The 115,343-nt window shown below is 41.6% G+C and carries 108 protein-coding genes (1 of these 108 running past the window's edge); 49 read left to right on the forward strand and 59 right to left on the reverse strand.

From position 1 onward, the window contains the following. Positions 1 to 26: 26 nt before the first annotated feature. From N480_RS17105 to N480_RS17115, 3 genes are all read right to left on the reverse strand, one after another. On the reverse strand, positions 27 to 2,015 hold the full coding sequence (locus N480_RS17105) for a hypothetical protein (RefSeq protein ID WP_063373663.1): 1,989 nt from the start codon (positions 2,013 to 2,015) through the stop codon (positions 27 to 29). 281 nt (positions 2,016 to 2,296) lie between these two features. Further along, positions 2,297 to 2,761 carry a nuclear transport factor 2 family protein gene (locus N480_RS17110; protein ID WP_063373664.1) on the reverse strand — a complete coding sequence of 155 codons (465 nt, stop codon included), beginning with the start codon at positions 2,759 to 2,761 and terminating at the stop codon, positions 2,297 to 2,299. A 36-nt stretch (positions 2,762 to 2,797) separates the two neighbouring features. Then, a complete protein-coding gene (locus N480_RS17115; RefSeq protein ID WP_063373665.1) occupies positions 2,798 to 2,995 on the reverse strand; it encodes a hypothetical protein in 198 nt (65 codons plus the stop codon). A gap of 254 nt (positions 2,996 to 3,249) precedes the next feature. Between N480_RS17115 and N480_RS17120 the strand changes: the two genes are divergently transcribed. The 3 genes from N480_RS17120 (at position 3,250) to N480_RS17130 (ending at position 9,180) form a co-directional block, all read left to right on the forward strand. After that, complete coding sequence (locus N480_RS17120; RefSeq protein WP_063373666.1) at positions 3,250 to 4,803, forward strand: sensor domain-containing diguanylate cyclase; 1,554 nt, start codon at positions 3,250 to 3,252, stop codon at positions 4,801 to 4,803. Positions 4,804 to 4,924: 121 nt separating this feature from the next. Beyond that, positions 4,925 to 6,331, forward strand: coding sequence for a YfcC family protein (locus N480_RS17125; protein WP_063373667.1), 1,407 nt, complete (start codon positions 4,925 to 4,927; stop codon positions 6,329 to 6,331). A gap of 284 nt (positions 6,332 to 6,615) precedes the next feature. Next, entirely contained in the window at positions 6,616 to 9,180 is a 2,565-nt protein-coding gene (locus tag N480_RS17130) for a putative bifunctional diguanylate cyclase/phosphodiesterase (RefSeq protein WP_063373668.1), read from the forward strand. Positions 9,181 to 9,294: 114 nt separating this feature from the next. Here N480_RS17130 and N480_RS17135 read toward each other — a convergent pair whose 3' ends face one another. Beyond that, the gene (locus N480_RS17135) at positions 9,295 to 9,651 is read right to left on the reverse strand and encodes a ribosome recycling factor family protein (protein ID WP_063374222.1); all 357 of its coding nucleotides are present in this window, start codon (positions 9,649 to 9,651) and stop codon (positions 9,295 to 9,297) included. Between the two features lie 332 nt (positions 9,652 to 9,983). On the opposite strand from N480_RS17135, the gene N480_RS17140 reads away from it, so the two are divergent. Further along, positions 9,984 to 10,802 carry an alpha/beta hydrolase gene (locus N480_RS17140; protein WP_063373669.1) on the forward strand — a complete coding sequence of 273 codons (819 nt, stop codon included), beginning with the start codon at positions 9,984 to 9,986 and terminating at the stop codon, positions 10,800 to 10,802. A 49-nt stretch (positions 10,803 to 10,851) separates the two neighbouring features. Here N480_RS17140 and hemH read toward each other — a convergent pair whose 3' ends face one another. Further along, positions 10,852 to 11,871, reverse strand: coding sequence for a ferrochelatase (gene hemH, locus N480_RS17145; RefSeq protein ID WP_063373670.1), 1,020 nt, complete (start codon positions 11,869 to 11,871; stop codon positions 10,852 to 10,854). Between the two features lie 226 nt (positions 11,872 to 12,097). Between hemH and N480_RS17150 the strand changes: the two genes are divergently transcribed. After that, positions 12,098 to 13,648: a methyl-accepting chemotaxis protein gene (locus N480_RS17150; protein WP_063373671.1), complete on the forward strand. Its 1,551-nt coding sequence runs from the start codon at positions 12,098 to 12,100 to the stop codon at positions 13,646 to 13,648. Between the two features lie 124 nt (positions 13,649 to 13,772). On the opposite strand, the gene N480_RS17155 is transcribed toward N480_RS17150, so the two are convergent. The 5 genes from N480_RS17155 to N480_RS17175 form a co-directional block, all read right to left on the reverse strand. Next, positions 13,773 to 14,981, reverse strand: a complete 1,209-nt coding sequence (locus tag N480_RS17155) for a tyrosine-type recombinase/integrase (RefSeq protein ID WP_063373672.1) — start codon at positions 14,979 to 14,981, stop codon at positions 13,773 to 13,775. Positions 14,982 to 15,026: 45 nt separating this feature from the next. Continuing rightward, positions 15,027 to 15,962: an aromatic amino acid DMT transporter YddG gene (yddG, locus tag N480_RS17160; RefSeq protein ID WP_081231938.1), complete on the reverse strand. Its 936-nt coding sequence runs from the start codon at positions 15,960 to 15,962 to the stop codon at positions 15,027 to 15,029. Between the two features lie 235 nt (positions 15,963 to 16,197). Beyond that, positions 16,198 to 18,615 (reverse strand): hypothetical protein, encoded by a 2,418-nt coding sequence (locus tag N480_RS25040; RefSeq protein WP_081231913.1) that lies wholly within the window; start codon positions 18,613 to 18,615, stop codon positions 16,198 to 16,200. Between the two features lie 133 nt (positions 18,616 to 18,748). Next, complete coding sequence (locus N480_RS17170) at positions 18,749 to 20,107, reverse strand: sensor histidine kinase (protein WP_155732886.1); 1,359 nt, start codon at positions 20,105 to 20,107, stop codon at positions 18,749 to 18,751. Between the two features lie 94 nt (positions 20,108 to 20,201). After that, positions 20,202 to 20,891 carry a response regulator transcription factor gene (locus N480_RS17175; RefSeq protein ID WP_063374225.1) on the reverse strand — a complete coding sequence of 230 codons (690 nt, stop codon included), beginning with the start codon at positions 20,889 to 20,891 and terminating at the stop codon, positions 20,202 to 20,204. 285 nt (positions 20,892 to 21,176) lie between these two features. Between N480_RS17175 and N480_RS17180 the strand changes: the two genes are divergently transcribed. Continuing rightward, positions 21,177 to 21,692, forward strand: coding sequence for a peptide-methionine (S)-S-oxide reductase (locus N480_RS17180; RefSeq protein WP_331245799.1), 516 nt, complete (start codon positions 21,177 to 21,179; stop codon positions 21,690 to 21,692). 224 nt (positions 21,693 to 21,916) lie between these two features. Here the strand turns inward: N480_RS17180 and N480_RS17185 are convergent, their stop codons facing one another. Then, a complete protein-coding gene (locus N480_RS17185; RefSeq protein ID WP_063373675.1) occupies positions 21,917 to 22,258 on the reverse strand; it encodes a hypothetical protein in 342 nt (113 codons plus the stop codon). Between the two features lie 215 nt (positions 22,259 to 22,473). On the opposite strand from N480_RS17185, the gene N480_RS17190 reads away from it, so the two are divergent. Next, positions 22,474 to 22,809 (forward strand): hypothetical protein, encoded by a 336-nt coding sequence (locus tag N480_RS17190; RefSeq protein WP_063373676.1) that lies wholly within the window; start codon positions 22,474 to 22,476, stop codon positions 22,807 to 22,809. A 628-nt stretch (positions 22,810 to 23,437) separates the two neighbouring features. On the opposite strand, the gene N480_RS17200 is transcribed toward N480_RS17190, so the two are convergent. After that, positions 23,438 to 23,710, reverse strand: coding sequence for a hypothetical protein (locus tag N480_RS17200; RefSeq protein ID WP_063373678.1), 273 nt, complete (start codon positions 23,708 to 23,710; stop codon positions 23,438 to 23,440). 200 nt (positions 23,711 to 23,910) lie between these two features. Here N480_RS17200 and N480_RS17205 point away from each other — a divergent pair, with 200 nt between their 5' ends. Both N480_RS17205 and N480_RS17210 read left to right on the forward strand, forming a co-directional pair. Further along, positions 23,911 to 24,414 carry an RNA polymerase sigma factor gene (locus N480_RS17205; protein ID WP_063373679.1) on the forward strand — a complete coding sequence of 168 codons (504 nt, stop codon included), beginning with the start codon at positions 23,911 to 23,913 and terminating at the stop codon, positions 24,412 to 24,414. Next, a complete protein-coding gene (locus tag N480_RS17210; RefSeq protein WP_063373680.1) occupies positions 24,414 to 24,971 on the forward strand; it encodes a hypothetical protein in 558 nt (185 codons plus the stop codon). Before N480_RS17205 ends, N480_RS17210 begins: the two co-directional genes overlap by 1 nt. Positions 24,972 to 25,245: 274 nt before the next feature. On the opposite strand, the gene N480_RS17215 is transcribed toward N480_RS17210, so the two are convergent. Next, positions 25,246 to 25,461 carry a hypothetical protein gene (locus N480_RS17215; RefSeq protein ID WP_063373681.1) on the reverse strand — a complete coding sequence of 72 codons (216 nt, stop codon included), beginning with the start codon at positions 25,459 to 25,461 and terminating at the stop codon, positions 25,246 to 25,248. 383 nt (positions 25,462 to 25,844) lie between these two features. Between N480_RS17215 and N480_RS17220 the strand changes: the two genes are divergently transcribed. The 4 genes from N480_RS17220 to N480_RS17235 all read left to right on the forward strand — a co-directional run bounded on the left by N480_RS17220 (position 25,845) and on the right by N480_RS17235 (position 29,907). Further along, positions 25,845 to 26,300, forward strand: coding sequence for a hypothetical protein (locus tag N480_RS17220; RefSeq protein ID WP_063373682.1), 456 nt, complete (start codon positions 25,845 to 25,847; stop codon positions 26,298 to 26,300). A gap of 429 nt (positions 26,301 to 26,729) precedes the next feature. Continuing rightward, positions 26,730 to 27,791, forward strand: a complete 1,062-nt coding sequence (locus N480_RS17225; protein ID WP_063373683.1) for a serine hydrolase domain-containing protein — start codon at positions 26,730 to 26,732, stop codon at positions 27,789 to 27,791. 65 nt (positions 27,792 to 27,856) lie between these two features. Continuing rightward, the gene (locus N480_RS17230) at positions 27,857 to 28,348 is read left to right on the forward strand and encodes a DUF6265 family protein (protein ID WP_063373684.1); all 492 of its coding nucleotides are present in this window, start codon (positions 27,857 to 27,859) and stop codon (positions 28,346 to 28,348) included. Positions 28,349 to 29,019: 671 nt separating this feature from the next. Further along, entirely contained in the window at positions 29,020 to 29,907 is an 888-nt protein-coding gene (locus N480_RS17235; RefSeq protein ID WP_063373685.1) for an alpha/beta hydrolase family protein, read from the forward strand. Between the two features lie 96 nt (positions 29,908 to 30,003). Here N480_RS17235 and N480_RS17240 read toward each other — a convergent pair whose 3' ends face one another. Further along, a complete protein-coding gene (locus N480_RS17240) occupies positions 30,004 to 30,276 on the reverse strand; it encodes a hypothetical protein (protein WP_063373686.1) in 273 nt (90 codons plus the stop codon). After that, the gene (locus N480_RS17245; RefSeq protein WP_231102278.1) at positions 30,276 to 30,797 is read right to left on the reverse strand and encodes a hypothetical protein; all 522 of its coding nucleotides are present in this window, start codon (positions 30,795 to 30,797) and stop codon (positions 30,276 to 30,278) included. Before N480_RS17245 ends, N480_RS17240 begins: the two co-directional genes overlap by 1 nt. 273 nt (positions 30,798 to 31,070) lie before the next feature. Between N480_RS17245 and N480_RS17250 the strand changes: the two genes are divergently transcribed. From N480_RS17250 to N480_RS17260, 3 genes are all read left to right on the forward strand, one after another. Next, complete coding sequence (locus N480_RS17250) at positions 31,071 to 31,550, forward strand: hypothetical protein (protein WP_063373688.1); 480 nt, start codon at positions 31,071 to 31,073, stop codon at positions 31,548 to 31,550. Between the two features lie 31 nt (positions 31,551 to 31,581). Then, positions 31,582 to 32,334, forward strand: a complete 753-nt coding sequence (locus tag N480_RS17255; protein ID WP_063373689.1) for a DUF2971 domain-containing protein — start codon at positions 31,582 to 31,584, stop codon at positions 32,332 to 32,334. A 216-nt stretch (positions 32,335 to 32,550) separates the two neighbouring features. Then, on the forward strand, positions 32,551 to 33,825 hold the full coding sequence (locus tag N480_RS17260; protein ID WP_063373690.1) for a hypothetical protein: 1,275 nt from the start codon (positions 32,551 to 32,553) through the stop codon (positions 33,823 to 33,825). Positions 33,826 to 33,859: 34 nt separating this feature from the next. On the opposite strand, the gene N480_RS25410 is transcribed toward N480_RS17260, so the two are convergent. The 3 genes from N480_RS25410 to N480_RS17275 form a co-directional block, all read right to left on the reverse strand. Next, positions 33,860 to 34,021, reverse strand: coding sequence for a hypothetical protein (locus N480_RS25410; protein WP_196761515.1), 162 nt, complete (start codon positions 34,019 to 34,021; stop codon positions 33,860 to 33,862). Beyond that, complete coding sequence (locus tag N480_RS17265; protein WP_063373691.1) at positions 34,011 to 34,502, reverse strand: hypothetical protein; 492 nt, start codon at positions 34,500 to 34,502, stop codon at positions 34,011 to 34,013. The genes N480_RS25410 and N480_RS17265 overlap by 11 nt, the downstream gene beginning before the upstream one ends. 892 nt (positions 34,503 to 35,394) lie before the next feature. After that, positions 35,395 to 35,727 (reverse strand): DUF2314 domain-containing protein, encoded by a 333-nt coding sequence (locus N480_RS17275; RefSeq protein WP_231102279.1) that lies wholly within the window; start codon positions 35,725 to 35,727, stop codon positions 35,395 to 35,397. A 426-nt stretch (positions 35,728 to 36,153) separates the two neighbouring features. Between N480_RS17275 and N480_RS17280 the strand changes: the two genes are divergently transcribed. Further along, positions 36,154 to 36,501, forward strand: a complete 348-nt coding sequence (locus N480_RS17280) for a Mor transcription activator family protein (RefSeq protein ID WP_063373693.1) — start codon at positions 36,154 to 36,156, stop codon at positions 36,499 to 36,501. 207 nt (positions 36,502 to 36,708) lie between these two features. Here the strand turns inward: N480_RS17280 and N480_RS17285 are convergent, their stop codons facing one another. After that, on the reverse strand, positions 36,709 to 37,191 hold the full coding sequence (locus N480_RS17285; RefSeq protein WP_063373694.1) for a hypothetical protein: 483 nt from the start codon (positions 37,189 to 37,191) through the stop codon (positions 36,709 to 36,711). A 95-nt stretch (positions 37,192 to 37,286) separates the two neighbouring features. Further along, on the reverse strand, positions 37,287 to 38,279 hold the full coding sequence (locus N480_RS17290; RefSeq protein WP_063373695.1) for a hypothetical protein: 993 nt from the start codon (positions 38,277 to 38,279) through the stop codon (positions 37,287 to 37,289). Between the two features lie 353 nt (positions 38,280 to 38,632). Between N480_RS17290 and N480_RS17295 the strand changes: the two genes are divergently transcribed. From N480_RS17295 to N480_RS17330, 8 genes are all read left to right on the forward strand, one after another. After that, entirely contained in the window at positions 38,633 to 39,049 is a 417-nt protein-coding gene (locus N480_RS17295) for a glycoside hydrolase family protein (RefSeq protein ID WP_063373696.1), read from the forward strand. Continuing rightward, the gene (locus N480_RS17300) at positions 39,039 to 39,290 is read left to right on the forward strand and encodes a hypothetical protein (protein ID WP_063365117.1); all 252 of its coding nucleotides are present in this window, start codon (positions 39,039 to 39,041) and stop codon (positions 39,288 to 39,290) included. Before N480_RS17295 ends, N480_RS17300 begins: the two co-directional genes overlap by 11 nt. Then, positions 39,290 to 39,790 (forward strand): DUF1804 family protein, encoded by a 501-nt coding sequence (locus N480_RS17305; RefSeq protein WP_063373697.1) that lies wholly within the window; start codon positions 39,290 to 39,292, stop codon positions 39,788 to 39,790. The genes N480_RS17300 and N480_RS17305 overlap by 1 nt, the downstream gene beginning before the upstream one ends. Continuing rightward, a complete protein-coding gene (locus tag N480_RS17310; RefSeq protein WP_063373698.1) occupies positions 39,790 to 41,532 on the forward strand; it encodes a hypothetical protein in 1,743 nt (580 codons plus the stop codon). The genes N480_RS17305 and N480_RS17310 overlap by 1 nt, the downstream gene beginning before the upstream one ends. Beyond that, positions 41,525 to 42,997, forward strand: coding sequence for a phage portal protein family protein (locus N480_RS17315; protein ID WP_063373699.1), 1,473 nt, complete (start codon positions 41,525 to 41,527; stop codon positions 42,995 to 42,997). The genes N480_RS17310 and N480_RS17315 overlap by 8 nt, the downstream gene beginning before the upstream one ends. A 3-nt stretch (positions 42,998 to 43,000) precedes the next feature. Then, positions 43,001 to 43,615, forward strand: a complete 615-nt coding sequence (locus tag N480_RS17320; protein ID WP_063373700.1) for a DUF3164 family protein — start codon at positions 43,001 to 43,003, stop codon at positions 43,613 to 43,615. A gap of 1 nt (position 43,616) precedes the next feature. After that, positions 43,617 to 44,759, forward strand: coding sequence for a phage minor head protein (locus N480_RS17325; RefSeq protein ID WP_063373701.1), 1,143 nt, complete (start codon positions 43,617 to 43,619; stop codon positions 44,757 to 44,759). 570 nt (positions 44,760 to 45,329) lie between these two features. Further along, on the forward strand, positions 45,330 to 46,460 hold the full coding sequence (locus N480_RS17330) for a restriction endonuclease (protein WP_063373702.1): 1,131 nt from the start codon (positions 45,330 to 45,332) through the stop codon (positions 46,458 to 46,460). 164 nt (positions 46,461 to 46,624) lie between these two features. Here the strand turns inward: N480_RS17330 and N480_RS17335 are convergent, their stop codons facing one another. From N480_RS17335 to N480_RS17355, 5 genes are read right to left on the reverse strand one after another with little or no spacing between them, the layout of a single operon-like run. Continuing rightward, entirely contained in the window at positions 46,625 to 49,201 is a 2,577-nt protein-coding gene (locus tag N480_RS17335) for a hypothetical protein (RefSeq protein WP_063373703.1), read from the reverse strand. 5 nt (positions 49,202 to 49,206) lie between these two features. Beyond that, the gene (locus N480_RS17340) at positions 49,207 to 55,245 is read right to left on the reverse strand and encodes a phage tail protein (protein WP_063373704.1); all 6,039 of its coding nucleotides are present in this window, start codon (positions 55,243 to 55,245) and stop codon (positions 49,207 to 49,209) included. Next, a complete protein-coding gene (locus N480_RS17345; protein WP_231102280.1) occupies positions 55,238 to 55,705 on the reverse strand; it encodes a DUF6950 family protein in 468 nt (155 codons plus the stop codon). The genes N480_RS17340 and N480_RS17345 overlap by 8 nt, the downstream gene beginning before the upstream one ends. After that, positions 55,686 to 56,273: a hypothetical protein gene (locus N480_RS17350; RefSeq protein WP_063373705.1), complete on the reverse strand. Its 588-nt coding sequence runs from the start codon at positions 56,271 to 56,273 to the stop codon at positions 55,686 to 55,688. Before N480_RS17350 ends, N480_RS17345 begins: the two co-directional genes overlap by 20 nt. Beyond that, a complete protein-coding gene (locus N480_RS17355; RefSeq protein ID WP_063373706.1) occupies positions 56,273 to 56,878 on the reverse strand; it encodes a hypothetical protein in 606 nt (201 codons plus the stop codon). Before N480_RS17355 ends, N480_RS17350 begins: the two co-directional genes overlap by 1 nt. Before the next feature lie 156 nt (positions 56,879 to 57,034). Here N480_RS17355 and N480_RS17360 point away from each other — a divergent pair, with 156 nt between their 5' ends. Then, entirely contained in the window at positions 57,035 to 57,931 is an 897-nt protein-coding gene (locus N480_RS17360; protein WP_063373707.1) for a hypothetical protein, read from the forward strand. A 69-nt stretch (positions 57,932 to 58,000) separates the two neighbouring features. Beyond that, complete coding sequence (locus N480_RS17365) at positions 58,001 to 59,503, forward strand: serine/threonine-protein kinase (protein WP_063373708.1); 1,503 nt, start codon at positions 58,001 to 58,003, stop codon at positions 59,501 to 59,503. Between the two features lie 120 nt (positions 59,504 to 59,623). Here the strand turns inward: N480_RS17365 and N480_RS17370 are convergent, their stop codons facing one another. From N480_RS17370 to N480_RS17420, 12 genes are all read right to left on the reverse strand, one after another. Further along, positions 59,624 to 62,566 carry a tape measure protein gene (locus N480_RS17370; RefSeq protein ID WP_063373709.1) on the reverse strand — a complete coding sequence of 981 codons (2,943 nt, stop codon included), beginning with the start codon at positions 62,564 to 62,566 and terminating at the stop codon, positions 59,624 to 59,626. Then, a complete protein-coding gene (locus N480_RS17375; RefSeq protein ID WP_063373710.1) occupies positions 62,526 to 62,867 on the reverse strand; it encodes a DUF1799 domain-containing protein in 342 nt (113 codons plus the stop codon). Before N480_RS17375 ends, N480_RS17370 begins: the two co-directional genes overlap by 41 nt. Before the next feature lie 20 nt (positions 62,868 to 62,887). Further along, complete coding sequence (locus tag N480_RS17380) at positions 62,888 to 63,214, reverse strand: hypothetical protein (protein ID WP_063373711.1); 327 nt, start codon at positions 63,212 to 63,214, stop codon at positions 62,888 to 62,890. A gap of 5 nt (positions 63,215 to 63,219) precedes the next feature. After that, a complete protein-coding gene (locus tag N480_RS17385) occupies positions 63,220 to 64,116 on the reverse strand; it encodes a hypothetical protein (protein WP_063373712.1) in 897 nt (298 codons plus the stop codon). Then, a complete protein-coding gene (locus tag N480_RS25415; RefSeq protein ID WP_155732888.1) occupies positions 64,113 to 64,274 on the reverse strand; it encodes a hypothetical protein in 162 nt (53 codons plus the stop codon). The genes N480_RS17385 and N480_RS25415 overlap by 4 nt, the downstream gene beginning before the upstream one ends. Next, the gene (locus N480_RS17390) at positions 64,271 to 64,708 is read right to left on the reverse strand and encodes a phage tail terminator protein (protein WP_063373713.1); all 438 of its coding nucleotides are present in this window, start codon (positions 64,706 to 64,708) and stop codon (positions 64,271 to 64,273) included. The genes N480_RS25415 and N480_RS17390 overlap by 4 nt, the downstream gene beginning before the upstream one ends. Positions 64,709 to 64,722: 14 nt before the next feature. After that, positions 64,723 to 65,145: a phage virion morphogenesis protein gene (locus N480_RS17395; RefSeq protein ID WP_063373714.1), complete on the reverse strand. Its 423-nt coding sequence runs from the start codon at positions 65,143 to 65,145 to the stop codon at positions 64,723 to 64,725. A 3-nt stretch (positions 65,146 to 65,148) separates the two neighbouring features. Next, entirely contained in the window at positions 65,149 to 65,619 is a 471-nt protein-coding gene (locus tag N480_RS17400; RefSeq protein ID WP_063373715.1) for a phage protein Gp36 family protein, read from the reverse strand. Positions 65,620 to 65,672: 53 nt separating this feature from the next. Next, the gene (locus N480_RS17405) at positions 65,673 to 66,611 is read right to left on the reverse strand and encodes a capsid protein (protein WP_231102281.1); all 939 of its coding nucleotides are present in this window, start codon (positions 66,609 to 66,611) and stop codon (positions 65,673 to 65,675) included. A 7-nt stretch (positions 66,612 to 66,618) separates the two neighbouring features. Continuing rightward, entirely contained in the window at positions 66,619 to 66,999 is a 381-nt protein-coding gene (locus tag N480_RS17410; RefSeq protein ID WP_063373717.1) for a hypothetical protein, read from the reverse strand. After that, a complete protein-coding gene (locus tag N480_RS17415) occupies positions 66,992 to 68,152 on the reverse strand; it encodes a hypothetical protein (protein WP_063373718.1) in 1,161 nt (386 codons plus the stop codon). Before N480_RS17415 ends, N480_RS17410 begins: the two co-directional genes overlap by 8 nt. A 114-nt stretch (positions 68,153 to 68,266) precedes the next feature. Continuing rightward, a complete protein-coding gene (locus tag N480_RS17420) occupies positions 68,267 to 69,286 on the reverse strand; it encodes a hypothetical protein (RefSeq protein ID WP_063373719.1) in 1,020 nt (339 codons plus the stop codon). A gap of 374 nt (positions 69,287 to 69,660) precedes the next feature. Here N480_RS17420 and N480_RS17425 point away from each other — a divergent pair, with 374 nt between their 5' ends. Beyond that, positions 69,661 to 70,743, forward strand: coding sequence for an endonuclease NucS domain-containing protein (locus N480_RS17425; RefSeq protein ID WP_063373720.1), 1,083 nt, complete (start codon positions 69,661 to 69,663; stop codon positions 70,741 to 70,743). Between the two features lie 342 nt (positions 70,744 to 71,085). Further along, on the forward strand, positions 71,086 to 72,411 hold the full coding sequence (locus N480_RS17430) for a hypothetical protein (protein ID WP_063373721.1): 1,326 nt from the start codon (positions 71,086 to 71,088) through the stop codon (positions 72,409 to 72,411). Positions 72,412 to 72,499: 88 nt separating this feature from the next. Here the strand turns inward: N480_RS17430 and N480_RS17435 are convergent, their stop codons facing one another. The 4 genes from N480_RS17435 to N480_RS17450 are packed head-to-tail and all read right to left on the reverse strand — an operon-like array spanning position 72,500 to position 76,715. Beyond that, complete coding sequence (locus tag N480_RS17435) at positions 72,500 to 72,907, reverse strand: hypothetical protein (RefSeq protein WP_063373722.1); 408 nt, start codon at positions 72,905 to 72,907, stop codon at positions 72,500 to 72,502. Between the two features lie 44 nt (positions 72,908 to 72,951). Further along, positions 72,952 to 75,639 (reverse strand): ATP-binding protein, encoded by a 2,688-nt coding sequence (locus N480_RS17440; RefSeq protein WP_063373723.1) that lies wholly within the window; start codon positions 75,637 to 75,639, stop codon positions 72,952 to 72,954. Between the two features lie 49 nt (positions 75,640 to 75,688). Continuing rightward, positions 75,689 to 76,210, reverse strand: coding sequence for a hypothetical protein (locus N480_RS17445; RefSeq protein WP_063373724.1), 522 nt, complete (start codon positions 76,208 to 76,210; stop codon positions 75,689 to 75,691). Between the two features lie 10 nt (positions 76,211 to 76,220). Continuing rightward, positions 76,221 to 76,715 (reverse strand): helix-turn-helix domain-containing protein, encoded by a 495-nt coding sequence (locus N480_RS17450; RefSeq protein ID WP_063373725.1) that lies wholly within the window; start codon positions 76,713 to 76,715, stop codon positions 76,221 to 76,223. Positions 76,716 to 76,857: 142 nt separating this feature from the next. Here N480_RS17450 and N480_RS17455 point away from each other — a divergent pair, with 142 nt between their 5' ends. The 9 genes from N480_RS17455 (at position 76,858) to N480_RS17495 (ending at position 82,851) form a co-directional block, all read left to right on the forward strand. Then, a complete protein-coding gene (locus N480_RS17455; protein WP_063373726.1) occupies positions 76,858 to 77,172 on the forward strand; it encodes a transcriptional regulator in 315 nt (104 codons plus the stop codon). A 38-nt stretch (positions 77,173 to 77,210) separates the two neighbouring features. Then, complete coding sequence (locus N480_RS17460; RefSeq protein ID WP_063373727.1) at positions 77,211 to 77,633, forward strand: hypothetical protein; 423 nt, start codon at positions 77,211 to 77,213, stop codon at positions 77,631 to 77,633. A gap of 61 nt (positions 77,634 to 77,694) precedes the next feature. Next, positions 77,695 to 78,594, forward strand: a complete 900-nt coding sequence (locus N480_RS17465) for a hypothetical protein (protein WP_063373728.1) — start codon at positions 77,695 to 77,697, stop codon at positions 78,592 to 78,594. After that, positions 78,594 to 80,240, forward strand: coding sequence for a Mu transposase C-terminal domain-containing protein (locus N480_RS17470; protein WP_063373729.1), 1,647 nt, complete (start codon positions 78,594 to 78,596; stop codon positions 80,238 to 80,240). The genes N480_RS17465 and N480_RS17470 overlap by 1 nt, the downstream gene beginning before the upstream one ends. Continuing rightward, positions 80,233 to 81,471: an AAA family ATPase gene (locus N480_RS17475; RefSeq protein WP_063373730.1), complete on the forward strand. Its 1,239-nt coding sequence runs from the start codon at positions 80,233 to 80,235 to the stop codon at positions 81,469 to 81,471. Before N480_RS17470 ends, N480_RS17475 begins: the two co-directional genes overlap by 8 nt. A gap of 47 nt (positions 81,472 to 81,518) precedes the next feature. Next, positions 81,519 to 81,875 carry a hypothetical protein gene (locus N480_RS17480; protein ID WP_063373731.1) on the forward strand — a complete coding sequence of 119 codons (357 nt, stop codon included), beginning with the start codon at positions 81,519 to 81,521 and terminating at the stop codon, positions 81,873 to 81,875. Continuing rightward, positions 81,872 to 82,258 (forward strand): phage protein GemA/Gp16 family protein, encoded by a 387-nt coding sequence (locus N480_RS17485; protein ID WP_063373732.1) that lies wholly within the window; start codon positions 81,872 to 81,874, stop codon positions 82,256 to 82,258. The genes N480_RS17480 and N480_RS17485 overlap by 4 nt, the downstream gene beginning before the upstream one ends. After that, on the forward strand, positions 82,251 to 82,442 hold the full coding sequence (locus N480_RS17490) for a hypothetical protein (RefSeq protein ID WP_063365122.1): 192 nt from the start codon (positions 82,251 to 82,253) through the stop codon (positions 82,440 to 82,442). Before N480_RS17485 ends, N480_RS17490 begins: the two co-directional genes overlap by 8 nt. Further along, a complete protein-coding gene (locus N480_RS17495; protein ID WP_063373733.1) occupies positions 82,435 to 82,851 on the forward strand; it encodes a Mor transcription activator family protein in 417 nt (138 codons plus the stop codon). The genes N480_RS17490 and N480_RS17495 overlap by 8 nt, the downstream gene beginning before the upstream one ends. A gap of 320 nt (positions 82,852 to 83,171) precedes the next feature. Here N480_RS17495 and N480_RS17500 read toward each other — a convergent pair whose 3' ends face one another. Next, positions 83,172 to 83,837 (reverse strand): HNH endonuclease, encoded by a 666-nt coding sequence (locus N480_RS17500; RefSeq protein ID WP_063373734.1) that lies wholly within the window; start codon positions 83,835 to 83,837, stop codon positions 83,172 to 83,174. Positions 83,838 to 83,841: 4 nt separating this feature from the next. Further along, positions 83,842 to 85,086 carry an AAA family ATPase gene (locus N480_RS17505; RefSeq protein WP_063373735.1) on the reverse strand — a complete coding sequence of 415 codons (1,245 nt, stop codon included), beginning with the start codon at positions 85,084 to 85,086 and terminating at the stop codon, positions 83,842 to 83,844. A gap of 423 nt (positions 85,087 to 85,509) precedes the next feature. Between N480_RS17505 and N480_RS17510 the strand changes: the two genes are divergently transcribed. From N480_RS17510 to N480_RS17540, 7 genes are read left to right on the forward strand one after another with little or no spacing between them, the layout of a single operon-like run. After that, positions 85,510 to 85,926: a glycoside hydrolase family protein gene (locus tag N480_RS17510; protein ID WP_063373736.1), complete on the forward strand. Its 417-nt coding sequence runs from the start codon at positions 85,510 to 85,512 to the stop codon at positions 85,924 to 85,926. Then, positions 85,916 to 86,167 (forward strand): hypothetical protein, encoded by a 252-nt coding sequence (locus N480_RS17515; RefSeq protein WP_063365117.1) that lies wholly within the window; start codon positions 85,916 to 85,918, stop codon positions 86,165 to 86,167. Before N480_RS17510 ends, N480_RS17515 begins: the two co-directional genes overlap by 11 nt. After that, positions 86,167 to 86,667: a DUF1804 family protein gene (locus tag N480_RS17520; RefSeq protein WP_063373737.1), complete on the forward strand. Its 501-nt coding sequence runs from the start codon at positions 86,167 to 86,169 to the stop codon at positions 86,665 to 86,667. Before N480_RS17515 ends, N480_RS17520 begins: the two co-directional genes overlap by 1 nt. Next, entirely contained in the window at positions 86,667 to 88,409 is a 1,743-nt protein-coding gene (locus N480_RS17525) for a hypothetical protein (protein ID WP_063373738.1), read from the forward strand. The genes N480_RS17520 and N480_RS17525 overlap by 1 nt, the downstream gene beginning before the upstream one ends. Continuing rightward, positions 88,402 to 89,874: a phage portal protein family protein gene (locus N480_RS17530; protein ID WP_063373739.1), complete on the forward strand. Its 1,473-nt coding sequence runs from the start codon at positions 88,402 to 88,404 to the stop codon at positions 89,872 to 89,874. The genes N480_RS17525 and N480_RS17530 overlap by 8 nt, the downstream gene beginning before the upstream one ends. Before the next feature lie 3 nt (positions 89,875 to 89,877). Next, on the forward strand, positions 89,878 to 90,492 hold the full coding sequence (locus N480_RS17535) for a DUF3164 family protein (protein WP_063373740.1): 615 nt from the start codon (positions 89,878 to 89,880) through the stop codon (positions 90,490 to 90,492). A 1-nt stretch (position 90,493) separates the two neighbouring features. Continuing rightward, positions 90,494 to 91,636, forward strand: a complete 1,143-nt coding sequence (locus N480_RS17540) for a phage minor head protein (protein ID WP_063373741.1) — start codon at positions 90,494 to 90,496, stop codon at positions 91,634 to 91,636. An 824-nt stretch (positions 91,637 to 92,460) separates the two neighbouring features. On the opposite strand, the gene N480_RS17545 is transcribed toward N480_RS17540, so the two are convergent. From N480_RS17545 to ggt, 9 genes are all read right to left on the reverse strand, one after another. After that, the gene (locus N480_RS17545) at positions 92,461 to 92,940 is read right to left on the reverse strand and encodes a hypothetical protein (RefSeq protein WP_063373742.1); all 480 of its coding nucleotides are present in this window, start codon (positions 92,938 to 92,940) and stop codon (positions 92,461 to 92,463) included. Between the two features lie 90 nt (positions 92,941 to 93,030). Beyond that, positions 93,031 to 93,603, reverse strand: a complete 573-nt coding sequence (locus N480_RS17550; protein WP_063373743.1) for a tRNA-(ms[2]io[6]A)-hydroxylase — start codon at positions 93,601 to 93,603, stop codon at positions 93,031 to 93,033. An 85-nt stretch (positions 93,604 to 93,688) separates the two neighbouring features. Next, entirely contained in the window at positions 93,689 to 94,324 is a 636-nt protein-coding gene (locus N480_RS17555) for a sulfotransferase (RefSeq protein WP_063373744.1), read from the reverse strand. Next, entirely contained in the window at positions 94,321 to 94,695 is a 375-nt protein-coding gene (locus N480_RS17560) for an MAPEG family protein (RefSeq protein ID WP_063373745.1), read from the reverse strand. The genes N480_RS17555 and N480_RS17560 overlap by 4 nt, the downstream gene beginning before the upstream one ends. Positions 94,696 to 94,788: 93 nt before the next feature. Then, positions 94,789 to 95,487, reverse strand: coding sequence for an SIMPL domain-containing protein (locus N480_RS17565; protein ID WP_063373746.1), 699 nt, complete (start codon positions 95,485 to 95,487; stop codon positions 94,789 to 94,791). 161 nt (positions 95,488 to 95,648) lie between these two features. Next, positions 95,649 to 96,455: a hypothetical protein gene (locus N480_RS17570; protein ID WP_063373747.1), complete on the reverse strand. Its 807-nt coding sequence runs from the start codon at positions 96,453 to 96,455 to the stop codon at positions 95,649 to 95,651. Between the two features lie 501 nt (positions 96,456 to 96,956). After that, on the reverse strand, positions 96,957 to 97,775 hold the full coding sequence (locus N480_RS17575) for an ABC transporter substrate-binding protein (protein WP_231102282.1): 819 nt from the start codon (positions 97,773 to 97,775) through the stop codon (positions 96,957 to 96,959). 131 nt (positions 97,776 to 97,906) lie between these two features. Beyond that, a complete protein-coding gene (locus N480_RS17580; protein WP_063373748.1) occupies positions 97,907 to 99,601 on the reverse strand; it encodes an NAD-dependent malic enzyme in 1,695 nt (564 codons plus the stop codon). Between the two features lie 172 nt (positions 99,602 to 99,773). Further along, a complete protein-coding gene (gene ggt, locus N480_RS17585; RefSeq protein WP_063374229.1) occupies positions 99,774 to 101,537 on the reverse strand; it encodes a gamma-glutamyltransferase in 1,764 nt (587 codons plus the stop codon). Positions 101,538 to 101,702: 165 nt separating this feature from the next. Here ggt and rrtA point away from each other — a divergent pair, with 165 nt between their 5' ends. Next, positions 101,703 to 102,218 (forward strand): rhombosortase, encoded by a 516-nt coding sequence (gene rrtA / locus N480_RS17590; RefSeq protein WP_331245800.1) that lies wholly within the window; start codon positions 101,703 to 101,705, stop codon positions 102,216 to 102,218. Between the two features lie 38 nt (positions 102,219 to 102,256). Here the strand turns inward: rrtA and N480_RS17595 are convergent, their stop codons facing one another. Beyond that, on the reverse strand, positions 102,257 to 103,516 hold the full coding sequence (locus N480_RS17595; RefSeq protein ID WP_063373750.1) for a hypothetical protein: 1,260 nt from the start codon (positions 103,514 to 103,516) through the stop codon (positions 102,257 to 102,259). Positions 103,517 to 103,649: 133 nt separating this feature from the next. Next, complete coding sequence (locus N480_RS17600) at positions 103,650 to 104,564, reverse strand: LysR family transcriptional regulator (protein ID WP_063373751.1); 915 nt, start codon at positions 104,562 to 104,564, stop codon at positions 103,650 to 103,652. Between the two features lie 138 nt (positions 104,565 to 104,702). On the opposite strand from N480_RS17600, the gene N480_RS17605 reads away from it, so the two are divergent. Next, positions 104,703 to 105,689 carry a zinc-dependent alcohol dehydrogenase family protein gene (locus N480_RS17605; RefSeq protein WP_063373752.1) on the forward strand — a complete coding sequence of 329 codons (987 nt, stop codon included), beginning with the start codon at positions 104,703 to 104,705 and terminating at the stop codon, positions 105,687 to 105,689. Positions 105,690 to 105,739: 50 nt separating this feature from the next. Here N480_RS17605 and N480_RS17610 read toward each other — a convergent pair whose 3' ends face one another. The 4 genes from N480_RS17610 to purE form a co-directional block, all read right to left on the reverse strand. After that, positions 105,740 to 108,226 carry a prolyl oligopeptidase family serine peptidase gene (locus N480_RS17610; protein WP_196761516.1) on the reverse strand — a complete coding sequence of 829 codons (2,487 nt, stop codon included), beginning with the start codon at positions 108,224 to 108,226 and terminating at the stop codon, positions 105,740 to 105,742. Positions 108,227 to 108,505: 279 nt separating this feature from the next. Next, positions 108,506 to 109,462 carry a YeiH family protein gene (locus N480_RS17615; protein WP_081231915.1) on the reverse strand — a complete coding sequence of 319 codons (957 nt, stop codon included), beginning with the start codon at positions 109,460 to 109,462 and terminating at the stop codon, positions 108,506 to 108,508. Between the two features lie 47 nt (positions 109,463 to 109,509). Then, positions 109,510 to 110,658: a 5-(carboxyamino)imidazole ribonucleotide synthase gene (locus N480_RS17620; protein WP_081231916.1), complete on the reverse strand. Its 1,149-nt coding sequence runs from the start codon at positions 110,656 to 110,658 to the stop codon at positions 109,510 to 109,512. A 1-nt stretch (position 110,659) separates the two neighbouring features. After that, positions 110,660 to 111,142, reverse strand: a complete 483-nt coding sequence (gene purE, locus N480_RS17625) for a 5-(carboxyamino)imidazole ribonucleotide mutase (RefSeq protein ID WP_063373754.1) — start codon at positions 111,140 to 111,142, stop codon at positions 110,660 to 110,662. Positions 111,143 to 111,687: 545 nt separating this feature from the next. On the opposite strand from purE, the gene N480_RS17635 reads away from it, so the two are divergent. Beyond that, entirely contained in the window at positions 111,688 to 112,212 is a 525-nt protein-coding gene (locus N480_RS17635; protein WP_063373756.1) for a TetR/AcrR family transcriptional regulator, read from the forward strand. Positions 112,213 to 112,337: 125 nt separating this feature from the next. Continuing rightward, entirely contained in the window at positions 112,338 to 114,110 is a 1,773-nt protein-coding gene (locus tag N480_RS17640) for a sensor domain-containing diguanylate cyclase (RefSeq protein WP_155732890.1), read from the forward strand. 33 nt (positions 114,111 to 114,143) lie between these two features. Here the strand turns inward: N480_RS17640 and N480_RS17645 are convergent, their stop codons facing one another. Continuing rightward, positions 114,144 to 115,343, reverse strand: partial view of a PepSY-associated TM helix domain-containing protein gene (locus N480_RS17645; RefSeq protein ID WP_063373757.1) — the 3' portion only. The gene runs 423 nt beyond the window's last position; 1,200 of the gene's 1,623 nt are visible here — the last part of the coding sequence; the start codon falls outside the window, past its right edge; its stop codon occupies positions 114,144 to 114,146.

Below are 115,343 nucleotides of genomic sequence, written 5' to 3' on the forward strand. Positions count from 1 at the left end.
ACCCAACCAATTTTATGCTGCAAATGTTAGCTGCCTCCACCTGTGACAGGTTGAACAGTCACACTTACTTCGACCCCTTCATTCTGATTGCTATAAACAATCATTTTGATGGTTTCTAGGTCACTGTTTAAGAATATTCTAATGGATGGCCCGCTGTCATCACTACCATAGTTAATTTGCACTCTGGGCTCTTCAGTAATATTTCGTCTGTCAAATATTGCGACTATATCACTCGGTGCAAAACTGACGCCTGAGTCAAAGTCAACCGTACCGTCTTGGCCAATAATCACCGTGCCTCTGCTGTGACCTTCACCGGTAACTGTATATGTACCTGCTAGCGCTGTTACCAGCTCTAGGTTTGGTATTTCACCACCACTGGCTTGCTCTACAAATTGACCCAGTAAACCACCGCCAATCGCAAACAAATTCACTTCATGGAATTTTCCATCTAGTACTGCGACCACGTATTTGAATCCGTTTGCTTCGTCACTATAGTGATACTCATCTCCCATTTTATCGAAGTCATCAATGGTAATTTCATCTCCGTTTGATGCGTCGGGATCTACATCAATGAATAACTTGCCTGAGGAAGAGAAGGTAAACATTACTTTTTGACCGTTAGTGTAAGAAGACCCACTTTCGGATAAATTAAAGGTTAGTGTGAATACCTTACCGCTTAATGCATCAGGCAGCATATCGTCACCTGAAGAGTCGTCGTCAGATGAGTCATCATCTTTGAATCCAGGTGTCCATGTATATGTTAGGTCCGCCGTTACAGTGACTCCAGAAGTAGAAAAGGAGTACTTGACACTTACCACTACTTTTTCACTGCTGGCACTAACTAATTCAAACTCAAGATTAGTGACCGTAATGCCCTGTGACTCAACCTGTGTTTGTATCTGTTGCTCAATGGCATTAATATCTTCAGGATTAGGAGCGGGTACATTATTTACTGTAATAGCAGGCAGTTCAGTCGTAATACCTGCTGTGGTTGTAGTACCAGTAATGGTCAAAGTCGCAGTTGTATCATCATTACCTTGGTCATCACCGTCTTGGTCGTCATCGCCTTGATCATCGTCATCATCTGGTAAAAAACCATCGGGGATGAAGTCAAAGTTCAAGTCATCTAAGTTCAGTCCGTCTAGAAATTCCTCTAAACCTTCCAAGGTCTTCTTAATCTCGTTAAGAAGAAAGGTACTATTGATGTCACTCGCTAAGTCGGCCACGCCAAAGCTGTTTGCATATGTGGTAATTTGAGCTGACAAATCGCTAATAAAGGAATCAGCATTGTAGATAGGGTTCTGAAATGCTTTGTCACCCACTTTGCCATCGAGCGCATTGTCTAAAAAGTCTGCTTTGAGGCTATTCAGTATTGCCAGGGCAGGGTTATCCTGAGATGCGCCTAGCTTTGCCAGAGCTGCAAGCGTAACCGCATATATGCCACCTTGATCGTTATTTACTGAGCCTTCTACATTCTCAGAGATGAGTTGTGGTGCTTGTAAGATACTTTCTAGCGCTGGGGCCAACGCTTTTCGAATTTGCTCATTGACGGCATTCACGGCACTTGCATCAGTGACATTTGCCGACAAAATCGAGTTTGCAGCAATTTCTGTGAGCGTGGTTACACCAACTTGGCTTTGCAGGTTTGACAAAACGGCGCGAAGTTTCGTATCCGAAGGGAGAGGTAAAAACGTAGCTTTTGCTTCGTCGAAATATTCAGAATCACTGGTCGGGACAACCTCTACCACAAACGGGCCGGTGGTGCCTGCTGGAACTGTTATAGTGGCACTACCGGTATCGCCAGTGCTGCCAGTTGCACCGGCTACTGGTTGATTGTTACTGAGCGTAAGTATTTGAATATTTGCATTTTTGATTAGCCCCAAAGAGGGGGTTACAGTGATTTGAGTATCTTGTTGCGTTGGAACTGGGTCATCATCGTCATTGTCTAAACAGCCAGCCAATGACAAAAGCGCTAAACCCAACACAAGATATTGTAATGGTTTATTGAATTTCATAGCACATGCCTACAAGGTTAACTTAAACTGTATTGCTATTACATCCAAACAACCCGTTCAATCCTTGTGATTTATTTGATAATTCGTTTTCAAAAGCGTTGTGCTAGCATTCGACACTTATCTTAAGTTCTTCCGGCCAAGTTGAAAATGCAGGAGCGAATAGCATAGTAGAATGTAGACCAAATTTGAGGTATTTGTAGGTAAGATTGGCCAAAGTAGATAAATTTGAAAATTTATATTAACGATACAAACCCGACAAAACGAGTTTGTATCCACGCTAACTAAAGTGTATCAATACGGTCTACGACAACATCTCTATTCTCAAATTTGCATTTATTTTGTGATATCACAAGCTTATCTATATATCTGCCAGAAAGCACTTTGGTGGTGTCGGCTTTCATTTTGTCTTTCATGAACAAAATGAAGTTTGAAGTCGCACTTAATTTGCCTTCATCAGACATGTAAACTTCGCTTGATGTCAACAAATGGACAGACTTGTTTTTAGCCCTAGCTGATTCAAATCTATCAGCAAGTTCTTTACTGCCGTTTAATTGTATACCGAGCCGCTCAACTCTGAATGTAGCATCAGCCGTAAACAGATCCACATACTGTTTAGTCGTGCCTTTGTCTCTGACCTCTGTATATTTATAGAGCGTGTCCTCACATAGCTTCTTGGTATTTTCGCTGATAGTTGAGGTGGTGCTACAACCGGCAAGCAGTACCATAGGGAGCAGTAAGTATTTCATTGTGTGTCCTTGATATAATTGGCTGCCAGAATTGGCCTATTTTTGAGAGTGATTGTTTTTCTTTTTACTAAGTGCAAATCTAGATGCGAGCGCGTAGACAATGTAAACCAAAACCAGAGAGTTCCCAAGCACTAAGATATCCTTGTCATCTGTAGACAACCACAAAAACGCGAGCGCCGCGATGGCAATAGTCAAGTGGGTTACTAAAGGGTTCGTTTTACTCTTTTTGCTCATTACAGACCTACATTAAATTTTGATTGGTCATTATAAAGTGAATTTCTACCTTTAACCAGAACAACAAACCAACGTTCTGTTATACCTTTGTTATACGTATAACTCAACGTAAGAGATTAGTTTGAGATCGATATCGAAATATTCTAAAAAGTTGACCTAGAATAAATACGTAAAAGGTTGGTAAGTTAGAATTTTAGCAATTCGTAGGGAAACATATTTAACAGTTTATAGTGAAAGTCAAAATAAAGAACTCGATGAAAAGAGCATTTCGAGTTGATTTAAAAAAGCTGATATTAGCTTTAGCAACATGCGGTGTATTATTGACATCTATTAATACGCTTTTCGCAAGTTATCAGGTACATAAAAATGCTTTCATAAAGGATACTCTACACGCCAATCAGGTTTACGCAGCTAAGCTTGCGCAGGTCACTGAATTGTTTTTACAGTCCGTAAATAGTCAATTAAATGTTAGCGCGTACCACATATCAAAGCGGCTCGATGACCTACCAGAGGTTAACCGAGAATTGGAGCGGTTGTTAAACCAAACAAATAGTTTTGACTCACTGGTAGTCGTAAACCCTCAGGGAAAAATAGTGGCTGTTAAGCCTGACTTAAACGTCCTTGGAAAATCGATTTCTTTCGCGCAACTTCAAAAAGTAAAACAACAAAAACCCATTGTTTTAGACCCGTTCTTGTCTCCTGCAGGCAACTTGATGGTGAGCCCTACTTATCCGATCACCTCTTCAGAAGGTGAGTACATGGGGTTCGTTGCTGGTGGTATTTACTTACAGGGTAAAACTATTCTAAACCGCTTATTAGGCAGGCACCATTATGAGGACGGTTCATATTTGTATGTTGTCGATGGTCATTCACAAATACTGTACCACATTGACGAAAACAGAATCGGTGAAAAAGTTTACGGCAATGAAGTTATCGAAAAGGTCTTGGAAGGGCACACTGGTGCATCTGAAATAGTAAATAGTGCTGGCATTCAGATGATCGCGGGTTTTGCGCCAATCCCCATGACAGGTTGGGGTGTTGTTAGTCAAAGACCTATATCATCAATTCTTAATGAGCTTGGAGCGACACACAGAACAGTCATATATTCGAGCATCCCTTTTACTTTATTAATATTGGCATTGATATTGGTCGTGGGTATACAAATCGCTAAACCGCTTACGCTGTTAGCAAAGCAGCTTGCAACTTTTAATAGTAAACAAACGGATGCGACACGTATTTTTGCTTGGTACTTCGAGGCGGCAAATCTCAAACATACCTTGTTGCAAAGTAATCGCTCGGTCAGGCGTGTTATTAAAGCACTTGATACTGATCGCAAAACAGACAAGCTCACATCGTTGCACAACCGTTTGTCTCTTGAGCATTGGTTAGGAAATGCAATTCGTGGCGAAGTCGGCTTATCTGTATTGGCAATAGATATCGATCATTTTAAAAGCATTAATGACGTATACGGACACAGCGCAGGAGATTGCGTGCTTAAAGAGCTAGCGGCGTTAATGATGTGTAAAGCGAGGTCGGATGACTTTATTTGTCGAGCTGGCGGGGAGGAGTTTCTGATGTTCTTACCAAACATCGTGTTGGGTGAAGCAGTGTGCATCGCAGAGAGACTCAGAAAGCAAGTATTTGAGCACACTATGCCTCGGGGTATAAAAATTACGGTATCTATTGGTGTATCTCATTGGCAAGGTGGAACCACAACGATAGAGCAAACTATAGAGCTTGCAGACAAAGCACTGTACCGAGCAAAACATACGGGCAGGAACAGGAGCTGTTACATTGACAGTGTTTAATCGTATTTTTTATGCGATAAAACGCATTTCATTTACAATCTTTTAGCTTAAGCAATGATCTTTGTCTTAAATGTGGGTAATATGCGCGCCAAACTACAATATTATTAATTTGGAGCAGTAAATGGGACAACAGTTGAAAGTGCCACACACGCTCGTGCTATTACTTGGCATGATGGTGGTTGCGCTACTTGCTACTTGGGTAGTGCCGCAAGGATTTTTTGAGACAAGTGTTACAGACAGCGGCCGTAAAATGGTTGTTGCTGGTACATATCAGTTAGTCGAGCAAAAAGAGTACCTTACCCCTTGGGACTTACTCACTTCTATTCCTAAAGCTTTTGCCCAAGCTCAAGATGTTATTTTCTTTGTTCTTATTGTAGGTGGTGTGCTGAGTATTGCGCGAGCAACAGGTACTGTTGATGCGCTCATTGGCCGAATGCTAGAAAAGCACGGTACTAAGCCGCAGCGACTTATTTTTATGGTCGTATTTTGCTTTGCGTTGGCATCGAGCACCATAGGCACAGCGGGTGAGTATATTCCCTTTGTTTTAATACTGGTAGCGTTATGTAAGGCGATGAAGCTAGATGCAATGACCGCTGTTGGTATGATTGTGGCAGGTTATGGCATTGGATATGGTGTTTCAGCATTTAACCCGTTTACAGTTCTAATAGCACAGCAAATTGCAGATATCCCAGTTTATTCGGGTATCGAACTGCGTTTAGCAATATTCATCCCATTTGTACTTATTGGTTTTCACCATGTGTGGAGCTACGCCAAAAAGGTTGCACAAGATCCAAGCAAATCAATGATGATTGGTGTTCCTTGTCCGCTTGAAGGTCAAGCAAAACCAAATTATCCAAAGTTAAACAAGCGCCATCAGACTATTCTATTCAGCTTTATAGTAACACTGTGTATTGCAGTTTGGGGTATCGCCACAAAAGGCTGGTATCTGTATGAATTAGGAGGGTTGTTTGTTGCCTGGGGTGTTGTAATTGCAATTTTGGGTAAATTATCTGCTGACGAAACAGCTGAGCGCTTTATTGAAGGTGTATCTGAGTTAGTTACAACTGCTGTCCTAATTGGTGTTGCAAGAGGTATTGCATTAATCCTTGAAGATGGCCAGATTCTGCATACATTGGTGTATGGGATGTCTTCACCTTTATCACACGTCGCTGCTGAAATTTCTGCGGTAGGCATGCTAGTGATCCAAACTTTCTTGAATACATTTATTCCTTCAGGCTCAGGCCAAGCATACGTGACAATGCCGTTGATGGTTCCTGTTGGAGATTTAGTTGGTGTACCTCGTCAAGTAGCAGTACTTGCTTATCAGTTTGGTGATGGCTTCTCAAATATGATCATCCCGACTAACGCAGTATTGATGGGTATTTTGGGTATGGCTGGCGTACCTTATACGCATTGGTTCCGTTTCTGTTTACCGTTAATTGGTAAATTATTGCTGGCTGCATCTATCGTTTTAGTACTTGCGGTTAGCTTTGGTTATGGGTTGGATGTACAACCTATTATTGAATAAAAAACAACTAGTGAATAATGAAAAAGCCGTCGATTAGACGGCTTTTTCATTTAAAACATAATCATAGCAACCCGCCTTTCAATGTGCCATTAGTGATTATATTTAAATAAAGTCACGGGTACATGCTCTACACGCATAGCTTATGCCATCTATATATTTGCTATTACTTATTGATATTTTATTGATCTACCTTCATATTTATATTCGGCAATAAAACTAATATTGCAATTTATATTATTTCCCGTTCATAGTAATAACTATAATTATTAAAAGATTGTTAAACGATGAAGCTATCATTCAGTACTTTTTACAATTTACCAAGTAGCGAAGCTCGTTACGAATTGGCGCTGAACTTGATATATGAAAAGTTTCAGCCAGCTCATTGTTTAATAGGTAAGTTTATAGACTCAGATACGAGAGTTAAAACGGTTGCGTACGCAGTAGATGGCGTAAAATCGAATTACATCATCTACGACCTAGAAGGTACGCCATGTAAAGACGCCAAAGACAGCCAGAGTGTATGTTCTATCAGCTGCAATCTACAACAAATGTATGCTGAAGACGAAATTCTCAAGATTTTTGATATTGATGGTTACTTAGGCGTTACTCTCAGAGCTTTAGATCATACCCCTATAGGCATCATGGTTTGTCTTTTTGATGAGCAAATTGAGATTTCGAGCGACGATAAGCATTGGTTTAGAGAACTCAGTTTATTAGTTGGGGCAGAGTTAAATCATAATTTGGAACTTGCAGCGCAAGAAATTTTGGTAAAGCAATTGGCCAAAGGTGAGCGCATTGCAAGGCTCAGTTCTTGGTCTTGGAATATCAGTAGAAATACGCATATTTTTAGTCAAGAGATGAGGGCGCTAATAAACCATCCCTGCGAAGAACTATGCTTTGAGCAATTTTGTGATTGCTTGATCGAAAAAGATCAAAAGGCGTTGCGCGTAATCATGCAAAAATTACGTACAGGTCAGGTCGATCAGGTAGATATGAATGTCTCTCATAAAGAAAGAAACCAGTTTAAAGGTCTTTTTCGTGTAATAGGGCATGTAGAGCGCTCTGAAGAACAAGAAGATGAGCGTGTATTTAGCGCGACCATACAAGATATTACGTATATCTATTCGCTCAATCGACAACTTGAACTCACCAATGTTGTTTTTGAGCATGCGACAGAAGCCATTATGATCACAGATCACTTAAATCGAGTTGTGATGGTCAATCGTGCATTTGAGCGTTTGACCGGTTACTCTGACACTGAGCTTCTGGGCAGAAACCCATCAGTTTTGTCCTCAGGACAGCATGATGCTGAATTCTATGCAAAAATGTGGGCAACTCTTTCATCCCAAAACACATGGAAAGGCGAGATATACAATCGTCGCAAGAATGGTCAAATTTTTCCTGAAGAATTGACCTTGAATATCGTACGCGATGATGATGGTGAAGTAATCAATTATGTGGCGATATTCAGAGACATCACTGAATGGAAACGGAATGAAGCGCAGCTGACGTTTTATGCCAATCATGAGCCGTTAACAGCATTGCTTAACAGACGCTGTTTCATGGACATTGTTGAAGAAAAGATCTCAGCTAGTCGTAGCCGATCCCATCCGTGCTCTTTGCTGTTTATTGGCCTTGACCATTTTAAAGAAATCAATGACATATACGGGCCAGAAATTGGTGATAAGGTGCTTATTTCGGTTGCCAAGCGATTGAAAAATGGATTAAGGAAACTTGATACGATCTCTCGCTATGGCGGTGATGAATTTGCAATATTGTTGGATAACACCAATGTAGAGAGCGCATTACATATTGCTAATAAGCTCAGTGATAAACTAAAGCAACCCTATGTATTTAGCGAATTAACGATTGAGTTGAGTGCCAGCACGGGCATTGCACAATTGGACTATAAACAGCGTGTCACCGCGGCAAAGTTCATCCGAAATGCGGCCCATGCGCTTGAAAGTGCCAAGAAAAACAATCGCGGGAATGTTGCTTTACACAATCAAGAAATTCAAAATGCGCATCTGAACAAAATTGCACTAAGAGACAAACTAAGGGCTGCGATTAAGCAAAAATTACTCAAAGTTTACTATCAGCCAATCGTAGATCAAAACAGTGGCAAGATCGTAAAGTTTGAAGCATTAGTTAGATGGTTCGATGACCAGCAAGGCATGATTTCTCCTGGCGCATTTATACCTATTGCTGAAGAGTTTGGTTTTATCCATCAGATAGGGCAATTTGTGTTAGAACGCGCATGTCACGACTTGAGACACATGCATGACCTTGGCTATACAGAGGTGAGCGTGTCTGTAAATCGGTCCGTTAACGAGTTTAAAGTGAGTAATAATCAGTTTGACTTGATATCGACTGCGATTGAACAAGCCGGCATTCCTTACGAGAGTGTGACCGTAGAAGTGACTGAGTCGATGGCGACGAACCGTTATACCTGGGAGCTACTTAAAACCTTACGAGACAAAGGGGTTGAAATAGCGCTTGATGACTTTTGCACGGGGTATTCATCGCTCAGCCACATCATTGATAACCAAGTTGACTACCTAAAAATTGATAAATCATTTGTAGATAGTTTAATGCAAGATAAGAGCAAGCAAATTATGATTTCATGTTTGGTCAATATGGCTGCTCAACTAGGGATTAAAGTCATCGCAGAAGGGGTAGAGTCACAAGTACAATTGAAGATGCTAGCTGAGTTAGGGTGTGATCATATACAAGGTTACTACTACAGCCCAGCAAGACCTTTGAACGCATGTGTCAAGTTACTTGAGGAGTTCAATGCTCAACAGGAGGAACACGTGAGCTTTGCAGCTGCAAAGCAGACTCGGGTATAAGGAACATGACACAAGTTACCAGTTAAGTGGCTTGTGTCATGATTAAAATCAAAGGGGTCAGAGTCGTTGATACTTAAGCCAACTATGGATATCAGCGCATATTTAACTAGGCGACTATTCCCACGCTGCTATATCAAAAGCTTTTCTTGCTTCTATTAATGTACAGTCAGTTTGTGCAATCAACTTTTGAAGTGTGATTGCAGGGTTGCGCTTCACTATTGAAACTAACTCATCCATTTGCGGTTTAGGTTTATAACCGTTTAATTTTTCGATTACCCATTGCCAGCTAGGCTCTTCCTTTATATGAGCATGCTGAATGATGATCTCAAATTGTTGCCAATTACCTTGTAAGCGCCAATGTCGAGAGCGGCCTTTTCGGTTTAATTTAGCTCCTGACGATTTTATCAACGCTTTTAATTCATCTTTTTTCTCAACGCGACGAACAAAACTATTTAATTGAATATCAAACATACTTACGCTAGTGGAAAATGGAATAACCATTGTAACAAAGTTATTTAATTTGTGCTTTGAGTGGTTAGACATGTTTATTGGGCTAAGCCACACCAATACTTACAGTATAAAACGAAAAAGAGAACAGCTATGTCGGGCCTTACAAAACCAATGACAATTTCAGCAAATGTGTTTTACGATAGTAATTTGGTAGCTGAGGTCAAAATTGAATTAAAAACTGCCAAAAGTAGGCTTTCAGAGATCAGCAGGCTTGGTTAAGCTCCTTCTTTTTTACTTGAAAAAACTTTCAACCTTCCACTGGGAGGCTATGAAGACGAGAGGCGATAGGTTTTATGTGCAAGAAATATATATGTTTATTTGTTGTATTACTGATTTCTGGTTGTTCATTCAGCGGGGTGTTCTTCCCAATAGATGAAAGGCCTGACGATTCAATAGAGGGTATTGTTGAAACCACTCAATTAACTTCCTCTGACGGAAATACTATCAATCACTTTTTGTTTAAACCACCCCATAAGCCCAAAGCGACTATTTTTGTGTTTCAAGGCAGCGGGTCAAAAGTCGTCAATTGGCATAAAGTTATTAAGCCCCTTATTGAGAACGGATATCAGGTTTTTATGATGGAATATCGAGGCTTTGGAAAATCAGAAGGGGAGGCAAGTCACTCTTTAGTTGCTCAAGATGCTAGTCGTGCTTTAACCTACCTGTCTGATAGGCTTGACGTAAAAGGTTTACCGATTTTGGTTTTAGGCCAATCGTATGGCGGACAGCTTGCAATTTATGTTACTCATAAACACCCAGATCTGGTTGATGGATTAATCACGGAAGGGACGTTTACTTCTTTCAGTGATGAGGCCGCTTATTCTTCCCCCTTGCTAGCGAAACCCTTTGTCAGGGCAATATTTTCAGAACCTTATGTTTCAGAAGAGTTAATAGCAGACCTTCAAAAACCCTTGTTAATTGTGCATAGTTCGCAAGACAAGGTAGTACCATTTAGTATGGCTAAAACTCTTTACGCCAGAGCACGTAGTGACAAAAAGTTATGGGAAGTGAAGGGCAAACACGTAGCTGCAATGATTGATTACCCCCAAGAGTATGTCGACAGAATTAACGAGTTATTACAGCGAAGTCAAAATGATGACATAGAAAGCTGATTTCAGGGGCTTGAAGAATTAAAGCCACCGTTGCTGGTGGCTTTTTATATTATAGATGAGGCTTTAATATCTCATAAAACGCTTCTATGTGGTCGTCTCTGTCATTAAGAGCTGGAATGTAGTCATAACGCTCTCCGCCTGCTTCAATGAAGTATTCTTTGTTTTCTTCCTCTAGCTCTTCTAATGTTTCTAAGCAATCAGCGCTAAAAGCAGGGCTTAATATTGCGATGTGCTTAGTACCATTTTTGGCAAGGTCTTTGAGCGTAAAATCTGTGTAAGGCTTTAACCATTCCGCTTTGCCAAAACGGCTTTGAAAGGTTGTTATTACCTTATCTTTATCTAGCCCAAGGTGTTCAATCACGGCATTAGTGGTTAAATGGCAAAAGCAGTGATATGGGTCACCATTTAATAAAAATTGTTTGGGAGTACCATGATATGAAAAAAGGATCTTCTCTGGCATTGGGTTGTTTTCTAGGTATTCTTTTACTGAATTAGATAAAGACTCAATGTACTTGGGCTGATCATGGTAACCATTTAAAAAGTGCAGTTGAGGAACCCAGCGCCACTTTGTTAAGACGCGTGAAACAGCATCAAATGTTGAGCCCGTAGTCGCACTTGAGTATTGAGGATAAAGAGGCAGTACCACTATATTAGTGATACCTTTTTCGCGTAACTGCTCTAGACCCGCTTCAATTGAAGGGTTCCCGTATCGCATTGCCATGACAACCTCAACATTGTCATGCCCTTTATCTTTAAGTAGGTGCGTCAACTTTTCACATTGATTCTTTGTGATATTGATTAAAGGAGACCCTTGCTCAGTCCAAATACTTTTATAAGCTTCTGCTGATTTACTCGGCCTGACCCTCAGTATTATGCCGTGTAGGATTATCATCCAAACGACTCTTGGAATTTCCACGATTCGGGGGTCAGAAAGAAACTCTCTTAAATATGTTCTTAGTGCGGGTGTAGTAGCAGCATCAGGACTACCTAAATTAGTGACTAATATTCCAACTTTATTATTGAAGCGATTTTCATGAGGGTTGTCTGTAATTGCTGAAAATCTGGACACTTAGCACTCCTTGGTGGCTTATTATAACTTTAATATTTTACAGTAAAGAGCATACGTGAAAAAACGATTTTTAGATCTGATTTCGGACATATTATTCGTAAATATGTTCAAAATGCCTAAAATCTTAGTAATTTGGTGGAAATTTGTTGCCTAATTGTCGCATAAGACGTATGTTCCATAGTCCAGCGTCGAGTATTAATATAATTTGCAGAGAGTTTTAAGTTAAATGCGAGTTAATCAACCCGTTACAAGTCGTGAACAGCGATTTGCAAAACAAGATAAACTCATTTCAGTTACTGATCTTAGAGGTATTATTACCGACTGTAATGAGCATTTTATAAATGTGAGTGGCTATTCAAAAGAAGAACTCATTGGCCAACCACATAACCTTGTAAGACACCCTGACATGCCTGAATTGGCCTTTCAAACAATGTGGTCCCAGCTTAAGGCGGGTAAGCCATGGATGGGTATGGTCAAAAACCGTTGTAAGAACGGAGATTTTTATTGGGTTAATGCCTATGTTACGCCGATGACAGAAAATGGTCAGGTTATAGGTTATGAATCTGTTAGAACATGCCCTAATCGAGAAGATATAGAGCGTGCGGATGCGCTTTATAAAACGGTCCGCACTGGCGGAAAGTCCAAGTTTGAACTTCCAAAGCTAAGAACAGTTTGGCCTCTTGCTGCATTTGCTACTGCATTGGGTTTATTTTTCTCTGGTTATGAAACTGGCGCTTTTTCATGGCTAATGTTAAATAGTATGGCCATTTTTGGTTATAACCGTTACAGAGATAATGAACAGCTAGAGAGAATTAATGAAGTTTTAAAACATAGCTTCTGTGATGACATCTCACAAAAGGTTTATTCTCCTTGGCAAGGTAAAATGGCCGAATTACATGTTAAGTTGCTGAGTGAACACGCACATTTAGATACAGTAATTACACGTATAGAACATGCGTCGAAGCAAGTGACAGCTGGTGCTGAGCAGACTACAGGTATGAGTCGTTCAACGACTGAGCAGCTGACACAGCAACAACAAGAGACTGAACTTGTTGCAACGGCAATGAATGAAATGGCAACAACCATTCAAGAAGTTTCGCAAAATGTACAATCAACTTCTTCAGATGCCACAGATGCTTTAGCACTTGCTAAAGAAGGGGCTAAAAGCTCTGAAGAAACTAAAGCATCAATTGCAAACTTAGGTGCAACGGTTGTTGATATTAAAGACTCTGTATTGGGTGTTGCTAGACAAACCAATAAAATTGCAGACGCAGCTCAAATTATTGAACAAATTGCCGAACAAACTAATCTGTTGGCGTTAAACGCAGCGATAGAAGCCGCCCGAGCTGGAGAACAAGGTCGTGGTTTTGCGGTTGTTGCTGATGAAGTGAGGCATCTGGCTCAGAGAACACAGGAGTCGACAAAAGAAATCCACGCCATCATTGATGAATTGACTCAAAGCACACAAGAGTCAGAGGTAATTGCGCAGCGTGGTGAAACAGAATCTCAAGTAGGTATTGAGAAACTAAACGAGTCAACGCAAAAAATTGAGCATATTTACGCGTTGATTGAAACGATGAGCGTTAACTCTATGCAGATATCTGCAGCTGTTGAGGAGCAAGCGACGGTATCTGAAGATATCAACAAACAGGTTGTCAATATTGCCGCACTTGCAAATACCAGTGTAAATAGCTCTCAAGAGAGCCAGATGATAAGTGAAGAGTTAACCCGCGTTGCTAAAGACATGCATGAACTAGTGGTTAGATTCAAACGCTAAAATAATAATGAGAAGGCTGTATAGCCTTTTCTTTTAGATCTTTAAAGAACACATCATACAGAGGTTTAGGAACTCATGAATAAACAAACGTGTTGTGTTTTAAATAAATCGTCAAAAGAAGGAACTATAACTTCCTCTTTAGGCCGGATTTAGCTCTTTCTTTAATGTTTGTTTGTATATAGATTTGGTCTGTTGTTGCTATTTTAGAATGGCCTAAATCCTCTGATAAGTGTTTAAGCGGCCTTGTTTGTGCATCGTGTGTTGCGCCCGTATGACGAAGCCAGTGGCTAGTTGCAGCTTCAAGGCTTTCAGATTCTTCGCTGAAACCATCTTGTTTAAGCTTAGTAATGGCTAGGTCGAAGCTCTCTTGGACAATACGTCTCAGTTGCCTAACGTTCATCCCGCCTTGTCCTCTTAATTTATGGATAATGGGGTGGGGCTCGTCTACTCTGGGCAGTGCAGTAAAGCCTCGCGATAAACGATAACGTTTGAGATAATCTACGAAGTCATCACTGAGTGTAACGTCTCGCAACTTATTGCCTTTTCCCATAATTCTCAAAAACCAAAAACCATCTTGGTCTTGCCAAAAGTGGCTCATTACAGGAGACCATTGAGGTCGTTCAGATAACTCCGATATACGTAAATAGAGTCCTTTCAAGCATGCAAGGGTAAATAAATTGCGCTCGAGTTTAGGTTGTTGTTCACACAGGTCTTTTGTTACGCCAAAAACATATTCCCACTGCAAATCGCTCAGAGTATCCGGCATTTTTATTTGAGATTGAACAACCAAATAAGGACAGTTCTTTTTAACGACAGGAACAAAATTAGCAAAAGATTTTTCTTCAAGAATCGCGAACTTATAAAATACGTTTAGGGCGGTGAACATAGACGCGAGAGTCTGTTGGCTGACGCCATTTTCTTTATAAACGAACGGTCGCCAATTTGGATTTACTTGGCGTAAGCCGTTGTCATTTTTGAATCGCCATTGCACCGAATTTGCTTGCCACTTTTGGTCAGGTTCTACCACAAATTCGACATAGGCTTCAATGTCTTCTCTTTTGAGTTCAAAGACAGACTTTTGCTGAATGAGCCAGCTCCACAGGTGGAATCGTTCTATTTCATTTCGAAATCGGTTAAATGTGGCTTCAGACTTTCGTCCATATACATACAAAAAGCGATATAAGAACTTTAGCTCATTTAAGCAGACATCTTCGCCTAGTTGACTATTTTTTAAAAAGTCATACATAGCAGGGTACTCGCTATGTAAGGTATCGTCATCTAAATGAGCAATGAGGTACCTAAGCTGTTTTAATGTGTCGACTAGCGGCGTCATATATTGTCTGTCCAGCGCAATAGAGATGACAAATTATATGTATATTTATTCAGTATTGTCTAGCACAGTTTGTACCGAATTAACTGGAAGCTTAGTTAGTCGAGTGGAATGCCAACATAGTAACGAGCCTATGGTAACTGACGCGACGCCGAGCCAAAAACTCTCTGTTAATTCGATATTTAAAATAACTGTACCGAATATGCCTGAGAAAACGGGGGTAAAGTAAGAGATCGCTGCTAGAACAATCATATTGCCACTAATGATTGCTTTATTCCAAAGCCCATATCCTAATGCCATTCCCCCGCCTGCAAGAACAAGTACAAAGATGCTCGTAAACGTAAAATTAGTATTGAACCCTGCATCTAAGAGGTACCATTTTCCCCATAATGTTAAAGCCGTAAAAGCAAAAAATAGCGTAATAGCATTCTGACCGCCTGAAATTGACTTCGTAATGTTGCAATATATTGCCCAAATAATCGCGCCACAAAATGCGAGAGTAAACGACAATGGATTGCTTTGCACGCTAGCAAAAACACCATACAGCAACGAGGTCAAGTCATCTGATACCACTAAGCACACTCCAACAAAAGCTAAAATGCAGCCTGGTATTAGTAGTGGCAAGTTGGCACGGCTTTGTCTAGATATAATAGCGCCTAAAACGGTGAATGCTGGCCACAGGTAGTTAACGATTAATACTTGAGTAGATTGCTCTCGAGAATTTGCGAATCCGAGCGATAAGGATAAACATAGTTCGTAGGCGACAAACAATATACCGCCAATTAAGAGGTACTTTTTAGAAAACTGCTTAATATTGGGCATATCAAGAAAAGCAACGAGAAAAATAGCCGCATACGTGTAAACAAGTGCAGCACCTCCTACAACGCCAAAGTCTTCACTGACAATTCGAACCAAATGTAAAACAGCGCTCCAAATAAGAACGGCTAAAACGCCATAGGTTGTGCATTGTATCTGACTAGGCAATTCCAAGGCTCCGCTAAAAATTTGCAATTATATATTCTTTATTTGTCGATGTATTGGCTTTATTCAAAATAAATATAAAGATACCAAATAAATTATAAGGAATTTAAGCGTGTGAGAATATTGAGGTTACAGATTCATGTTTTGTTGACTGTTTCGGTGACTTATTGACCTGTTAGGACATATGCTTTGCTTGGAAAAAGGCGGTTTCGTATGAATCCGCCTTTTTTGGATGTTATCAGCGAGACATCGTCCACATAGTCAGCTCGTCTTTTGTCATATAATGAATATCGTCAAACGATGCTGCATCTAATGTATAAAAATAGAAATCTTTTGGACTTTTCTGTTTTACGTGTTCATAAAACTCTATGTATCTTTGGTGCTCTTGATGATCTTTGGGTAAATCAGAAGCTGACTTAAAATTTCCATCTGAATCTTCATACCCCCAAGAGTGAACACCAAGCTTGGCACCTGGTGCAATCTTCCTTCTCACACCAGCAATAAAAAAGTCCACGCCACCTGACGCAATATCACTTTGTGCAATAAGTTCCGTATTCAAGCCTGCGTCGTAAATCATTTGCGCAGCCTTTAGGTTTGCTACATCATCTTCAGAGCCTGGTACTTGATTGAGCACGATTGTTCTGACTTGCGGCTGCTCCTTAATCAACTGAGTGACGGTATTAACAATCATTGAGCCAATTACACCGTTCATCTCGGCCACGGAACCCTCAATGATAAAGCAAGCTTGCCTATCTTGATCCGCTGCCATTTTGCATTGAGCTGCATTCGTCGCACCGATTACAACTTGATTATTGTTAATTATCTCAATTGGTTGTGGAGACCATCGAGGTTCATACACGTTCATACTAGGTAAAATGAAGCCTTGATTATCAGACGCTTCTGAGGCCCGTGCAATACCAGCTTTTCGAGTTGAGTCTCCGACTTCGAAAATCATAAAACCACCATCTGGAGAAAGTGCAGGGGCTGCTGTCTCTTCATCAATACCCGCTACTTTCCATTGACGAACATCACTAGCGTCAAAATCATAATAAGACATATCTAAGAAACTGAGCTTGTTACCAGAAAAGTCCCATATTGGTTGATCTTTGTTTTCAACCAAAAGCGTTTTATCACTGCCATCAGCTCGTATGGTAAATACGTTAGTGTAAGAAACGTCGTCCTCGTCATAACGCCAAGTTTGTGTATAGGCTAAAGTTGGCGCTTTACCATCAGCAACGTGCGGACGCCAGTTGATTTCTTCGTACCAAAACTGCTCACTAGCGGGTGAAGACACAAGTATATTCATATCGGATAGACTGAGTGTTTGCCCTACATCCCACAAGCTCTGTGCAAAATGCATATCTACAATATATAGGTCTGTATTGAACTGAGTAAGATTATCATTGTTGTCGCCAATATTAGAATTACCTGTCATCACTGACACAGCAAAATAATCGCCACCAGGCGACACGCCTAAAGATCGAACATCTTTTTTGAAGTTGGTAAGTTTAGTTAGAGTTTTTGTTTCAACGTTAACTCTAAACGCCTCCCAAGCGCTCTCAGGTTCACCTTTGGCACTAGCAAAATAAACATACTTTGCGTCAGGGCCCCATGAAACATATCCTGCGACAGGGCTCCCATCGGCAAGTTGAGTTATGTCACTTCCATCCGGAGACATCATGTAAACATTGGATTCATCAGTAAAAGCTATTTTATAGTTGGGATTAGCTGCTACTACAGATTGTAAAATTTCATTATTCGCATCGACCGACGGGGTAGGGCTTGTTCCGCTTAATGTGATTTCAAACCCTTGATATTGACCTGTTGGCAGCTTTTTAGGTAATAGATAGGTATCATCAGTCAAAATTCTATACAATTCAATGTCTTTGCTTTTGACTTTGTCAACAGTGTTTAACCGCCACTCATTTTGGATTTCTTCTAATCGATTTGTCTGAGCTCCTAAAATTGAGGTTAGTCCCCAATAGATGTATTCGGTAACCATGCAGCTGTAATCGCACGTTTGGTCATCATATGTATACCAAGCATTTTCAGGGTAAGCTTTTGGAATTTCTTCAAATCGTCCACCTCTAGCAATATCCATAGCCGCAGCGATTGCAGAGTTTACATTTTCTCCAAATATTTCTGGGTATACATTGGCGTATCCAACATGCGTTATTAAATGCAGAACTTCTTCTAGCGTTGCGTCAAACCGAGCACCTTGATTACCAGGGATCGTTTCATCTCCAAATAGTGGTTGATATGCATCCTGTTGCTCAATTCCTTTTACAGCATCTTCAAATGTTGACTCTGTTGGTGCCATTAATAAAGTGGCGCCGGCACTGGTCATTTTTTCAATGATTGGCGAGTTATCGGCAATGCCATCTTCATCATTATCCAGATACTGCGCCATAACATGAGCAGCATGAAGCACTTTTTCTGGGCTTGTTGATTGAGTTGCTCTTATGGCTATACCAAAGACATCAACAGAAACTGGAAAAGCAGATTCAAGCGAATTCTCTTTGGTTGGGGCTGGCGTTGGAGAGGGGGCTGTACTTTTAGTTGTGGTCGTGGTTGTAGAAGAATTACCACTTCCACAAGCACATAGCAGACATGATATCGAAATTGCGAGAAATAAATTCTTTTTACTTTCAAGCATAGTGTTAGCTCCTCATTATCGATAAATAATCAAATTCTCATTGACCATTTTCCCTGATTGCAGGGCGTAAGAGGGTAAGCCTATGTATGTCAATGTCACGTTTTGTAAGCAAGGACGCTAAGAGTCGATTTTTCTATCCTTTCTTTTGGGTGGAATTTGGTAGCTTGATCTCAATAACTAGCCCTTGAACTGTGTTATTGTTCATAAGCTCAATGGTTCCACCTAAACGCTTTACAGCAGCGTTTACAATTGCCAGTCCTAGCCCAAACCCACCACTGATTTTGCTTCTGCTGTAGTCAAGCCTAGAAAATGGCATCATTACAAACTCAAGTTGTTCAGAGCTAATGCCAGGTCCGTCATCTTGAACTATTAACTCAATCTGTTCTGAAGACCGTCTTAGTACCGTAGTGACTTTTGACTCTGCATAGCGAGATGCGTTTGATACTATATTGTCTATGACTAGCTCAAAATAAAGGGGCAATCCTTTGAGTTCAATATTCGATTCGATTGTATTTTGGTATTGAATATTCGAATTATTTTGTTCATGAAACGCCATTCGCTCTGACATCAGGGCTGACAAATTGCAGTTCTCCAAGGCGGTATGATTCTCTGAATTTGATATTTTGGCTAAAGTTAAAATATTAAGAGATAAACTTTCTAACTCGTTCGCATAACGTTTTAACTTGCAATAGGCCTCGTCATTGTTCAGAAAGTCGTGCTTTCGCGCAACAACCTCAATAGCGAGAAAAAGTCCATTTAATGGGTTTCGTAACTCATGAGACATTGCGAATGACATAACCTTCTGCTCTTGCATTAAATTCTCAAGGTCTTCTGCCATTTTGTTCATTGTCATAAACAAAGAATAAAATGGTTCCGGCGAGGTTACATCGATACGTGTTGCTAAGTTACCTTCTCGCCAGTCTAGACTTGCTCGCTGTATTGGAGTCAAAATTCTCTTTAGCCAAGCGATTAACACAAGTAAGGCCAAGGCTATTGTAATAATAAAACCAATGACAATCGCGAACTGAAACTGCACGTTTAAAATGTCTTCTTCATCATTAAGTTGGACTTCTGTTTTTTGATAATCACTCAGTTGGTCAAATTCCTGCTCCAAGTCGATTTCTCTTACTACCAGAAAGCCATCGCCTTCAAGCAAAGGGTGAATGGATATTAAAAGATCGCGTTCAGGATCAACATAAACATCGGTTCTCTCAACTTGTGCAACAAATTCTAAAGGCGCTAAGAACGCCAAAACGGCGTCAGGCTCAAGCACATTCACTCTAAGTCCGTTCAAATCGCTTCGATTGTTTAAGCCTTGGTATTCATTGGCCGTAACATATGATGCAGCTTGCTTTGCGTCAATGACGAAAGCTTTTAATGCATACTTTTCTCCTACATGTGAAAAATAAACAATAGTAAACATAGAGATAACGACTATCGAAAGCAAAATCCCTAAGTAGAAATGCCAAAATATATGAATGCGTTTTTTCACGGTTTACCCCAATTGTTTTGCTTTTAACAAGCTTATTATCAATATTGAGTTTATTAAATTAAGGCGATGTAAGGGTTTGTATTGTTAAGTAAGATCAAGTCTTAGAGAGCATGTAGCCTTTATTACGAACCGTGACGATGATCGCGTCTCCAACAGATGTGTTTGATAGCTTTTTTCTAAGCCCAGATATTCTCATGTCGATCGCACGATCATAAGCGTCACTTTCAATTCCTCTTGAGGCCTTTGAGCATTCATCCCTTGTAACTGCCGAGCCTGCATTTTGAGCCAGCAGAAGTAGTATGTCGAACTCGGCGGTAGTCAAATTAAGCAGTTCGCCGTTGTCTAGTTTTACTGTTCTTTCATTAGGGAAAATATTTAACCCGCTGACGGATAAACAGTCAGTAGAGGCTTCACTGTTAGCAGTAACTCTGCGAAACAAAGATTCGATTCTAGCAATTAGAACATGAGGTTTCATCGGTTTTAGGACATAGTCATCCGCCCCAGCTTTGAGCAAGGCAACTTCTGAAATATCATTATCTTGCCCAGTTAAAACCAATATTGCGCCAGTATAAAACGCGCTTAGCTCTTTACATATTTGTAGCCCAGATTTACCTGGTAACATTAAATCTAGCAAGATTAAGTTTGGAGATAAGGCATTTACTGTCTCAACTGCTGCACTCCCATCTGAACAAATCTGACACTGATACCCTTCAGACTCTAATAGCATCGAAGTTAGGTCGGCCATTTCTTTATCGTCTTCGATAATCAATATGGATTTGGTCATGTTTACCTCAATCATTTTTCTTTTTATCTCAACAAGATATGACTAGAGCTTTACGATATAGTTCATCGTCGTTGAGTAGTATGCCAGTATAGAAGATGAAAAAATAACTTTCTATCTGTCACAGGTAAGCCCAATTATAAAACAAATATCTATTAATACTCTAAAGCAGAACTGGGAACAAAACCTTTAATACGCTGCGCGCATCATAGTGTTTACCAAAATAAGAGGATTTGATAATTTCAAATGAATAGAAACGACACGATGTTATTGTTTGGGGGGAGGGTTGTGATCACAAAAGTTGGATTAGGTGGAAGTTGTTACTGGTGTACAGAAGCCATTTTTAACTCTTTAAATGGAGTTTCTAAGGTCATTCAGGGTTGGGTCAACAGTTTCGGAGAACAAGATTGGTTCTCAGAAGGTATTATTATTGAGTTTGATGATGACATAATTGCGCTTTACGATCTCATCGAAATACACCTTCATACACACAGTTCAACATCAAATCACAGCCGCAGGGACAAGTATCGCAGTGCTGTATATTGCTTTGACCAACATCAACAGCAGTCAGCAATTGAGAGCTTAAAGTTACTAGGGCAGGGGTTTAGTAACCCGGTTATAACGCAAGCTCTCATGTTTAACGAATTCAAAGCTTCAAAAGAGCATTATCAAAACTACTTTTACATTGAGCCAAACCGGCCGTTTTGTAAAAATGTTATAACGCCTAAGCTTGAAAAGTTACTTAGTCAGTTTAGAGAAAAAGTAGATGAAGAAAAAGTAATCAAAGCAATATCTGATTGCTAGTTTTGTGCGTTATTTATTCAAACCCTATTTCGATTCTCATTTGTAGAATGAATGAAAGTAATAACCTCGGGATTTTTCTAAACATCATTCTTTTTAATAGAATTTTGAGCCTAATTAACACACCGTTTGATTTCTGGTTTTTAATTATGTTAAATGGCGAATAAATCAAAAAGATACCAAAATAGCCTAACAAAAAGTTAGGCCATAACAAGCTAAATTAGCTACTAACCATGGTTTTCATGAAAGTGATCTCCATGTTGGTGATGCCAGTGGCCGTCATGGTTATATTCAACTCTCCCATGTTCGACACGGCTTTTATGACCACAATCTAAACCATGGCCATGTTTATGTTTTTTGTGTGTTTTAACTTTTGCTTCGTGTGTCTCACCTGCATGACTGTGATGATCATGACCGTTATGATTATAATCAAAATGGTCTTTATGCCATTCCGCGGCGTGTCCACAGTTGTAATTGTGCGCGTGTTCATGCTGGCCGTGAGCTTTATGTTCGGTCGCAATTGCAGAGCACGAAATACCGAGTGACAATGCCAATATAATTTCCTTCATAGAGTTTCTCCTGATTGTGAGTTAATCACGTAAAACTATAGCGATTGACTGGATTTTAAACAACACGTAAAGCTAATTGCACTTTTAACAAGGTAAATTTAGCTTTACATGATATCGGCGTGTATTGGTTAAGCAGAATAGGAGTATTAGGTTTGAAATGCTAAACGATTGCACTAGATTTATATAGGCATCCTATCTCAGAAGGAAAATATATAATGTCTTGCTCACAATCACATAAACATACAGATCATGCTCATGGACCTACTTGTGGTCATACAGCTGTACGCCATGGGGACCACGTTGATTATCTTGTTGATGGAAAGTTACATCACCCGCATGGCGATCACTGCGATGAGCATGTAATCGAAGTTAGTTCTGTGAATCCAGATGAGTGTAATCACGCACATCAAACTAATGGACACAAACATGGCCCCAATTGCGGCCACGAGGCAATCCAGCATGGCGATCACGTTGACTATATTGTTGATGGTAGATTGCACCATCAACACGGTGACCACTGTGATGACCATGGACCTGTTGACATAATTTAATTGCCTTAAAAACATTATCTTTTATTTTCAAATCAGTTAAATCTTACCTTAAAGGCGTTTAACTACTGTTATTCGCCTTCATAGTATTTATATAATTTCTTTCCTAGCGTTTTTTAAATTATATATTTATAAGTTTTATTCTATGTATTATATAGATGAACAGGTCCGGATTTTACAAAATAACATTCTTAAACCGAAGTTTTAACTACTTAATCTTCTCTTTTAGTTATACAAGTTAAAGGTTAATGGTAGTGTTAATTTATGCATTTACATATAATTTTGGCCTACATTTAAAATGTGATACTAATGCAAAAGAAGCCCCAGCGGGGCTGTCATGGCAGATATCTTTAATGAGCTTATTGACATTCGAAAAGACATTTATAGATTGAGCCAATCATCTGATTTCTCTTTCCAAGTTGCTTGGTTAAGTATAGCGTTCCCTGAGTTATTGTGACCGCAAATATTAGTGCGCTGACCTCAAGTACAGTAAAAGGAGAATACATCATAACAAACGCGGTATTTACCCAACATGCAAGGGTGAGAAGCCATGCTAGTAGTAATGTTTTTTCATTTAATTTTTTATTTAATGTTTCAATATTCATACTTACACCTTAAACAGTCTTTAATTTCAAAATGGCTTTTTGCCAGTTAGTTTATGGACAACTGCGCGCATAATGGCCTTTCTACTCTCTACTACCGCAACACCCATTAAAGCTGCTGTGCACCATATTGCTCCTTCAGTTGCAATGGCTGTAACAGTCACAGCAGCCAATTGAATGCTTTTCTCTTGTGTTACGAAGAGGACGGTAAACATGACTACCCAGCTTGTTACAACGAGTGACCAGATGGTTCGAAGAAAACGCTTTTTGTTTAGGTTTTTAGTTTGGTTTAATATCCACATCAGCTTCTCCTATGAGAGTTTCAAATTTAATTTGCTTGATCTGGTTAGTCGATGAAGGAGAAACTTCATTACATATTTTTTAGCTTTATGATGGTTTTTTTAAAACTTACTAAAATTCAATAAGAAATAATTTAAAAATTTATGTAATAGATCCATAGCTGCGACGACTAATAGGAAAAAGATTTTGGAGGCTTGTATCGTTGGTCACTTTTACCAAGGACTCAGAAAAAGAAAATATCATTGCGCAGTATTGGCCGCAGATAAGCAGAGCTGCTTCAGGATATGAAAATAGACCTGCTTTATCCGATGAGCTCGCCCAAGAAATGGCGCTGTCTGTTTGGCGTTCATTAGAAAGCTATAAAGGGCAGTGCTCGATGAATACTTATGTGTATAGAGTGATTCACAATACAGCAATCGATCATATCAGGCGTAATAGCAAAATTTCAGAAGATGAATTGGATGAAACAATTATATGTGAGCACACTTCACCTGAAACGGATGCTTTAAGTGCTCAAAGGCAAAAGCAACTTTGCAGTGCTGTCAATAAATTACCACTGAGCTTAAGGCAAGTTATGCTCCTAAAGCTTGAAGATTTAAATAATGTTGAGATTAGCGAAGTATTGGGGATCAGTGACGCTAATGTTGGGATCAGGTTACATCGCGCAAAAGAACAGCTCACCAAATTATTAGCGGGGATTAATTAATGGATAACAACGAATTTGAGCAGCTGTCGTCACTTTGGCAATCAGCAGAGCAGAAGTCTTTACCGCACATGGATCAATTAATAAAGCGTCATAAAAGGCATAGTATAGTGTTGAAGGTTAATATAGCGATTGAGTTTTTGGCTGTTTTGGCGGTGAGCTGCTTTTTTGTATTTTCTTTTATCGAAAAAATGCCAGTGATTAAATTGGCTTGGGTAGGGTTCGCGACAGTGTGGGGGGTTACGTTATTTGTATTAATGAATAAAAGCCGTTTGAGCAGTCTAAAACACCTTAAAAGCGAACAAATAGCGACCTCTCTTGATGCACATATACAACTTCTCGAAAATGAAATTTTTAGATGGCGTATGAGTATAAAAGCGACTTGGATTTTTATGTTTGCAATGGGCGTGTTCGTAATGAGCAAGTGCTTGTTCTCGACCTGTAGTGCAGAAGATGGCTTACACCTTGGCGCTTCCTTTTTGGTCCTATGCGGTGCACAAGTATTTTTTATTATTAAAAATAAAACTGCCAAACGTATTTTGCATAAAATAAAGCAGTAAGCACTATAATTTATACAGACATGGCGAGTTTCAATGCTTAGTTTGTAGTTGTGAAAAAATATAGAATCAACTAACAAAGGCGCAGTAAGGCTGACCACACAATGGAAGTTTTAGGTCCACTAAATCTAGGTAAAAATGTACAAAGTTGGCCACAATATGGTTTAACTTTGTACATCGAAGGTATGTTTACGTTAGCTTAGAGGCATAATAATAAAACTAGCATTGCTGCTTTTCTTTAATTTCCGAATAGAGCAGCGCCTTTGTTGAAGATACACTAAAGCAAAAAGGAGCCTAACTTAATAATTTGTATGATTGCCACAACAGATCCGCAAATTAAAAACAACGTACCTCTATTCTGAGTCTTTTCTATACTCGAATCAGATGTGCCTTGCTTGGTTTCTCTTAAAATCTTACCTTTAAAAACCATTGCGATTGAAACTAAAAATATCACAATGGTGATTGTTATATCTGTCATCATCTCAGGTGTCATTGTTTGACCCTTATACATAATATGTTTGTCATGGTATGTGATGTGGAAAGCAACATTAAGCTGCCGCTGTGATTTGTTGCTTCACTTGAAGGCGAGCATCGTAAATCAAGTGGCGACATAAATAAAGGGAACTATCTACGTATTACGCATATACCTATGCTATTGCTTGGAAAGTGTAAAGGTTTTAAGCACATCGAACAGCATCCTCAGTTTCCCTCAGAGCAGCATAAAGTAAGCGTTGAGTAAAGAAGGTTTTTAATATCTGTGTTTTCAAATAAAGCAGGAAATATCAAGGGAGATACTTGCAAATTTCCAGGGTTAATTGCTAAACCTATTGATGCATGTTTAACAATTAACCAGTTTGATTTTGGGAGGGACCGCAGATGGCACTTAAACCTTTAACAGTCGTCGCCAAAGATGCACATATCGAATTATTTGAGAAAGAGTATGTCGGCTCGCATAACGCGCTCATTTCAAAGTTAAATGATGTCGCTTATAAGTTGCACTCAATACCCATGGAAAATCATTACATTAGGGATACTATCATCATTGAAGTATCAAAGGCTTTAATGGAAACCAAAAAGTATTTTAGATCACTTGAAGCAAATAGTCCTAGAAGTGAAGAAGCGGAAGGCAGATTAGTCATGCTATGGGGGTTAGTCGCAGCGCCAATCGGATTTATAGACAAAGATCTCGCTATTTTATGTGCATTGGAACAAGAAAATTGGCTACATCCAGATGGCTGGTCACCAGAAGAAATTAAGGAGTTTGTGGTCAAATTAGATAGCGTATCGCGCAAATTTATGAGGTTGTCTTTTCCTGTATCGGTTTGGCATTAAGAGCCTTCACTAAATTAGAAATAGCTTTTAAGCACTCTTTTCATACAGTCACATCGTGCTACGCCGACTCAGCGCATATTGGCTAGCTTATAATTATAAAGGTATTTATTGAAATATAAGATTATAAGCTAATCAATACGTTAACTTGTGTTATACATCGATGATTGAACGTGGGAAATAAGGCCGAAGGGAGACGGGTTAACGTAAGTTTAGTTTTTCTCATACAGCTTGAGCATATTCGCTCTAGATTACTTGCTGATACACAAGTGAGAGTCAGCTTTCATAGTTTACTTACTTTTTCACTTTAAGCTCATGTTTACACGAGGCTTTTTTCATGTGAGTATGAAGAGTATGAAATGTAGCCAACTTTGTCGCTTTTCGTTCACAGAGTTGGATAGATAAAACTAATAAGCTTCAAAAGGTTGTCAGATGTATAGGTTATTTTTATCTGTTTTGTTATCCATACCTTGTAGTGCACAAGCGAATAAAATGAATACGGATGAAGAGCTGACGACTAAGCTTGAAAGTATTCGTGTCCAAAATGCTATACCAGCTATGTCTGTGGCCATCATCACATCCGGCAAAGTCACATTTATCAAAGGCTTTGGCTTCGTAGACGAAGAGATGAAGAAACGCACTGGGCCAAAATCATTATTTCGTATAGCTTCAATTTCTAAGTTGTTCACCGCTCAAGCTATTATGCAGCTCGTTGAAAAAAATAAGATAGACTTGAACGAAAAAGTAGCGCGGTATTTACCAAGTTTTACAGGGAGCAGTATTACTGTTAAACAGTTACTGACTCATACCTCAGGGTTAAGTGACACAGTTAAACCGGTCAGTCATGAAAAGCAACGAACACTAAATGCATACTTAAAAGTAGTAGAAAAATCTGCTTCTAAAAGTTCTGATAATTATGACTTTGAATACAGTGACACCAATTACAATATTTTGGGAGCTATCATAAGTTCTGTTTCTGGAATGAGCTACGAAGATTACTTATACACCCATATTCTGACACCTGCCCGAATGACTAAAAGTGGTTACTTTAATGGCGAACATGCTTACTACCCAGAATCAAAACCGACGTACAAAGGTAAAATAATAGATAAGTCGCATCAGCGGCCTTATGATGTATCGTTCAACCCTAGTGAAGGCCTAATTTCAAATGTAAACGATCTTAGCCAGTGGCTTGCACTCACACTTGCCAACGACGAGTCTCTTTTGAAAAAGCAAACATACGAAGATATGTTACAGCCTCAAGTCAAAACTTCTTGGGGAGAAATACATATGGGGCTGGGGTGGCAAGTATATAAAAACTCAAACGATAATATTGCGAGGCACCCTGGAAGTATTAGAGGTTACAAGTCACTTGTTCTAACTTACCCTGATAGTAAAAATGCGTTAATAGTGCTTACAAATTCGAGCAATACGCCACGGTGGGAAATTGCAAAATCCATCACAAAAATTTTAGAACAACGTGCACAGTGGTAATAATACTTAACAAGCTTATGTAGTAAACTAATCGCGACTATAGCCAAACAATGGAGCTGTGGACAATGCTAAGAGTAATACTTTGGGTTTTACTATGTTTAGTTTTTCAATCAAGCTTGCAAGCGAAGACTTGTAATACGGTCAAATCATTAGCTTGGCTTGCTGGTAATTGGAATTCAAGTAACGACAAACATCGATTTAATGAATCATGGCAGCAAATAAGCGACGCAACCTTTGAAGGCTTAGGTTCCACTTATTCAATCGAAAAAAAGAAAATTGTCAGTTCTGAGTCTTTACGATTAGTTGAAATGGCAGGAGAGGTATTTTACCTTGCGAAAGTAGCCAGTAACAATCTGCCTATCGCTTTTAAATTAACGAGTTGTACAGCTGACTCTGCAATATTTGAAAACCCACAACATGACTTTCCCAAGAAGCTTCGTTATCAATTAACTAAAGATAAAAATATGACTGTTTTTGTTTCAGGCGACAATGGCAAAGGTTTCGCTATTAACTTCGTCGGTAAAAACGATGGCAAAACAAGCGTACATAGCAAGTAAACAACTTACTAACCTCGACTGAAGCCAGTTTCTATAGAAGGTTCCGTATTCGTAGTGGTGGGGCGGTTTTACCACCATTCCCTATAACAAATAGTCATGGACAATTACGTAAAATTCACCTTGCGAAGCCAATTTGATTAAACCACCTTCTACTGTTTTCAAAAACTCGTCATTTCTGATTATCGATAAATTGTTTAACGTTAGATAAATCACGCAAAAAACGAATTACAAAGTCCCACTGCAGCTTTCAAGCTCTGTGGCTTTTGTGTTTCGATCCCAATTAATCTGAGTGCTCCTAACACGCTTAAGTTAAGCTGCAATACAAGGAAGTTTATCTTTTTTAATTCGCATTTTGTTGTTCTTCTGAAGGCAGTGGAAGAGCATACAAATAAACAACGAGCAACTAAAGAGGGTCGATTATTTCTTGATTAAGACATGTTGTTACACATTGAAATAGAACCTGCCTAGAAATAGTTGGGGTAATTTGATACTAATTTAAAAACAAAAAATAAGATGGCCGCTAGTAGATAAGCGCATCAATCGCTCACTGTTAAATTTTTAGTAGATAAATAATTGCAATTACCTGTTGATGCTGTGAGTGTGTGTCTGAACAGAAAGCATACTTTTTCTACGGTCTTCTTAGAATTAAGAAACCAAGGAGTTGTTTAGATATGAAGTTAATAAGCAGTTTAATCGTTTTACTATTTTTTACGACAGGTTGTGTGACAAACAATGAGCACCTGAGTCGTACATCAAATCAAGAAAAACTCCGTGCGGAAGATTCAATCTTGGTCAAAGATATTGTTTTTGAAAGCGAAGGCGTAAAATTATCAGGGAACATATTTATACCAAAATATCCGCAAGCTGCAGTAGTGTTAGTGCATGGCTCTGATCCGGTACCACGTATGACGGAGTTAGCAGAGTTACTAGCTAAGAATGATTTATTGGTTTTGACGTATGACAAGCGTGGAGTTGGGGAGTCGGGTGGTGTTTATGTTGGGCCTCAGGTTGGGACCAATAATATCAGTATTGATAATTTAACGCTCTTAGCAAAAGACGCAAGTGCAGCAATAAATGTTATTCATCAAAATAACAAAGAGTTGTCTATTGGCCTTGTTGGCGCGAGCCAAGCTGGCTGGATTATTCCAATCGCCGCAGTCGAAAATCCATTAGTAGAATTTATGGTGCTATTTAGTAGCCCTACAATCACCACTTTAGAGCAACTTAGATTTCAATTCTATACCAATGGTAGAGAAGATTTTTGGGAAAATCATACGGATAAGGATGCGCTTGAGCATACTAAAAATGATCCAGATAGATACCAGTTTAAAGCCACAGATCCAAAAGATTTTTTGAATGACCTATCGATACCAGGGCTTTGGCTTTTTGGAGAAAAAGATATACAGGTTCCAGTCAAAATGTGTATGGAGGAACTTAATGTGCTCAAGGCCACGGGTAAACCATTTGAATATGTCCTGTTTCCATCGCTAGGACACAATACTAATAAAACCGAGCCACTAGATGTTGCCACACATTGGATAAAACAAAAAGTTAACTAGCAGCGGTTAAACTGGGCAGTAGCAAGCTTATGTTTAAATTTCGTAACGAGCTAGGCTATTTGATTAATAGTAAGACGTACAGTGCTGATTACCAACTCATAATAGGTCGATTTCGGCCACCTCACCCAAAATCGCATCACTTTGGGTGTGCAAAGATAAACGAATGCACGCTGCATCGTTTTTATCATTGGCAGGAATTTCCCCAATGCGACCAAGCATGCCAAGACCAAACCAAGTACGACCTAAAAAGCGCCGCTCACCAACACCGGTATGCAATAACACATCGCCACTTTTAAACGCCAAGCACACAAAATAACGGGGGCGACACTGGGCAAGCTCAGCCACCAAAGCTCGATTTAACGCTTCCATTAAAACGCCTCCCGACCTTTGATTTTCCAAACCGTCACAAAGCCGTTTTTAACCTGGGCCTCTGCTAAGCCTTGCTTGTTATCTAATAAACGAAACACGCCAGCTGGGCGCTTAAAATAAACAGGGGTATTACTGCGCATGGGCGATTCAAACTCAAGCGTACACGCCCCATGACTATCCACAACCACATACGCAGTTAACACTTTAAGCTCCGCGTTTTCACCCACACCAATCTGAATACGGTTACCGGCTTTGGCATACACCCCGTTCACAGGCAAACCAGACACATTCAACACATTGCCATCTTGATAAGGCTCTACAACACGGGCAAAACTATCTAACTCATCCTGTAAAAACCGATAATCAAAACACAAGAACTTGCCAACTGAACCGCGGCACTTGGCCAAGAACGCATCCAGTGCCAAGGCATCGGCCTCTAAAACATTGGCAAGCTCAATCTCAAACTCCCAATACGCCCCCTCAAGGTCATACACCTCAGAGGCACTATTGGTTTTACTCACGTGCAAATGACTATTGGGAACCAGCCGAAAAATGCAACGTTTTGGGGGCTTAGGTAGGGGAAGGTGCTCCATATTTTTTATCGCTCTTTGCTTTACTGTGTGAGCGAGTTTAAAAAATTAGGAGCGAGAGTTTAGGTGGTAAATGTTTTACAAGAACTGCTTGTGTAGAGTTTTTGTTTAGATTAAATTTACATAAATATTAATTTTTAGTAGTTCGAAAGGTCAATTTAACTCTTACTTCTACTTCCAATATTTAAAAGGAAATTACCTTCGATGACAAATATTCTCCCAAAGGAATTAGAGAGAAAGGTTTGGCATGTCACAAGTCTTGAAAACGCGAAAAAAATAATAGCTCATGGGAGCATTATTGCTAACCCTGATATACCAGAATCAGAGCGCTGGGGCGGCAGTTGCGAGAGCGTTCACCCGTTTGCGCGAAGCATCAATGGAATAAGCCTATTTGACCTTCGTCAAGAGAAAGCGTTAAAGAAACATCCGCTTAGCTACTTTAAACCAATGAATCTAAAAGCTCCCACAACCATTTGGTTTGAAGTGGATACTTTAGCTTTATCTGGCAACTTTCTTTCCCCTGAAGAAGCCCTAACTAAAAAGAGAAAGTTAGAGTCATATCGCCAATATATATTGGATCTTGAGGCTATTAGTCTATGCCCAATTGAAATGAGGCATATTAAGTCGGTGTTTGCTTTAGGAAAGCAAGGTAAGCTCTCTAAACTGAGCTTCAAAAGTCTTTGAAATGTATAAGAAATTCAGTTGAGGATTATTTGTGAAAGTTTATAAGTACTTACCACTCACCGATGGTTCGAAGTGCATTTTGACCGACGGCACTATGAAGTTTAGCCACCATTCAGAATTTAACGACCCCTTTGATTGTAAATTAGTATACGACATTGAGAAGTCTATGGAGTATTTAAAGTCTCGCCCCGATTTACTTAAGGAAGCCGGCAGACGTCTAAAGCTTACTCCTGCACAGAGGTTAGCTAAGAAAAAACAAATGGAACACAGCATAAGGCGCTCTTTGGAAAGCGGTGAATTCCACAATAGCGTTATCGAAAATGTCGGAATTTGTTGTCTTACTAAGAAGCCTGACAATATTTTGATGTGGTCGCATTACGCAGATAACCATAAAGGGGTTGCTATAGAGTTCAATGTCAATGATGCGTCTAATAATATCAATATGGCCAATATTGAGGAGAAACTTTTTGGTTGGGATATTGAGTACACTGACTATATGCCGAAAATTATTGCCGGAGCAAGAGATTTCGATACAGTAAAAGATGTATTTTTGAAGAAATCACTTGAATGGGCTTACGAAGCTGAATATCGAGTATTGTCCATGAAGAAAGGTCCAGGAATTCACCGGTTTGACCAACAACTAATATCCAGAGTTATAGCTGGGGTTAATATGCCAGAAAAAGATTTTCTCGAACTTTACAGATTGATCAACAAAACTGGTTTGAAAATAGAACTAGTTAGAGCAAAAATGTCAAAAACTAAGTATCAGATTCTAGTAACTTAACAAGAGCTCCTAACGTTTGTGCAATAAAATTATAAGTTCTCGGAAGTTAACTATCGATTTATGAGGATATATGTAATGGCATTATTTGAATTTCGAGCAATTGGCAATATAGTGTACGCAATAAACATGTCATTTAATAAAAGACCCTTTGTACTCAATATAGTGAACTTAATGCCCTCTGGAGGGGCTTATCTTACACTGTAAGGAAGAGTACATATGGAAAGTGACGAAAAAGTCATTGAGAAATTGAACTTACACCATGTTGGTTCTTTTCAAGACTCTTTAATTAGCAGAAAAGAGTCTATAGAAGAAACAATCGAGCTTCTAAAAGTTGAGGAAAGCTACAGTAAAAATATTAATTTATTCAATAGAACAACCAATTTATATCGCTCGACTCAAGAAGTACTAAACCCCTTAAGAGAGAGTATGATTAGGAATTCTTGCTTTACTCATGTCGAGATACTGCATAAGTCATCATCATTAGGCTTGCCTTATCAAATATTTGCAAAACACAAAAATGGACAAGAAATATTTTTTGATGGTTTATCATACCGTATAAAAACAGAGATAAAGCAAGATAAATTCAAACTCAACGACATAAACAAACTTGCCGGATACCCAAACAGAGAAGACAATGTTGTGCGTGATCTTGAGTCTTCGCTTAGAGAAGTACTTCCAAATTTACCTGAAATGACATATTCAATGTATAGCTTTTACACTTGTTACGTAGGTGACTGGGAAATGCTGGGCATTACTAATAAGGGACAAGCTCAATTACATTTGTCTGTTAATGATGAGAATATTGTAACCCTTACAGCTTTAAAGTACTCAAAAGTTGGTAAGGAATATGACCTTTTTATAGGAGATGAAAAGGCTATTCTTGAAATGAATAGCCACCACTTATTTTACATTAGAGAGTATGAAAGGTTCTCAAACCATATAGACCATTTGAGAAGTAAAATTGAGCAAGCATCTTCATGTGCATCAGATACAATGTATGATATTACAAAGTCATTCCTGAAATTTGTACCAAAATATAACTCTTGGAACAAATCAAAACCTCAAATAAGAAAGATGTACAGTATCAAAAAGAAAATATCAAAATACAATCTTCTTTCTGAGACACTGCAAAAAATAGTAAAAAATAATTCAGCAACAAGAAATGCTCCCAAGCAAATTTGGTTTGAAGAAGAACCTGATAGCGAATGGATGCAATCTTACTGGTGTAGTAACTTCTTTCATGCTGAACTGGATAATAATGAAATAAAAAACCTTAATAGTGAGCCGTCGAAACCCCTGTTCTCTTTTTCAGTGGATGAAGTATGCAATAAAGTAGAGCTGTTGAATAAAGAAGTTGATCGAACAATTAATGAAATAAGAGATTTGTTGTCAGCAATTCAAACTGAGTTTTCTATGTATGCTGTTTGGCTAGCAATAGGAGCAGTTATAGTTTCAGTATTATTTGGATTAATAAGTAGCAGTTTACAATAGCCATAAGAAGTCATCGAACCGGAAGAAAACCAATCTAACTCACACCTCTGATCGCCCTAAACACAGCCCCACGAGAGCTAATACTCTCAACAACAACAGCTTCAATCTGCCGAGCAATGTTTGCACCAATCACATTACCTTGCTCGGCGTTTGTTGCACCTTCTACTGTGATCTGATTGGTAATATTAAACACCACATTTTGACCTTCTGCTTGGCGGTTGCCTGCGTTGTAGTGTCTGGCCATATGGCTGATTTCGACGCTTTGTTTTGGTGAAAGGACTCGTTCGCCGCGCTGTAGTACGTAAGTGCACGTAGTCTAGGCCGCCGTGTGCAATACCAGCGGGTTGTTGTGATTTAATCATCCGAACTTGTTGCATACCCATGGCAATGGCCGCAGCGGCAGCGGCTGCTCCAAGGGCTGGACCGACGATTGGAATAGGTGCCAATGCCGCAAACGATCCGGTTGCCGATTCATAGGTTTTGATTAAGGCTTGGGTTATTGCAAAGGCTTTGTAGAGTTTAAATGCGGTTTTACTTTGTCCTGCCATGGCTTTAAAGCCTGCCGCGCCAAGGCCAATTACTGCAGAGGTCTTTTCTCGGGCATTTTTCGTCTCCCAGTTTGCAAATTGCATTAAATGTTGTTGCATGGCACCGGAATTACGGGTGCGCGCCTGCATCAATCGTTCTTGGTGTGCGTGTTCATCGGCTTCCCTTTGGCTATGGAAGCCTCTGGCCGCGTTTAGTAATGGGATGAAACTAGGGAAATGCAGGGCGCTTCAATCCAAAATTTAGTAAGACGCTTTAAATTGACCAGACAAATGATCAACTTAGATGCCGCACCGATTAAAAAGATGGAGTTGAAGTTGTAAAATTAAATTCATCCTTCGTTGTTTGGTGTGAGGACTGCTTTCATTGATTCTTACTTGAGTATGGCTTATCAGATTTTATTTTCGCGAAGGCAAAAATGTTCGAAAACAAACTCCCGCCCTAACTCATTCTTGGACATAAACGCGTTAGAGAGGAAGGGGCAGTGTACCAGTAGCGGTAGTTCTTAACGCCCCACTAAGCGGCTGCTAAAATTGTGTAGGCAAGCGGAACCGAGCAAGCTGTTAGCAGTCCCGTCTTAAGCAACTTGTTAGGTGTATAAACCACCAGTCCTTTTAAATAAAAATATAAAAAACAATACAATAGAAATAATTGTAGATAAAGGTAAAAGTAATATTAAAGGGATGAAATTAATAGAGCCATTTAAGTAAAAAAGATATAAAACTAACGTAGTAATTGCTAACAATAAAAATTGAAAAAAAGTCGCTTTAAATCCCAATTTTATAATAAGTAAGAAATTAATATTTTTTTTAACTAGTTTGGAATGCAAAAAACCAAATAAACAGGTTATGAAAGAAACCATAATTATAGGGAAAAAAGTAAATAGTGCAAACGATACATTTTTAAAAGTGGCTACATCCATGCCTAAAATACACTTAACGCTCGATTAATGGGTAAAAATTGTGGGCTAAAATTGAGCGAAGCGAGTAGCCCGCAAGCTTTTTATCCCAGTTGAATTGCTTGTTAGGTGTTTTCTTCAAAAATATCTATTACATGGCAAGCTTGAAAAGTGACAAGTTGTCCGCAATGCACACAATCGCTGCCAGTAGGATCATTATCTAATTTGCCTTGATAGTAATTAGGATATACGTCTGTGATTTGTACCCACATGCGCTCAACCGAGACTTCATCAGAACCTATAGTCTCTTCCATTCTGAAAATTAGCTTTACCAAATAGCCTACTTTAAGAGATTCCCTGACTTCTTTTTCAGGAATCCAGAATGTGCTCGTGTATTCCTTATTTAACTCTTCTCCATTATCCAATTGATAATGATCTTTTTCATAGGTTGGCAGCACTATCAAAACCCTCGAAACACCTAACAATTTAATATCGACCCAATGGGTCGTTTATCTGATTAGCCCAGTTTTAACATAAATAATAACATGTTGCTACATATCATAATTTTATGGTTCTGTTGTTTTACCAAATATATAATTACGACCTATTGGATCGTTTCCATGACTACAGGGGCAAGTTGCTAGTTAAGGAGCTAAAACGAGGGTTGCGGCTGCCAAATTTTTAATTTAGCCTAATACATCGGCTTTACTTCAAAGCACCGTAAAACATTTTACACCTAACTTCCCACTCCCAATTTGCCAGACTAGCCATGTGATCAACCACATGTGGAAATGGCATGGAAAAACTAAAACAACAACTCATTAACCATGAAGGATACGAGCATAAAGTGTATGTTTGCCCGGGTTGCTACCAATCGATAGGGGTTGGATGATGCAGTAAAAGCCTTAAGTGAAGAGCAGGGCAACTTGTTTTTTATTCCCGATACGCCAACGCCTAATCACGAGTTTTGTAAGCGGTTTAGCGTTGATATGGCAAGGGCGTTATCTAACCATGCGGGTAGTACTTACCAAATACCAAAGTTGGACAAGATTTTAATCCAGCTACGAAACATTAAGATAAGACAGGAGTTTAAGCAGGGCGCTTCAGTCCAAAATTTAGTAAGACGCTATAAGTTGACCAGACAAATGATCAACTTAATAGTGACCTCCGAAGCCGAGGGCGCACCGATTTTAGTTGGCGATGCGCACAAGCAGATGGAGTTGAAGTTGTAGGTTTGTGATCAGCCTTCGTTGTTAGGTGTGGGGGCTGGTTTTATTGATTCTTGAGTATGGCTTATCAGATTTTATTTTCGTGAAGGCGAAAATGTTCGAAAGCAGATTCCAGCATTTTATGGGCTAATAAAGCTTTGCTATAATTGCTAGCGCAGCGAACCAAGCCAAGCGTTATTAGTCCGCGCTGATTTGTTTGTTGTGTGCTGCTTAGTACTCTAGTGCTTTAGAGTATTTATTTCTCCATAGTTGGTCTTGAGCCTTGGCTTTAATTTTTCGATTAATACCTTTTTCAAGAACCTCATCAACGACACTGTTAGGTATAAACAACTCGTGCGACTGAAAAGCCTCTAACTCAACAGGGAAATTGTGTTCAACGCCGTACGATGACGGATAGCAATGCACCCACCCTAAAGAATTGGACCAATTTCTATATTTTATAAAATGAAGTAACTTTTTAAGTATTGATTGCTTCTCAGATTGATACAATAAGACCAAGCCAGCTAAATGAATTTTGTGAGAAGAATGATTCCTTACTATGACGTAAATACCTTCCACATATTCTCCGTCCTTTTCTTCTATCCCATGCAGTAAATCAACCTTAAATTTAGGTGTTGCTTTAGCAATGTTCCAAACAAACACGAGAGTTGAAAGGCAGGCTGCGTAAATTGCTAATATTTCCGTAATCTTCAATGTAGCTCCTTAAAGCACATACCGCCCCAAGCAGCGGTGAGGAACACTGCCGGGCTTTTTGCCCACGAAGTAGGTTAGAAAAAGGCGCGCCAATGTTACGAACCCGACTGACTAGAATTGTTGGCTTCAGTACTCCGAACATCAAGGTACACTATACTATCTGCGACTTTGACTTTCGAAGGTAAGAACGATTTTAAAGTACCATCTTTTAAGCGAACTATAAAATCTCCTAGCCGACCGTCTGGAGAAATTTTAATATCTTCCAAAATATCTCCTCGCACATTTTGGTTTATAGCTACTTTAAGTCCTAATATGCCCTTAACTGATAAGGAATTATCAATAAAATTGACGTTATGAATATTAACATGAAATGAGCTTAATTGCGTTTCCCTTTTAGCCCCAAGCGCCCAGAGAAAATCATTTTTTTTATTTGAGTAGACAAGATCACTTTTTAACTCAATGGATGAAAAAGGCTCAGTTGGAAGGGGAATTGTCTGGCTAATTCTGCCAGCACTAATCAATAATTTATCTGCGCTAATAGGTAGAAGCAGCTCTTGTGTTAACGATTTAGCAGGGAATCTCCCAATTGATTTTGTGCTTCCGTCCGCAAGTATTGCAGTGACTGAGTACGAGGTAGTCTTCGCATCCCATTCAGATCCTGAAACGACTTTATTTTTGAGGCGTAACAATGGCTCAACTGGTTCTTGTTCCAAAAATTCAGTCTCTCTTGGGGCTTTTAAATCTTGAGCGTAAGCACTTGAAATAAATGGAACCCCATTGAACCAAGACACATTTGTGTTGGCCTCTTGCACTCCCGCAACTATATTTGTGATTATTCCTGGAGCACATACTCCTATAATGAATGCTTGTCTAACATTTGTTTCAGAAAATGCATAAGCTAAGATAACACCGATAACAAAAAAGAGTCCTAATCCAAAAAACAGACCGGGTTCTGGAAGAGGTGTCATAGGATCTGTAACATAAGTACTCGCAAGTCTAGACATTGTAGGAATCATGCCACCAACACCAGCTAAAAGTAGGCAATTAAGAGGAGTCCCTGTAGGTTTCTCTTTTGTAGATGTATTCACGATATCCTCCTTTGAAGCGAACAATTTAATATCGACCCAATGGGTCGTTTATCTAATTGGCCCAGTTTTAACATAAATAATAACACCTTGCTACATGTCATTAATTTATGGTCGTGGTGTTTTAGCAAACATATAAAGACGAACCATTTGGTCGTTTCCATCACTACAGAGGTAAGTTGCTAGTTAAGGAGCTGTAAAGCAACGTTCTCAAAAAACGAGGGTTGCAGCTACCAAATTTTTACTTTAGCCTAATATATCGGCTTTACCTCAAAGCCACGTAAAACATTTTACACCTAATTATCCACTCATAATTTGCCAGACTAGCCATGTGATCAACCACATGTGGAAATGGCATGGAAAAACTAAAACAACAACTCATTGGCCATGAAGGATACGAGCATAAAGTGTATGTTTGCCCAGGTGGCTACCAGTCGATAGGCGTTGGCAGAAACCTTGAAAATAGAGGCCTGACTGACGAAGAAATTCATTACCTGCTTAATAACGATATTGCTTATTTTACTGCCCAAGTCGAAAAGCATATAGATACCTCAAAATGTAACCCTGCACGCAAAGCTGTTTTGATAAACATGGCCTTTAACCTTGGCATTCATGGCTTGTTAGCTTTTAAAAAAACCATAGCAGCTGTAGAGCGAGGTAATTGGGATAAAGCGGCTATTGAAATGTTCGATAGCCGCTGGGCTGTGCAAGTAGGCGAGAGAGCTAACCAGTTAACCGAGCAGATGAAGACTGGGGAATGGTATGACGCCTGAACAAGAGAATCAGCTGTTTCAGTCTATCGGCCAGATTCAAGCCACCCAAACATCTATTTTGAATGAAGTCAGGCAGATAAAAACAGACCTCAATGCCCGCGTTGATAAGCTCGAAACACGTGTTGAGAAAATCGAAGACAAGGTAACACACAACCGAATTAAAATTGCATCGATGGGTGGTGGCGCTGGGTTAGTCGTAGCCATAGCTGCTGAAGCGTTAAAACTGGGCGGGGGCTCTTGATGGCACACCCAGAAGATAAAAAAAATGCGGTTAGACACAGCTATGTGAATGAGCTTTTAGCTTTATCGGTTGCGGCGATTAAACACACCGTTGCAGACAGCACTGCGAGACGCTGGAAAAGTGATGCTAAAGCGGCGGGTGATGACTGGGATTTAGCCCGTGCGGCTGCACGCAAAGCAACGGGTCCTGCAGGTGAATTTACCCAAGACTTTATTGAAGAGTTTACCATTCAAACCAATGCCACCTTTGAGCTAATCAAACAAGACGAAGGGCTATCAATTGATGGCCGTATTAAAGCCCTTAATCAACTCAGTGATACATATTCAAAAATCATGAAGCTCAGCGGCGGTAATAAGTCTATTGAAAAGCGTGCTGTTGCCGCCGATGTGCTTAAGAAACTCGCAAGCTTTGTATCTAAATATCACCCTGATTACGCGCAGCAATTAGTCGAGATATTAACCGCGTTTGGTCCTCAACTTAGTAGCATGTTGGACGACTAATGGCTGATATTAGCAACAAAGAGTTTTTAGAAGAACTAGAGCAGATTACGGCTGCGCTACGAATAGATATTGAAGCTAAGCAACGCGATATTGACCCAAGCCCAGAAGCGATTTTAGAGCGAAGACAACGTGTACTAGGCGGTGATTTTGAGTTCTTTGTTTATACATATTTTCCTCATCATATGTGGCTAGATGAAGGTCAAAAGCCTAGTGAGTTCCAGCAGTATTTTATGGACTGGTTTCCCAAGGCCATAGACTTAAACAACTATTGGAAGCATTGGTTTGTTGCCCCGCGTGGTGAAGGTAAATCAACTTTAGCTGTAAAAATCGCGCCCGTATATATAGCGGTTTTAGCGCTACTACAGGATGAAGCCGTATGCGAAGAACTGGGCCTGACAAAGCCCAATATTTACATCGACTTTGTCATTCTATTTGGTGCTGAAGCAAAGATGCCCGCCAAGACACTAGAAGTGGTTAAAACTGAGCTACTGAATAATGGCAACCTTATGTTGGACTTTCCCGAAGTCTGCGCCAAGTCGCCACTCTGGAAAATTGGTGAGTTTGCAACCCTCCAAGGTGTGCGTTTTGAAAGCCGTGGGTCTGAACAATCCGTTCGAGGCGCATTCCACGGTGCAAGCCGTCCTAAGTTACTTTTGTCTGATGACATCATCACCGATAAAGAGGCTAAATCAGCAACCGAAAGGGACAATCGCTGGACATTTTTAGAAGCTGCGGTGCAATACCTAGGCCCGCCAGGTAAAGGGGTTAAGTTTCTTGGTGTAAACACCGTACTAAACAATGACGACCCAATATCCAGAGCTGAGCACGCCGCAGGTCATATAGTGCACCGCTTTAAAGCTATTTCGCAGCTACCAGAAAATATGGAGCTTTGGGAGCAATGCCGAGAGCTAATGCTGTACAAAGACAAACAGTTTGAGAAGCAAGCAGCGAGTAAAGGAAAAGCGGTCGCCCTAGAAGAAAAGCCAAGCTTTAAGTTTTGGATTAAGAACAAAAAGCGCATGTCAAAAGGCGCAAAAACCAGTTGGCCGAGTGTGCGGAGTTTGTATGATTTGATGGCTATGCGAGCCTCAAACAAACGAGAGTTTAACCGTGAGATGCAAGGTATTGCCAAGTCAGACGAAGAGCAGATCTTTTATCGGTTTGAGACTTGGATTAACCGCTTAAATCTATGGACACCCTATGGCGCATGTGACCCAAGCATGGGCAAAACGGCCAGCGCCGACCCAAGTGCTTTGCTTGTAGGTTTTTGGGCCAAAGAGTTAGGTCAATTACACCTTGAATATGAAAGCCGCAAGGTACGCGGCCCAAGCCGCCTTTTGAAAGATTTGATTAAGCTGCAGCTTGAATACAACTGTTTAGTGTGGGGCTTTGAAAACAATAACGCCTTTGACTTTATGCGCCAAACCTACATCAAAGACGCATTAGACCAAGGCGTAGCACTACCGCTTAGAGGTATTACGGCCACCGTGCCACAGGAAGAACGCATCGAGGGCTTAGAGCCTTTTGTGATCAATGAACCTGCTCAAATACTTTTTCATACCCGTCGAAGTCGATTACTTATGGATGAGTTAGAAAACTGGCCCGAGAAACAGAGCAACCACCATTACGATTTAAGCTGTGCACTCACATTGTTATGGATGATTGCGAGCACCGGCGCGGGTGGTATTCCCAAGGTAAGAAGCAAAAAAGTGACCAAATCAATAGGGGGCTATCATGTCTAAACCCCACCTTTCATACAAAGGATATCGCGCACTACAAAAAGCCTTCAGCATGAGCAAAACAGACCCAGCTTTATGGGCCATGATGCGTGAACTACCTAATCCAGATCCTATACTGCGCAAGGCTGGTAAAAGCTCGCTAATATATGACGAGATTGCTCGTGATGCTCATGTAATTGGCGAACTGCGCAGTTTGCGCTCTGGTATGTTCGCATTTAATGCGGAACTTGTGCCAGGCGGTGATGATAGCGCTAGCATGAAAAGCTTTGAGAATGCAAAAAGTTTGACGGCCGCAAACCCTGCTAAAAATACACAGTGGATGGACATCGATTGGCACAACTACAGCGCGATTTTACATGGCTTTGCGGTCACGCATTTAGGCAAGTTTGAGAAAAGCGACAATGCCTGGATACCTAGTACGATTGAGCAATGGCCAGCGGGGCGCTTTGCTTTTAATTCAGATCACGAGCTCCTAGTTAAAACCCGCGAAAACCCCGAAGGCGAACCCATAAATGAAGACCGCTGGACATGTGTTAGGCATATGCCAGAGGCCAAAAACCCATATGGTATTGCGCTTTTAAGTAGCTGCTTTTGGCCTTGGATGTTTAAGCACGGTGGCTTTAAGTTTTTTGTACAGTTGTGTGAGCGCTTTGGTGTGCCTTTTCCCGTTGGGAAATATCCCATAGGCACACAAGACGATAAAATTGGTGAGCTGCTGGAAGGCTTAGCGAAGTTAATAACAGAAGGTATTGCCGTCATACCTGATGATTCGAGTTTAGACATTATCGAAAGCAAAATGTCAGGTGAGCCAGTCCAGTTGCAGCTAATCAATTTATGTAACTCAGAAATGAGTAAAGCGCTGACTTCTCAAACGCTCGCTACAGAGCAAAAAGCCGGTGCCCGTGCAGCCAGTGAGACACACGCTAAACGTGCGGGTGAAAATCAACGCGCTGATAGGGCACTTGTATCTGGCTATCGAAATCAACTACTCGAAACCATCCATAGAGTGAATTTTGATGGCGGCGAGCCGCCCAAATATGTCTGGCGAGACAAAAAAGAAATCAACCTTGAAACGGTTAATGTCATTCGTGAATCAGCCAAAATGGTGCCTGTTTCCAAGGACTACGTTTACAAGACTTTGGGCATTCCAAAACCTCAAAAAGGCGAAGAACTGTTAGAAATAACAGACGATGGGCAAGGCATCGCCAGCGCACCAAAACAGGACTTTTCGAGTGATAAACAGGGCGCTGACATCTCTGTTTTTGACGAGTTTGACCAGGCAACTGATGCCGAAATAAAGCAGATTTTTGAGTTTGCAAAACAAGCAAACAACCTCGACGAACTGAAACAAAACATCCTCAATGAGTTCCCAAATATATCTAATTCAGCCTTAGCAGAAGTCGCCACAAAGGCCCTTGAATTGGAGGTTTTACAAGGAATGAATGAGGCAAATCAACAGGAGATTTAACCTATGAATGCGATACCCGAAGGCTTTTTAAAAGATGGTAAAGGCAATTTAGTTGCACTCGCGAACGTGAAGCAAACTGACCTGATAAAAGACGAATTTGTCAAAAAAGCCATTGAACTTGCAGAAAAACAGCAACAGGAGCTTGCCGATTTTAAGCACCAACAAATGGAAGAAGCAGACGACTTTTTAGAGCTGCTAGCACAAGAGCATGGTGTAAATTTAGGGGGTAAAAAAGGCAATTTAACACTGCGTTCTTTTGACCATTCGTTGTCTGTGAAAATACAAATTCAGGAGCGAATTGAACTGGGTCCTGAGCTACAAATCGCCAAAGAAATGATAGATAAATGCATCAGTGATTGGACCGAAGGTGGCAATCAAAACATCAAAGCCATCGTCAATAAAGTGTTCTCTACTGACAAGCAAGGTACCATCAATCCGCAGCGTATTTTGGGTTTACGTAAGTTAGAAATCCAAGACGAATCCGGTAAATGGCAAAAAGCGATGGACATCATTGCCGAGTCTGTAACCACCATAGATAGCAGTCGATTTATCCGGTTTTATAAGCGAGATGAGCAGGGCGCTGATCAAGCAATCTCTCTAGATATAGCTAAACTCTGATATGTCCGATATCCCTTCCCAGTATGGCCAACTCGTAAAGTTCGACGAGGCCATTTCAAATCTAAAATCAAAAGTTCAAATACCCACGGAGTCTTACAAAGACTTACTTGGCCACATACATGCCCGCGCATTTACCGTTGCCGGAGCAACCAAAGCGGAATTGTTAAACGACTTATATAAAGCTGTACTTGCTGCGAATGAAAATGGTGAGACGATCACTGACTTCAGAGCGCGCTTTGATAAAGCGGTTTCAAAACATGGTTGGTCTTACAATGGAAAACGTGGTTGGCGTACGCAGGTAATTTATCAAAACAATAAAAATACAGCGCGGGCAGCTGGCCGATGGCAACAGCAAGAACGAGTAAAACATCGTAGGCCATATCTTTTATATTTAACTGCAGGTGACTCGCGAGTAAGACCGCAACATAGCGCGTGGAACTACATACTTTTACCAATTGAACATAATTTCTGGCACACGCATTATCCGCCCAATGGCTGGAACTGCAGGTGTAAAGTCGTGAGCTTGAGTAATGCCGACATTAAACGTATGGGTTTAACAATTACACCAGATTCAGCGCTTAAGAATTATCAAAAACCATTTACCGAAGTTGACCCAACAACAGGTGAAGAACTGGAGCGATTGCCAGGCATTGATCTCGGTTGGGATTACAATCCAGGTCTTGCATGGTTGGGTGCAGACAAAGCAACAGGCCAGATGTTAGCGAAACTCGATCACCAAATTAGAAAAGTTGCCACACCGATTTTTAATAACACCATTAATGAAGGACAAAGTTATTTTAAATCTCAAGTTGCGACGATTGCGGCTAAACAGTCACTTGGTAAACCAGAGTCTGGAACAAAATTGACGCTAGGGCACTTGCATCCAAATTTATTTAAAACCGTTTTGGATATCGCGCCCCAAACTAAAAGCACTTTGGTTGTCATCGATGAAGCCATGATAAAAACGGCGATTCAATTAATCGAGTTTGAACAAACTACACAGTTAATGAAGCTAATCCAAACACAAGCCGAATCCACATTTAACCACAGTGTTTTGCTGTATGTGGTAAACGGAATTCTTATCACCATTGAGATTGGCCCAGATATGAATCGAGTTGTCGCAGTTAAACAAGTTGATGTTTAAAGCGTATTTAAAGTCAGTTTAAAGGGCGTTTAAACGTTTTTAAAAATGGCGATTATTAGTTTAATTCTAAACGTATTGTGAGCAGGAATGAGCGCAGAATGATATGGAATGAGCGGGTTTTGTCTAAAAACAAATGTATTTTTGGTTTTTGGGATTTTGGCTCGAAAATTTATGAGGTCCAGTATTTATGGGGCTTTCAGAGGAATCGAAAGTTGAATTTCGTAGTTTGGTTAATTCTAGAAATGAACGACCCCTTACACTAACCATTGAGGTTGCTCCAGATATGAATCGAGTTGTTGTAACGCGCGTTTTGAAACTGGATAAAAAGACATATGAAATTGGACACATTTAATTATTTGCTGTGTCTCTTCAGATATGAAGGATTGAGAATATAAGTATGAACATTTGATAACCTTAGGCTTGCGATCTCTTAGTACAATTTTACAAGCCCTATCTAATAATTCCTTTTCGACTCCCTTTGTTTAATTATCTATATACTGCTTTCTTGCATTAGATTACCCATACTTTTACACTACTCAAAACAAAATCTATACTAAAAAAGGAATGCCATTGATTTACTCATGTCAAAGTTGTAGCAGAACTACATTTCATACGCAATGCTGGCACTGTATCGCTGCGAATGAAGATGAAAGCCCTCAAGAATTAGTACCGTTAAACGCTTCATTTTACAGCGATTTTCACTATGAGTCTAAAGGCTTCGTTAAGGACCTATTTGCGAAGAAAAAAGAGCAAGCGGGGCTTGATGATCTGCTTAAGAGGGTTCTAAAAAAGTACAATCAGCTACGAGAGCCGTATTTTTGTAACTTTGCTTATCTAATGCTCAGTGAGAATAAGTTAAATAACGAATGCGAACGTGAGCAGTCTAGTGACAAGATTTACTCACAGGTAGAACTATTCCAAGAAGTACTAGTTAGAAAAGGTTTTAGTGAACTAAATACGAAACCAGAGTTACTTTATAAACTCTTAGATACAACCCTTTTTCACTCGCGATATCTAAGCTTCAAAAAAGAAATAGAAAGACACTTAAAACCCGATTTAACTAGTACGATGTATTCTTGGATTGAAGAGACTGGCACCGATTTTAGGAATAACATGTGCCTGTTTTTATATACATTATGGGAAAGTAAAGTTTCTTACAAAGAGCTAGACTTTAATGATCGCGCAGAGAAAGATCGAAACCAACAGCTAGTTGAAATCGACACTTTTAGTAAGTTGATTAAGAAAGCTGAAAATATATTTAAGGATATTTTGGTTAGCAGGTTAGATGTAAAACTTTCTAACTTTGATTCTTCTAGTTTCGTGACGGTCCATTCACTAGATGCGATGAATGGCTTTGAGTTTGAGGAATTTCTAGCAAAACTCTTCATTGCGCTAGGCTATGACGTAACAGAAACTAAAAAAACAGGAGATCAAGGAGCGGACCTGTTTGTGGAGAAGTTTGGGAGGAAGGTAGTTATTCAAGCTAAAAACTATTCTGGAAATGTTGGTAATTCGGCTGTACAACAAGCATTATCAGCTAAAACCTTTTACAATTGTGACGATGCAATGGTTGTTACTAACTCATATTTTACTCATTCGGCAAATGAACTTGCTTCTGCCTCAGCCATAAAGCTAGTAGATCGTTCTGAGCTAATGAATTATCTAGATGACTATAATCAATATTTGATCGAGGCACTTTAAAATGCTCTTTGATAAGATGAAATCATCTAAATTCTCCTGAAAAGTATTGAGTTATGCATAATACTGCATAACTCCTACAGCGAACGTCCCTATAGCTGAAACCTAACCTCTTCGTGAATAAAATCAATGTCTCTATTGCAAATTCTGCCCATATAAGCTCATTTTTACCCAACGCCAATAGGAAAGAGGCTATGATGACACACAACATCAACTTCATTTCCATTGGTGTCGGTTATCTTGGTCCCCCCATTTACTGAGTAGATTAAGCTGTTATCGCCCCAATTGTTGCTACTGTACTTGAGGGAAATGGCATTGAACTGCAAATAGAATAACCCATTTTTCTTAATGAGTGACACCGCACTTTTAAAACCAAAATAACCATTAGCAGGTGGTGCGAGCTTAATAGGACTATGGTCGATTTGGCGTCCTTGTATGTTTGATGTTTTCCAGTTTGCATCAATACCCATAGTCTGGACCATGGAATAAACCGCGTAATTTGAGCGGTTTGGGTCAAGCCCAACCTGATTAGTGAGTGATGTCATTAGCCGATTGCCATAATGCACATCATGCGTGCTGCTAGACACTACGTACACACGGTGGCTTTCTATTGCGAAGTTATCAGCCATTTTCGTCATTGCTGCAGGACTTTCATAACAGCATAAAAACAATGCATTTGTGCTTGTGCTGATTTGATTGCTGATGTCATCCACGGTTAACTGCGTGATTGGGGCCCCAGAACTTAGCGTTGCTTCATTGATGATTGAAGCAGTCGCACTGAGGCATTTTTGGTTGAACCTAACAGAGTCATCCGTTGTATTGCATGCCAATAAACCTGCGATACCATGTGGGAAGGATTGTGCAAGAGAGGCGGGTGTTGTCACAACATCAATGCTCGGCACAATGTTAAATTCAGCGGTTAACGTACTAAAGTCGTGATAACAAATGGTTTGCCCCACACTTAAACCTTCAGTGCTGCTTGCAAGCACATAAAAATAATCACCCGTTGAATCAGAGCCAATCGTACACACGCGTAGATTTTTACCTGTCGCAGTGCAAATAAAGAAGGGGTGTGCTTGGCTAAACGTTTGCGTGCCATAGGTCTTAAATAGACTACTTGTCGATGAGTCATCACGAATTAATAGTTGCTCTGGGTCATTGCCTGTTATCGAAACACTGTTTATTTGCGTAGTGCGTGTATATGGCATCCGGCTTTTCCCTCTTAATTGGCCAGAAACCGCTTTATGGACGGCTTTATCAAAGTCACATGAATCACCCACGTTTAAGCGTACATCTTGTATTTGATCTGCATAAATTACATCGTGGTACTTATAGCGATGCAATGCACCAGAGCGCCCACTTTCTAGCGTGCCAGAGTGTTCCTCAATATGTACAAACGTACCAAGGGCGCTTGTTAATGCGTTTAATGTTGCATGACTGGTCGCACAGCCAAATGGATTATGCACTGGGTGAAAAACACCGCGATTCATACGCTGCACAATGGCCACTGGAATGGCGAACACGGTACGCTCGGCATTGGCGAACAGTCCAACATCTTGATTATATTTATCGGATTGAAGTGGGTGGTCGGGTCCAAATGCGAGTGTGTCGGCTTGAATATATTGTGGTGTTTCATTTCCATAGCCCAAATAACGCGATTGCCAGGGCAATGCACCGGTTTCTGTATTATCCCATTGGTCTCCAAAACCTGTGATGGTCATCAATTCAATCGTATCTTGCGCCAATCGCCCATCCGTTAAGCGCCTTATGTTGTTTTTGGGCTCAGCTAAATAAGCACGTTGTGTCGCTGGCGGTAAACTTGACCAAATGTGCTTGTGGTCGTTTACATCACTCCCTAAATAACGACTCCCCCCAAAGCGCAGATTTGCAAAAGGATATACGGTGTCAGAGGTGGTAATACAGTGCGTTCGTTTGACCAAAAGCACAACGTCCTGACGCGTTTTTATGACTTTGCTATTGGGGGTTTCACTGGCAAAGGCCACTTCTGGCGTAGTGTGTTGAATATACGTACTTTGTATTTCATCAAATGTTTGGGTGCCATTGGGGGCAGGCTCAAACACTGCTTTAATATGCGCACTATGATGAGTGGCACTGAGCGTAAATTGCACCCCATCGATGACCACGGTGGCATTGTTACCCAAATAAAGTGCATGTACTTCACTTTCTCGAGTGGCCAAGCCGCTATGCACCACATTATCAGGGTAGGTGCTTATTCCAAAATCGCAGAATCCAGACGCTTTATAAGTATGTTTTCGGTGCAGACGCAGTGCGTCAAATTGGGCCTGTGACATGGCATCAGGGTACGGTGCAATCGCGGTGATGTCGGCTTGCATCTGCTTAAGTGTTTTCACAGTGTGAGGGTGTCCGTCTAGGTCGATAAACTGCACGGTCCCCATATTTGTTTGCCACTCAATCATTGCTTTGTAGTTATCATTGACCATTTTTGAGGCATTATTGAGTGCTAAAACCGCCGTATTAAAATCCCCGGAGGTGGGTAATACTACGCAAGGTACTTGGCTTTGTGTGGCATTGGGCCAGGGCTTGATGAGCTCAATGAAAGTGCCATGTGTTGTGACATACGCCTTGGCGATTTCGATGGGCGCAAAAGCGCCAAGTACCAAAGCATCGCTTGCTCGTATGTTGGCCACACTTTGATTGTCGTTGATTTTGATGATGTTACTGCCGTTTGTGGCATTGGCATTAGATGAACTAAACCAGGTCATGGTGATTATCCTCGTAAGTAGATGACTGCAATTTTTTTGATTTGTGTGGATGATGTGAAAGTCACGGCATGCCGCGCTTGTGCAATGGTATAGGGGCGCTCAAAGTCTTGGTCATGCTGGCGCATGCCTTTGCCTGGCGTATCGCTTGAGCAGAGATAATCGCCCGCTTCAATATCGCCGCCTTGGCCGCATACATTGAGTACACCTTCACCCAAGGCGTTAAACTCAATGATGTCGTGACTGTGTTGGTGTTCTAAGAACTTTTGAAATCCCCTAAAGCCCGATAATGCAGCGGGCAGCGGTGAGGTGATGGGGTGCCTTGTGACAAATACGCCTCTTACTGTGCGCTGCGCTTTACGGCTAGAGATACTCATCTCACACATGGCATTCGACATATCAGATATATTGACCAGCGCCGTATCACACACTAAATCTCCAGGCTGAATGTCAACATCTTTAGCCATCAGTCCATCATGGGCCCCTGTGAATGGGCCAATGGCACCGCGGCGGGCATATACCGCATACGGACCAACTGAGTACGCAGTGATGGCATGACCGCTGGTATTATGCGGATTGCTCACTGACACCGTGCCAGGCGAGCCACTGTTTCCCACAAAACGAAACAAGGCCGGCCAAGTGGACGCATGCTCTGAACTCCAAACAAAGCCATTGCCGAACATCGCATGGGCCCTGAGCCCGTCATGATTGATTTTGACTTTTTGGTCACTCGCAGTGAGTTCATTGATAGTGCCTATGGCGGAGATGATACTATTGGCAATGACCGTGCCATCGACAAGTTGACTGCCATGAATGCGTAAAGTAAAACTCTCCCAGCGGCTTCCAGTAAAACGTTTGGTGGTTTGTATTTTGGGGTTGCCACTTTTGTGTATGGTGACAATATCGTTGGTCACAGCATAGCCGCCAGGGCAAGCTGAGTGCGCGGTGGTGTCTGACCAACCCCCTGTTGAGGTATCGGTTTCGTAGCGACCCGCACCACGTGCGCCAGTTTCACCATGTAGACCATCTTTACCGTCAAGCCCACGAATATCGTCTTCGGACTCAACCACAAAATCCCCCAGCTCTAATCGGCCGCGAAACACGTGAACTGGATTTGCAGGGTCACGGTTATCAATATAGGACGTAGGTATAAACGACTCGCCAACCATTACGCCCTGGCGGATAACATCACCCACCAAATCAAGGTTGCCGATGTGACCGTCATTTAAGCCAACCACGCCGGTAGCATGGCCTTGGTTGTTAATTAAAAAGCCGCCGCGCGCAATAAGCCGACCATCCTGTGTTTCAAAGGCTTGGCGAATATCTGAAATGCTGGCTGTGTCACCTGCAGTATTTTCAATTTGGAGCTTGCGAATAAACTCCGCGAGTGGGCCATCCACCCAGCTATGGCCTGCTGCAACACATAAAGCGGCATCGGTCTCACTCGTGAGATTGCCTTGCGCATCGATACAATAACCCACCGCAGCGCGGGTGTAGGTGATGGCGCTGGCTAACGTTGTCGAGTCACCTTGCGCTACTTTGGCCACCAAGTCTTGTCGCTGACTACTCAGCGCCGAATCAAGATTTGAGATAAGCTCGGTGGTGTCCTTAAAAGCAGACTCCGTGTTTGCGGCAAAAGCCGTGAATGCTTGGTCACGGACTAAGTTTGCGTGGTCAATGTCCGCAAAAGCATTGGTTACATCGCTAAAGGCGGCTTGTGTGGTGCGCGTAAATGCGGCAAAGCGCGCATCGCGTGTCACATTGGCTTGTCGCTCACCCGCAAAGGCTTTGGCGATGGAGGTGATAACCGCGCTGTTTTGTTGATGTATTGCGCCCAGCTCTAGTGTGTAACTCGCTACGCTTGCAAGCTCATCGGTGGTGGCTTTGAGCTTATCTTGTGCCAGGGCAAGTTTGATGTCTAATTGCTGCAGCTCGTTGTTTTGAAGTAAGGCGTTATAGGCGGTAATTACTTCATCGAGGCGCTTTGCATCCGCGCCAAACTGCAACCCTTGGACTTGCACAATACTCTGATTGATTTCACCTTTGATGGCATCGAGTGTGCTCGATACATTGGCAAACTGCTCATCCACACCGTCTTCTTGTGCGTTAAAGACGGTGATTTGGTCTTTGATGTAACCGGCAGCACCGGCGATAAAGCGCTCTGCCGCATTGGCTTTTTCAAGTGTGCCGTTGTCATAAAAAGATTGAAGGGCGGCGGTAACACCATAAACGGCATCAAAGGTGCTAATCGCCTGGCTTACTTGACTGGCGGTTTGATAGCCTCGACTGTCGACCAGTAACGTAGCTAAGCTCATAGAGCGCTCTACCACAGGGCCGTCTACCCACGAATGACCTGCCAGTTCGCATGCAACCGCATCTTGCTCAATAGTTCGATTGCCTTCGCTGTCGATACAATACCCCACCAGAGCGCGGGTAAAGCCTTTGGCCTCTGCAATGGCTTTTTGGCTTTCATGGGTAATTTCAGCGCGCAGTGTTTCAGTGCGTTCGCTGCTTGCTTGGCGCGCATTGGTAAAAGCCTTACCGAGAATATCAATACTAGCCGCGCTTTGGTTGTGCAGCGCGATGAGTTGGGTGGATTGAGACGATAGCGCACTGACGTCATCGGTAACTGCGGACAGTTTCTCACTGGCATGAGCCAAAGTAATCGCGTGCTCGGCTAAGTCTTTCTCACGTAAAAACTGGTTATACGCCTCTAATACCTGGTTTAAATCTTTGTCGGCCAAATCAAGCTGAATACCTTGTATTTGCGTAACCGATTGCTGTATTTCCCCAGCCAGTGCATCAATGTTGTGCTCAGCCATGGCCAGCTTTTGGTTTACGCCATCTTCTTCATTGAGATAACTGATAACCTGATTTCGAATGGTGGCATTTGCGCCATCTATCCAGGTCTGCGCCGCATTGGCTTTGATTATGATGTCATTGTCACTGAGTGCTTGCAGTACCGCACTGATACTGTATTGGGTGTTAAATGAATTAATGAGCGTTTGCACGTTGCTTTGGGTCTGATAGCCCAAACTTGATACCCACGCTGTCGTAGCGTATTGCGCCATGCGTCCTGTGCCTGCATCGAGCTCTTGTTCGAGGGTGGTGGTGCGACTGGTGATGTCTTTAAGGGCTAAATCATTGGCCCCGCGTTTGCCGATTTCAATAAAGTCGATATCACACGCGCCTAATTCAAACTGCAACCACGCAATGAGTCCGGTAAAACCCGCCGTGCCGGTTGCATCAATTTGGATAACTTCCCAATCAAAACTTGCAGGCTCGGGCAAAAACAATGCGCCACCTTGAAATTGAATGCGGCCAAACCAAGTGCTGCGCTCATGTTTGCGCACACGCAGCCTAAACATGGGATTGCCGATGGCATCGAGCGAGATAGCCGGGCTAAAGAGTGTGCTTTTACACACCAAGTACCCAAGCACATGGTGACTTTCAAAGCCTGCAAAGCCCTCGGCACTGCTGTTAAACTGCCAGCTGTAGGCAGGCGTGAGCGCAGCTAGGGCACCGGCAATTTGGGCGTTCACTTCAGCGAAGGTGGCGCGCTGTAAAATCTGGCCTGCCTGCAGCTCGATTTGTGCACGGGCATCTATGAGCTTTTCTTCGCTTTGTTTTATGCGTCGAGACTCAAAATTAATACGCGCATGGGCGCCATCCATCAAAGACACCGCTTCACTAAATTGCGTATCCGTGTACGAAAAAGCCCGATTCACAATGGTGCCAGACTCCGCATCCACAAACACCGCCGCATCAATCAAACGCTCATTGTTTAAGGTCCTGCGCTCATACTCATTACGAAAGTTCGTATAACCAGCCGTCACATCAAACAGGCTTTTTTGCATGTCAGTCACCGCCAACGCAGTTTCATCGAGCTTGATTTTATTCAGGGCTATTTGCGCCGGAATGCCTTCAACAATGGAATCATCCAAGACTTGGGTGATATCTTCCAAACCTTGAATTTGTGCAATGTTTTTGGCAATCAGAGCGGGGAGGTTGTTTTCAGTCTCAGGGCGCAGTCTGTCTACTTGGGTGTTTAAGTCGCTTATTAAGTCTTGTGCTTCTTGGCTTAACTTCGCCAGTGGCATGTCGTTAATAAATTCAGTTAAATCCACCTCGGTTGTGGTGGCGGATATCTGCACCCAATCACTGTGGCCTAAATGGTTCACGGCACGACATTGAAAGTGATACTCCGTTACAGGCTGTAATCCAATGCGGGTGTATATTTGCGAAAATACAGCGGGACTTTGCTGCGGTGCATCATTGGAGCCCAAGAACTGCCATTCGAACTGAGTACCAATTCCCATTGCAGGCAAAGTCGCAGTGAGGGTAATTTGGTTATAATCCGCCACAAAAGAGAGTGTAGGGTTAACCGGCGCAGAGACACTAAATTGAATGGCCACAGGCGCTGCGCGCTGGCCAAAAATGTTCCTGGCATACACTTTGGCGGTATAAGTCCCAAGAGCGAGCTTTGGGATAAGCGCCTGCGTATAGGTCACTTTCTCATGGTAAATACGCATCCCACTTTGATAATACTCGATATCGTATTCGTGCACGGCCAACGGGGTTGGGTGTGCCCATTTCAAGATACCATTGCCATCTACATCCACGATGACTTGTACATCAACAATGGGCGAGGGCGGTCCTGTCACATAGTCACTGTTTGGGGTGATATCTGATGCACCAGGAACTAAGTCATCGGCCCAAAGCTGCGGGCTGTCTTCTATGCAGGTGAGGGTAATACCGCCATCTAAACGAAACTTTCGCCCCACCACGCGATACACCTTTTTAGTGATGTGCTCTTTGGGTAAGTCCACATACACGGTGCGACCCACAGCCGCTTGCAAGGCTTTGTGCTTCAGTGGTAGCTCGATGGAGCCCAGTCGCGTTTGCTCTAAGTGAATTTTGGCCAAGCGCTGGGCCGTAGTGGCACTTCTAACAAAGGGCAGGGAAATCGTCGTTTCAAGTAATTGAGTGTCTTTTGCAATGTAACCCTCTGCCCGTATTGGCGGAGCATCAGTGCGCTCATAATGTTGATTGGGGTCAGTAAAGGTGGCACGCACGACATTGGCTCTATCACGCAGGTCCGCATGCCATTTGATTTTAACGTTGCCCATCACATCAGATTGGTTAATCGTATAGGTGGGGTTGCCATACCAAGCCCCGACACGCACAAACCACTGGCCCATCTGGCGAAAAATTTTCCCTGCAAAGCAGCGCTCTAACTGATTTAAAATCTCAATGGGTTTACTGGTAAAACGAAAGGTGCCATTGCAGGTATAGCGCGGCTCGTACCTATCCACGCCGTCGCTGTCTTGATAGGCGGCGTTTTCATCACACACATTGGCTGCGGCAATCCACCAATTAAGCGGAATACGATGATAAGGCACTTCGTGCGCCCCATAAAAACGAATGTAGTGCAGGGCGCAGAGCACCGCATTTTGTGACCATGCCCAAGTTGCAGAGTCATCGGGGTGTTGCTGACTATCGCGTGGGTCCCAAAGGCGAGTGCCACGAATTAAAAACTCACAGTCGGATATCCCATCAGGGAACACTTCTCGGTTGTTTTCAAGCTCTATAAACACATGGGCCTGACCAAAGCCCACATGCGCATCCGTCCAGCCAGCCATTTTAGACACGGCCTGGCTATTCGCTGATGTGTGATTACCATCAGATAGGGCATAGTCCCAACTGTCCTCGGGATAATCTGAAAGCGGCTTATTAGCAATGTAAACTTCTTCCAACGCATCAATGGGCGCACCATTGATTAGCACAATTAGCTGCACCCATTTCTTTTCATCACGCTCCACAGTGGCTTGATGGGCAATCACACCGCCTACACGGTCGCGCCCAAAGGTGATACGCCGTGGCTGGTCAATGCCTTTTTGTAGTCCCTTCGCAAGTGTTGCATAGTCGGTTTCTGGCACATCGGGCGTGAGGCTATCCCACAGCGCGCCCACGGTTTCATCCCAAATCTTTTCAGAAAGACCAAACGGGTCGGCCAACTCATTGGCAATGTCCGCAACCTTACCCATGCGCACCTCCAAAAGCAGGCAGTATCTGGGAATAACAAGAATTGACCGCGCTCATTTCCAGCACACTTAAGCCAATATCAGTGACGCAGTACACATTGTTCATGCACACAATGCCGCCAACCAAGTCGCCTTCAAATTCAACCAAAGCAATGTCACCGCGCTGGGCATAGGCTATGTCAATGGGCTTTAAATGGTGTTTAAACACACTTTGAATATCTGAAAAGCCCAAGCGTGATAATCGCCGCTTTGCGCCAATCGCGCTCTTATACCGCCCACGAAAATCTGCGGCCACATCGACGCCGTTGACCACCTTCAACCAATCGGCCACAAACAAACAGCAATCAAAGGTGCCAAAGCAAAACGCTTTGTCTTCGCAGGTATCTAAATAACGCTGCAAGGCAAGGGGGCGCGTATTATGAGTTCGAGATTTAGTAAGCGCATTAGGGCAAGTGGACACCATCACGGCCTCCCACTGGGGAACCAGGTTGGGTATCGGGTAATACCGAACTGGTTGCCTCACTGTGCTCACTAAAGAACTTATCCTCGGGATACAGGGCGATTTGTGTGGCGTGATTCCAACGCTGATGAACCCGCGATTGCTTCCAGCGCTCAGACTCACCCGCAACAGATAACATCACTTTACTGACTTGGCCGCGCTCTACATCACACACCACGATATAGCCACTTTCTAAGAGCTGGGATTGATTGACCCGATAATGCTTATCGACCGTCACCAAATAGATTTCAACGCCCGCACCAATGGGGTCGTTTTCGGCCACTTCACCCAAAATCGCATCACTTTGGGTGTGCAAAGACAAACGAATACGGGCCGCATCGTTTTTATCATTGGCAGGAATTTCCCCAATGCGCCCAAGCATGCCAAGGCCAAACCAAGTGCGACCCAAAAAGCGCCGCTCACCAACACCGGTATGCAATAACACATCGCCACTTTTAAACGCCAAGCGCACAAAATAACGGGGGCGACACTGGGCAAGCTCAGCCACCAAAGCTCGATTTAACGCTTCCATTAAAACGCCTCCCGACCTTTGATTTTCCAAGCTGTCACAAAGCCGTTTTTAACCTGGGCTTCTGCTAAACCTTGTTTGTTATCCAATAAACGAAACACGCCAGCAGGGCGTCTAAAATAGACTGGGGTATTACTGGCAGGAATTTGGCGCATGGGCGATTCAAACTCAAGCGTACACGCGCCATGACTATCAACCATCACATCCGCAGTTAACACTTTAAGCTCCGCGTTTTCACCCACACCAATCTGAATACGATTACCCGCTTTGGCATACACGCCATTCACAGGCAAACCAGACACGTCCAACACATTGCCATCTTGATAAGGCTCTACAACACGGGCAAAACTGTCTAGCTCATCCTGTAAAAACCGATAATCAAAACACAAGAACTTGCCAACTGCACCACGACACTTGGCCAAGAACGCATCCAACGTCAACGCATCAGACTCAGATACATTGGCAAGCTCAATCTCAAATTCCCAATACGCGCCCTCAAGGTCATACACCTCAGAGGCATGATTGGTTTTACTGACGTGCAAATGACTATTGGGAACCAGCCGAAAAACGCAACGTTTTGGGGGCTTAGGTAGGGGAAGGTGCTCCATATTTTTTATCGCTCTTTGCTTTACTGTGTGAGCGAGTTTAAAAAATTAGGCGCCGGGATTTAGGTGTAAAATGTTTTACATTGAAATATTGAATTCGCAATATAAACCCATATAACGTATTAAATATTCGCCCATATTTAGTATTAAGGAGAAATAATGACGGGCTTGGTTTTAGAATTACAACGCGATGCATTAGATAACGAGGTAGACGTAGCTAATCTATTAAGAAAAGCTTTAGTCGTTTCAAGAAAGCTTGGCATTGAAGATATTCAGTTGTGGTTATCAAGGGAGTTGGGAGGCTATAAAGATGTTCAACCTGACGAAATACCGCATTATAGGAAAGTCGCCGGAGAAGTTAAGGCATTCAATGAATTCCATGGCTGGCAAACAGTTCATATAGAAAATACGAAGCTGGCAGAGCAGCTTTCTAGTAGAGTTATAGGGCAACCCGTAAGTGAATTGCCAAAATTGATGAGTGAAGATGGCAATAAAATGCTTGTTTTACCTTTTAATCCAAACTCTAAAAAAACATTCATGAGTATTATGAATTACCCAGCAGAGCCTGCATTTTTTTTTAGTGCCGCACAAATACAAGGGATCTTAGATGCAGTAAGAACTCAGATCTTAAACTGGGCTCTAGAACTGGAAGAACAAGGTATAACAGGTGAAGGGGTCAGTTTTTCACGAGACGAGAAGCAAGCAGCTAGCCAAGTAACGTATCAAATTACTAATAACATTCACAGCATGAATAATTCTCAGCTACAGCAAGATTCTGCAGGGGCTTCTCAAAACCTAACCGTTACATATGAGAGCAAAGAATTATTAAAACTAGTAGAAGAACTTAAGTCTAGTATCGAGCATCTGGAGTTGAGTAAAGAAGCAAAAAGCGAGCTATCAGCAGAAGTAGCTACCATCGAGATGCAATTAGCTTCCCCTAATCCTAAGTCAATGATTATAAATGAGTCATTAAAATCTAGTAGAGCCATTTTAGAAGGTATAACGGGAAGTGTTTTGGCTACAGGTCTGTTGCAACAGATTATCGCCTTTGGCTGATTGAAAATGATTTCTCGATATTCAGTATTAAATTGTATCGCTACGCTCATCAGAAATAAAGGAGAGTAAATGTTTAGAATTAATGATTCGATTGTGTTTCAGGGAAAAGAGTACACTATTTCAAAATTTTTAGGGCAAGGAGGTATGGGGTATGTTTTTTCCATTGAAGAAAAAAATGGAAACTCAAAGTTTGCTTTAAAGTCACTTCAACATTTCTTACCAGACGATAATAACTACCGCTCCCTTATCAACGAATGGGCACAAGCTCAAAAAATCACTCATGAAAATGTCATTTGCTACCGCGGTTTTCACGATGGGTTATCTGAACCAAGAACACCTTACCTTATAATGGACCTAGCTGAAGATGGTTCATTGGAAGATTTTTTGTTATCCCAAAACGAGTTTATGGAAGAGAGTGTTTGTTTGGAAATATTTCATCAAATAATAGATGGAATGGAAGCTGTGAACAAATTCTTAGTACATAGAGATATTAAACCAGATAACATTTTTATTGAAAAAGGTGTATTTAAAATCGCCGATTTTGGTTTAGCAAAAATAGCTGAAGAAAAAACACGTTCTAAAACATTTAAAGGATGGGGAACTGATCCTTATATAGCTCCTGAAGCTTACAGAGCGGAAACCAACACAATTCAGATGGATATGTACTCTATTGGTCATGTGTTTTATCAAATAGCCGGGATGCGACATGCTTACGGAACACCTGATGATTGGGAACAAGCTCACTTAACCGCCGTACCTAAAGCTCTGAATACCGTAAATGCTAATATATCTCCAAAAGTATCTGCTGTTATCAATAAGCTGATGGCGAAAAGACCACATGCTCGTTTTAAAACGTGGGACGAGGTTAGGCAAGAGTTAATTTGTGCCTCTCATAATGTTGGTGATCATAAATCAGCAATTGATAATATATTGCAAAAGAAAATATTGAGAGATTTAAAAGCTGAAGAGACCCTGTCAGCAGAAAAAAGTAAAGAAAAAGAGCTTAAGAGAAAAAGTGATATTTTAGACTTTCAGTTCAAAAACGAAATCATTCAGCCATTAAACGAGTTTGTTGATGATTTCAACAAAGTTTCTGGTTCTGGCTCAACAATGAATATGAATAAAGTTTCAGCTAAGGGAGGTTTAGACTTAACTAGCAACATTAGATTTGACCAAAAGAGTGTAAGAATATGGTTTCACAAGCTAGATGATTCTGATGTAATAAAGAGATATGTTGGCGGTTTGAGGAGCGAACATAAGCTTCTGTTGAGGAAACCAACCCTACACGGTAGAGATATTTTAGCTTGGGGCGGGATAGTTTCATCTGATAAGAGAGGCTTGAATATTTTATTGGTAGCATCTGAAAATGATGATTACGGCGATTGGTTTTTACTAGAAAACACACATTCCGCATTTGCACCTCCTGATGATAATAAACCAGAACCATTTGCATTTAGTTCTAGAGAGCTAGTTAATGAAATACAAAATATAGGGGTTATGCACATATATTCTCTAAATGTATCACCATTGGACATTGATAGTATTGTTGACTTCATTTCCAATGCTTTTTAGATTTGTCATCTCATAATTACATTCAAATATTGACTAACCTTTATCGGGTAAAAGGAAATTCAACATAAATTGATCCTTAAAAAACTGTTAAAACATTAAAGTATTTAACTTGAAACGAGCCTACACAGTATATGAAATCGCTCTAAACACTGCCCCTCGAGAGCTTATGCTCTCAACCACCACAGCCTCAATCTGCCGAGCAATGTTTGCACCGATCACATTACTTTGCTCGGCGTTTGCTGCACCTTCTACTGTGATCTGATTTGTAATGTTAATCACCATATTTTGGCCTGCAGCTTGGCGGTTGCCTGTATTGTAGTGTCTGGCCATATGGCTGATTTCGACGTTTTGTTTTGGTGAAAGGACACGTTCGCCGCGCTGTAGTACGTAAGTACTTTCATTTGGTACGTAGTCTAGGCCGCCGTGCGCGATACCTGCGGGTTGCTGTGATTTTATCATCCGAACTTGTTGCATACCCATGGCAATGGCCGCAGCTGCCGCAGCGGCACCTAGGGCTGGGCCGACGATTGGAATAGGGGCCAATGCCGCGAAAGACCCCGTTGCAGATTCATAGGTTTTGATTAAGGCTTGAGTAATAGCAAAAGCTTTGTAGAGTTTAAACGCAGTTTTGCTTTGCCCAGCCATCGCTTTAAAGCCTGCAGCGCCAAGGCCGACTACTGCGGACGTTTTCTCCCGGGCGTTTTTCGTCTCCCAGTTTGCAAACTCCATTAAGTGTTGTTGCATGGCACCGGTATTACGGGTGCGCGCCTGCATCAATCGTTCTTGGTGTGCGTGTTCATCGGCTTCACGTTGGCTATGAAAGCCTCTAGCCGCGTTCAGTTCTTGCTGGCGCTCTAGGTTTCGAATTTGATTGTCGGCGTTGTATTTGATTTCGCCGACTTCGTCATTTGCTGCAAGGCCAAGCATGCTCCTGCGTTTGGCATCGATGCGCGCTTGTTGTTTGGCTTCTTCGACGCGTACTTGGCTATCATAAGCGGCGAGGGCTTCGCGATTGGTGAAGCCTTTGATTTGCGCGATCCGGTCTTCTAATTCTTTACGTAAATCATTGCGGCGTTTTTCTTCTGCTTGGTTTTGGAGGCGCGTTTTTTCAGCTTCGCGCTTTTTGATTAGGGTTTGTTGGTCAGCATCCAGTTTTGTATCGAGCTGCTTTAAAATCGCGTCGTATTTAGCTTTGTTACCTAAGTCGTTTTCGCGTGCTTGAATGACCATTTCTTTGCGCTTTTTATAGCTGGCTTTTAGCCTGGCTTCTTCACCCAGTAGTGAAAGCTGCAGCTGCTGAATGTTTTGGGGTAGGGCATTCGTCGCTTGTTTGGCATTGTCTGCTATTTGCTTCCAGTCCAGCGCTTTGAGGTTTTGTTGTAGGTTTGCGGCTTGTGCAGCAGTTTTCATGGACTCGGCGCGAAGCTTTGCTTGCTCGTTGATGTAGCGCTCAATGCCTGCGATTTGGTTTTGATAGGTGAACTTAGCGCGGTCACTGCCCGCATTATTCATTTGCTGGCGCAGTTGTTTAATGCGTTTGTATGCGTTTTCAATGTTGTTTGTGTAGTTGATGGTTTGCTTTGAAGCCGAGGCAATTTGCGCTTTAGCGCTGATATTACCTACTGAGTTAAAGGCATCACCTAAGTCATAAAGGTGTGTTTCAAGTCTTTTTGAGCTGGTACTGGCTTTATCGCCTTGAGTAGCAAAATAGGCAATGGCTAAACCCGCGGTAACGGCCAGCCCAACAGGACCACCCAATAAACGCATTGCACGACTTAGCACTCGGCTAGACACCGCTGCTTTTTTAGAAACCGCTGAATAAGTGGCGGTTGCCGCGTTTAATTGCTTTTGCGAAAGCGTTGCACGTTGATTTGCACTGGCCAATTGATGGATCGCTTTGGCTCTAAGTGTTGTATTATTTGCCATGGCCAGTTGGCGCTTAGCAGCTGCTTGTTCTTGCACGGCACGTCGGTTTGCTTCTAACGCTGCGCGTTGTTGTGCTGCAGCTAACTGTAGCTCCGCTTGCAGTGCTTTGTGTGTTGCTAACGTTTTTGCTGTAAAGGCTGCAGTCGCATTCGCAGCACTCCCCGCCAATTTACTACCCATAACAATCGCCAAAGCCGTTGCCGAAGTAGTTAACCCTTCAACCAATTCTTTGTTTTCGCGTAGTTCTCGCATTCCAGCGGTCACAGCATTGGCCACTTCAACTACTGCAAAATTCACGGGCTTTTCATACTCACGAATAAGGCGCTGATACTCGTTGCTCATTTCAGCGAACGAGGCATTGATTTTGCCTTCAGTGGCTTCTGCTGCACCGGCATACTCGTTGAGTGCTTTGATTAAATAGCGTTTAAACATTTGGCTGGTGATACGGCCATCGTTGACCAGTTGCCTAAAGCCACCTGCAGCCACGCCCGCTGCTTTATCAAGCTTTTGTAAAAGCCCAGGCAATGGTTCGGTGACTTGGTTGAGTTCTTCTGCACGCAATACGCCTGCGGTCATACCTTGTGTCATACCAAACAAGGATTGCTCAAGTTGTACGTTACTCGCGCCCGTTTTAGCGGCAGCATTGGCCATGCCTTCAAGGATTGCTTTGCCTTGTGTCTGGGTCACAATGCCGACTTGTTGCAGGTTAAGGATTTTCGAGTAGGAATCTGCAAGGGTGGTGTATTGGGTATTGAGCCTATCTGCGGTTTCAAATAGATAGTTTTGTACTTGTTGATATTCACGCGTAGAATCGGTCAATCCTTGCAGGCGTATGTCTAATTGCTGCGCGGCTCCTGTATCGCGAATAAACATGGCGGCAGTGCCAATGGATGCTACACCTGCGAGGGTTACCCCCAATAACTCATAGCCGGATTGTAATACGCCAAGTTGTTTACCCATGGCGGTTTGTTGCTGCATTACTCTTGCCTGACTTGCGCCTAAGCGTTGATTCGCAGCGACCTGATTTTGAATTGCATGAGGCAGCCGGTTTAAGTCTTGGACGTTTTTGTGGGTGCCGGCGGTAACGGCTTTACCGTCATACTTTAAGCGAAGCGCTAGGTTCAATTGGTTTTTCATCGGGTCGCCTTAGTAATCCTATTACAGTGCGCTCTAAGAATTGGAGCTTGTCAAAATCAGTGGGGGTGAGGGCAATGTCGGTATAGCGCCAAGCAATTTCTGCCCTGGCATAATCTAGGGCCAGCTCTATGCCATCTTTGCAGTATTGCCATTGGGTATTGGCCGTTGAGAGCGCTTTAACAGCCATCCAGTTTTGTGGGAGTACGTATAAATCTGCTTTGCTATTTTCAACCTCAACCGGCGCACCAAAATGGGCTAAATCATCGTCTAAGTGTTTGCTGTGTGTTGCTAGGTCGCCCACAAACCACCTAGCAACGTCGATTAGTTTTTTTCTTGTACTCGATACTGCGCATTTATACACTCGGCAGATAGCCGCCCAGTAATGCCGCCAAAACACAGCATTTCGTCTAGTACGTCTTTTGAAAAGGTGATGTCTTTGCCTTCATCAATAAAGCCATCCCAACCAATCAGTAGTTGCTCAACGATGGCTTTATCTGTTGTGCTTTGCGGATTTGTGAGCGTTTCAATGTCGTTTTCAGGCACCAATTTAATGTGCGCGTTGAACTTAAACTCTACGCCACCATACTCAAAATGAATGGGCGCATGAATGGTGGCGTCTTTTAATTTAGATAACTTTTTTAATTTCATTTGGATCACTCAAATACTAAGGTTAATTCGTCAAAGCCACTGTCTGAAGGCACCAGCTTTGCGTCCAGTTCGTAGCCTGTGAGCTCGCTTTCTAAGCTTGCATACTTGGGCGTTGGCATTTGAAAACGCCCTAACAGCGTTACTTTGTTGCCTGCGCCTTGTCCGTGGTTAAACTCAAAAGGCTGAATGCTCCCAGCCAATTCAAACGGGTTGAAGATGGACAGGGAATCGCTGGTGACTATGATGTTTGCGGTAGACTCATGGCCCGTTATAAGGATTTCTTCATGATTAATGGCACGGTCAAACACCACGTTGTTACCTACGTCGATAGTCAATTTGTGTAAGGTGCGCGCAAGACCATTGAGCTTGAATGCGCTGCTATTCGTTACGCCCAGCGTTGAGGGCTTTTTCCAACGGGACCAATCCGTGGCAGGAGGGGCGCTGGATTGTATGGGTGCACTGAACAAACCTTTAAATTGCCAGTTAATCATGGGCTGGCCTTTTTCAAGGTTAATGCTGAACGTGCCTAACATCTCAGAGATTTGATGTGTGTTTTGCCCAAAGCGCATTAAACACGTGGCTTTGGTGGCAGCGCCTTTGGTGAATGTAACCGCATTGGCACTGGATACTTGCACCATGCCGCACGCCAACAGCAGTGGCGCTATGGCGGGGGCAGAGCCTGCGCTGCCACTCATGGCCAAGGGCGTTTTAAAGTTCAGCGTCACATGCTCGCCATAGATAATCTCCATGCTCGCGCCAGAATACGCGCGCTCTATGTCGTCTTTTTCGGTTTCGGCCTCAATGTTAAATTCCACTTCACTGGCGTATATCGCATGGTTGCCAGTGAGGGTGGTGCCGAGTGAGTCGGCCATAATTAGCCTATCTTTAAATCGCCAGCTCATTTGCTTGCTCCTGGTTTAATGGTATCGCCATCGAGAATAAAAGCACCAGCGGCATTGCTGCGATTGCCACTTTGTTTAAGGGCGTGTTGCACTTGCTGTGCAATCTCCGTTGGGCTGCTCGGTTTTGGTGGTTGTTCGTCTGCTTTATTGGCTTTCATGTTGGTTCCTTGGTGTTGATGGTTATGTGCCCACTCACTGAAAACTGGCACTGGTAAATGAGGTTATTGGTTTGGACGTTGAGCTCAACCATACGACCTCGATGCAGCTTAATGGGCTCATAGGGCGTAAAGGTAAGGCCAGCCAGCGCCGTTTTGACTCGCTCGCGGAGTGTTTCAATTCGCTGGTCGGTTTTTCTATTTGCGCTAAGACAAGGGATAACAATCATCACCGCAAACAGTTCCGTTACGGCATATTCGTCTTGGCCTGTAATGCTGTTCGTTGGCTGATAGTCTTCATCGAGTGGCAATACATATAACAAAGGCGCTTGCACGGGTTTACTGCGCGCCTGGTTAAAGTCTTGTGCAAAACCCACTTTGGCAATGCGCGCGTTATTTAAAGCCTTTTCAATGTGGTTTAAATCAAAATTAAACATGCTTTAAACTCCGTTTAAACCAGCCAGCCCGTAAGCGTTTCAACAATGGCACCGGCTTGATATTGCTCTATGCCAATGATTGGGCGAGCAGGGAGTGTAATGGCATGGCCACGGCCTGTTTTGCCCCCAAAGTGATGTATGGCAGCGTATTCTTCACCCAAGCCATGCACCAATTCATCGCCCTCAACATTGTGTGTGACAGAGCCAGCTAAGTTACGTTGGTCGGTCAGCGTTAATCCTTTGCGCGCTTTTGCGGCTTCTGATTGTTCCCAGCGAGTGCCATCTGGTGCCAGTTCGTTTAAAAAGCGGGTTGTCACGTCCATATCTAAAAATGCGCCAATGTCATCCAACACATCTTCAGGGACTTGGCTTTTACGATTGAGCACTTGCAACTTCTCTAACGCATCGCCCGAAATATCAATGAATACGCCCGCCATGACTTAGTACCTTTGCCAATCAAAGTTGCTAGCCAAAGGCTTGGTTTGAATAGGGCCAGAGGCCATAGGCGAGGGCGCTTTAATTTGAATGGTCCCAGATTCAATTTTGCCAAGCTCTAGCATGGCGTTTTTACGCCTGGTCATTAGCCCTTCGTCGGCATCGTTGTTACATAGCTCATAGCGCATCAAGTCGGCGGCAATACCCAGCAAAGGGGAGGCATCCACTTCAGCTTGTGTGAGTTCAAGCTTTGCCACATAACCCATGATGGTGTTATTCACGTTAGTTGAAGCGGTGTTAAACCAGTTTAAAAGGGTGGTTTGAATGTCTGTTTCTGGTGTGGCCAACAAGGCTTTGTTTAAATCATCTTCAGTGATTTGCTGGGCGTCATACGCAAGGGCAAATGTGCCATTGGCAAACTCCAGCAAGCGACTTAACCCAATTGTACTGATTGTGTGCTGTGCATTTACAAACATCGTGTTGTCCTTAAGGTAAAGGGGCCGAAGCCCCACAGGGAGTTAATGGCTAATTAGGGTGTAAGTAGATTGGTTAAAATCATGCCGTAGTCTTTTGCGATAGAAAGCTCTTTGACCTTTTCACCCACCATCACTTCAATGGCACCATCAAGGCCCGCAGCCACATCACGCCTACCAGATATCCGGTCGCCAAATTGGGCCGTAAAGGCAAAGGTCATACGGCCATTGTTCGCACTGGCTAATGGGTCGGAGCGAGTCAGGCTAATGTGGTCATTGCCCCATGCCTCAATAAAATTGGGGGTTTCGCCTTTTTTGGCCGTGTTTACCCAAGCTTCACCTACGTGCACTTTGTCTATGCCTAAAGTGTCCTGGATAAACCCAATAGGTACGAGGCCGCTGTCACCCAGTGAGCCGTTATACGCTTTAATCACATGCTTACATGAGCGCAGCTTAGTTAGGATTTTGCGAGGTAACGTCATGTGATTTGGCGTAACTAACATGTCATCTATGAGCTCTTGAAAGAACTGCAAAATATCGAGGTTGTCATCATCTAAGAATTTTAAACCTCCTTTACCAAGTTCATAGTGATAGCCGTAGTTGGTGGGGTCTTTAAATAACTCGGCCACGCGAACTTCGCGCGCTAACAGCATTAAATCAGAGATACCTTCGGTGGCATGATGTAACGGGTTGTAGTTATGTGGCGCTTCTTTAATATCTGAATTTGGCACAACATCCGAAAGACCATGATCTTCGCAAGATGCGCTGCCTTCTTCGGTGGTAAATTCAACCTGATTAATGGCAGACTTACGGCCAACACGCGTATTTGGGATGGTCATACGTTCAGCTTTGTCGTAAGTGCGATACTGAAACGTGCGCTTGCCAACTGGTATGCGGGGGCATACGTCGTCTGCAATCATCCGCCTGTTGTGATACGCAATGGCAATGGCCGTTTGCTCTATGTCTGGGGTAAAGGGCATTCCGTGACTCATCATCTCACTCCTATTTCACGATTAACTGAGGGGTAACAGTGGTTGTGCCGATGGTTCCAAGCTTGCCGCTTTCTTGGGCAACGCCTATGGTCCACACTTCGGCATCTTCAGTTTTGGCACTCATATCCAACTTGATGGCTCTGCCTTCAGTGTCGGGGACCAGCGTATCTCCTGCGAGAATGTCACCGCCGTACTCAATACTGGCCAGTTGTGTCATAACGACATCAACTCGCCCTGATATGTTCTTCCCCCATTCAGTCACACCCGCAATGGCGATATCGCTACCAGAGGCTTGCGTCACTTCAAAGTCAGCGCCGGTATAAACAGCGACTCTAAACTGTCCAACGTCGCCAGAGGCCGTAAAGTTTTGAATAAATCCAGGATTAGCCATTGCTATCCTCCTTTTTTACATGGCTAAGGGCTGCGCTCACGCTAACCGTAATGCCTTTTTGAGACTGCGCGTGCTGATATTCCATCGCTCTTTGAGCCAATGCATCAGCCGAGTTATCAATCTCGGTTTCTTCGTTGTCGTCTTTGCGGCTGAACTCTTTGGTAAGCCCACTTTGCTCGGGCAATGAAAGCAGCAAGGTTTTAAAGTACTCAGCGGGATTGGCTGACGAGGTTTGGTTGCCATCACTTGCGGCAAATTCAAATGTGTTGGCACTGTCTGTTTCAAGGTGGGCCATGAATTCGGCCAAGCCATCTGTTTTGGTGATACGCGGGGCATTGCCACCATTGACCTTGGTATCAATAAACGTTTGCGCATCAAACTTACGTTGGTTGAATTCATGTTCAGCGTTACGCTTGTTCGCCGCGTCCAGTTTGGCCTGCAATGCTTTCTCGGTGTCGGTGGGTTCGTTTTTAGTTTTGTCACTCACTTCTTGTTCCTCGGGGTTATTGGAAGGGGCGCTAAAGGCATGGTTGCCTGTGCGCTGTTTGTCTTGTTCGTGTTCAGCGATGATGGTTTTGCGGTTAAGCCAGTCGGCTTCCCAATTTGGAATGAGGCGGTTTGCGGTATCTAGGTCGTGCTGCTCAATCACCCACTCACGAAAGTGACTCATAAAGTCGGTAACTAAACGCGCGGTTTGCATTGCAACATCTTCAACGCGCTCGCTGGCTTCATTGGCTGCAAACTCAAATACAGCGCCTTTCGTGTCTTCGTTAAATTGCCAGGGCATGCCAGCAACAGCGGGAGCTTTGCCACCCAAGTAACCAACGTGACCCAAAAAGTAGTTACCAGGTTCTCCCTCTAAACGCACACTGCGATTGGGGTAACGTTTTGCTTCGACCGCATCTGCAAACTCAGTAGCTACGTCTTCGGCTTTGGCAAACAACTTACCGTCCTCGACTTTTAAGTCGCTAACCCAACCCCATGCAGGGTCGTTAGTCTTAGGGTGCCCAATGACCAAAGGGCTAGTCTTAGGGATAAAGTTTGTGACCACAGAGTCTAAATCTGCGGCGGTAAACTCTTGGGTATTGCCATTTGAGTCGGTGTGGGTGCCGGCAGTAAAAATCTCGTACCAGTCAAACTCAGTGTTTTCCATTGTGGGTGCTCATCGTTGTATCAATGAGCTCAGAATAGCGGTGGAGGAATAAGAAATTAGGCGTAAAATGTTTTACATATTAATTACCTAAGATACTTATGTAAGCAAACAAAATTAACTTACAGAATTGATACACAACTGTTCAATGTCATTTTTGAAATTTTTTTGTGCTTTGAGGAATTTAATTGCCCCTTCTTCAATTCTGCCTTCATAGTCTGCATCAACTTTGTAATAACTCATTTTGAATTCCCTTAAAGAGCTTGCAGCTCTAGAATGTTCAAAAATTGAGTCGATTTTCGGAGCCATTATAAATTCATAAATAACGAAAATTCCTTTTTTGTCAATAAGTTTATCAGTGAATGTAGGCGCTAGCCTTGAAAGGTTTTCTTTTGAGTTTGTATATCCTCCCCAAGTTAGCCTTTGTTTCCCCTTGCCTAGAGCTATAGTTTCAACAATACATTCTTCATTCTCATACACTTCTTCCCAATCTTCCAATCCACAGAAGAAATGCGGTGGAAGTGAAGCACCTCGATGTTTGTATGAAAGTTGATAATAAAACTCAGTTCGAAGTGACTCTATCAAGGAGAAGCACAGAGCTTTGGGTGTTTTTAGCTCTAATTGGCGATATTGATACATAATGTTGATTAGGTTATTGGCGCACATTACCCACTTTTTTGAATCATTACTTAGTGTTTTTTCATCTGTATTAATGTCTTTTTCATATAAAATATCTTCCGTATTTTCAATTAGCTTCGAGATAAACTCTAGCTTTGATTTTTCAATGTCAGTTTTAATATTTAGAGCTGACTGTTCTGTTGCATGCGCTCTTGCAACAATAACAGTAGCAGGTATTGCAAGTGCAAAAAGCATGATTGGTAACTGGCTCAGTTCTAGGAACTTTTCGTAGGCTGCTGCACTTGGTTCAAAATTATAGCCTTGCCATACAACACTTCCAAAGGATAAAAACAGTACCAGAGGAATACCCAATGCAAGCAAGAAAGGGGGTTGTTTAGCTAAATGTGAGTCGCCCGAAAGTTGTAAATATTCGATAGGCTTTTTAGGTTTTGCAATTATATGAATTAAGCCGATCAACAGGGCTGTGCATGATAAAAACATAAATACGAACAAGTTCATTGGCAATTCCTTTAAATACACAGTGGGTTATAGCGGAGTTGTGGTAACTTCCCCAAGCAAAGTTACCTCTCATTCTAGAAACAAGCCCGTAATCCAGATTGAAACCATGTTTAAAACCGCTTTAAAAACGCCTCAGTTTGTTTAAAGCGTTTTGGAAAGCAACTACCCACATAAATTTAATCTTTAGCACTTCTAGAGCCGTACAGTCGGTTTTAAGAAACTATTAGTAATTTGGTCTTCTCATTTTACTAATCTAGAAAAGCACATCATACACCTATAAACACATTGGGTTTAAATAGATTATTCCTAAGGTTCTGAATAAATGTTATTTTATAGTTCTAAGGAATTGGTCAGATAATAAGAAAGTTACCGTTATGTATAAAGTTAATATTGAAGACAAAAAACTAATCCCATTAAAACCAGTTAATTTTGCAAGCTTGGGAATCAAAGAACGATTTGATATACAAGAGTGGATTGATAAAACCCCGCAAATTCTAGGTGAAGATCTTTTGATTATTGGTAAGGAGGTTACTTTACCATCAGGAAAAAGATTAGATCTGCTTTGCTTAGACAAATCCGCTTCTCTAGTAGTTATTGAATTAAAAAGGGATGACTCTGGAAGCGCAGTAGAGTGGCAGGCTATTAAATATGCATCCAGCGTATCAAACTTTTTGCCAGATGAAATCTATAGAGTGTTTGCAGAATATAAGGCCGCTGAGCTTAAGGAAGCCAAAAAAAGCATTGAAGAGTTTATAGATGCAGACATTGAGACTTTGAACTCTAAACAACGAATAATCCTTGTTTCTAAAGAGTTTAATTCTGAAGTAATTTCTGCGGTTTTATGGCTTCGCGAATTTGGACTAGATATTCAATGTACGCGCTTGGCTCCGTATTTAGATGTTGACGACGAACTCTTTATCAAACCTGAAACAATAGTGCCTTTGCCAGAAGCTAGAGACTACATAACTAAGAAAGAAGTAAAACAAAGATTTAACGCAGTAAAGCCTGATTGGTCAGGTTATTGGTTTGTCAATGTAGGAGAGGGGCTTCATAGGACGTGGGAAGATAACATGAAGTTTGGTTACATAAGTGCAGGCCAAGGACAAGTTTACTCTAGAGGTCTAAAAAGATTAAGTATTGGTGACAAAATCTTTGCTTACATGAAGGGATTAGGCTACGTGGGATATGGAGAAATCAAGAGTAAATCGATGATGATAAGAGACTGTTTGACCAATGAAGGAACACCACTTTTAGATTGTGACCTAAAAGCGAAACAACCAGGAAACAACAGCGATGATGAACAAATGTCTGAGTATGTAGTAAAAGTAGAGTGGATTAAAACTTTTCCTTCAAACGATGCTAAGACTTTCAAAGGAGTTTTTGCAAATCAAAATGTAGTGTGCAAACTACAACATGAAGCTACTCTCGAATTTGTTAAGAAAGAGTTTCTAGCTTAATTTAAGCTCTTGGGGGAACTTGTATAGAATATGGGTTTCCATTAAACGTTCCTACTTAATTCACAAAGTGGGCCCCATTTCAATAACCAAGCTCTTCCATAAAGTGGATTGTCCTCTCTTGGTGTCCGGTTACTGATGTCCTTGATGACCAGACGTTTGGTTTAGGTTAGCTCCAATACAATATGTGTTTGATAATTTAAAACCTACAGAGGGGCTTACAGAAACGCCTTTGAAAGCGGTAAAAGCAATAAAATCTCTTTTAGATAATTTTTGAGCAAACTCAGTTTAGATGAGTAAGTTAACAATTAGATTATATAAAATAGTAAAAGCGAGGAGTGTATTTTGAGCAACCTTTCATTAGATTTGTTGATTGAATCTGGATTAATATCAAGCTCTGGTCGTGCTTGTGATATAAGTAAAATTCCGGAAAAAGAGCTATCTAGAATGCTTTGTCATTATAATGCGTCAAGGATAAGCGTCGCTGACTCTGAAATACAAGATCATATCGCAACTGATAAATTAAACGCATTATTCGGTACAGGCTCAACAACCAGTAGTAACGAAAATATATTATCTTCTACTTTAGTGTACGACTCTGTAGTTGTTGATGATCCACTAGTAACTTCTTCTAATTTGGTAAGTCGGCAACGTATTGAAGAAGGGTTAAAGTTTTTTGAATGGGCATTTTGCTTGATAAGAGCAAATTATTTAAAAGTTATACCATTGTCATATTTTAACAAACCCAACAATGATATACCTTTCTTAGTATCTGATGATGCATTTAAGTCCAGCATTCCTGAAGAAGTACATGATTTTATACATAGTAATGCTGTCTTAAATTCTGTAGATATTGATGACGAAGGCGCATTACTTGTCCTAAACGAAGATGCTTACCAGTATAGAAAGCCAGCATTAAAGGTCGGCTTTAAGAACGACTACTGGGTTTCAGGAGTATGCGTATACAAGTATGAAACTGTTCGAAAATTGCCGGATAAAGAAGATGGTTATATGTCTCTCAGAAAAACATGGGATCCGAATATCGATTTAAGTAAAAGTCAATTTAGTGCATGGGCTTATCAATCTATTAACCAAGCCATGCGCAGCCGATTGAGCAACATTTACAATGAATCATCTATAGCTGAAAAAATAGGGCACACTTACGTAACGGAATCAGCATTCGAGTCAGAACTCTTGAGTATGGCCGGGGAACTAGAGGGCAGTAGAGGGAGTATACCTGCAAGATTTTTAAAAGCTAACAACAGCTTTATAAATATTGACTCTCCTAAAACAATACTAGAATTAAGAAATAAATTTTCGACAGCATTTGAAAGGTTTAATTACTCGTTACTTTGCATTTCAGATGAGTTGAGTTCCGTTCAGCCGGAAAACTTTGAAAAAAAAGCACAAAAACTTTTTCATAAGGAAATACTTCCACAAGTTGATGAAATAAGGGACAACGTCAACTCAATATCAAGCTCTGGTACAAAAGGGGTTTTAGGAAGCTTAGTTGGGTTGTCCGCTGCAATAGCGACTGGCTCAACCATACCATTATTTCCCGCGATCATGACATCAGTATCTTCTGGTTTAAATGAGGCCTTTCCCGCTATTTCGAAGCAACAAAACTTAAAAAAAAGGCCTGCCTACATTTGGCATCGTATTACACGATAGCCACGTTTAGGTTTCTACAATTTATGGCGCTAAGGTAAAACCTTCGAGCAAAATTTTCTTTGTAAGCCGCTAAATGCGGCTATACAAATCAAAAGTTACCTAAAGTAAATCCTGCAATTTCAGATAACTTTCCACGCCAAAGACAGTTATCAAAGTTAGAAATATTTCCTTTAGCATCAATTAGCTTATAACTCAGAAGGTGGATGTATCCATCCTTAAATAATGGATTGTCATGTGCAGCCGATAGCACTTGGCTCAAATCTTTATCAGCTTCAAAGTCGGGAAAACTACGCTTAAAACCATCGTCTAACAAAGCTCCTGTTTCTTCAAAGTATCTTTTAGCACTTATCATTTGACCACACATTACACCGCTTGGCGTGAACAATATGATGCTCATTTCTAATGACGACTTATTTACTATCTTGACTAAATTGGATAATAATCTATCTTGCTGTTCGTTTGTTGGCTTTTTCGTATCATCTATGACTTGGTTCATTATTTACTCCCATCTTAAAAAACTCCAAAATAAGGCATTGGATATCACATCCTCTCCCTAATCTCTCTCTCAATATCTTCCTTACTCTTTCTATCTCTTTCAATAAGCGGGAAGACGATTTGAATCTTAGTACCTTTGCGCGACGACTTAAGCTTAAACTTGGTTTTGTATGACTTAGCTACATCGCTCATTTTGTATAGGCCTTCGCCGAAGTGGAGGCGAGAACGTAGCGGTATGCCAATGCCGTCGTCTTCAATGTTCACGTGAATTTTAGATCTAAGCTTGTGCACGAATACGTTAACCTCAGAGCCTTCTGAGTGATGCACTGCGTTATGAAGGCCATGATAAACAACAGCGTAAATGTCGCGCTCTAATTGCGGGTCTAGCTTTACGTTGCCAATCACAGCTTCAAAGTTAACTTTAATTTTTGCCTGCAAGCTCGACTGCACTTGTAGTAAATCTAAACCAGCTAGCAATCGTTGCTCGCCAAGGTATGGGCCGCTGTTCACAATCGGCGTAATTAGTTCTGATACTTTGTCGAACTTAACAAGCCCCTCGGTAAACATCGTGTCATCACCGGAACTGACTAAAGCTTTACCTTGCTCTACAAGCATCGCTATTTGCCCTAAGTTACTACTTTGTCGTTTGTGCTCGTTTTGACGAAACACTCTTCGGAATGACTGAACCCAAAAATAAATAAACAAAGCAATCGCCATCGCCAGAATCAGGGGAACAACTATGTAAACGACCATTGCAGTAGGGGAGTTGTACCAGTGTGAACGAACCTCAAACACATAACTAGCGGGTTCGCTTGCTACATTGCCAACAACTTGTCTGAACTGAACTTCATAATGCTCCGGGAATAGGTTGTTAAGCTGAATCATAGGGCTCAACAATTTTACCCAACTGCCCTCATTTAAGCGGTATTCGTACCTAACTCCTTCGTTGTGCTGGTACTGAAGGTTGGTGATCGCAATATTGACCCAGTCTTTCTGGTTTATCTCTAACGCGTCTTTATCGAGAACGAAGCCCTCATTTGTACTCACATAGCTTACTACTGGAGGCGCTATTGATTGCTCTTTAAAGTTTGTCATTTCAATAAACGCGCTATCACTCACAGCAATTACTACATTGTCGGCAACTCGAACGCTTCCAATCATGAATGAATGGTCTTTCGTTTCTCTTATTAGCCTTGATGAATCTTGGTCTTTGGCGATGGTGTGAATGCCGTTATTAGTTAACAAGTAGAGTACGTCCCGTACTTCTACAATTTCTTTAATATATTCAGGTGAGGGGACTTTAACCCAATTGCCGTCGACCTTTTTTAATAAGCCTTCACCGTAAGTGGCCATAAACAGCACGCCATCTAGTATCGCAACATCGGCTACTTTAGAAGTGCCCTGGTATTCTCTGTAGACTGATCTCGGAGAGTCGATTCGGTCAAGGCCAGCAGCAGTGCTAATATATAACTCGCCACCAATCTCTGTTACACCAAGTATTTCATGGCTTGATAGCATGGAATTGTTATTAAATTCTTCATACTTTAATTTCGAATTAAACTTAACAACGGCTTCTTCATCTGTCGCAAGATACAAAAACTCAGCAATAACAGACGAGTTGATTACATAACCGCCGTAGAGCTTGTCTACGCTGCGCCTTTCGGTATCAACAGCAAAAGCACCAACGTCAGTTGAAACAATCACTTTTCCGGCAAAGTGAGAAAAGGCCGTTACTTCAAAGTCTTTACCCTCGCCAATTTCAACGTTGAGCCATTCGATTGGTTTCCCGTTTACGTACACACCTTTTGTGGTGCCTATCCACCAATCTTTACCAACGCGTTCAATAATATTGTACTTTGAGCCAAAACCCAGATTGGTAATGCGCGTATTACCTTCGACTATGCCAAACTCGTTTATGTTTAAACCCCAAAGCTTTTCGTTGTTGTCAGCAAATAGCGATAAGTACGTTTTACGACTTGAGTTAATCTTGGTTCTTGCAACTTCCAATGTTGATAAAGACACCTCGTTAACTTCGTCACCGTCTGTATAATAAACCACATAAGGAGCTACATAGGTTAAGTTGTCTGCGCGTTTTACGTTGTAGTTTGTGATGCTGCTGTCTTGTAGTTGGGAGTAGTATTTTAAATGGTCGTCGGCAAAAAATATTGCGCCGTGTGGTGTGACTTCAAGATCACCATTTTTGATTTCTTGGTCTATGACCTTATAAGAACGACCATTATTGATCTGATATAGGCCTTTTTCAGTTAAGCCGTATACATTGTCATATTTAGACTCAAGGTCTATCAGCCTTTCTTGACCAGATATTCTCGCCCCGTATTGGCCCGTTGCAAGGTCATACTCAAGAACCTGATAATCCTCTTGAGTGAATAAGGCGTCGTGGGTAACTTCTATGTTGTGAGCATCAGTCTCGGCAAAAAGGTTTGCTTCGTATGTATTTAAATCTAGTGACCAAATTTGCCCCGAAGAATACAAAACATAAGCAATATTTGTTTCGCTTATTTCTAAGTCTCGTGCTGAGCCAGCAGGCAGCGCGGTAACTTCGTTCAGCTTAACAATGTGCTCTCCATCGTATTTCAAAACGCCTTCATGCGAAGAGAAATACATATAATCATTCTGATCTTGAGCTACACCATTAAGGTGCTCAAAGTCTAACGCTTGGCATATTCCGCTCTGTAATATCAAAGCAGAGGCTATAATCCTTGACTTCAACATAGCGAAGAATTCCTTCTTGCAAGGGGGAGTCATTCCCCCTTATGTTAATTTAGTGACTAGCTTGAGAGTTATGATCTCTTACACCACAACCAGCCAATACTACAGGTATTTGCGGTTTAGTTTCTGATGCTTGGTCCAAACTATTTGTTTCACTTATACTAACACGTGATAATAAATTGTTAAGTTTATTCGCTTTATTTGGTTTCCAATTGATGTCTTGCTCTCGTGGAGCGAGGATAAATAGGTAAGTTGGTTTGCGTGGGTCCGAGGCATTTTGCTTAGTTTGCCAGGTATCCATAACCGCTTGGCCTGCGGCTTCGCCGTAAAGGTGGGTGTATGCAGCGGCGATTAGTTTAGCGCCAGAGTCACTCATTACCATAACTGCGGTGTTTTGGTAGTCGCTACCACAATCAAACGACACATCAACATTAAGTGTGCTGCCATCTGGTAGTAACAAATCGGTATTCATGTGCTGTACACGAGCTCTGTCTGGTAACGGTTCTAGAGCGAGAGAGGGGGCAGACAGCAATCCAAACGCGAGCATTGCTGTGGCAAGTTTTGTTTTAATCATAATCTATCCTTTAAAAGGCCATATAGAGCGCTCCTTCCGCAATGGTTTTAACCATGACTTCGTTAAAGTTATGCTCAAATGTTTTTTCGATTAACATTGGCCTTAACTTTTTACGGATCAGAAGTTCACGCTCTGCATCCAAGTTTTTAGGGTAAAGTAAATCATCTATTATCTGTTCAACAAGCGCGATTGCAGCTAGCGCATCTTCAGCACTATTTCTGCTTACTTCTTCACTCTTTGTTGGTTCTTTTTCTTCCGTAGAGCTACTGCCAGGTGCTTGGTCTACTTCAATGCCAAACACCTCATCCAAGGAAATTTTCTTTTTCTTACAGGTGGCTACGATAGAAGTATAAGGTAATGTCCCTTTTTTCTTGGACATAGATATCCCGCTATGGGAAAGACCCAATTCCATTGCAAGAGCTCTATCACTGCTCGCACCTAACTTATCTCGCAGTATATCGATTACTTTGTCGATATCTGACTCTGTAATACTATCGCCTAACATATTTGACAGTCAACACCTAATTTGTTTTCTAAAATATAATTAGCTTCACTATTGACACCTAATATATTAGGCACTAGTTTAATAAAACAACTTGTGACAAATAAGTTAGGCGCAACAAATCTACTATTAAGGTAAATCTATCATGACAAAGAAAAAAATGACATTTGAAGCCATTAAGAAAGAGCTATTTAGTAAGGACATACAATTCGCAGATATAGCAAAAGCCGCAAATGTAACACCTAGTCACGTATCTAACGTGGCAAGAGGCAGTGCTACATCTATGCATATCGCGAAGGCGATATCTTTATCTTTAGGGAAACCTTTAGAGCATGTATTTGGAGAAGACTACTCCCACACCAAAAAACGTGGACCTAAAGATCGCACCCAAAGACGCAATCAAATTGTTGAAGCTCTTCAAGCTGGCAAACCAGTACCAAACCCAAGCATGAACCTATAGAACTACCAAGTCTAGGTTAATTTAAGGAGATTTTTACCATGTCTGAGAACCAAGATTCCATCAACATTTTAGATAGTGAGATACCGCCTGATTGCGAAATACTCCATCACTTTAGCCAATGCGTGAATGCATGTATGCGCAGGTGTGGTTTTACTCGCCAAGGCTTAGCGCGGCGCATGAATGAAGCTTTAAAAGTAGAAGTGGTAGAGGTTGACGAAGGAAAGCTTAATAAGTGGTTTGCACCAAGCCAGCCGGCATCGATGCCAATACAGTACCTACCGGCTTTATGCTGGGCGATTAAAAGTGTAGAGCCTGCCAATGTGCTACTCATGCCACTGATGTATAGCGCTTCGGACGAACGCGCCAAAAAACTGCAAGAAGCCTCAGAGTGTGAGGTGCAAATGCGCGAATTAAAAGATAAGCGCGAATCCATTCTCGAAGAAGTCAAAATCAAAACTTAATTTCGGAGCTTAAAACCATGCCTATCAAAGACCAAGATCTGCCTGAAATCCGGAGTTTGTTATGAGTTTAGAATTAGTTTGCCCCGAGTCGGTAGAGGAAATAGAGCATCAAATTGAAAGCCTTGAGTCGGCACTACATATAGAGCTGCCTCAAAGTATTGATGACTGTATGGAGCAAGTTGTTTTTCTTGCCAACCGACAATTTTGCGACGGAGCTAAGATGGGAGTTCTTTTACTTTGGCTCAAATCGAATACGGAGCACGGCAAATTCAATTCTCTATTACACGAGAGAAATATTCAAAAGCGCACGGCCCAGCGGGCAATGGCCATAGCCAGAATGTTGTTAGCTCTACCAAAACGCAAAAGCGACAAATTGTCGCATTTAAACTTGAACACACACCAACTTAACGAACTTACTAAAGTGCCAATCGAAACGCTTAAAGAGCTCGACGATGAAGACTATGAAGTACTGGCCGAGACGTCGGGTAATGCCATTAAACAGCAAGTCGCTGATTTGATGAAAGAGCGAGACGACCTACAAATAGCAGCTGCTCAAGCCATTAATGACTTACAGCATGAAAAGCTGCGCAAGGTGCCACAAGTACGTTTTGACATGCATGTGTTTATTAGTGAAATACGCAAAGATGCCATTTGTAACACAGAGCTATTAAACGAAGCGCTCGTAAACACCATTACACAGATCACGCAATTGTGTGATAACCGCCAGCTGGATTTAGATTCGCGAGTGAGTGCTGCGCAAGTTCTGCATCATACCTGGGCTGCAATCTACACCCAAATAGGCACTGCGCTTGAGCGTTTAAGTGGCGAGTTTGCTGGGCACATTGAAGGCATTGAGCACCTACCGAAATTTACCAAAGCAGAGTGGCAATACGTGGAAACAGAGCGTAACCGGCTGCTCGAACAGTTTTTACTCAACAAGCAAAGCAAGGAGATTAAGTAATGCATCCTGCTGTGATTAGATTTAACAACTTACCAGCCATTGTGAGCCAAAGTGCATGGTCAGAGGCCAGCGACAAAGCACGCAAAACGGCACAAAACCGAACGGCACTGGTAAAGCATTGGCTATCTAGTGGCTTAAGTGTAGATAAGGCAAGAACAGCACTTATTGAGTCTTTAAATAGTGGGCTGGTAACACCTGCCATACACCAAGCTGTGACCGACCTTGGTAAAGTGCCAACACGTGCAACAGCCTTTAATTGGGTTAATGCCTATAAGCTTGAAGGCGTTGAGGGTTTGCTACCCAAACACAAAGGCCGCATGCCTGCGCAGCCTAAATGGGCAGCAAGAGCGTTAGAGCTTTACCACTGTATTAACTCGCCCAGTTTTGCATTGGTTGCCGAAGACTTAAAAAAGCTGGGCTTTGATGCAACGGCAAGCCAAGTTAGGCGCTTTATTAATAGTATGCCGCACGAACTTGGTCCGCAAAGCCCTTACCGTATGGGTGCAAAGCTTTACCGCGAAAAGCACAAAGATTTTATTATTCGCTCCACTGAGCATATTGCCCCTGGGTTTATTTATAACGGCGACGGTCACCAAGTTGATGTGTATGTGGCACACCCAAAAACAGGTAAAGCATGGCGCTTTGAGTTAACCGCGTTTCAAGATGTGGCGAGCCGCTGCATTGTTGGCTGGGAGATTAGCGAGTCTGAAAATGCCATTGCCACCATGACGGCGCTAACTCGCGCGATTCAAACCCATCAGCATATTCCTAGCATGTTGTATGTCGATAACGGCAGTGGTTATAAGTCTAAAATGATGTCTGACAAATGCTGTGGCATGTATGCACAGTTTGATATTGAGGTCATTTTTGCCATACCAGGTAATGCGCGTGCAAAGTGGATAGAGCGCTTTTTTAAACATATGGAAGAGCACGTGGGCAAACGCTTTGAAAGCTACTGCGGCCCAGACCACAACGAGCGCGAAAAGCTAAAACTGCTTAACGATGTTAAAAAAGGCAAGCGCGAGCTGCCATCTTTAGAGCAATGGATTGCCGAGTTTAAAGCGTTTTTGGACCATTACCACAACAGCCCACATCCAGAAATTAAGGGCAAAACCCGCATGCAAGTATGGGAAGAAGGGCTCATTCAAGAGCAGCCCGCCATAGCCGACTTTGTGGTCTTGCCAAGAACCAAAGTTAAAGTGGCTCGTGGCCAAATCAAACTACACAAACGCGTTTATACCGCTGACTACCTATTTCAATTTAACGGTAAAGAGCTGGTTGCAGGTTATGACTTGCACGACGACACCTACCTTGTGCTGTATGAGCAAACTGGCGAATTCATTATGAATTGCCGCATTAAAAACAAGGTTGAGGCATTGCCAACAAGCCGAATTGAAGAAGCCGACCTTAAGCGACTGCAAGGCCAAGAAAAGCGTATTCAAAACCAGCTTTCTGAAAAGCGTGCAAGAGCCGACCAAAAACGTGTGATTGACGTAGACGCAGTTGAAGAACTGGCCGCAGATGTTGACGCCATTCCTGAAATTGAACCTGAAGTATTAAACATGGACCTCTCTGACTTTGAGGTTGAACACTTTGAAGCCGCTCAGGCCAACTACCAAATAGATTTAGGAGACCTTCATGAGTAAATTCACTAGCCATTACAGCGACGAGCAACAAATTCAAGTAAAGCTAATAAACGAAGAGATTGATTTTTACGCCCTTGGCCCACAGGACTATTGCTTTGGTTATGACTTGAACCAAGTAAACGCAGTACTTACTGGCAAGTCGCCAATTAACCCTAAAAAGCTACTGGGAGTTTTGTGGGCGCACTTTTTTGGCGACTTTGACCCTAAAGAATTTAGTACTGAGAGCGGCTTTTCGGATTGTTACAACGCCAATGACAAGTTACTTGTTGCGCGTATTAAAAAGCGCATGACCGATGAAGACATAGTAAACCAAGGGGTAAACAGCACTTATATTGCCAAGAAGATTAATAAGTCGGCCTCGACAATAAGCCAGTTGCTCTCTGGTAAGTATGCGGCAAGCCCAACTAAGTACTTACATGACATATACGCGATTGTCGCACCCGCTGGGACCGATGCGGCAGACGACAATACAAATGACGACAGACCGGTTATTACCATTCGATACGGCGAAGTACCGTTTGTGCCTACCAGTGTCGCGAAGATGATTAGCATGGCGTGCGAACACGCGAGAGCAAGGCGTCGTTTTGCGGTGGTTGCTGGCCAAGCAGGCATAGGCAAAAGCAAAGGACTAGAGCGCTACTGTGAAGAAAACTCACAAGCCATTTTGATTGTGGGCAGTGAGCAAACGACTAGTAAACATGTGATCGAAAACCTATGCAGTGCTTTAGGTTTACCACGTAAAGCGAATGTTGCTAAAAACATCGAGAACATTGTTAGAACTATTGAGAACACAGAGCGCATCATTCTGTTAGATGAAGCCGACAAATGTAAGCCTAATGCGTTAGACCCACTTAGAACCATTTCGGATGCTGCAAAGGTTGGGGTGTGTTTGATTGGCAATATTCAGCTGGTAGACAAACTGCAAACCAATGAGCGTTACGAGTTGATTTCGTCTCGTGTGTGCTTTTGGCCAAAACCCATTGGTGAAGTACCTGTAGAAGACATCAAAAACCTATTCAATGAATTAACCCAAGGCACTGTGCCGCTTGAGTCGAACGATGACCAGTGGTGGCAATGGTTGCATAAAAGGGTAGAGGGAAATTCTAGGCTCCTAGTCGAAAACCTGCTCCCTCATATCCTGAGTCACAGCCGGAAAAACCCAAACAAAAAGTTAGACAAGCTCTTGGTGAACTCAATCTTCGCCAATGTTCTGAATCAACAAGCTGTTTAAAGCAACGAGCCTAGCTGCAACTGGGCTCATTAATTAAGGAAAACACCATGTTAAGAGTAAAGATATATCACCATACCTTTGGCGGTCATTTTGTATTAAACGACACGCTTACCGACCAACACATGCTGAGTGTTTTAGCCACAGTGGACCCATGCGGGACCATTTTAGATGGCGTAAACGGCAATGTACCAGCGGCGTTTTGTATTTTCCTTGGGCAAAGGTTATACGAGTGCAAGCAGATAGCCAAGGTTAATTTAGAGGTAAGTTTTACCAAAGAATTTACCAACCGTTTTGGTCACATAGCGACTTTATGCGTTGATGACACCAAACCTTGGGACTTTGATATTGAGGAGTTTGCAGTATTTCCAGAGCACCGAGTAGAACGTGTGGAGAAAGCAGCATGAACCCGATGATTAAAGCAATCAAAACCGCACAGCGAGCGGCAGGCATTGACCAGGTATGCCATGTGAAAAACGTTAAGCAAATTAGTGGTGGGCTAACCAATAGCTGTACGGGGCTGACTCAAAACCAGCAACGGGCACTGCTCAAGCGCTATCAGCAAATGGTCCCTAAGCAAGATTTGCCAAAGCAACTTAAGCTAATTTATAGCCTTTGGGGCCAGCTGGCCCGTGCGGGAAAAGTGAAACAAGACTCAAAACAAGCATGTGATGCCTTTTGTGAGAAGTTTTGTGACGGTAAGCGCCTATATAATGCCGAAGGTCACTGGCAAGCAGTGACTGAGATATTAAAACAGTGGTTAAATCGTAAGGAGACGAATCATGCCTAAAGGCGAATCAATTGTTATCAACCCAGACAGGCCGCTTTTTGAAGAAGCGCAATACGACAACTTACCGCCAAGTATTAAGCGTATTGGTAAGCTTAGGACCAAATGGGATGAAACAAGAGAAATGCAGGCCGCATCAAATGAGTTCAGTATTGAGTCGCTCCTAGAGGAATTAGACGATGGCTGAGCATGAGTTGGATGTGTCTTTGCTACCACATGGGCTTAGATTATTTGTAGTAACTATGGGGCTGGATGATGCAGTAAAAGCCTTAAGTGAAGAGCAGGGCAACTTGTTTTTTATTCCCGATACGCCAACGCCTAACCACGAATTTTGTAAGCGGTTTAGCGTTGATATGGCAAGGGCGTTATCTAACCATGCAGGTAGTACTTACCAAATACCAAAGTTGGACAAGATTTTAATCCAGCTTAGAAACATTAAGATAAGACAGGAGTTTAAGCAGGGCGCTTCAGTCCAAAATTTAGTAAGACGCTATAAGTTGACCAGACAAATGATCAACTTAATAGTGACCTCCGAAGCCGATGGCGCACCGATTTTAGTAGGCGATGCGCATAAGCAAATGGAGTTGAAGTTGTAGGTTTGTGATCAGCCTTCGTTGTTAGGTGTGGGGGCTGGTTTTTATGATTCTTGAATATGGCCTATCAGATTTTATTTTCGCGTAGGAAAAAGTGAGTTAGTTATATTACTAAATTAGAAACTCACCAATTACTTCCAGTATGGTAAACCACTAAGTAATTCTATTGTGATACTCCCAAGCACCTATGAGACTAACCTTTAACTACCTATTATCACAAAGAAGTGCTAACTAGAAATTATGTATACTTCTGAGTTAGCGACTGTGCTCGTTCAAAAAGTAACGATCTAGAGAGAGCGTGAAAATACTGACATCGAATCCTATCAACCTATACCTATACAATCATGCAGCATCGGCCCTAGCTCTTCATCTTCCAAAATGCACCAACTTATAAATGCGCTGTATGGAGAAGAAGGTGTTAGGAGGAGTTTGATTCGCTCAACGGCTATATCTTTTTCATCGGGTAAAGCTAGTGGTTCATAGTACTTGTTCAACTGTTTTAACAACAAGTTATATTGATCATACACTTTGCGTCTGAGGGATGAAGCCGTATATGCCTTGTTTTGCGTGTGCTCACTATTAAAGACTCGGTTTAGAAGTTCTGCCGTTAATTTAGTCTTATCATCATCACTTTGAGCTTCAATTTGGAGCTTTCTAGCATATGGGGTTAATGGTGGCTTATGTTTAATCGCACGAACGACATCGATATCAGGATCACAACAGTCCAAAAGGTCATCAAACTTAGTTAGCTTAATGTTATTACACCGACCACAAGATAAGTACAAATTATTCCAATCGTACTTTAAATCCTCATCCCCCTTATGTGGTACAAAGTGTTCGACATTGATTTCTAAAGGAGCACTAGTTTCACATATATAACATTTTTTATGAAACACCTTTTTTAAGGCGTCCCAAACATCTTCTGAGTCATATTTTCTTTTTCCAGCCAGTGAAGTAGGAGCTGGTTCATTTCTAACTACATTGAACATGCTACTACCTCCTTGCTTTGTTGATCGCTAATTTTGCTGAATTAACAAAGTAAAGTGATTCAGAATCTAATGAATTTTCATCTGGTGGTAACTGAGCTAAAAGTGACTGGACCTCTTCGACATCAATCGTGGGCTGGTCTAATAGCCTGGCTAGAGCTTCAATATTTTGTTGAAGTATACTAGAAATTGGAAGTACGCCGAATAAACCTTCAAGTACGGATTCGTAAGAGTACATTGATAGATTTTCGACCTGCTCTCGTTTTGATAGATCGTAAATCACTGCATCATCAATCGATGAGACAACAAACGGAGAATGAGTCGATACGATGAACTGAACTCTCGGAAATGCCTGAGTAAGAAATGATAAGATTTTCTTTTGCAATGAAACATGAAGGTGAGCATCAATTTCATCAATCAATACCACCCCAGTTAGCTCTTCGGGGTCTATTGAGCGTAGAGATACCTTAGTAATTAGATCTGCATACACAGCCATAATCGACGAGAAACCAGAAGATAATGTTTGGAATGTGTACGGTTCTTTGTGTGGTTGATGGATCTCGAAAGAGAACGAGTCTGATTTAAAAACTAGCTCAAGATCTCTATCTTCAAAAAGGTTTTGTAAATCGGTCTCTAGCTTAGTAAACCACTTATCAATCCGTGCCGCTTCTGTAGGGTCGTTGTTGATTTTTTCTGACTCGGAAAAAGCCTGATTCGCTTTTTGCGTGACTAAGAATTGTTCAAATAATGATGAGGTACTGGCTTGCTTATTTGCATTTTTAACTGCCTGTTTGTCTTGCTCTCTTAAGCTGCTAATACTCGAAACCGAAGACGGCTTAACAATTTCAGATTTTCTCATCGCTTCAAACTCAATTAAAAGAGCTTTTAGCTCTTGATAGTTCAGAATGAACTCATCAAGGTTACTAATTTCTAATGGCGGATTCCTTATTTCTTCAATCTGTCGGGTATAAAGCTCTGCTTTTTGCGTGAAGAGCTGATAGTGTTGATGAGCAGGGCCGATGTTACTAAGGTTATCTTGACTGGATTTCAATTTCATTTCAACTTCAGCTAAATTGAAATTTTGACGGGCGACAACTGAGCCTTGCAGCTTTTCATAAATAAACTTCAGCAACTGTGTCTTACCGCAACCGTTACCACCCGTTAAAATCAGTGTTTTACCGTTGACGTCTATATTTACTTCTTTATCAGAGTAAGGAATCTTTGTTTTAATTTTAGTTAGATAGCCTGACATATCTTTCCCTCAAGTGATACTAATTTGATTATATAGCATTGAGTTGACATATATTATAGTGGTAAGGCCAAATTCAACGAAAAAATTCGTTTCTAAGCCTCTAGAGCCTTATAGGCAGTATTATCTAAAATGGTTTAGAACTGAATAATATACAAAAGTATGTTCAACCACCTGTTGCTCAAATTATTCTTATGATGGTTTGCTTTTACCCAAACTCACTTTGGGGCAGGAATGAGTTAGCCAAATATCCGCGTGGGAGCATTACCAAACATTGTAATCAAAAAACGAGGGTTGCGGCTGCCAAATTTTTACTTTAGCCTAATATATCGGCTTTACCTCAAAGCACCGTAAAACATTTTACACCTAATTTCCCACTCCTAATTTGCCAGACTAGCCATGTGATCAACCACATGTGGAAATGGCATGGAAAAACTAAAACAACAACTGATTGGCCATGAAGGATACGAGCATAAAGTGTATGTTTGCCCCGGTGGCTACCAATCGATAGGCGTCGGCAGAAACCTTGAAAAAAGAGGCCTGACAGACGAAGAAATTCATTACCTGCTTAATAACGATATTGCCGATTTTACTGCCCAAGTAGAAAAGCACATCGATACCTCAAAATGTAACCCCGCCCGCAAAGCTGTGCTGATAAATATGGCCTTTAATCTTGGCATTCATGGCTTGTTAGCTTTTAAAAAGACCATAGCAGCCGTAGAGCGCGGCGACTGGGATACCGCTGTTGTTGAAATGTTCGATAGCCGCTGGGCTGTGCAAGTTGGTGAGCGAGCTGACCAGTTGGCGGAGCAGATGAAGACTGGGGAATGGTATGACGCCTGAACAAGAGAATCAGTTGTTTCAGTCAATTGGCCAGATACAAGCAACCCAAACATCTATTTTGAATGAAGTTAGGCAGATAAAAACTGACCTCAATGCCCGTGTAGATAAGCTTGAAACACGCGTGGAGAAAATCGAAGACAAGGTAACGCACAACCGAATTAAAATTGCATCGATGGGTGGTGGCGCTGGCTTAGTCGTAGCCATAGCAGCTGAAGCGTTAAAACTCGGTGGGGGCTCTTGATGGCGCACCCAGAAGACAAAAAGAATGCAGTTAGACACAGCTATGTGAGTGAGCTTTTGGCTTTATCTGTTGCTGCAATTAAACACACCGTCGCAGACAGCACAGCGAGGCGTTGGAAAAGTGAAGCTAAAGCGGCGGGTGATGACTGGGACTTAGCCCGTGCAGCTGCACGTAAAGCAACAGGCCCTGCGGGTGAATTTACCCAAGACTTTATTGAAGAGTTTACCATTCAAACCAATGCGACCTTTGAGCTAATCAAACAAGACGAGGGGCTATCAATTGATGGCCGTATTAAAGCTCTTAATCAACTTAGTGACACATACACAAAAATCATGAAGCTCAGCGGCGGTAATAAGTCCATTGAAAAGCGCGCTGTTGCCGCCGATGTACTTAAAAAGCTAGCAAGCTTTGTATCTAAATATCACCCTGATTATGCGCAGCAATTGGTAGAGATTTTGACCGCGTTTGGTCCTCAACTTAGTAGCATGTTGGACGACTAATGGCTGATATTAGCAACAAAGAGTTTTTAGAAGAACTAGAGCAAATTACAGCTGCGCTACGAATTGATATTGAAGCCAAACAGCGCGATATTGACCCAAGCCCAGAAGCGATATTAGAGCGAAGACAACGTGTATTAGGCGGCGACTTTGAATTTTTCGTTTATACGTATTTTCCCCACCATATGTGGTTGGATGAAGGCCAAGAACCCAGTGAGTTCCAACAGTATTTTATGGATTGGTTTCCTGAAGCCATTGCTTTAGAAAACGGTTGGAAAAACTGGTTTGTAGCGCCCCGAGGCGAAGGAAAATCAACACTTGGCGTTAAACTCGCACCTGTTTATGTCGCCGTATTGGCATTACTTCAAGACGAGACAGTATGCAACGAACTGGGTCTTATAAAGCCTGAGATCTTTATAGATTATGCCATTTTGTTTGGCGCAGAAGCCAAAATGCCCGCTAAAACACTAGAAGTGGTTAAAACCGAGCTATTAAACAATGGTAACTTAATGCTCGACTTTCCGGAGGTTTGCCAAACATCTCCCGTCTGGAAAATTGGTGAGTTTGTTACTGCGCAAGGTGTTCGCTTTGAAAGCCGTGGTGCTGACCAGTCTGTTAGGGGCGCTTTCCATGGCGCAAGTCGCCCTAAGTTATTGCTGGCTGATGACATCATCACTGATAAAGAAGCACGCTCAGCAACAGAGAGGGATAGCCGCTGGGCATTCCTAGAAGCCGCAGTACAGTACCTTGGCCCACCAGATGGTTCAGTTAAATTCATAGGAGTTAACACCGTACTCAATAGCGACGACCCCATCTCTCGTGCTGAGCATGCACCTGGTCATTTAGTTCATAGGTTTAAGGCCATTTCACAGTTTCCAGAAAGAATGGACTTATGGGAACAATGCCGTGAACTCATGCTTTATAAAGATAAAGAGTTTGAGAAAAAAGCGGCAGCCAAAGGCCGAGCAGTTTCTAAGGAAGAAAAGCCCAGCTTTAAGTTTTGGATTAAGAACAAAAGGCAAATGTCTAAGGCTGCTAAAACCAGCTGGCCAAGCGTTCGTTCACTCTATGACTTAATGGTGATGTGGGCGTCCAACAAACGTGAATTTAACCGAGAGATGCAAGGCATTGCCAAGTCAGACGAAGAGCAGATCTTTTATCGGTTTGAGACTTGGGTTAACCGCTTAAACCTGTGGACACCCTATGGTGCATGTGACCCAAGTATGGGCAAAACCGCCAGCGCCGACCCAAGTGCGTTGCTTGTAGGTTTTTGGGCCAAAGAGTTAGGTCAATTACACCTTGAGTACGAAAGCCGCAAGGTACGCGGCCCCAGTCGGCTTTTAAACGATTTGATTAAGCTCCAAAAAGAATACAGCTGTTTGGTATGGGGCTTTGAAAACAATAATGCCTTTGATTTTATGCGCCAAACCTACATCAAAGATGCTTTAGACCAAGGCGTAGCACTACCGCTTAGAGGTATTACGGCCACAGTGCCACAGGAAGAACGCATCGAGGGGTTAGAGCCTTTTGTGATCAACGAACCTGCACAGATTCTTTTTCATACTCGACGCACACGATTGCTTATGGATGAGTTAGAAAACTGGCCCGAGAAACAAAGCCTCCACCATTATGATTTAAGTTGCGCACTCACGTTGTTATGGATGGTAGCCTGTACTGGCGCGGGTGGTATTCCCAAGGTAAGAAGCAAAAAAGTGACCAAATCAATAGGGGGCTATCATGTCTAAACCCCACCTTTCGTACAAAGGCTACCGTGCACTACAAAAAGCGTTCAGCATGAGCAAAACAGACCCCGCTTTATGGGCCATGATGCGCGAACTACCAAACCCAGATCCAATCTTACGTAAGGCTGGTAAAAGCTCGCTGATATACGACGAGATTGCCCGTGATGCCCATGTGATCGGTGAATTGCGCAGTTTACGCTCCGGTATGTTCGCATTTAATGCGGAGTTGGTGCCAGGCGGTGATGATAGCGCAAGCATGAAAAGCTTTGAGAATGCAAAAAGCTTAATGGCTGCAAACCCTGCTAAAAATACACAGTGGATGGACATTGATTGGCACAACTATAGCGCGATTTTGCATGGTTTTGCGGTCACGCATTTAGGCAAGTTTGAGAAAAGCGATAATGCCTGGATACCCAGTACCATTGAGCAATGGCCAGCGGGGCGCTTTGCTTTTAATTCAGATCACGAGCTCCTAGTTAAAACCCGTGAGCACCCAGAAGGTGAGCCCATAAATGAAGACCGCTGGACATGTGTTAGGCATATGCCAGAGGCCAAAAACCCATATGGTATTGCGCTTTTAAGTAGCTGCTTTTGGCCTTGGATGTTTAAGCATGGTGGCTTTAAGTTTTTTGTACAGTTATGCGAGCGCTTTGGCGTGCCGTTTCCCGTTGGTAAATACCCTATAGGCACACAAGACGATAAAATTGGCGAGCTGCTGGAAGGCTTAGCCAAGTTAATAACAGAAGGTATTGCCGTCATCCCAGATGATGCGAGTTTAGACATTATCGAAAGCAAAATGTCGGGTGAACCCGTTCAATTGCAACTTATCAATCTATGTAACTCAGAAATGAGTAAAGCCCTCACATCACAAACACTTGCCACCGAGCAAAAAGCCGGTGCGCGCGCAGCCAGCGAAACACATGCTAAACGTGCGGGTGAAAACCAACGCGCCGATAGGGCACTTGTGTCTGGCTATCGAAATCAACTACTCGAAACCATCCATAAAGTGAATTTTGATGGCGGTGAACCACCTAAATATGTCTGGCGAGACAAGAAAGAGATCAACCTAGAAACGGTTAATGTCATTCGTGAATCAGCCAAAATGGTGTCTGTTTCAGAGGACTACGTTTACAAGACTTTAGGCATTCCAAAACCTCAAAAAGGCGAAGCGCTTTTAGAAATAAAAGACGACGGACAAGGCATTGCAAGCGCACCAAAACAGGACTTTTCGAGTGATAAACAGGGCGCTGACATCTCTGTTTTTGACGAGTTTGACCAAGCAACTGACGCCGAAATTAAGCAGATTTTTGAGTTTGCTAAACAAGCAAACAACCTAGACGAACTAAAACAAAACATCCTCAATGAGTTCCCAAATATATCTAATTCAGCCTTGGCAGAAGTCGCCGTAAAGGCCCTTGAATTGGAGGTTTTACAAGGAATTAATGAGGCAAATCAACAGGAGATTTAACCTATGAATGCGATACCCGAAGGCTTTTTAAAAGATGGTAAAGGCAATTTAGTTGCACTCGTGAACGTGAAGCAAACTGACCTAATAAAGGACGAATTTGTCAAAAAAGCCATTGAACTTGCAGAGAAACAGCAACAAGAGCTCGCCGATTTTAAGCACCAACAAATGGAAGAAGCAGACGACTTTTTAGAGCTGCTAGCACAAGAGCATGGTGTAAATTTAGGGGGTAAAAAAGGCAATTTAACACTGCGTTCTTTTGACCATTCGTTGTCTGTGAAAATACAAATTCAGGAGAGAATTGAACTGGGTCCTGAGCTACAAATCGCCAAAGAAATGATAGACAAATGCATCAGTGATTGGACCGAAGGCGGCAATCAAAACATCAAAGCCATCGTCAACAAAGTGTTCTCTACTGACAAGCAAGGCACCATCAATCCGCAGCGTATTTTGGGTTTACGTAAGTTAGAAATTCAAGACGAGTCGGGTAAATGGCAAAAGGCGATGGACATCATTGCTGAGTCTGTAACCACCATAGATAGCAGTCGATTTATCCGGTTTTATAAGCGAGATGAGCAGGGCGCTGATCAAGCAATTTCTCTAGATATAGCTAAACTCTGATATGTCCGATATCCCTTCCCAGTATGGCCAAATCGTAAAGTTCGACGAGGCCATTTCACATCTTAAATCAAAAGTTCAAATACCCACTGAGTCATATAAAGATTTACTAGGCCACATTCATGCCCGTGCATTTACCGTTGCCGGAGCAACTAAAACTGAATTGTTAAACGACTTATATAAAGCCGTACTTGCTGCGAATGAAAATGGCGAGACGATCACCGACTTTAGAGCGCGCTTTGATAAAGCAGTTTCAAAACATGGTTGGTCTTACAATGGAAAACGCGGTTGGCGTACGCAGGTTATTTATCAAAACAATAAAAACACAGCACGGGCAGCTGGCCGGTGGCAACAGCAAGAACGAGTAAAACATCGTAGGCCGTATCTTTTATATTTAACTGCAGGAGATTCGCGAGTAAGACCGCAACATAGTGCTTGGAATTATATACTTTTACCAATTGAACATAATTTCTGGCACACGCATTATCCGCCGAACGGTTGGAACTGCAGGTGTAAAGTAGTGAGCTTGAGTGATGCCGACATCAAACGTATGGGGTTAACTGTTACACCAGATTCAGCACTTAAGAATTATCAAAAACCATTTACTGAAGTTGACCCAACAACAGGTGAAGAGTTAGAACGTTTGCCAGGCATTGATCTCGGTTGGGATTACAATCCAGGTCTGGCATGGTTGGGCGCAGACAAAGCAACGGGCCAGATGTTAGCTAAACTCGATCACCACATTAGAGAAGTTGCCACACCGATTTTTAATAACGCTATTAATGAAGGCCAAAGTTATTTCAAATCTCAAGTTGCGACAATTGCAGCTAAGCAGTCACTTGGCAAACCAGAGTCTGGAACAAAATTGACGCTAGGGCACTTGCATCCAAATATATTTAAAACCGTTTTGGATATCGCGCCCGAAACTAAAAGCACTTTGGTTGTCATTGATGAAGCTATGATAAAAACGGCGATTCAGTTAATCGGGTTTGAGCAAACCACACAGTTAATGAAGCTAATCCAAACTCAAGTCGATTCCACCTTTAACCAAAGTGTTTTGCAGTATGTGGCTAATGGCATTTTGCTTACCATTGAGGTTGGCCCAGATATGAATCGAGTTGTCGCTGTTAAGCAAGTTGATGTTTAAAGCGTATTTAAAGTTTGTTTAAAGGGCGTTTAAACGTTTTTAAAAATGGCGATTATTAGTCTAATTCTAAACGTATTGTGAGCAGGAATGAGCGCAGAATGATATGGAATGAGCGGGTTTTGTCTAAAAACAAATGTATTTTTAGTTTTTGAGATTTTGGCTCGAAAATTTATGAGGTCCAGTATTTATGGGGCTTTCAGAGGAATAGAAAGTTGGATTTCAGAGTTTGGTTAATTCTAGAAATGAACGACCCCTTACAGTTGTTGCGATTAAACAAGTTGATGTTTAAAGCGTATTTAAAGTCTGTTTAAAGGGCATTTAAACGTTTTTAAAAATGGCGATTATTAGTCTAATTCTAAACGTATTGTGAGCAGGAATGAGCGCAGAATGATATGGAATGAGCGGGTTTTGTCTAAAAACAAATGTATTTTTGGTTTTTGGGATTTTGGCTCGAAAATTTCAGAGGTCCAGTATTTATGATGCTTTCAGAGGAATCGAAAGTTGGATTTCAGAGTTTGGTTAATTCTAGAAATGAACGACCCCTTACAGCTAATTCTAGAAATGAACGACCCCTTACACTTACATTTAATGTCCGATACCGTCTAGTATAGGACATTAATGAAAGTTGCAAAAGTGTGTGTATCGTTGAAAGGTTAGCCCTTATTTCCTTGATAGTTATGGATTTAACTTTATTTAACATAATATATATTATAGGATGTTAAATATAACAAGCTATTTAGCTTTTCTTTAACCATTGATTCAGTTAATGCCATGCTCTCAGTTATGGTCAGTTTTCTAATTCACCTACACTGCCGCTTTTTAATTTAGTAAATTTTGCAATGTTTAAACTGCCAAGTATGTTTCAACCAGTCAGACAATAAGTTTATAATGTGTGCTCTTTCAACTTCAAGAGTTTTACAAATCCAAAAATAAACTTCACTCTCAAACAACTCATCTCTACTTGGGTCAATATACACACTTCCAAAGCATCGACTTGCATCTTCATTAATAATTGAATATGCAAAAGCAGTTAGAGATTCAAACTCAGATTGATGTACACGTAAACTATTTAGATTTTGCTGGTAAGTCATGTTTGGTTCTGGCCAAGAACTTTCTGCTCCAAAAATTCCTGATAGACTTTCAATGTTTAACATTACCGTTTTATAGTCGATCTCAGCGACGATTGGTGTCAAAGGTACAAGAGTTAAGGTATGTGTTTCTTGGTTTATATCCAACACATTCAAAGTGTGGTTTTCGGGCACTAATAGATTGTGCTCTGCAATATGCTTTAAAAATCCCTGCATTGCTTACTCCTTTATAGCTTAAAAAGCTTTATTTAACATAACAAGAACACACCCAGCTTTGTCAAAAAGGTGTGCCCTTGTAATAACTGTTTAATGCAACGCTGCGCTAAATGGAATGCTTTCGCAAATTTGGGCTTCAGCAATTAAAATCTCTTCTAGTCTTGCATCAATAACATCTTTAGCGAAATATTCATATCCTAATTCAACAAATAAGTTTTTATGTTTTTCTTCTGACTTTGCAATTGCGACGTAAAAATCTTTATCTTTACCCTCTGGCAAAGCTTCAGCAACGAGTGAGAATCTTTCGTGGCCTCTAGCTTCAATTACAGCTGCAACCAATAAGCGGTCGATCAAAAACTCATCGCTTCCTTGGCGGAATAATCCGCGCATTTTTTTGATATAAGGATCTTGTTTATCATTGCCCAGAGCTAAACCCCTTTCATTTATAAGCTTTAATACTTGCTTGAAGTGGATCATCTCTTCAATGGCCAAGTCTGCCATTGCTTTAACTAATTTAGTTCTGTCCGGGTAATGTCCAAGCATAGACATCGCCATGCCAGAAGCTTTTTTTTCTGCTGCTGCATGGTCTTGTAAAAAAGTTACAAAATCGTCCATTACCTTATGCGTCCACTCAAATGGTGTGTGGTACTTTAATTCAAACATTCTCTATTTATTCTCAATAACGGCTATTAGGCTCTATTGTACTCAACACCACACTATTTTTTAAGGTGCTTTTTAATATCGGACATTATTTGTCGAAACTATAAAGCAAGGAATCCTTGTCTACTTTGCCTGTGCGTGTTGACTCTATTTTTAAAGGGTGTCTTATTTCGTTCCAGGCAGTGACTTTTCCCTTCTTGTTCAAATGTGGGATATTGATATTGGAAACATTCATAAAATTTGCTAAGCGCTTACTACTTTCAGATTCAGACAAATTAATGATTAAATTGGCTGAACCTGAATTACTTAAGAACTCTGTAACTCTAGCTTTATGATTGTAGTAGCAACGCGCTAGGTAACTATCATCTTCAATTTTTTCAGCATTCAGCTCAGGAAAGGTGGAAAAGTAGCAACGTTTTAAAGTGTCGTTAAACCCCCCTCTTTTATCTATAAGCTTTGGCAGCATTCTAATTAACAATCTACGAATTGAAGGCAACCACAAGGGCATTTCTCTTTCTAGATAGATAAATCGAGCATTAGGAAAAAGCTGATAAAGTTTGTCATAGTCATTGAATACCGGTGTATCTGCAATGAGTTGAGCATGTTTTATCGCATTTTGAGTGTAGGCAGTATGCGCGGTTTTTAACCCAACTTCTAGGCTTGCAACGCAGACACTGGTTGTTCCTGTTCTTGGCAAGCCCAAAACAAAATATTTCTCATTCATATAAAGTATAAAAAGCCATTAAACAGAGCCATACTGATAAGTACCAAAAAAGTTAACAACATACCGAATACGCGTATACGGATATTCGCTTTATTGAGTGCAATGGCATGAAGCACTCTACCAATTAAAAAAGTACTCGCGAATACCAACAGTAAAATTGAATTAACTTTTTGAAATTCAAGTATAAAAAGAAGGATAACTGCTAAAGGTGTGTATTCTATAAAGTTAGCGTGTGCTCGAATAGCCGCACTCAAATCGGTGTGACCGGCGTGCCCAATTCCAACTTTATGTTTTCTTCTAAGCTTTATGACATCAAAACTCAACTTGATGTAAAAAAGCGTACAAATTGCTGCGAATAACCCTGTAAACATGACGATGTCCCCTATTCAATGTCCATATATTTATGGTAATTATTGTATAGGGGATTGTAGGTTTATCAGCTGAAAAAATGAATCTATTTCTAATTAATCTATATAATAAACGGCATAAACTTCCGCTTTTAGCTTGGTATCGCCCACATTGTAAGCGTCGTTTACACTCATTGTTTCTGCGGCCATCATTTTTCCTCGAGCATATGGTTGAACAGGCACACTCATAGGTGAAAATGAAACAGAGTATAAACTGCCTACCTGTACCCCAAAACCATCAGCTAATTCTTTCGCACCAAGTTTAGCTTGTTTGATTGCAGAAGCTTTGAGCTCTTTCATGATTTCAGCTTTGTCTTCAACAACAAACTGTGTGTTGTTAAATTGATTGATGCCACTATCGACAAAAGCTTGAAGTAACTCTGGGTAACTATTTACGTCTTTCAACTTTAGCGTTAAGTTTCTTGAGACTTTAAAACCGTCAAACTCTTCTACATTGGTCGTTCTGTTATATCGAGTTTGTTTGTAGACATTTAATTGTTCGGCATAGATATGTTTGCTTTCAACACCATAACGTTTGGCTATTTCTATCGCACGAGCCATCACATCGTCTACTTTAGATTTAGCAAACTGAAGGTTTTTATTCTTTTCATTTATTGCCACATTAACTATTGCAGTATCGGGGGCAACGGCCTTCTCTGCATAACCTTTTACGTATAAATGTGGGGCAGTTGGCAGGCTCGCAGCCATTGCTGATGTGCTTAATAATACTGACATAATAGCGGTAACTAATCGCATGGGCTCTCCAAATATAAATTTAAGGTTGCTCTGAACACATGCTTATTGAAGCATAAATCAATTAATCATTCCTGAATAACCGCCTATTAAGTCGATTGTATTTGTTTTATTAATTTCAAAAAAAGGGCCATATTGGCCCTTCAAGGTTGAGTTTCAACGAATTACTTGTAGTTAGTGTGGTCAACTACTAAGTTAATGTCGTTTTCACCTGAAATTTCCCAGATAGTAACTCGCTCTGTCGTTCCTGCAGGGTTATTACAAGACACCGTCTGTCTAAATGTACGTGCATTTGAGTTATACAGCACGTCATTTACTGCATAGTGATTAGTATGGAACAATGGCGTCGAGTCATAACCATTAAATACTTTTGAATATGAACCTTCACCAGCTGTTGCAGTACAATAACCGTCTTTAGTACCGTTATTAATATGTAGTGAAGAGGTGTAACTTACTTGCTCATACCAGCCAGCACCACCACAATGTTGTGCTGGACCACTACAGTCAGGTGTTCTCCAAGCACCAACACCAACTAATTGCGCATCCCAAGTAATTTTTGGCAACGCTGGGATCTTGTGCTTAACTACAAACTGCTCACCGTTTGCAGACTCACAGTTCATCGCTAGTACTCTTGTGCGTTGAAGTTGCTCTTCTGTAAACTGACCTTGTAGGAAAATTGAGTCTACAGTGTAAGCCTGTGCGCCGCCTGGCGTCGTACCTACAGGTGCGATTACCGCCCCCGTAATCTCGTCATAAACTACACCTGTTTCGCATTTATCGAATGCGTCATTGCGGAATAACCAACCGTTAAATGTGCGAGCGTTCAAAGAGTCAGTTACGATACGGTTTACAACGCCTTCAGTGTACTTTGATTCGCGGTTATATCCATCTAAGTCTTGAACTGTAACACTGGCTACTGCGCTATCAACTGCTAGTAAAGAAACTACGGCTGCGAGAAGTTGGATTTTCATTTTATATTCCCTTTATTACATTAGGTTAATATTTAAATTCCTTTCATTTAAAAGAAAGGTAATACATAAACTGAGTGAGCTTTAAGACTTTCTCAGGGGAGTTTTTGTCTCCCGATACTCGAGGCAAAATTTACTGACAAAATATTAAGCTGTAAATGGCGTAAAATTTATTATGTAGGCCGATTTTACTAATGTGAGAACTCGGTTTTGATATATTTATGTGACAGCGAAGTTTTTAGCATAAGAAGCCTAATGCTAAATTTTTATTCTTTAAATTCATAGGAATAACAAAAAAATAATGAGAAGAAAATGTTTTTTACAGTAATGGAATTATTATTTGATATGTATCATTAACATATCATTGTTATGGCAATGTTTTTTATTTACCTTATAACTTCAAGAAAAATTAATTTAAATGATAACGAAGTATTTTATCTTCCTAATAATTGAATAATTAGCTTGAAAGTTTTTGTTCATTTAAATTAAAAAATAGAGAGCTCTCTACTTTTTAATTCCATAAGCGTTTTTCAATGAGTTCGAGATGAATATTTCTTCTTGTGGCAGAAATAGATTTGCATGAGCATTAATTACTTGCTCTTGAATGAGTGGCTTTTGTAATGCTCTTTCAAATAAATCGACAGCCTTTCTACCTTTCTTTGAGTCTGAACAGGCGATATAACCAAAAATAGTTGCGTCCGTATCTCCGATCGCATGAAAGGATATGTCCTTTAATATTTGTTCTGATGGATAGTCATTTACAAACACAGAACTGTATTCAATCATTCCATCTAAGCGCCCCTGAACTAACATTTTTCGGAGTCGAAATGCGCTATCGTTTCCCTCACTCACAAATAACCTTTCGGAATTGGCTTTAATGAAGTCGTCTATTTCGATCCCATAAGAGCGCCCTTTTGTCACCCCGATCCTCAAACCAAGTGAAAGAGCTTTTTCTAAAGTAACTTCAATAGATACAAACTTTTTGTTTCTTAAGATAAGACGATTTGAAGGGAATGCCATTAGAGGAAGCGACACAAAAATTGCCATAGCTTCACGTTCTGGTGTTTTAACTTTGTTGTAAAGGCATATATTGTCGTGGTGCCCTAGCTCACGCCACTCTCTTTCTCTACTGGCAGGGACAAACTCTATTGCCATTTCATCTTTAAGGCTTCTGGCGATTATAAGAAGTAATTGTGTGGCTAAATCTCCAGGAGACTGACCAAATGAAGGGTTATAATCAGAAACGATTTCTATTTTTAAAGGTTTGGAAAAAGCAAAACTCGAGACCAAAATCAAAAACACACATATCATTCTTAACAGCATATAACTTCCTATGTGAAGCACTCCATGCTGAGAAACACATCTTAAAGTGTAGCTAGTAAGTCGATATTGCGCTAATTTTGATTTATAAAACGGGTAAAGAAATAAGCCCCTCTTTCGAAGGGCTTATTAAATTAGATACTGCAGCGCTTATAGTTACGATATTCTGGCATCCAATAGTTCTTTTCTATTGAGCTCCAGATTAAATCGTCCGGCATATCAAGAGACACACCTTCTTCCATGGCTTTTTTGGCAACCGCAAAAGCAATTCGCTTACTTAACTGCTCAATCTCTACTAGAGATGGCAATAGACTGCCCTTACCAGAGTTAGCCCAAGGAGATGATTCTGCAAGTGTTTCACTTGCAACCATTAGCATAGACTCAGTAATGCGCGAAGCTTTAGCAGCCAAGACGCCTAAGCCAATACCTGGGAAAATGTAACTGTTATTACATTGTGGGATCACATAAGTTGAGCCCTTGTATTCAACTGGCTCGAATGGGCTACCTGTCGCTACGATAGCGTTACCTTCTGTCCATTCGATCACATCTTTAGGATGCGCCTCTACCTGACGAGACGGGTTGCTCAGTGGAAAGATGATTGGTTTTTCACAACCTGAATGCATTGCTTTGATTACCTGCTCAGTAAACAAGCCTGGTTGCCCAGAAACACCGATCAGAATATCAGGTTTCGCACAGTGCATAACATCTAGCAGTGATGCATATTCACCACTGTAGCTCCAGTTTTCTAAATTGGCATTAGATTGCACAAGTGCAGCTTGGAAATCTCTTAATCCTTCCATACCTTCTGTTAACAGGCCAAATCTATCGACCATGAAAACTTGACTGCGCGCTTGCTCGTCACTCACACCTTCAGAAACCATTTGTGCGATAATTTGTTCTGCGATACCACATCCTGCGGAGCCTGCACCAACAAATACAACTTTTTGATCAGATAATTTTGCGCCTTTAACGCGGCAAGCCGCCAATAAAGAGCCAACAGTGACTGAAGCTGTACCTTGAATATCATCGTTAAAGCAACAGATTTCGTCTCTGTATCTCTTTAACAATGGCATCGCGTTTGGCTGTGCGAAATCTTCGAATTGAAGCAACACATTTGGCCAACGGCGCTTAACAGCAGAAATAAATAGCTCTAAAAACTCATCGTATTCTTCTTGGCTAATACGCTTATGTCTTGCACCCATGTACATCGGATCATTGAGTAGCTTTTCGTTATTCGTGCCTACATCGAGCATCACTGGCAACGTATACGCAGGGCTAATGCCACCACAAACCGTATAGAGTGCTAGCTTACCAATTGGAATCCCCATACCACCAATACCTTGGTCACCAAGACCAAGAATACGCTCGCCGTCAGTTACAACGATAACTTTTACTTTACCTTTAGTTGCGTTACGCAAGATATCATCGATGTGGTGGCGGTCTTCATACGAAATAAATAGTCCACGAGAACTACGGTAGATGTCAGAGAACTTCTCACACGCGTCACCTACCGTCGGCGTGTAAATAATTGGCATCATCTCTTCTAGATGATCTCTTACCAAACGATAATATAGTGTCTCGTTATTGTCTTGAATCGCTCGTAAGTAAATATGTTTATTGAGATTGTCTTTAAAACTTGAAAATTGCTGGTAACAACGCTCTACCTGCTCCTCAATAGTTTCATAACGAGGAGGAACTAAACCGGCTAGGTTAAAGTTTTCACGCTCACGCTGGCTAAATGCACTGCCTTTGTTCAGAAGAGGCGTTTCCAATAATGTTGGGCCAGAATATGGGATGTAGAGGTAATTAGGATCGGTTTGTTTAGTCATATTTACAAGCTGTGACTCTTAATTTTTAATATAAGGGATAATTATTGCCTAAGTACACAAATTTTCAATGACTTTAGTGCACGTCAGACCAATAAAACGACCCTGTAAACGAATTAGCAAACCGTAAACAGGGTCGTACATTATAACTGAATAATGTTGAATATCCTACGTTTTACTCGCTAGATTCTCCAAGAGCCACGCCTTCTCTTCGGGGATCAGCGCCACCGAACAACAAGCCTTCTTTTATTTCTATCGCATGAATACCAGAATTTAAATCAGAGATCCTAACTGTATGGCCTTTGGACTCCAACCAAGGTTTGATTGCTTTCAAACCAGTTCCTTTTTCAAGAGTCGTGTATTTATTTCTATTTGTAATACGTGGAAGATTAATTGCTTGCTGTGGCGTTAGGCCCCAATCAAGTACTCCAATAACAGTCTGAGCAACATAGTTTATGATTCTGCTACCGCCCGGAGAGCCCACAACCAACTTTAAACTGCCATCTTTGTTAAACACCATAACCGGGGACATTGAGCTTCTTGGTCTTTTATTTGGCTCGACTCTATTTGCCACCCATTGACCGCCAATTTTCGGAGAAAGAGAAAAATCGGTTAATTGATTATTTAACAAATAGCCATTCACCATTACCGTAGAACCAAAGCCCATTTCTATTGAGCTGGTCATCGATACGGCATTACCTTTGCTGTCAACAATAGACAAGTGTGAGGTTGAAGGTAATTCGTAGCTGTTATCCTGTGCATATGCTATTTGACCCATAGTTGGATCGCCAACTGGCACGTTTTGGTTGTCTCGCTCTCCAATCAATTTTGCTCTAGATTTTAAATAAACTGGATTGAGTAAGCCTTGAGTCGGCACATTCACAAAGTCTGGATCAGCAATAAAGTGGTTTCTATCAGCAAATGCAAGTCTAGAAGCTTGTGTGAATAAGTGAACTGCCTCTGGTGCATTAGGCTTGTACTGAGCGAGTTTTTTTCCTTCTAGCAACTTCAGGATTTGCAAAACTGTTAAACCACCACTACTTGGTGGTGCCATCGAGCATACCTTGTATTCGTGATATGACGTGCACACCGGAGCACGCTCTTTACTTTGGTAATTTGCAAGGTCTTCCATTGACAGTTTACCCGGTGCTATTTCAGATTTTTGAACCGCTCTGACCATATCTTCAGCATATTTGCCTTCGTAAAATGCTTTTGGACCATACTCAGCAATTTCTTTATATATCTTAGCGAGTTCTGGATTCTTAACGATTGTGCCAATGGCAAGTGGCTTGCCATCAGGATAAAAGTAATCTTTAGCTGGAGAAAGTTTCGTTAAACCTGGATTAAACTCCTTTTTGAGCAGCATATGCAACCTTGGTGAAACTGCAAACCCTTTGTTCGCAAGTTCAATAGCCGGTATAAACAGCTTTCTCCACTTTAGCTTTCCGTATTTATCGTGGGCTTGCTTCATCGCATGGATAATGCCAGGCACACCAACTGAGCGACCACCGACAACGGCTTCTAACCAACGAACAGGCTTACCTTCCTTGTCTAGGAATAATTTATGTGTGGCTTTTTTAGGTGCGGTCTCACGGCCGTCAAAAGTCGTCAGGTAATCGTTACTTTTGTCATAGTGAAGAATAAATGCCCCCCCGCCAATCCCCGAAGACTGAGGCTCAACTAAGGTCAACACAAGTTGCGCAGCAATTGCAGCGTCAATAGCATTACCACCTTGTTGCAACATTAATTGCCCTGCTTTGCTTGCATGCGGGTTCGCAGCAACGACCATGTACTTTTCAGAGATTTTTTCCTTTTTCAAGGTAAAACCAGTCGAAGCTTCTGGCTCTCGAACTTCTCTAGGTTTTGTTTCACCAGCATAGGTTGCTGTAGGTAGGGTTGAAGCCAATAAAAAGGCAATCAATGAGCGCTTATAATTCATATTCATATTATTAATTTTCAATCGTCGTTGGCATCATAAAGGTTAACAGGCACAATATACAAAAATAGCTAATATTGTGAACATAGAATGCTTGGTTTAAACCTGCCCTTAAGTCGAAATTATATACTCCCGCCAATTGTACTGTCGCTTACAGCCATACTATTAATGGCTTTTAATCTGAGAGATGTGCTTGAATTTCACCGTGTACTTATCAGTGATGGCGAAATTTGGCGTATTTGGAGTAGCCAATATATTCATACTAATTGGACTCATTTAGGTTTAAATCTAATTGGTATACTGTTTATCTGGATACTTCACGCTGAGCACACTTCCCCGACTCGCTATTTTGCCCACGTAATTTTATTAGGCATTTGGACAGGAGTAGGAATTTGGCTTTTTTGTCCTGATATCAAAGTATACACTGGCCTCAGTGGATTGCTACATGGAATTATCGTCTGGGGGGCTCTAAAAGATATTCAAACGAAAGAACCCACTGGTGTGCTTTTATTCCTGGGCATTGCCGGTAAACTTGCATGGGAGCAATATGCAGGTCCTAGTACTGAAGTAGGTAATTTGATCAATTCTCGCGTTGCCATTGAGTCACATCTGATTGGTGCAATTGGCGGTGTTGTATTAGCGCTTCCACTGTTAAAAGATAAATTTGGGTTCACTAAGGCTTAAAAAATACAGGCGGCCGTTGCTAAAACGCCGCCTTTATTTTAGTTTGGAACAACATTAAACACCCTACCGTTGATACCCACTCCATCGGATTCCCATACAATTAAATGGAACTCATCAGTTAATTTTGTAATAGAATGAAAATTCTGATTGTTTTGCATTGTTTGTTCAATTGGGAACACAGAAGACTCATCAACGTAATTATTTTGCATGAACTCGATAACCTTTCCCTTAACACCGACTTTTTCGGGGTAACTATATTGAGTCCAAATAACCAAAACTTCATTTACAGATACAGTACTTGCATCAACTGATTCAGAGCCCTGAACGAAATAGTCAGATATTTTAAATTCAGTTGCAAAAGTGAGGTTATTAGCATTTGTTAAGGTAGCAATTCGGCCAGCTGCATACATTTGATTATATCCACTGCCGCTTTGTTTATAACCTTTCCACGTGAACAGTAACCGTTCTTCGTCAAGGGTAACAACGTTTGGGTAAAACTGAGCGCGGACCTGCTCTTGATTTACAACAAGCTCATTCTCAAAATTTACTATTCCACTTGGCGAAAATACTGCAACACGAGCTGCGATACCTGAGCCTTGACTATCTGCACTTGGGTCGTTGGTAATCCAAGTAAACACGGCTCTTGTATCATCAAGAGCCGTTACTCTCGGTGCATTTTGAACACTTTGCGAAAGCTCATTGACTTGAAATTGATTTTGTTCAATGAACACTCCATTTGGTTGAACCACCCCAATTGAAGCCTCAATACCGACGATTTGTTCGTCGTAACCAGTCCATGTAACTAGCAACCTCCCATCGGATAACACTGTAGCGTCAGGCATTGGCACCGACGATTGCTCAATCGCTATTTTTTGCTCGGGACCCATAGTCCAACTATCATTGAGAGCAACTGTAACCACTCGTAGATAAACTTCATATGTGTTGCTCCAAATTATAGCAATGCGACCATCCATTAATCGTACTGACACTGGCGGGTTCCAACCACCTAATTTATAGGTATTGGAAATAGACTGAGCGTTACCAAGTGTTATGGTTTTATCGGCATTAATGTAGCCAATTCGGCCTTTGACTTTATTCGGGTAAGATGATTCAGCCCAAGTAAAGAGCACTCTGTCTTCACTCAATTTAGTAACATTTGGCTTAATCCCTTTTTTCCACTCTCCTTCAGTTACTAAAAACTCTTCAAACCCTTCGATTTGACTAGCTTGAACAAGATGTGAATTATAAAGGGTGCAGATAACAAACAGATAGAAAACGATTGCTTTTAAGATATGCATTGAATTTCTCCACTAGTAATCCTTACTACATGACGAATTTCGCTTAAATACATATGATCAGGTTAGACTCAAACAAATTACCCTGACTAAAGTAAGCATATCTATACTATACATCTAACATGACAATTATGTTCTATGCCATATGCGTGATTACGTCCGATTGAGGAATGTTTTTTGATAGGAAGTCTAAAAACACTCTGGTTTTTGGTGTCAATAATTCACGTTTTAAATAAATCGCGTAAGTCGAGCTAAGTTTTTCATATGGGCTAAATGTGTACTGTGGCAATAGCTGCACTAGCGAACCTACTTCAAGTTCTTTTTTAATTGCCCAAAATGGAATCAGTGCAATTCCTGCATCATTTAGTAATAACTGCTTTTGCCCGTTTACAGAGTTAATTGAAAGGCCCTCTTTAATTTTAAGCTTCATTGGGCTTTCATTTATTAAAAACCAATTACGCCAACCTCTGTAACTATATTTAATACATGCAAACCGCTCCAGCTCACCGGGTGTGACTGGCGCACCATGGGTTTCTAAATAGGTTGGGCTTGCACAAATCACAAAATTATTCGCGGCCAAACGCTTTGAGATAAGGTTTGAATCCGATAATCGACCGCTTCGAATAGCAATATCTATGTTTTCATCAACTAAATCAACTACGCGTTCAGTAAGCTCTATCTCAATGTTTATATTTGGATATTGGCTTGTAAACCGCGGAACAAGCGGCATTATTACACTCTCTCCAAAGCCAACTGTCATGCTTAACCTTAATGTGCCTGAAGGATTTCCTTGAAGTGCATTAACGGCTTGCTTCGCTTCTTGGAGTTCTGTAACGATACGTTGGGAGTATTCATAATATTTCTTACCAGCTTCAGTTAGCCCGATACTTCTTGTTGTCCTGTTCAGTAATCGAACACCAAGCTCTTCCTCTAGAGCTGCTAATTGCCTAGAAATAGAAGAAGGCTGAACATCTAGATACTTACTAGCAAGAGAAATACTTTGCATCTCAACAACACAATTAAAATACGTCAGCCGATTTATTGTGCTCATTATGTATCCCAAATAGCTTTTATGCCTTTAGGCTAACCCATTATTGCCCAATAGACAAAAATACTTTGCTTCTCTGCATATGGATTGCTGTAAGAACAAAAATTAGAATCAACGCCTAGTTTTTGAAGAGGCATAAAAATGAAAGCAATGGTAATAAAAGAGCTTGGCAATAGTGACGTATTTCAACTTGAAGAACGTGAGAAGCCTAAGGTTCAACCTCAGCACTTAGTCATAGAAGTCAAAGCTACAAGCGTTAACCCCCTTGATACTATGCTGCGATCAATGGAAACGCCTTGGTCTAACAACCTGCCTGAAATTCTGCACGGCGATGTCGCGGGTGTCGTTGTTGAAGTTGGTGAAGGCGTCACGGGCTTTAAAGTCGGCGACGAAGTGTATGGTTGTGCGGGTGGTATTTCTGGGATAAACGGCGCTCTTGCTGAATATATGCTGGTTGACGCAAATTTAATGGCGCACAAACCTACAACATTGTCTATGAAGCAAGCCGCCGCGCTTCCATTGGTTTCAATAACCGCGTGGGAAGCACTACATGATAAACTAAAAATACAATCCGGAGACCATATTTTGATCCACGGGGCTACAGGGGGAGTTGGCCACATCGCAATACAATTAGCTAAATCTTTTGGTGCTACCGTGTCAGCCACCGTAAAGCCGCGTAACTTAGATGTAGCCAACAAACTAAATCTGGACAATATTATCAATGTTGAAGAGCAAACTGTCTCCGACTATGTAAAAGACTTAACCGATGGTGTCGGGTTCGATGCGGTGTTTGATACGGTTGCTGGTAAAAATATACAGCTTAGTTTTGATGCTGTGCGCATAAACGGAGAGGTTGCGACAATCTTGCCAATAGAAGACACGTTAAAAGTAGCACTTAAAAGCCTGACTTTGCACAGTGTGCTTATGCTTGTGCCCATGGTCCACGGTATCAATCGCGCTTCTCACGGTAAAATACTCACTCATATTTCTGCACTCGTAGACAAAGGTGCTATTAAACCTTTGATTGATGACAGTGATTTTTCAATATGGGACGTTGCTAAAGCACATGACCGATATCACTCAAGGCAAGCGGTCGGAAAAATTACGCTCTCCATGAGAAGTGAGTAATAAATCCGTAAGTTGAAAAAGCCAGCATGAAGCTGGCTTTCTTTGAAGACTTATAAGTTCTCTTTAAACAACTTATAAATACGACGGTATTCATCTAACCAACTTGATGGCTGCACAAATCCGTGCGGCTCAACTGGGTAGATCGCTGTTTCATAATTCTCTTTTTCCAGCTCGATTAGACGCTGTACCAAACGCACAACATCTTGGAAGAACACGTTATCATCTATCATTGGCGCGTTTATAAGCATAGGCTTATTAAGACCTTCAGCGAAGTAGATTGGTGAACTTCTTCTATAAGCGATTGGATCATCCGCTGGACGGTTAAGAATGTTAGACGTATACGGGTCGTTGTAGTACGCCCAGTCTGTAACTGGACGCAGTGCAGCGCCAGCTTGGAACAACTCTGGTTGTGTAAATAGCGCCATGAAAGTCATGAAGCCACCATATGACCCACCATAAGTACCTACTGAACCTTCATCAACGTTAGCATTTTCGGCCATCCATTTTACACCATCTGCCAAATCTTGAATTTCAGGCGTACCCATTTGGCGGTAAATCGCGGTTCTCCAATCACGGCCATAGCCTTTAGATGCGCGATAATCCATGTCCATTACTACATAGCCTTCACTTGCTAGCAATGAATGGAACATAAACTCGCGGAAGTATACAGACCAACCCATGTGAGAGTTTTGCAAATAACCTGCACCGTGGTTAAAGATTACGGCTTTACGCTTTTTACCTGTTTCACCTGGTTTGTAATCTGCTGGATAGTATACTTTTGCGTAGATTGGTTCATCTGTATGGCTTGACGGAACAGAGACAATTTTCGGCGCAATGAGCTTTTTGTTTAGAAAATTATCAGAAACTGTGTTGGTTAGGCGCTTCGGCTGAGTACCCGGTTTTGCATCTGCCACATAAAGCTCTGTTGGCATCATGATCTTTGAGTGTTTAAGCAAAAGCTTTGATTCATCTGGGCTCAACGAAAAGTCAGTCATACCATTTAAGTCTGTGATGGCTTCTTTCTTTTTCGTGTTTATGTCTACTGAGTAAACTTCGTAAATACCTGGGTGATCAACGTTAGCTTTAAAGAAAAACTGGCTGTTGTCTTTTGTAAGCTTAGGCTCAGAAACCACAAACTTACCAGAAGTCAGTTGTTTTGCTTTTCCGTCGATTGGTTTTACGTATAGGTGACTGTATCCGCTCTCTTCTGAAAGGAAATACAGCGAGTCTTCACCGTTTAACCAGCCAAAATCATTGTAAGCGTAATTTACCCAAGCACTGTCATGAAGCCTATGCTGTGGCGTGAGCTCTCCTTTTTCAAAGTCCATTGTAGTAAGCCAACGGTCTTTATTGTCCCAAGCTTTAAACATCAATGCCACTTGGTTGCCATCACTGTTCCATTGAATTGGAGATTGAGACCAGTACCAGTCACGCATTAATTTGATTGCGCGTGGAGACTTTTCAGATTTATAGCTTTCACCAATGGCTTCTGCGTTTTCCTTTTTTACTGCAGCAAGTACATCTTCATCGAATCCAGGAAGCGTTTCGAAGCCAACTGACTTCTGGGTATCTGCGGCTAAATCAAAGTAAATAACTTCAACTTCAACAGGTTTATTATCGGCAACGCGACTACGCGCAGGAACTGGGACGATGTTGCCATCTTGGCCGATATAATTTGGCATCATGTCTTTTTCTGTAGACTGAGAGTAAACATTGTGTTCACTAACAACGACAATTAGCTTGTCACCTTTTGGAGAAAGACTCGCTTCAACAAGGTTATTACCTTCACCAAGGTAAATGTGCTTATTAGCAATTGATAGGTTTTGGTCTTTAATTTCAGCCTTGCGAGCTTCAGCATCTAGCGTATTTTTGTGCGTTAGCGCAACATAATCGATTAGCTTATGCTGCTCTTTTGCAATATAAGTACTGGGTTCTTGCGTACCCTTTGGCTTATCTCCATTATGCAATTTGACCAATTCAGAAGTTAAACCAGTTTCAACGTTGACAGAAAAGAATGTGTTATCCACTCTATACGCCAATTCACCAGACAACATAAACTGGACAATGCGCTCTTGAGCTGAAGTCTTAGTTAGTTGCTTAGTTTTATTAGTGCGAAGATCTTTAACAAAGATATTTCCTTCGAACGTATATGCCTGAAAGCGCCCATCGTTTGAGTAAATCGCGCTGCCATTGCCTACTTCATGTAAGTCTGAAAGCGAAACTTGATTAATACCTTTATTGCTGTCAATCGCAAATGTATCTCTTAATTGATTACCTTTTTGCTTTTGATCGAAATAAATAGTGCTGCTGTCAGCGCCCCAAAATGCACGTTCTGGTGTGCGGCTAATCCAGTCAGGGTCTGCCATCGCTTGTTCTAGGGTGATATTCTCACTACCAAAATCTAATGGCGTTTGTACAACTGGTGCTACGACTGGTGCTTTAGAAATAGCAACTTCTGTATTAGAAGTCTGGCTTGTTGTTTGACAACCTGTCAGCAGTAATCCTGCCACAGCAATGCTCAAAAGGGATTTTTTCATCAGCGCTCTTCTTTTAATTTATAAATCTGGCTAATTTAATCAGAAGACAGCGCAACATTCGACTGGTTTAAGACAAATAAACAAAGTTTTTAGCTTGGTGGCAAAGTTTAGGAAGGCTTAGACACTTTTTACACAAAAAAAAGGCCAGTAAAGCTACTGGCCAAATACTCTCTGCGCTCACATAGTCGTTGATGGACAACGAGTATGAAATGAGGCATATCCACGCCTCAATAACTCTGACTTGAGTAAAATGAAAAAGTTCAAAAAAATTTAGTAAATTTATTGAATAATTCCGTCAAAAATTAGCAATAGTAATACAGAACTGACGATCACCCATAAAACTAAAGCCATTACAAATGGTTGCCAACCACATTGCTTGAGCACTTGCTTTGATATTCCCGCACCGATTAGGAATAGCGTCCCAACAAGCAATTCTTTCGCAATGGAGTAGCACGTATCCCATACGACTTTAAATTCTGGGAGCATTGTATTAATTGCTGCTGCTAATAAAAACCCAACAATAAATAACGGAATGCTAGCGCGCTCTTCAGAGCGCCAAAATACGCCTGCTAGAGCTGTATAAGGCACAATCCACATAGCACGAGTTAATTTTATCGTGGTTGCCATTGCCAAGGCTACAGGCCCATAAGCTGCGGCAGCGCCAACAACACTACTGGTATCGTGTATGGCTAATGCACTCCAAAGTGCAAATTGACTCTCTGTTAGTTCAAAGTAGTGACCAAGCCATGGGAAAATTAACAAGCCCGCGGCATTCAAAGAGAACACAATTGCCAATGCTACCGCTATCTCATCTTGTTTTGCCTTTATAACCGGTGCCATCGCCGCAATAGCACTACCTCCACAAATCGCAGTGCCAAACGAAATGAGCGTACCAGTATTGCGATTGAGCTTAAAAAGCTGAGCCAAGATTTCTCCTAAACCGATAATCGCAGTGATGCTTACAATGGTTAATACCAATGAGCTTCGCCCGACTTCTATCACCTGCATGACATCAACATTAAATCCTAGGCCGACAACAGATATTTTAAGCAGCCATTTAGATAGTGTTGCGCTTTGCTCTTCATATGGGTTTTTAAAACATAGCGCAAAACCAATACCAAAGAATAAAGCTAATGCAGAACCCACAAACGGTGTCACACAAAAGAAAAAGAACGCAACAAACGAAATTTTTAGAATTAATGCGTTGTTTGAATTTAGGAAGTTACTCTTGAACATATCAATTACATTTGTAATAAAAAAGCCGAGCTTAGGCTCGGCTTTTCTTAGTTTAGAATTAACGCATGACTGGTGTCTAGCACTCCAGGGTAGTCGTCTTCAGGCAGCATATCTGCCAATTCAGCTAACCTTTCACCCAATTGATGTAGGTTATCTGCTGAGACATTAATATGTCCCATTTTTCTTCCTGGTTTTGCTTGCTTCCCATACCAATGGCTAGAACAACCAGGTACGGACAAAACAGTATGAGGAATAGATTCTTGCCCCAACACATTTATCATCGCTGTTGGTCTGATCAAGCTTGTAGAGCCAGTCGGCAGACCCGTAATCGCACGCATATGATTTTCAAATTGACTCGTGTGGCAACCTTGTTGCGTCCAGTGCCCTGAATTGTGCACCCTTGGCGCAATCTCATTTACAAGTAGTTGGCCGCCAATATCGAAAAACTCGATTGCAAGTACGCCTACGTAATTGAGCTGCGTAGCAAGCTTCTCAAACGCGTCTTCTGCCTGCCCCTGAATCGCTGCTTTTTCTTTACCAGCTATAGATAAAGTTAGCACGCCATTAGTGTGTTGATTTTCGGTGAGAGGGTAAACTTTACACTCGCCATTTTTGCTGCGCACACCGATGATTGAGACTTCTCGGTCAAAAGGGATCATTTTTTCAGCGATGATTGAGTGTGGCGCACTTGGTGTACCGGACTCAATAAAGCCTGCCATTTCCGACCAAATTTGCTCAATTTGCTCTTCTGATTTTAATCGCCATTGACCCTTACCATCGTATCCTGCTTGACAGGTTTTAATGACCAGAGGCATACCCAGTTTGTCTACAGCTGCTAAAAAATGACTTTTTTCTGTTATCAGGGCGTATGGCGCACATGGCACCTGAGCTTCGTCTAACAATGCCTTTTCTTTGCTGCGATCGCCCCCCGTCGCGATTGAACGTTCACCTGGGTAGAATTTACCGCTAGATTCACAAATTGCGAGAACATCTTCAGGGATGTGCTCAAACTCTGCTGTAATAGCAAAAGCGCGCTCTACTTCTTGCTCAAGCGTTGAGTTTGATACTTCAAATGTAACAGGGTTGATTACTTGTTTTGTACTTACATCATAAGCCGAAACTTCTATGCCGAGGTGAGTCGATGACAGACTCATCATTCTTGCTAGCTGCCCAGCACCTAATACTAAGACTTTCATATTATTCTGCAGGATTTGGGTTAGCTAAAATTGTTTCTGTTTGAGCTTTTCGGAACGCTTCAACTTTTTCGAATATTTCAGGTTGCTGACAACCTAATATTTGAGCGGCTAACAAACCCGCATTAGCTGCGCCCGCGTCGCCTATTGCTAACGTGCCTACAGCTACGCCTTTTGGCATTTGGCAAATTGAAAGTAACGAGTCTACACCGTTTAATGTTTTTGATTTAACTGGTACACCCAATACAGGTAGGCTAGTGAAAGCCGCCGCCATGCCTGGTAAATGCGCTGCACCACCCGCACCCGCGATGATAACTTTAATACCACGCTCTGCTGCCGTCGTTGCATAATCGGCCAATAATTGAGGAGTGCGATGAGCTGAAACTACTTTTGTTTCATATTCGATGCCAAACTTGTCTAACATTTCCGCCGCATGTTGCATTGTAGGCCAATCAGATTTTGAACCCATAATAATGCCAACCGTCATAATATTTCCTCAATTCTAAATTAAACGATACTTACTACAGCGCTAAAGGGGTTGCGCCGAAATCGCGAGTATTATACCCGAGAGAAAAGTTAAAGCGAACAGCATAAAGGTAAAAAACCGCTAAGAGCGGTTTTTTATTGTAAACATCTGGGGCTGCTTTGTTTTTTACTACAGAGCATTGAGGTTAGTTGATTGCTTAAGCCACATCTCCCTGTTCGGTTGGTTCTGTTTGTTTTGTTTCACTATTGGCCGCTTCCCAATGTTGCATAAAGGCTTTTGGGCCGAGTATCAAAAACAACAAAGCGAGCCCTCCAGGCAGGAGGACAATTTTTAAAACAGGACCCAATATGTAGCTATAAAAAAATATAAATGGTAGGAAAATTAAAGACCCTAGAACTCGCGTTATCATTAAATATCTCCCTAATATTTGAGCGCGCTCAATTAATTTAATGAGCGCGCTCACTTTAGTCAAGTTAAAGATATATTTATTACATTGCGAAGGTTTTATGATATCCTCTTCACAGTCTACAAAACATTGATTTAATATGAAAAAGAGAGAGAAAACAGCACAGAAAATTCTTGACGTGAGCTGGCAGCTTTTTCAAGATTTTGGCTATGCAGAAACGACAACTAGGCAGATAGCAACTCACGCCTCTGTGGCTACTGGTACTGTTTTTAGCCACTTCCCCAATAAGATTGATATTTTGAAATTGGCAATGCATCAGCAAATAGATGCTGTCATCGCAAAGGCACATGCAGAAAACGAGCAAACCAGCCCAAGGCTAAGACTGCGTCACTATGCCAAATACTTATACAGCTTTTATTGCGAGAACAGATCTTTCAGCAAAGAACTATTAAAAGACCTTATGTGGCACAGCCAATACTTTGAGCAGCAAGTAGATAGTTTTAAGCAGATGCTTTTCGAAGGGCATAAATATGACGATATGAAAGCATCTGCTATGATGGACTGCTATTTTATGACTTTACTTCATGGTCTAAACAACGAAGCGCTATCCCCTGTTCAAATGGTTTCAATATTAACGGCGAAGCTTCAAATGATACATACATAACGAGCATGTAAGATGTGTTCTTATGTGTTTTACGTCACATCACGTTTGCCCAAACTAAATTCCCTTCCTAAGCTTTACATTGCGCTGTAAGACAAAATTCTACTTCTATTGTGAAAATATTTTTCGTGTTTTTACTGTGCTGTGGTTGGGTTGTCAGTGGCAGTGAGCTTTCAATTGCTGGCCAAACTAATAATTACGTAAACCTCAGCTCTCAAAGCAAATATATACAAGACAATGACTTTGGCATTGTTGACGTGCTCTCTTTGCCAGAATCTTCATGGCACGAGAACAAGTTGGATAACTTAAACTTAGGTTACACATCTCGCCATTACTGGATAAAAGTTAACTTTACCGTTCAAGACACAAGCCAATCCTATTTTTTGGAGATTGCTTACCCTGTACTCGATAGTTTAAAACTGTATTTAATGCAGCAAGATGAAGTTATTACATACGCTAAGCTCGGCGACAAACAAGTATTTTATGATAGACCAATACAACACCACAACTATGTAATACCAATCTCAACAGAGGTTTCAGGAGAACTTGTTTTATACATTAAAGTAGCCTCTTCTAGTGCGCTTCAGGTCCCACTTCGTTTATGGTCACGGCAAAAGTTCTACGAAACAGACCAAATTAATATGCTGTTCTTAGGCGCTTACTTTGGCCTAATGAGTGTAATGGCTATTTACAACCTACTCATGTATTTCTCACTTAGAGACAAAACCCTGCTTTACTATGTTGTTTACGTCAGTGCGATCATCGCTTTCTATATGAGTCTTTCAGGTCTTGGTTTCAGGTATCTATGGCAAAATAGTCTTTGGTGGAATGACCAATCTATCTTGTTTTTTTTGATATCAGCGGTACTCGCCGGCACATTGTTTATTGTTCGGCTCTTGGAGCTGCGTAAAAACAGTAAAACACTCTATTATGGCTGTGTGTTTATCGCTCTGACAGGAGTCATACTGTTATTTCTTTCAATGTACTTTAGCTACAGCGTGATGATTCGTGTAATAATCACTTACGCATCGATTGCATGTCTGTGGGGAGTGATCACACGAACAGTCAGACTATTCGAAGGCTCTCACTTTTCAACGTATTATTCACTAGCTTGGAACGCTGCGCTATGTGGCGGAATAATTCTCGCGGCTAACAAGTTTAACTTCATACCCAGTAACTGGTTTACAGAGCATGCTTTAACTATTGGTACTTCAATTGAAGTCGCATGCCTATCTTTTGCTATGGCTGAACGCATCAACTCTGAACGAAAAAAACGTTTTATCGCGCAAGCTAAGAGTATGTCAGAGATAAGAAAAGCAAATCAATTACTCGAGGTAGAGGTCGAGTCACGAACAAGAGAGCTCCAAGATGCATATGATAAATTAAAACACACCTCTAGAATAGACGAGCTAACCCAAGTATTTAATCGCAGAAGCTTGAATGAAGCGCTAAATACAGAATGCTTGCGCGCTAAACGGTTTGGACACTCAATTAGCCTGTTGATGGTAGATATCGATCACTTTAAAAAGGTAAATGACACATACGGCCATCAATGTGGTGATAAGTGCCTCTCTCAAATCGCTAATGTATTAAAAGGTGCATGCATAAGAGCTGGTGACACTGTAGCTAGATATGGTGGTGAGGAGTTTTGTATTTTATTACCGGAATGTAATGAGCATGACGCGCTTGAACTTGGAGAGATAATCCGCAAAAGAACACAAGCGACGGCCGTTAGATTCGACGATTGTGCGATAAAAATGACAGTAAGTATTGGTGTTACCACGGGATGGGGTCATGACTTGGAACCGCATAGGTTAATAAAACAAGCCGACATGGCGCTCTATTGCGCAAAGCAACATGGCAGAAACCAAGTTTCTCTTGGGTCCACACTAGATACTTAAGAGCCAGTAGATATCTATCTGGCTCTTTTATGACTATGCAAGGTGTGCAGATGACGCCTTTGATGAAGTTAATTTTTGGCAATACCAAATACTGTTTACTTCTCCGTGATACACCCTATGCTTGACTCTTTTTGCAGCCACTAAACCAGCTATCGCAAAACAAAGTGCGCCAGCTTCAACGCCTAAGTCAGCGGTAGATGAAGGCACCCAAATTCCCATGTTAGGCAGCAATAATCCGCATAAAGAAGTTAAAGGTACAATTAAACATAATAGTGAAAAGCTATGCAGGCCAACAAGACTAAACCTTGCTGCACCTAAAGCAAAAGCGCCTATTGTCGCAGCAAAAAACAAGCTGTAATACACCCACATGTATGCAATATTGATATTTAGGGCGGTCAAAGTAAGCCACTTGCTTGCTGCAAAAGTACCTGCGATACCGATTGCACTACCAAGACACACGCCAACCGTAAGGCTTGCCATGAAATTGCTGGATTTACTTTGCGTAACCTGTTGTTTCTTGCGCCGCTTTTCAAGCCAAATCAAGTTACCACTGTAAAATAAGAAAGCACCGCCCAACCCCATGATAAAATAGAGCCAACGACCTATCTCTCCGCCATAACTCCCAAAGTGCAGGCCAAAGAAGGTTTTTACGACAGATCCCCAAACCCCCTGCTGTCCATTACCATTTATCACACTGCTTGTGTCTACCTCTAAAGTGAATGGATTCATAAATAAAAAGTCGCTATGCGGGCCTCGCATAAATGACGCTTCGCTCAAAACTGCGACACTTGCCGAAGGATGCTCACTGTTTAATCCACGTAAATTTATACTTATAACCTCGTAGCCAGGCGCATAGTCCTCAACTCGTTTGCGAATGTCATTTAAATTAGGTAAAGCACTGACCTCATAACGTACCTCTTTGTGGTGCTCATCACCACCAAAAAGAGGTTTATCACCATATACCTGACTCAATCCGGCGTAGAACAAATCATGAAATGAAAATACAACGACTGTAACAGCTATGATGATATGAAAAGGCAAACTCGCAATACCCACAAGGTTATGACTATCGAGCCAAAATCTATTGGCACCTTTTTCCTTGCGTAATGCAAAAAAGCTTTTTAATAAACTAGGTAATAAAAATATCAAGCCGGACACTAGTGCAATAAAATACAAAAAGGCAGCAATGCCTAACACGTACACACCAGCTTGGTCATGGCCTATTTCACCAAT

It is taken from the genome of Pseudoalteromonas luteoviolacea S2607 (assembly GCF_001625575.1).
Taxonomy (GTDB): Bacteria; Pseudomonadota; Gammaproteobacteria; order Enterobacterales; family Alteromonadaceae; genus Pseudoalteromonas; species Pseudoalteromonas luteoviolacea_E.

What these genes read in the sequence shown, in the direction of transcription:
- N480_RS17105 (WP_063373663.1), bottom strand. Translation starts at nt 2,015, where the DNA reads ATGAAATTCAATAAACCATTACAATATCTTGTGTTGGGTTTAGCGCTT.
- N480_RS17110 (WP_063373664.1), bottom strand. Translation starts at nt 2,761, where the DNA reads ATGAAATACTTACTGCTCCCTATGGTACTGCTTGCCGGTTGTAGCACC.
- N480_RS17115 (WP_063373665.1), bottom strand. Translation starts at nt 2,995, where the DNA reads ATGAGCAAAAAGAGTAAAACGAACCCTTTAGTAACCCACTTGACTATT.
- N480_RS17120 (WP_063373666.1), top strand. Translation starts at nt 3,250, where the DNA reads ATGAAAAGAGCATTTCGAGTTGATTTAAAAAAGCTGATATTAGCTTTA.
- N480_RS17125 (WP_063373667.1), top strand. Translation starts at nt 4,925, where the DNA reads ATGGGACAACAGTTGAAAGTGCCACACACGCTCGTGCTATTACTTGGC.
- N480_RS17130 (WP_063373668.1), top strand. Translation starts at nt 6,616, where the DNA reads ATGAAGCTATCATTCAGTACTTTTTACAATTTACCAAGTAGCGAAGCT.
- N480_RS17135 (WP_063374222.1), bottom strand. Translation starts at nt 9,651, where the DNA reads ATGTTTGATATTCAATTAAATAGTTTTGTTCGTCGCGTTGAGAAAAAA.
- N480_RS17140 (WP_063373669.1), top strand. Translation starts at nt 9,984, where the DNA reads ATGTGCAAGAAATATATATGTTTATTTGTTGTATTACTGATTTCTGGT.
- N480_RS17150 (WP_063373671.1), top strand. Translation starts at nt 12,098, where the DNA reads ATGCGAGTTAATCAACCCGTTACAAGTCGTGAACAGCGATTTGCAAAA.
- N480_RS17155 (WP_063373672.1), bottom strand. Translation starts at nt 14,981, where the DNA reads ATGACGCCGCTAGTCGACACATTAAAACAGCTTAGGTACCTCATTGCT.
- N480_RS25040 (WP_081231913.1), bottom strand. Translation starts at nt 18,615, where the DNA reads ATGCTTGAAAGTAAAAAGAATTTATTTCTCGCAATTTCGATATCATGT.
- N480_RS17175 (WP_063374225.1), bottom strand. Translation starts at nt 20,891, where the DNA reads ATGACCAAATCCATATTGATTATCGAAGACGATAAAGAAATGGCCGAC.
- N480_RS17185 (WP_063373675.1), bottom strand. Translation starts at nt 22,258, where the DNA reads ATGAAGGAAATTATATTGGCATTGTCACTCGGTATTTCGTGCTCTGCA.
- N480_RS17190 (WP_063373676.1), top strand. Translation starts at nt 22,474, where the DNA reads ATGTCTTGCTCACAATCACATAAACATACAGATCATGCTCATGGACCT.
- N480_RS17200 (WP_063373678.1), bottom strand. Translation starts at nt 23,710, where the DNA reads ATGTGGATATTAAACCAAACTAAAAACCTAAACAAAAAGCGTTTTCTT.
- N480_RS17210 (WP_063373680.1), top strand. Translation starts at nt 24,414, where the DNA reads ATGGATAACAACGAATTTGAGCAGCTGTCGTCACTTTGGCAATCAGCA.
- N480_RS17215 (WP_063373681.1), bottom strand. Translation starts at nt 25,461, where the DNA reads ATGACACCTGAGATGATGACAGATATAACAATCACCATTGTGATATTT.
- N480_RS17220 (WP_063373682.1), top strand. Translation starts at nt 25,845, where the DNA reads ATGGCACTTAAACCTTTAACAGTCGTCGCCAAAGATGCACATATCGAA.
- N480_RS17225 (WP_063373683.1), top strand. Translation starts at nt 26,730, where the DNA reads ATGTATAGGTTATTTTTATCTGTTTTGTTATCCATACCTTGTAGTGCA.
- N480_RS17230 (WP_063373684.1), top strand. Translation starts at nt 27,857, where the DNA reads ATGCTAAGAGTAATACTTTGGGTTTTACTATGTTTAGTTTTTCAATCA.
- N480_RS17235 (WP_063373685.1), top strand. Translation starts at nt 29,020, where the DNA reads ATGAAGTTAATAAGCAGTTTAATCGTTTTACTATTTTTTACGACAGGT.
- N480_RS17240 (WP_063373686.1), bottom strand. Translation starts at nt 30,276, where the DNA reads ATGGAAGCGTTAAATCGAGCTTTGGTGGCTGAGCTTGCCCAGTGTCGC.
- N480_RS17250 (WP_063373688.1), top strand. Translation starts at nt 31,071, where the DNA reads ATGACAAATATTCTCCCAAAGGAATTAGAGAGAAAGGTTTGGCATGTC.
- N480_RS17260 (WP_063373690.1), top strand. Translation starts at nt 32,551, where the DNA reads ATGGAAAGTGACGAAAAAGTCATTGAGAAATTGAACTTACACCATGTT.
- N480_RS17265 (WP_063373691.1), bottom strand. Translation starts at nt 34,502, where the DNA reads ATGCAGGCGCGCACCCGTAATTCCGGTGCCATGCAACAACATTTAATG.
- N480_RS17295 (WP_063373696.1), top strand. Translation starts at nt 38,633, where the DNA reads ATGGAAAAACTAAAACAACAACTCATTGGCCATGAAGGATACGAGCAT.
- N480_RS17300 (WP_063365117.1), top strand. Translation starts at nt 39,039, where the DNA reads ATGACGCCTGAACAAGAGAATCAGCTGTTTCAGTCTATCGGCCAGATT.
- N480_RS17305 (WP_063373697.1), top strand. Translation starts at nt 39,290, where the DNA reads ATGGCACACCCAGAAGATAAAAAAAATGCGGTTAGACACAGCTATGTG.
- N480_RS17310 (WP_063373698.1), top strand. Translation starts at nt 39,790, where the DNA reads ATGGCTGATATTAGCAACAAAGAGTTTTTAGAAGAACTAGAGCAGATT.
- N480_RS17315 (WP_063373699.1), top strand. Translation starts at nt 41,525, where the DNA reads ATGTCTAAACCCCACCTTTCATACAAAGGATATCGCGCACTACAAAAA.
- N480_RS17320 (WP_063373700.1), top strand. Translation starts at nt 43,001, where the DNA reads ATGAATGCGATACCCGAAGGCTTTTTAAAAGATGGTAAAGGCAATTTA.
- N480_RS17325 (WP_063373701.1), top strand. Translation starts at nt 43,617, where the DNA reads ATGTCCGATATCCCTTCCCAGTATGGCCAACTCGTAAAGTTCGACGAG.
- N480_RS17335 (WP_063373703.1), bottom strand. Translation starts at nt 49,201, where the DNA reads ATGACCTGGTTTAGTTCATCTAATGCCAATGCCACAAACGGCAGTAAC.
- N480_RS17340 (WP_063373704.1), bottom strand. Translation starts at nt 55,245, where the DNA reads ATGGGTAAGGTTGCGGACATTGCCAATGAGTTGGCCGACCCGTTTGGT.
- N480_RS17345 (WP_231102280.1), bottom strand. Translation starts at nt 55,705, where the DNA reads ATGGTGTCCACTTGCCCTAATGCGCTTACTAAATCTCGAACTCATAAT.
- N480_RS17350 (WP_063373705.1), bottom strand. Translation starts at nt 56,273, where the DNA reads ATGGAAGCGTTAAATCGAGCTTTGGTGGCTGAGCTTGCCCAGTGTCGC.
- N480_RS17355 (WP_063373706.1), bottom strand. Translation starts at nt 56,878, where the DNA reads ATGGAGCACCTTCCCCTACCTAAGCCCCCAAAACGTTGCGTTTTTCGG.
- N480_RS17360 (WP_063373707.1), top strand. Translation starts at nt 57,035, where the DNA reads ATGACGGGCTTGGTTTTAGAATTACAACGCGATGCATTAGATAACGAG.
- N480_RS17365 (WP_063373708.1), top strand. Translation starts at nt 58,001, where the DNA reads ATGTTTAGAATTAATGATTCGATTGTGTTTCAGGGAAAAGAGTACACT.
- N480_RS17370 (WP_063373709.1), bottom strand. Translation starts at nt 62,566, where the DNA reads ATGAAAAACCAATTGAACCTAGCGCTTCGCTTAAAGTATGACGGTAAA.
- N480_RS17380 (WP_063373711.1), bottom strand. Translation starts at nt 63,214, where the DNA reads ATGAAATTAAAAAAGTTATCTAAATTAAAAGACGCCACCATTCATGCG.
- N480_RS17385 (WP_063373712.1), bottom strand. Translation starts at nt 64,116, where the DNA reads ATGAGCTGGCGATTTAAAGATAGGCTAATTATGGCCGACTCACTCGGC.
- N480_RS25415 (WP_155732888.1), bottom strand. Translation starts at nt 64,274, where the DNA reads ATGAAAGCCAATAAAGCAGACGAACAACCACCAAAACCGAGCAGCCCA.
- N480_RS17390 (WP_063373713.1), bottom strand. Translation starts at nt 64,708, where the DNA reads ATGTTTAATTTTGATTTAAACCACATTGAAAAGGCTTTAAATAACGCG.
- N480_RS17395 (WP_063373714.1), bottom strand. Translation starts at nt 65,145, where the DNA reads ATGGCGGGCGTATTCATTGATATTTCGGGCGATGCGTTAGAGAAGTTG.
- N480_RS17400 (WP_063373715.1), bottom strand. Translation starts at nt 65,619, where the DNA reads ATGTTTGTAAATGCACAGCACACAATCAGTACAATTGGGTTAAGTCGC.
- N480_RS17405 (WP_231102281.1), bottom strand. Translation starts at nt 66,611, where the DNA reads ATGATGAGTCACGGAATGCCCTTTACCCCAGACATAGAGCAAACGGCC.
- N480_RS17410 (WP_063373717.1), bottom strand. Translation starts at nt 66,999, where the DNA reads ATGGCTAATCCTGGATTTATTCAAAACTTTACGGCCTCTGGCGACGTT.
- N480_RS17415 (WP_063373718.1), bottom strand. Translation starts at nt 68,152, where the DNA reads ATGGAAAACACTGAGTTTGACTGGTACGAGATTTTTACTGCCGGCACC.
- N480_RS17420 (WP_063373719.1), bottom strand. Translation starts at nt 69,286, where the DNA reads ATGAACTTGTTCGTATTTATGTTTTTATCATGCACAGCCCTGTTGATC.
- N480_RS17425 (WP_063373720.1), top strand. Translation starts at nt 69,661, where the DNA reads ATGTATAAAGTTAATATTGAAGACAAAAAACTAATCCCATTAAAACCA.
- N480_RS17435 (WP_063373722.1), bottom strand. Translation starts at nt 72,907, where the DNA reads ATGAACCAAGTCATAGATGATACGAAAAAGCCAACAAACGAACAGCAA.
- N480_RS17440 (WP_063373723.1), bottom strand. Translation starts at nt 75,639, where the DNA reads ATGTTGAAGTCAAGGATTATAGCCTCTGCTTTGATATTACAGAGCGGA.
- N480_RS17445 (WP_063373724.1), bottom strand. Translation starts at nt 76,210, where the DNA reads ATGATTAAAACAAAACTTGCCACAGCAATGCTCGCGTTTGGATTGCTG.
- N480_RS17450 (WP_063373725.1), bottom strand. Translation starts at nt 76,715, where the DNA reads ATGTTAGGCGATAGTATTACAGAGTCAGATATCGACAAAGTAATCGAT.
- N480_RS17455 (WP_063373726.1), top strand. Translation starts at nt 76,858, where the DNA reads ATGACAAAGAAAAAAATGACATTTGAAGCCATTAAGAAAGAGCTATTT.
- N480_RS17460 (WP_063373727.1), top strand. Translation starts at nt 77,211, where the DNA reads ATGTCTGAGAACCAAGATTCCATCAACATTTTAGATAGTGAGATACCG.
- N480_RS17465 (WP_063373728.1), top strand. Translation starts at nt 77,695, where the DNA reads ATGAGTTTAGAATTAGTTTGCCCCGAGTCGGTAGAGGAAATAGAGCAT.
- N480_RS17470 (WP_063373729.1), top strand. Translation starts at nt 78,594, where the DNA reads ATGCATCCTGCTGTGATTAGATTTAACAACTTACCAGCCATTGTGAGC.
- N480_RS17475 (WP_063373730.1), top strand. Translation starts at nt 80,233, where the DNA reads ATGAGTAAATTCACTAGCCATTACAGCGACGAGCAACAAATTCAAGTA.
- N480_RS17480 (WP_063373731.1), top strand. Translation starts at nt 81,519, where the DNA reads ATGTTAAGAGTAAAGATATATCACCATACCTTTGGCGGTCATTTTGTA.
- N480_RS17485 (WP_063373732.1), top strand. Translation starts at nt 81,872, where the DNA reads ATGAACCCGATGATTAAAGCAATCAAAACCGCACAGCGAGCGGCAGGC.
- N480_RS17490 (WP_063365122.1), top strand. Translation starts at nt 82,251, where the DNA reads ATGCCTAAAGGCGAATCAATTGTTATCAACCCAGACAGGCCGCTTTTT.
- N480_RS17495 (WP_063373733.1), top strand. Translation starts at nt 82,435, where the DNA reads ATGGCTGAGCATGAGTTGGATGTGTCTTTGCTACCACATGGGCTTAGA.
- N480_RS17500 (WP_063373734.1), bottom strand. Translation starts at nt 83,837, where the DNA reads ATGTTCAATGTAGTTAGAAATGAACCAGCTCCTACTTCACTGGCTGGA.
- N480_RS17505 (WP_063373735.1), bottom strand. Translation starts at nt 85,086, where the DNA reads ATGTCAGGCTATCTAACTAAAATTAAAACAAAGATTCCTTACTCTGAT.
- N480_RS17510 (WP_063373736.1), top strand. Translation starts at nt 85,510, where the DNA reads ATGGAAAAACTAAAACAACAACTGATTGGCCATGAAGGATACGAGCAT.
- N480_RS17515 (WP_063365117.1), top strand. Translation starts at nt 85,916, where the DNA reads ATGACGCCTGAACAAGAGAATCAGTTGTTTCAGTCAATTGGCCAGATA.
- N480_RS17520 (WP_063373737.1), top strand. Translation starts at nt 86,167, where the DNA reads ATGGCGCACCCAGAAGACAAAAAGAATGCAGTTAGACACAGCTATGTG.
- N480_RS17525 (WP_063373738.1), top strand. Translation starts at nt 86,667, where the DNA reads ATGGCTGATATTAGCAACAAAGAGTTTTTAGAAGAACTAGAGCAAATT.
- N480_RS17530 (WP_063373739.1), top strand. Translation starts at nt 88,402, where the DNA reads ATGTCTAAACCCCACCTTTCGTACAAAGGCTACCGTGCACTACAAAAA.
- N480_RS17535 (WP_063373740.1), top strand. Translation starts at nt 89,878, where the DNA reads ATGAATGCGATACCCGAAGGCTTTTTAAAAGATGGTAAAGGCAATTTA.
- N480_RS17540 (WP_063373741.1), top strand. Translation starts at nt 90,494, where the DNA reads ATGTCCGATATCCCTTCCCAGTATGGCCAAATCGTAAAGTTCGACGAG.
- N480_RS17545 (WP_063373742.1), bottom strand. Translation starts at nt 92,940, where the DNA reads ATGCAGGGATTTTTAAAGCATATTGCAGAGCACAATCTATTAGTGCCC.
- N480_RS17550 (WP_063373743.1), bottom strand. Translation starts at nt 93,603, where the DNA reads ATGTTTGAATTAAAGTACCACACACCATTTGAGTGGACGCATAAGGTA.
- N480_RS17555 (WP_063373744.1), bottom strand. Translation starts at nt 94,324, where the DNA reads ATGAATGAGAAATATTTTGTTTTGGGCTTGCCAAGAACAGGAACAACC.
- N480_RS17560 (WP_063373745.1), bottom strand. Translation starts at nt 94,695, where the DNA reads ATGTTTACAGGGTTATTCGCAGCAATTTGTACGCTTTTTTACATCAAG.
- N480_RS17565 (WP_063373746.1), bottom strand. Translation starts at nt 95,487, where the DNA reads ATGCGATTAGTTACCGCTATTATGTCAGTATTATTAAGCACATCAGCA.
- N480_RS17570 (WP_063373747.1), bottom strand. Translation starts at nt 96,455, where the DNA reads ATGAAAATCCAACTTCTCGCAGCCGTAGTTTCTTTACTAGCAGTTGAT.
- N480_RS17575 (WP_231102282.1), bottom strand. Translation starts at nt 97,775, where the DNA reads ATGCTGTTAAGAATGATATGTGTGTTTTTGATTTTGGTCTCGAGTTTT.
- N480_RS17580 (WP_063373748.1), bottom strand. Translation starts at nt 99,601, where the DNA reads ATGACTAAACAAACCGATCCTAATTACCTCTACATCCCATATTCTGGC.
- ggt (WP_063374229.1), bottom strand. Translation starts at nt 101,537, where the DNA reads ATGAATTATAAGCGCTCATTGATTGCCTTTTTATTGGCTTCAACCCTA.
- rrtA (WP_331245800.1), top strand. Translation starts at nt 101,703, where the DNA reads ATGGCTTTTAATCTGAGAGATGTGCTTGAATTTCACCGTGTACTTATC.
- N480_RS17595 (WP_063373750.1), bottom strand. Translation starts at nt 103,516, where the DNA reads ATGCATATCTTAAAAGCAATCGTTTTCTATCTGTTTGTTATCTGCACC.
- N480_RS17600 (WP_063373751.1), bottom strand. Translation starts at nt 104,564, where the DNA reads ATGAGCACAATAAATCGGCTGACGTATTTTAATTGTGTTGTTGAGATG.
- N480_RS17605 (WP_063373752.1), top strand. Translation starts at nt 104,703, where the DNA reads ATGAAAGCAATGGTAATAAAAGAGCTTGGCAATAGTGACGTATTTCAA.
- N480_RS17610 (WP_196761516.1), bottom strand. Translation starts at nt 108,226, where the DNA reads ATGAAAAAATCCCTTTTGAGCATTGCTGTGGCAGGATTACTGCTGACA.
- N480_RS17615 (WP_081231915.1), bottom strand. Translation starts at nt 109,462, where the DNA reads ATGTTCAAGAGTAACTTCCTAAATTCAAACAACGCATTAATTCTAAAA.
- N480_RS17620 (WP_081231916.1), bottom strand. Translation starts at nt 110,658, where the DNA reads ATGAAAGTCTTAGTATTAGGTGCTGGGCAGCTAGCAAGAATGATGAGT.
- purE (WP_063373754.1), bottom strand. Translation starts at nt 111,142, where the DNA reads ATGACGGTTGGCATTATTATGGGTTCAAAATCTGATTGGCCTACAATG.
- N480_RS17635 (WP_063373756.1), top strand. Translation starts at nt 111,688, where the DNA reads ATGAAAAAGAGAGAGAAAACAGCACAGAAAATTCTTGACGTGAGCTGG.